At 48.3% G+C, this 115,343-nt stretch carries 70 protein-coding genes and 1 pseudogene (1 of these 71 running past the window's edge); 15 read left to right on the forward strand and 56 right to left on the reverse strand.

Annotated elements, in window-relative coordinates:
• Nucleotides 1-211: 211 nt before the first annotated feature.
• Both RN22_RS03550 and RN22_RS03555 read right to left on the reverse strand, forming a co-directional pair.
• Complete coding sequence (locus RN22_RS03550) at nt 212-1,222, reverse strand: D-cysteine desulfhydrase (protein WP_046303103.1); 1,011 nt, start codon at nt 1,220-1,222, stop codon at nt 212-214.
• A gap of 319 nt (nt 1,223-1,541) precedes the next feature.
• Complete coding sequence (locus RN22_RS03555; protein WP_046303104.1) at nt 1,542-1,985, reverse strand: Lrp/AsnC family transcriptional regulator; 444 nt, start codon at nt 1,983-1,985, stop codon at nt 1,542-1,544.
• A gap of 186 nt (nt 1,986-2,171) precedes the next feature.
• On the opposite strand from RN22_RS03555, the gene yjeH reads away from it, so the two are divergent.
• Together yjeH and RN22_RS03565 are read left to right on the forward strand one after the other, a co-directional pair.
• Nucleotides 2,172-3,422: an L-methionine/branched-chain amino acid transporter gene (yjeH, locus tag RN22_RS03560; protein WP_046303105.1), complete on the forward strand. Its 1,251-nt coding sequence runs from the start codon at nt 2,172-2,174 to the stop codon at nt 3,420-3,422.
• A gap of 95 nt (nt 3,423-3,517) precedes the next feature.
• Nucleotides 3,518-4,408 carry a homocysteine S-methyltransferase family protein gene (locus tag RN22_RS03565; RefSeq protein WP_046303106.1) on the forward strand — a complete coding sequence of 297 codons (891 nt, stop codon included), beginning with the start codon at nt 3,518-3,520 and terminating at the stop codon, nt 4,406-4,408.
• On the opposite strand, the gene RN22_RS03570 is transcribed toward RN22_RS03565, so the two are convergent.
• The 4 genes from RN22_RS03570 to dctP are packed head-to-tail and all read right to left on the reverse strand — an operon-like array spanning nt 4,405 to nt 8,065.
• Nucleotides 4,405-5,187 carry an alpha/beta fold hydrolase gene (locus RN22_RS03570; protein WP_046303107.1) on the reverse strand — a complete coding sequence of 261 codons (783 nt, stop codon included), beginning with the start codon at nt 5,185-5,187 and terminating at the stop codon, nt 4,405-4,407. The two genes, RN22_RS03565 and RN22_RS03570, sit on opposite strands and share 4 nt — an antisense overlap.
• A gap of 5 nt (nt 5,188-5,192) precedes the next feature.
• Entirely contained in the window at nt 5,193-6,494 is a 1,302-nt protein-coding gene (locus RN22_RS03575; protein WP_046303108.1) for a TRAP transporter large permease, read from the reverse strand.
• Nucleotides 6,495-6,506: 12 nt separating this feature from the next.
• Entirely contained in the window at nt 6,507-7,043 is a 537-nt protein-coding gene (locus tag RN22_RS03580; RefSeq protein ID WP_002538841.1) for a TRAP transporter small permease, read from the reverse strand.
• A 17-nt stretch (nt 7,044-7,060) separates the two neighbouring features.
• Complete coding sequence (dctP, locus tag RN22_RS03585; RefSeq protein ID WP_002538840.1) at nt 7,061-8,065, reverse strand: TRAP transporter substrate-binding protein DctP; 1,005 nt, start codon at nt 8,063-8,065, stop codon at nt 7,061-7,063.
• Nucleotides 8,066-8,470: 405 nt separating this feature from the next.
• Between dctP and RN22_RS03590 the strand changes: the two genes are divergently transcribed.
• Entirely contained in the window at nt 8,471-9,385 is a 915-nt protein-coding gene (locus RN22_RS03590; protein WP_046303109.1) for a LysR family transcriptional regulator, read from the forward strand.
• On the opposite strand, the gene RN22_RS24955 is transcribed toward RN22_RS03590, so the two are convergent.
• The 30 genes from RN22_RS24955 to RN22_RS03735 form a co-directional block, all read right to left on the reverse strand.
• A complete protein-coding gene (locus tag RN22_RS24955; RefSeq protein ID WP_156168161.1) occupies nt 9,374-9,829 on the reverse strand; it encodes a hypothetical protein in 456 nt (151 codons plus the stop codon). The two genes, RN22_RS03590 and RN22_RS24955, sit on opposite strands and share 12 nt — an antisense overlap.
• A gap of 2 nt (nt 9,830-9,831) precedes the next feature.
• Nucleotides 9,832-10,431, reverse strand: coding sequence for a hypothetical protein (locus tag RN22_RS03600; protein WP_156168162.1), 600 nt, complete (start codon nt 10,429-10,431; stop codon nt 9,832-9,834).
• Between the two features lie 139 nt (nt 10,432-10,570).
• A complete protein-coding gene (locus RN22_RS03605) occupies nt 10,571-10,885 on the reverse strand; it encodes a hypothetical protein (protein WP_046303112.1) in 315 nt (104 codons plus the stop codon).
• Nucleotides 10,886-10,915: 30 nt separating this feature from the next.
• Complete coding sequence (locus RN22_RS24460; protein WP_052737484.1) at nt 10,916-11,797, reverse strand: glycoside hydrolase domain-containing protein; 882 nt, start codon at nt 11,795-11,797, stop codon at nt 10,916-10,918.
• Nucleotides 11,798-11,876: 79 nt separating this feature from the next.
• Nucleotides 11,877-12,140: a hypothetical protein gene (locus RN22_RS03615; protein ID WP_046303113.1), complete on the reverse strand. Its 264-nt coding sequence runs from the start codon at nt 12,138-12,140 to the stop codon at nt 11,877-11,879.
• 10 nt (nt 12,141-12,150) lie between these two features.
• Nucleotides 12,151-12,762, reverse strand: a complete 612-nt coding sequence (locus RN22_RS03620; RefSeq protein WP_046303114.1) for a hypothetical protein — start codon at nt 12,760-12,762, stop codon at nt 12,151-12,153.
• A gap of 27 nt (nt 12,763-12,789) precedes the next feature.
• Nucleotides 12,790-13,749: an alpha/beta hydrolase gene (locus tag RN22_RS03625; protein ID WP_046303115.1), complete on the reverse strand. Its 960-nt coding sequence runs from the start codon at nt 13,747-13,749 to the stop codon at nt 12,790-12,792.
• A gap of 21 nt (nt 13,750-13,770) precedes the next feature.
• Complete coding sequence (locus tag RN22_RS03630; protein WP_046303116.1) at nt 13,771-14,181, reverse strand: hypothetical protein; 411 nt, start codon at nt 14,179-14,181, stop codon at nt 13,771-13,773.
• A 15-nt stretch (nt 14,182-14,196) separates the two neighbouring features.
• Nucleotides 14,197-17,532 carry a DUF6519 domain-containing protein gene (locus RN22_RS03635; RefSeq protein ID WP_046303117.1) on the reverse strand — a complete coding sequence of 1,112 codons (3,336 nt, stop codon included), beginning with the start codon at nt 17,530-17,532 and terminating at the stop codon, nt 14,197-14,199.
• Nucleotides 17,533-17,542: 10 nt separating this feature from the next.
• Complete coding sequence (locus RN22_RS03640) at nt 17,543-19,630, reverse strand: hypothetical protein (protein WP_046303118.1); 2,088 nt, start codon at nt 19,628-19,630, stop codon at nt 17,543-17,545.
• Nucleotides 19,627-22,311, reverse strand: coding sequence for a hypothetical protein (locus tag RN22_RS03645; protein ID WP_046303119.1), 2,685 nt, complete (start codon nt 22,309-22,311; stop codon nt 19,627-19,629). The genes RN22_RS03640 and RN22_RS03645 overlap by 4 nt, the downstream gene beginning before the upstream one ends.
• 1 nt (nt 22,312) lies before the next feature.
• Nucleotides 22,313-24,832 carry a baseplate J/gp47 family protein gene (locus tag RN22_RS03650; RefSeq protein WP_046303120.1) on the reverse strand — a complete coding sequence of 840 codons (2,520 nt, stop codon included), beginning with the start codon at nt 24,830-24,832 and terminating at the stop codon, nt 22,313-22,315.
• Nucleotides 24,829-25,194 carry a GPW/gp25 family protein gene (locus RN22_RS03655; RefSeq protein WP_046303121.1) on the reverse strand — a complete coding sequence of 122 codons (366 nt, stop codon included), beginning with the start codon at nt 25,192-25,194 and terminating at the stop codon, nt 24,829-24,831. The genes RN22_RS03650 and RN22_RS03655 overlap by 4 nt, the downstream gene beginning before the upstream one ends.
• A 14-nt stretch (nt 25,195-25,208) precedes the next feature.
• Nucleotides 25,209-25,532 carry a hypothetical protein gene (locus RN22_RS24625; RefSeq protein ID WP_082111348.1) on the reverse strand — a complete coding sequence of 108 codons (324 nt, stop codon included), beginning with the start codon at nt 25,530-25,532 and terminating at the stop codon, nt 25,209-25,211.
• Between the two features lie 13 nt (nt 25,533-25,545).
• Nucleotides 25,546-26,061, reverse strand: a complete 516-nt coding sequence (locus tag RN22_RS03660) for a phage baseplate assembly protein V (protein WP_046303122.1) — start codon at nt 26,059-26,061, stop codon at nt 25,546-25,548.
• Nucleotides 26,058-27,185: a hypothetical protein gene (locus tag RN22_RS03665; RefSeq protein WP_046303123.1), complete on the reverse strand. Its 1,128-nt coding sequence runs from the start codon at nt 27,183-27,185 to the stop codon at nt 26,058-26,060. The genes RN22_RS03660 and RN22_RS03665 overlap by 4 nt, the downstream gene beginning before the upstream one ends.
• Complete coding sequence (locus RN22_RS03670) at nt 27,185-27,529, reverse strand: hypothetical protein (RefSeq protein ID WP_046303124.1); 345 nt, start codon at nt 27,527-27,529, stop codon at nt 27,185-27,187. The genes RN22_RS03665 and RN22_RS03670 overlap by 1 nt, the downstream gene beginning before the upstream one ends.
• Nucleotides 27,530-27,544: 15 nt before the next feature.
• Complete coding sequence (locus RN22_RS03675) at nt 27,545-28,168, reverse strand: hypothetical protein (protein WP_046303125.1); 624 nt, start codon at nt 28,166-28,168, stop codon at nt 27,545-27,547.
• The gene (locus RN22_RS03680) at nt 28,169-28,378 is read right to left on the reverse strand and encodes a hypothetical protein (protein WP_046303126.1); all 210 of its coding nucleotides are present in this window, start codon (nt 28,376-28,378) and stop codon (nt 28,169-28,171) included.
• An 8-nt stretch (nt 28,379-28,386) separates the two neighbouring features.
• The gene (locus RN22_RS03685; RefSeq protein WP_046303127.1) at nt 28,387-30,030 is read right to left on the reverse strand and encodes a DUF4157 domain-containing protein; all 1,644 of its coding nucleotides are present in this window, start codon (nt 30,028-30,030) and stop codon (nt 28,387-28,389) included.
• Nucleotides 30,023-32,035, reverse strand: a complete 2,013-nt coding sequence (locus tag RN22_RS03690; protein ID WP_231590838.1) for an ATP-binding protein — start codon at nt 32,033-32,035, stop codon at nt 30,023-30,025. The genes RN22_RS03685 and RN22_RS03690 overlap by 8 nt, the downstream gene beginning before the upstream one ends.
• Nucleotides 32,032-33,339: a DUF4255 domain-containing protein gene (locus RN22_RS03695; protein ID WP_046303128.1), complete on the reverse strand. Its 1,308-nt coding sequence runs from the start codon at nt 33,337-33,339 to the stop codon at nt 32,032-32,034. The genes RN22_RS03690 and RN22_RS03695 overlap by 4 nt, the downstream gene beginning before the upstream one ends.
• A complete protein-coding gene (locus RN22_RS03700; RefSeq protein ID WP_046303129.1) occupies nt 33,336-34,190 on the reverse strand; it encodes a hypothetical protein in 855 nt (284 codons plus the stop codon). Before RN22_RS03700 ends, RN22_RS03695 begins: the two co-directional genes overlap by 4 nt.
• A 10-nt stretch (nt 34,191-34,200) precedes the next feature.
• A complete protein-coding gene (locus tag RN22_RS03705) occupies nt 34,201-35,007 on the reverse strand; it encodes a hypothetical protein (RefSeq protein ID WP_046303130.1) in 807 nt (268 codons plus the stop codon).
• A gap of 10 nt (nt 35,008-35,017) precedes the next feature.
• Entirely contained in the window at nt 35,018-35,545 is a 528-nt protein-coding gene (locus RN22_RS03710) for a phage tail protein (RefSeq protein WP_046303131.1), read from the reverse strand.
• A gap of 68 nt (nt 35,546-35,613) precedes the next feature.
• A complete protein-coding gene (locus RN22_RS03715) occupies nt 35,614-37,563 on the reverse strand; it encodes a phage tail sheath C-terminal domain-containing protein (protein ID WP_046303132.1) in 1,950 nt (649 codons plus the stop codon).
• Nucleotides 37,564-38,001: 438 nt separating this feature from the next.
• The gene (locus RN22_RS03720) at nt 38,002-38,493 is read right to left on the reverse strand and encodes a tyrosine-protein phosphatase (protein ID WP_046303133.1); all 492 of its coding nucleotides are present in this window, start codon (nt 38,491-38,493) and stop codon (nt 38,002-38,004) included.
• 72 nt (nt 38,494-38,565) lie between these two features.
• On the reverse strand, nt 38,566-39,156 hold the full coding sequence (locus RN22_RS03725) for a membrane integrity-associated transporter subunit PqiC (protein WP_046303134.1): 591 nt from the start codon (nt 39,154-39,156) through the stop codon (nt 38,566-38,568).
• Nucleotides 39,156-40,826 (reverse strand): intermembrane transport protein PqiB, encoded by a 1,671-nt coding sequence (pqiB, locus tag RN22_RS03730; RefSeq protein WP_046303135.1) that lies wholly within the window; start codon nt 40,824-40,826, stop codon nt 39,156-39,158. The genes RN22_RS03725 and pqiB overlap by 1 nt, the downstream gene beginning before the upstream one ends.
• Before the next feature lie 13 nt (nt 40,827-40,839).
• Nucleotides 40,840-42,156 (reverse strand): paraquat-inducible protein A, encoded by a 1,317-nt coding sequence (locus tag RN22_RS03735; RefSeq protein WP_046303136.1) that lies wholly within the window; start codon nt 42,154-42,156, stop codon nt 40,840-40,842.
• A gap of 256 nt (nt 42,157-42,412) precedes the next feature.
• Between RN22_RS03735 and RN22_RS03740 the strand changes: the two genes are divergently transcribed.
• The gene (locus tag RN22_RS03740; RefSeq protein ID WP_046303137.1) at nt 42,413-43,939 is read left to right on the forward strand and encodes a DEAD/DEAH box helicase; all 1,527 of its coding nucleotides are present in this window, start codon (nt 42,413-42,415) and stop codon (nt 43,937-43,939) included.
• Nucleotides 43,940-44,433: 494 nt separating this feature from the next.
• Nucleotides 44,434-45,105 (forward strand): oligogalacturonate-specific porin KdgM family protein, encoded by a 672-nt coding sequence (locus tag RN22_RS03745; RefSeq protein WP_046303138.1) that lies wholly within the window; start codon nt 44,434-44,436, stop codon nt 45,103-45,105.
• A 42-nt stretch (nt 45,106-45,147) separates the two neighbouring features.
• Here RN22_RS03745 and RN22_RS03750 read toward each other — a convergent pair whose 3' ends face one another.
• The 18 genes and pseudogenes from RN22_RS03750 to RN22_RS03835 form a co-directional block, all read right to left on the reverse strand.
• Entirely contained in the window at nt 45,148-46,422 is a 1,275-nt protein-coding gene (locus RN22_RS03750) for a type VI secretion system ImpA family N-terminal domain-containing protein (RefSeq protein ID WP_046303139.1), read from the reverse strand.
• A 72-nt stretch (nt 46,423-46,494) separates the two neighbouring features.
• Nucleotides 46,495-50,040, reverse strand: coding sequence for a type VI secretion system membrane subunit TssM (tssM, locus tag RN22_RS03755; protein ID WP_046303140.1), 3,546 nt, complete (start codon nt 50,038-50,040; stop codon nt 46,495-46,497).
• 21 nt (nt 50,041-50,061) lie between these two features.
• The gene (gene tssA / locus RN22_RS03760) at nt 50,062-51,462 is read right to left on the reverse strand and encodes a type VI secretion system protein TssA (RefSeq protein ID WP_046303141.1); all 1,401 of its coding nucleotides are present in this window, start codon (nt 51,460-51,462) and stop codon (nt 50,062-50,064) included.
• Nucleotides 51,463-51,473: 11 nt separating this feature from the next.
• Nucleotides 51,474-52,154, reverse strand: a complete 681-nt coding sequence (gene vasI / locus RN22_RS03765; RefSeq protein WP_046303142.1) for a type VI secretion system-associated protein VasI — start codon at nt 52,152-52,154, stop codon at nt 51,474-51,476.
• Nucleotide 52,155: 1 nt separating this feature from the next.
• Nucleotides 52,156-53,706, reverse strand: a complete 1,551-nt coding sequence (locus RN22_RS03770; RefSeq protein WP_002538794.1) for a sigma-54-dependent Fis family transcriptional regulator — start codon at nt 53,704-53,706, stop codon at nt 52,156-52,158.
• Nucleotides 53,707-53,709: 3 nt separating this feature from the next.
• Nucleotides 53,710-56,325, reverse strand: coding sequence for a type VI secretion system ATPase TssH (gene tssH / locus RN22_RS03775; protein WP_046303143.1), 2,616 nt, complete (start codon nt 56,323-56,325; stop codon nt 53,710-53,712).
• Between the two features lie 11 nt (nt 56,326-56,336).
• The gene (icmH, locus tag RN22_RS03780; RefSeq protein ID WP_002538789.1) at nt 56,337-57,128 is read right to left on the reverse strand and encodes a type IVB secretion system protein IcmH/DotU; all 792 of its coding nucleotides are present in this window, start codon (nt 57,126-57,128) and stop codon (nt 56,337-56,339) included.
• Nucleotides 57,129-57,131: 3 nt separating this feature from the next.
• Entirely contained in the window at nt 57,132-58,466 is a 1,335-nt protein-coding gene (gene tssK / locus RN22_RS03785; protein WP_046303144.1) for a type VI secretion system baseplate subunit TssK, read from the reverse strand.
• 2 nt (nt 58,467-58,468) lie between these two features.
• Entirely contained in the window at nt 58,469-58,942 is a 474-nt protein-coding gene (tssJ, locus tag RN22_RS03790) for a type VI secretion system lipoprotein TssJ (RefSeq protein WP_002538787.1), read from the reverse strand.
• A 4-nt stretch (nt 58,943-58,946) separates the two neighbouring features.
• The gene (gene tagH, locus RN22_RS03795) at nt 58,947-60,398 is read right to left on the reverse strand and encodes a type VI secretion system-associated FHA domain protein TagH (RefSeq protein WP_046303145.1); all 1,452 of its coding nucleotides are present in this window, start codon (nt 60,396-60,398) and stop codon (nt 58,947-58,949) included.
• 8 nt (nt 60,399-60,406) lie between these two features.
• Nucleotides 60,407-61,450, reverse strand: coding sequence for a type VI secretion system baseplate subunit TssG (tssG, locus tag RN22_RS03800; protein ID WP_046303146.1), 1,044 nt, complete (start codon nt 61,448-61,450; stop codon nt 60,407-60,409).
• Nucleotides 61,414-63,180, reverse strand: a complete 1,767-nt coding sequence (gene tssF / locus RN22_RS03805) for a type VI secretion system baseplate subunit TssF (RefSeq protein WP_046303147.1) — start codon at nt 63,178-63,180, stop codon at nt 61,414-61,416. Before tssF ends, tssG begins: the two co-directional genes overlap by 37 nt.
• A complete protein-coding gene (gene tssE, locus RN22_RS03810) occupies nt 63,181-63,618 on the reverse strand; it encodes a type VI secretion system baseplate subunit TssE (protein ID WP_046303148.1) in 438 nt (145 codons plus the stop codon). It lies immediately after the preceding gene.
• 3 nt (nt 63,619-63,621) lie between these two features.
• On the reverse strand, nt 63,622-65,094 hold the full coding sequence (gene tssC / locus RN22_RS03815; protein WP_002538781.1) for a type VI secretion system contractile sheath large subunit: 1,473 nt from the start codon (nt 65,092-65,094) through the stop codon (nt 63,622-63,624).
• A 29-nt stretch (nt 65,095-65,123) separates the two neighbouring features.
• Nucleotides 65,124-65,636: a type VI secretion system contractile sheath small subunit gene (gene tssB, locus RN22_RS03820; protein WP_002538780.1), complete on the reverse strand. Its 513-nt coding sequence runs from the start codon at nt 65,634-65,636 to the stop codon at nt 65,124-65,126.
• A gap of 795 nt (nt 65,637-66,431) precedes the next feature.
• Nucleotides 66,432-66,715: pseudogene (locus tag RN22_RS03825) on the reverse strand (type VI secretion system PAAR protein).
• Nucleotides 66,716-67,045: 330 nt separating this feature from the next.
• A complete protein-coding gene (locus tag RN22_RS03830; protein WP_046303149.1) occupies nt 67,046-67,822 on the reverse strand; it encodes a phospholipase A in 777 nt (258 codons plus the stop codon).
• Between the two features lie 216 nt (nt 67,823-68,038).
• On the reverse strand, nt 68,039-68,386 hold the full coding sequence (locus tag RN22_RS03835) for a hypothetical protein (RefSeq protein ID WP_046303150.1): 348 nt from the start codon (nt 68,384-68,386) through the stop codon (nt 68,039-68,041).
• Nucleotides 68,387-69,243: 857 nt separating this feature from the next.
• Between RN22_RS03835 and RN22_RS03840 the strand changes: the two genes are divergently transcribed.
• From RN22_RS03840 to RN22_RS03885, 10 genes are all read left to right on the forward strand, one after another.
• Nucleotides 69,244-75,597, forward strand: coding sequence for a non-ribosomal peptide synthetase (locus tag RN22_RS03840; RefSeq protein ID WP_046303151.1), 6,354 nt, complete (start codon nt 69,244-69,246; stop codon nt 75,595-75,597).
• Between the two features lie 61 nt (nt 75,598-75,658).
• Nucleotides 75,659-85,609 (forward strand): non-ribosomal peptide synthetase, encoded by a 9,951-nt coding sequence (locus tag RN22_RS03845; RefSeq protein ID WP_046303152.1) that lies wholly within the window; start codon nt 75,659-75,661, stop codon nt 85,607-85,609.
• Nucleotides 85,599-86,858: an MFS transporter gene (locus RN22_RS03850; RefSeq protein ID WP_046303153.1), complete on the forward strand. Its 1,260-nt coding sequence runs from the start codon at nt 85,599-85,601 to the stop codon at nt 86,856-86,858. Before RN22_RS03845 ends, RN22_RS03850 begins: the two co-directional genes overlap by 11 nt.
• A gap of 20 nt (nt 86,859-86,878) precedes the next feature.
• Nucleotides 86,879-87,757 carry a CPBP family intramembrane glutamic endopeptidase gene (locus RN22_RS03855; protein WP_046303154.1) on the forward strand — a complete coding sequence of 293 codons (879 nt, stop codon included), beginning with the start codon at nt 86,879-86,881 and terminating at the stop codon, nt 87,755-87,757.
• 12 nt (nt 87,758-87,769) lie between these two features.
• Nucleotides 87,770-88,618, forward strand: a complete 849-nt coding sequence (locus tag RN22_RS03860) for a CPBP family intramembrane glutamic endopeptidase (RefSeq protein ID WP_046303155.1) — start codon at nt 87,770-87,772, stop codon at nt 88,616-88,618.
• Nucleotides 88,619-88,678: 60 nt separating this feature from the next.
• Nucleotides 88,679-106,252: a non-ribosomal peptide synthetase gene (locus RN22_RS03865; protein WP_046303156.1), complete on the forward strand. Its 17,574-nt coding sequence runs from the start codon at nt 88,679-88,681 to the stop codon at nt 106,250-106,252.
• A gap of 21 nt (nt 106,253-106,273) precedes the next feature.
• Entirely contained in the window at nt 106,274-111,127 is a 4,854-nt protein-coding gene (locus tag RN22_RS03870; RefSeq protein ID WP_046303157.1) for an HAD-IIIC family phosphatase, read from the forward strand.
• Nucleotides 111,128-111,144: 17 nt separating this feature from the next.
• Nucleotides 111,145-111,936 carry a thioesterase II family protein gene (locus RN22_RS03875; RefSeq protein ID WP_231590839.1) on the forward strand — a complete coding sequence of 264 codons (792 nt, stop codon included), beginning with the start codon at nt 111,145-111,147 and terminating at the stop codon, nt 111,934-111,936.
• A 55-nt stretch (nt 111,937-111,991) separates the two neighbouring features.
• Complete coding sequence (locus RN22_RS03880; RefSeq protein ID WP_052737485.1) at nt 111,992-113,536, forward strand: pyridoxal-dependent decarboxylase; 1,545 nt, start codon at nt 111,992-111,994, stop codon at nt 113,534-113,536.
• A 27-nt stretch (nt 113,537-113,563) separates the two neighbouring features.
• Complete coding sequence (locus RN22_RS03885; RefSeq protein ID WP_156168163.1) at nt 113,564-114,301, forward strand: 4'-phosphopantetheinyl transferase; 738 nt, start codon at nt 113,564-113,566, stop codon at nt 114,299-114,301.
• Between the two features lie 322 nt (nt 114,302-114,623).
• On the opposite strand, the gene RN22_RS03890 is transcribed toward RN22_RS03885, so the two are convergent.
• Both RN22_RS03890 and RN22_RS03895 read right to left on the reverse strand, forming a co-directional pair.
• On the reverse strand, nt 114,624-115,319 hold the full coding sequence (locus RN22_RS03890; RefSeq protein ID WP_046303158.1) for an ATP-binding cassette domain-containing protein: 696 nt from the start codon (nt 115,317-115,319) through the stop codon (nt 114,624-114,626).
• Nucleotides 115,319-115,343, reverse strand: the end of a protein-coding gene (locus tag RN22_RS03895; protein ID WP_046303159.1) for an ATP-binding cassette domain-containing protein. The gene runs 1,697 nt beyond the window's last position; only the last 25 of its 1,722 coding nucleotides appear in the window; its start codon lies beyond the right edge, outside the window; the stop codon is at nt 115,319-115,321. Before RN22_RS03895 ends, RN22_RS03890 begins: the two co-directional genes overlap by 1 nt.

Genomic DNA, 115,343 nt, shown 5'->3' on the forward strand with positions numbered 1-115,343 from the left:
TTCGTTCCACGACCTCATTGATCTGAGACTGCGGTGCATTCTGGGATCTGAGGAAATAATAAAGGTTGATGGCACGTTGCTCATCCATAACTCACCTCCTCTTTCAGTGATGAGGTGAGTATAGATTTCAAGCTGACATTTGATAATCCACCAAATCAGGAACAGATTATTTCCACCTGGCAATAATAGGACTCTTCGCACTAGTAGTTACTTAGCTATAACTTTCGAAACCAAAGGCTTCGCGATAGCCCGGCAATGCCTGAGCGCCACCTGTATGCAAGAACACAATGTTGTCGCAGTCTTTGAATTCGCCTTTACGAATAAGGTCGATAAGTCCCGCCGCGCCTTTGCCGGAATAGACGGGGTCCAGCAAAATGCCTTCGTAGCGGGCAAACATTTCTATCGCTTCCATGGTGCTTTCCGCGGGAATACCATAGCCTTCACCAACATAATCGCAATTCGCTCTAACGTCTTCCCGTCTCACTGCACCCAAAATGCTTAGTAACTCGCACGTACTATCTGCGAGTTTAAATACGTTGCTTTCTTGTTGTTCTTGAGGAGCACGAACGCCGACACCAAGCAAAGGGATTTGGCTGTTGGTGGCGATAAGACCAGTCACCAAGCCAGCCTGTGTACCGGCAGAGCCCGTTGCGTGGACAAGGTGGTCGATCCTCAGCCCCATCTCATTGGCTTGGTTGACCAGCTCCAACGCACAGTTGACGTAACCCAATGCGCCAATCGCATTCGAGCCACCGCCAGGGATGATATAAGGTTTTTTGCCTTCGGCACGCAATGTCGCAGCAACATCTTCCATTGCAGCATTCATGTCTGTGCCGCCTGGATATTTACTGAGTGACGCACCGAACAGTTGGTCCAGCATCACGTTGCCGTTGAGTACATAATCCTGGTCTTCGGACGCAGTACGATCTTCCAGCAAGATGTGGCACTCCAAACCACATTTCGCTGCAATTGCCGCTGTCTGACGACCATGGTTAGTTTGGGTCGCGCCTTGGGTGATGATGGTGTCTGCGCCTTGTTCAAGAGCATCTGCCATCAAGAATTCGAGTTTGCGGGTTTTGTTACCACCGCCAGCCAGGCCAGTACAATCGTCGCGTTTAATCCAGATTGTTGGCCCGCCCAAAGCTTCAGAAAGGCGCTTCATTGGCTCAAGCGGTGTAGGCAGATGCGCAAAGCGCAAACGTGGAAAGCGTGAAAGGTGCATGTCGTTGTCCCTAACAGTTAAAAAGTAGAAAAAGTCATTGCTCTTTCAGACTGAGAAACTTTTTTGACTTACGCCAATACCTATATTGAAGGGGCCCCGGTTACTTTTCGGCATAACGAAAGCATAACTTTGCTAATGCTTTGATTATTTGGGATTAAGTTGACTACACAGTGCCCTGCCGTTTAGTAACATTTATCGTTTATCAAAAACGGCAGCAGCATGTTTTGTGACCAAAGTTACATTAAGAAGAGATACCCTAAAATGATGAAGGCTTTATCTAATGGCAGTGTAAAGACGTGAATGAGCAAACAAATTTCACTTACTTGGTCGTATTGAAAAACTCCGTCAGTACGATGTGGGTGACAACTTGTTTCATCTCAGGAATGGCCTGAATCTCTTCCCTAATTTTGTTGATGCGATTCATGCTAGGCACTTCGAGATACAGCATCATATCTGTTTCTCCACTGATCGCATGGCACCATTTCACCCCTTCAATACGGCGTATAGTGTCAGCGTATGCTTCGCAATAGTGTTGGCTGGTGGAGGTGTCATATTTCAACGCAAGATAAGCGCAGACCATTTCAAGGCTTTTGTTCTCCACCACATCGGCGTGGTAGCCAAGAATGACTTTGTCTTGCTCAAGCTTTTTGATTCGCGCTGTCACGGCGGAGCGCGACAAATTTACGTCCCGCGCGATTTCGCTGACGGAACGACGTGCATCCACGCGCAGTATATCCAATATTTGTTGGTCGAACTTATCCATGTTCTTCTTTCGATTCTCTTTTCACAAACTCGTTGAATTCTGCGCGAAAACCGTCACTTTGTCAGCCTCAGCAATAAAAACCGTCAATCTGACGCTGAACAAAGACACTTTGCGCGATGCTTTTTCAATCAATCAGCTTTAATCTGACATCAATAGTCAACTCACAGATACTGGCTGGGACGCCCCATGAATCAACTCAAAAAAGAAATCACATTACTGTCCGGTATCGGCCAACTTTCCACCACCCTTTTGGGTACCGGGCTGTTTATGATCCCTGCTATTGCAGCAGGCATTGCTGCTGAGTTTTCCCTCTGGGCGTGGCTTTTCCTGTTCGTCGCGATTTGCCCGATTGCCCTGACATTCGCCCAATTAGGTAAGCGCTACCCGAATGCAGGTGGTACCGCTTATTTCGTCCGCAAAGCTTTCGATAAAAGGTTAGAGCGCAGCGTAGCCTGGCTGTTTGTCAGCGTGATTCCCGTTGGTGTTCCAGCGGCTGTTGCTCTTGCCGCGGGCTTTCTGCAACAGCTTTTGCCTGAGCCGATTAATGGTTCTCTAACAGCTCAACTTCTTACAGTTGCGCTTTTGGTGGGTGTCAATTTGATGGGTGCTAAATCTTCAGGGCAGCTGCAAACGCTTATCGCCATCAGCATTTTTCTATTGGTTGGCGCTTTTCTGTGGAAAGGAGGCGTTGGTATAACCGATTTGACCATGCCCACCATCAGTGGGGAATCCTTATGGCCCATTGGTGCTGCGCTTGGTGTGATGTTCTGGTGTTTTGTTGGCGTTGAGGCTTTCGCCCACATGGGTGAAGAGTTTAAAAGCCCGGAACGGGATTTTCCTATCGCGATTATCGCAGGCTGCTTTATTGCTGGCGCAACCTACTGGGCCATGTCTGTGGTCATCCTGAAATTCGGCGCTTACGGCACCCCACAGTTTGATAGCGCTTCAATCCCCTGGCTGAGTGAAAACTTGTTTGGTCCGAACTTTAAAATGCTGATCAGTGTGATTGGCTTCTCCGCCTGTTTCGCCAGTGTCAATCTCTATACGCAAAGCTTTTCACGCATGGTTTGGGCGCAAGCTCGAGAGAACAAGCCAGAAGGAAAAATGGCGCAGGTTTCGAGCCGTGGCGTCCCCCAGAATGCGACCTTAAGTGTCGGCGGCGTGCTGGCGGCTTCCTGCATCATCGGATATTGGTCAGGCTTGGATTTGGAGTTTTTCCTCAAGCTCGCCAACAGTGTGTTCGTGTTGGTTTATCTGATGGCGATGCTGGCAGCATTGAAACTTCTGGAAGGTGCGGCGAGATGGCTGGCAGGTATTGCGCTGGCACTTTGTGTGATTGTTTTCGTCTGCCTTGGCTGGTCGATGCTATATGCGCTGGGCGTATTTGGTCTTTTGATGTTCCAGGGGAAAAAAGACACCACCAAAGCAGCCATCTAACTCGTCTAGACATCGCAAATATTTTGTGAGACCTTTCGCAAAAGTTTTGAAATACCCAAACCTATTTGGGGTACAACAAGAAAGAGCGATCACGGATGTTTGTTTTATTAGATGGCGGCATGGGGCGAGAGCTTCAACGTATCGGCGCCCCATTTTCCCAGCCTTTATGGAGCGCTCAAGCGCTGATTGAAGCACCAGATTGTGTTTATCAGGCGCACCAGAATTTTATTGATGCGGGATGCGATGTCATCACAGTCAACAGCTATGCCTGCGTCCCTTTCCACTTGGGCGAGCAGCGATATCAAGAACAAGGCTTTGAATTGGCCGAGTCTGCTGCGCAAATTGCCCGTCGTGCTGCTGATGATAGCGAGAAGAATGTCAAAGTTGCGGGCTGTATTCCTCCGGTTTTGGGTTCTTATCGCCCTGACCTTTTCTCGGCAGAAAAAGCACGCACCATCATTCAAACACTGGTTGATGCACAAGCGGGCTACTCAGATGTTTGGATAGCTGAAACCATTAGCTTGATTGAAGAATTCGAAACGATTTTCGACGTACTCAAAACCACCAATCAGCCTGCCTACTTTGCTTTCAGCTTAATGGATACTGAAATCGATCAACCTCGATTACGTTCTGGTGAATCTGTGGCGGATGCAATTCGCGTTGTGTGTGAAAGAGGCGTCGATGGCGTGCTGTTTAACTGTTCACAACCCGAAGTGATGCTCGATGCTATTGCTGTAGCAAAAAACATTATCGAAGAGTCCGGAAAAGACATTTCTCTCGGTGCTTACGCCAATGGTTTCACCGCTATTCACTCAGATCACGAAGCGAACGACTCTCTGACGAAAGTTCGTGACTTATCGGCTGATGAATACGCAGCGTTCGTTCGTGCCTGGTTGGATGCAGGTTCAAATATTGTGGGTGGATGCTGTGCAATTTTTCCGGAGCACATCGCCTATTTGGATGCACTCCGGAAGAGTCACGACTAGGTCGTCACTGCCAACTGACGTTGTTTCACTTTGTCGCTTTGCAGGAACTCAATCACCAGTAGATTGAAAATCCGCGCTTTTTCAAGGTGAGTGTTGTGCGCCGCCAGCGGCACCACGGCGAGGTTAGTATCTTTTATGCCTCGCCACAGTGTTTCGGTTTGCTCCCACATGTAGGAGCGATCGCTGTCTGGCCATAACACCAGCGTTTTCGCCTCAATCTGATCGAGGCGTCCCAGAGACTTCCACCCCGCCATTGCACGCAGTCCATTGATATAAGTTTGTGTGGACACACGTTCAGCAAGTGCCATTCCCCCAACAAAATCGGGATCCTCTTCCCCTTCGGAAAACCAGGTTCGTACGGTATCCCGAGCTACTTGCTCTGTGCCCTCTTTTTCGGCGCGTGCCATGCTGTCTTCAAGCGATTCAAAGCGCCCCGGCAAGCGGCCATTCGGACCGGTTGCGTAGAGAACTAAACCCATCACCCTGTCTTTCGCTTTTATTGCCACTTCCTGGGCAATCATTCCTCCCATTGAATGTCCCATCAGATGAAAACAGTCAATACCGAGTTCATCCAGTTTTCCCAACACGAAATCCGCAAAGCCTTCAACGCTATCCAGACCCGTTTCTTTCGCCTTTCCCCCATAGCCCGGCAAATCGAACGCGACAACGTCGAAGCGCGTTGAAAACAACTCAATCTGTTTTTCCCAATAGGTCAAACTGCTGAGAAACCCATGAACCAGTACCAACGTGGGTCCGGTTCCTACACGTATACAATTCATCGTTATTATTCCATTAACTCAGGGAGCCAAAGCGCTGTGTCAGGCAGTCCGACCAACAACAGCAGCAAAATCACTAGCGCGAAAATAAATGGAACACAGCCGACGATCACATCCCCAATGGTCACGTCATCTCTCGCAAGACTCTGTATAACAAAGAGGTTGAGCCCGACAGGCGGTGTCAGTACTGCTATCTCCATGGTGATGGTGTAAACCACCCCAAACCAAATCAGGTCAAAGCCTGCCGCATGCACCAATGGGAACAGGGTTGGCAGAGTGATAAAAGTCATGGAGACAGGTTCTAAGAACATGCCGAGAATGATGTAGAAGACCACAATCATTGCCAGCACGGCGTAAGGTGATAAATCCATTTCAACGAACAACTGGGTAAACTGTTGTGGGATTTGGTGGTAGGTCATCACAAAGCCAAATAACACCCCTGATGACAGCAGCAAGCCCAAGTAACCCATGGTCTGCATCGTCGATTTGAGGGATTCGAGCAAACCTTCCCAACGAAGGCCACCAAAGCAAAATGCCATGATGAGCGTGATGACCGAAGAAACTGCCGCCGCTTCTGTTGGTGTCGCGATACCAGCATAGATTGAGATGGTGATGACTAAACCGATGATCATCACAGGCGTCAGCGCAGACAAGGCCACCAGCCAAGGAATCGGCTGAATGCTTTCTTGTCCCGGAATATCCTGAGGTGCAACCTTCCCCCACACCGCGACTATGATGAAAAACATGGTCACCAATACCAATCCGGGTACCACACCCGCAATAAACAGCGAGCCAATGGACTGATCTGTCACAATGCCATAGAAGAGCAAGATCAAGCTCGGCGGCAACAGAACACTTAGCGTCCCCCCTGCTGCCAACACACCGCTCGACAGGCGTTTCCCATAACCCAGCTTCAGCATTTGCGGCAGGGCAACACCACCGATAGTGAGCGAGCCGACCATGCTCGAACCACATACAGCACCGAAGCCTGCACACGCACCAATACTGCCATACGCCGCTGCACCGCGTAGCGGCAGTTTACTGTGCATAAACCAGTAAAGATTGGGACCAATCGAGGACCGGCCTATCAATTCACCAAGGAAAACGAACAGCGGAACAGCCAGAAGAATGTAGTCAAACCACACGCCCCACAGTTTCAGTTCTACCGTCACCAAAGAGGATTTCAGGCTTAAGATATCGAGCAAAAACGGGATTGATGCAGCGGCAAGCGCAAAGGGGATCGGCAAGCCGATGATGATGAATCCCATCAACAATCCCAGCATACCTAGCCCGACTACGTACCATTCCATAACACTTCCTTGTTATTGTTTGTTTTGGCTGAGTTCAGCGTTATCCGTTGCCGCTCTTCCTTGCGGCTTACGAGGTGGCCTTCCAGCGAGCAGCAAATAGGTTGCTGTCAGGCAGAAAGCCATCAGGGATAACACGACGGGGATCCAGAAATAGAATCGCGGCCAGAGAAGAATTTCGGATGCCGCACCGGAATCAATCGACTTGAACATGGCTTTCGCTGATGCAGTAAAGAAGAATGCGCCAATCAGCAACATCACCAACATGTTCAGCTTGTCGACCCAAAATTGCAGGGTCGCGGGTAGCTTGTCGCGCACGATCCCCACCTTGGGATAGGCATCATTCAGCAGCGCATACGAAATACCGAGAAACGCGACAGGCACCAGTAACAATGCCGTCGCTTCTGTCACCATGCCGTCTGGCGAGTCGAGGATATAGCGAACTCCAACACCGTAGCTGATCCAGACAGCCTGGATCAGCACGATAACGGCACCGCAGTAGAGCAACGCTAGAGATAGCCGGTTCAAAGCCTTTAACAGGTTTGATTTCATACTGCGCACCTCTTCAATTATTCGCTGTGCGCTGCAAACAAGCTCCGGACTTTGTCAGCCAGTGGCACGCCACAGGCGCCATTTACTTCCGGCGTCCATTTCTCCTGAATACCCGCGAGAAGCTCACCGGTACGTTCTTCAGACATGGAAACCGCTGAACCGCCGTTCGCCATCACTGCATTGCCGACTCGCTCATCAACCCAAGTTTCATAGCGCGGTTTCAGCCAGGCCTCGGCTTCCTTCGCCGCTTCCTTCAACGCTTTCTGGTTATCTGCGCTAAGGCCATCAAACTTGTCTTTGTTCATCATGTAGATGATGTTGCCGTAGAACATGTTGGCGTTAACCATGTAAGGCATGACCGACCAAAGTTTCCATGAACTGTATGTCGCGACGCCCATGTTGATGCCATCAACCACGCCACGCTCTGCTGACTGGAACACCTCTTTCGGTGCAACGAACACTGGCTTGCCACCCCAGGTTTCGATCATCAGGCTCACCAGAGGACCGATTGAGCGAACCAACTTCCCGTTCAGCTTACCGATGTCGGATACAGGCTCTTCAAACCACCACTCTTGGTCGTAGGAATAGTTAGAGTTGATCAAAGGGATAAGATCAGCCTTTGCCGCTTCCGCTTCAATCAATGCCGCGTAATCAGCATCAAGCTCGATTTGTTTTTCAAGGTTAATAGCAACGGGATACAACGAAGTAACTCGATAGCATGGCAAACGCTTATCTGCAGGAATCCAGCTAATATCCGATACGCCACCTTGAACCGCATCTACACCTTCGCTCCAACCATGCAAAGTGCCGGATGGGAAAACCTGAACTTTTAAGTCACCATTGCTTTTCTCTGCCGCAAGTTCTGCAAATTTCTGGAAGCCTTGATAGCGAATGTCGGACTCGTTGACATAAGTGGACAGGCGAATGGTTTCTGCTGCTTGAGCGGTGAAAGGTAAGGCACCGACAATGGCGACACTTAATGCGCTTTTCAGAAAAGAACTGACGTTGTTGCGGTACTTCATGAGACTTCTCCCTAGTCTGATTTTCCATGCTTTGCAGCTTTGGACATTCGCTGCGGTTCATCCATATTGGTTTTCGGCCGCCGAGGTAGCGTGCGGCTAAAAACACTCAATTAAGCATGGTCAGGAGAGCTAATTTTGCATCATGCCAATTCGGTTGCCCTACATGCCGAAAAGTTATGCCTCCAAATAACTCCCATAAATTCATAGCATTAAACACCGAAACTTCACTCACCCTAGAAAAGAAAAACTTTTCACACTTATCCTTAAATTTGGTGGTGAATAGGCCATTTTCTTATCTTTAAGCCTACGGAAAGAACGCTTTCTGATAGCTTTAATAAATCGAAGGAATGAAGTCCACGAACGACATTGGCACCAAGCCACGCTGTAACTGGCTCGGAGGGAGTATTGGATTTTAAACTATTGGAAGATTTTGTTTGTCTGGCGCATTCAAGCAGTTTTACGTCTGCCGCCAGGGAACGCTTTGTCACCCAACCCGCGTTCAGTCGACGCATTAAAGCCTTGGAACAATGGGTAGGCACAGATCTCGTGAACCGCGACTCTCCGCAACTGGAACTCACGGAACAAGGCAAAGCCTTTTTGGTTGAAGCGGAAGAGATCCTCAATCGACTGCACCTTGCCAGAGAATCTGCCCGGGCATTGAAGAAAACCCGAACCAATGAGATTTCCGTTGCTGCACAGAACTCGATCGTTCAAACGGTCTTTATGTCATGGATGCATGAAATCGAAAAAGAAGTCGGCCCTGTTTATGTGAAACTTTCGTCTGATCGTCTCGCTGATTGCGTAGAAATGTTCAGAAATGGGTCTGTTGATTACCTGCTTTGCTATACCCACAACGAGCTTGGAAACGCTATTGATGATAACCGTTTTCAAAGCACAGTGATCGGCCAAGAAACCTTGGTTCCAGTCTCCCTAGCAACCAACAAGCAACCCATGTTTCATCTTCCCGGTGAAGCCAATAATCCGATTCCTTTGGTGGCTTACACTCACCAATCTTTGTTTGGTAAATCAATCGACCAATTGCTCGACAAAGAAGCGTGTTACCTAAACAGACGCTATGAAAACCCCTTCGCCCATACCCTAAAATCCATGGTACTCGGCGGCTATGGCTTAGCTTGGCTCCCCTATTCATTTGTGAAGGATGAATTGGTGCGCGGAGAGCTTGCACTGGCAGGCGACGAGAAATGGAATATTCCCTTTGAAGTCAGGCTGTTTTATAGAGAGCCGTCAAGCCCTCTCGAAAAAGTCGTTTCAGCAGTATCAATAAAACTACATGTTGATAATGCTTTATTATTCAAATAGAACAGGTTGTTGAGGGGCTTCGTTATAATCCAGCCATGGGTAGTGTTCTCTCAATGCGGGATATTTGCTATTTCTATGAAGGACTTCTTTGTATAATTCAGTTAATTTCAAAACTGAGCCAGTAGTTTGGGATTCAAAAAAAACATAGAGCTGGTTTTTATCAACAGGATTGACTGTCACCCAAGAATCAGCCATCTTCTCATTCAAAACACCCTCAATCGCCATCATATTTAACACATGTTTTGGCATATGATTACTTCCAGGTGATCCAGGTGTTGTTCCATTCACTATTGGCACAACATCAGGTAATCCTGATGTTGTGCCAGTCCCGCTTGGATAACATTTAGTATCGCCACTAATATCAAGACAATAACAATCCCCATGCGAATTGAAACTAAAAACTAAAAATAACAGAAGAATTTCATTTCTATATTTAATGTTCACAATCACTCCCTCAAGAAGTTATTTTTAAATTCATCATAAAAGCAAGTAGGAATTTCATTCGGTTCTCCTTTATGTATTTCCCCGCAGAGTGTAAATAACTTTTTAGTTGCTTCAAGTTCTCCGCCACCCTTCAAAACCGCGCCATAACCCGGAACGCCAGCTGTTTGATATTCGTTCTTCATAACTGCCCCCAGCGTAGCCATCGTTGCACCGATAACAAAGACGACGATGCCTGTCGACCCTGTCCTGAAGTCAAAAACAATGTCTCCAAAACCTCCCTTCCCTGAAGCCCCTCCATCATTTATCCCCAAAATTATCATCATCATTCCTATACTTATAACGGCAAAACCAATATTTATAATTGCAACCTTCATTACCTGCTTATTAATCATGGTCTTTTGATTAGAAGACTCAACAAAGACCAGCGAGATAAAAGCATAGTCATTGGCATTAGCAAGCAATGACCTCATCTCATCATAATTATCAATCATATTTTTAAACTCATTTTCCGAGTTTACTTCTTCTGTCAATCCATCCACGCCATTTGCCGCTTGATATAATGCAATCGACGGAAGAACCACTCCAAAAAGCAGCAATGCCATTGTCCTGGCCTTTGCTAGAAACTTTAATTCACTCGGCATAAAAAACACCTATCTTTATTTGAATGTTCACATCAACTCTGATATTCCAAACCCCAGCCATTCGTTTTTCGGGTCGCAACAATTCTGTATTCGCCCAAGCCTATCTCGCAGCCTGTGAGACCATAATGGCCATTATTACGCGTGCTGATTTACCGATTTGGCTGGTTGGGGTTTGAGGTGAGAGCTTTTCAAATCCTGGGTTTATTTCTCTCTCGTTCGGCGAATCGTGAACACCAACCGACAATACTCTTAACGAACTTACAGTACATTCAGAAACGATAAGCGCGTTCTCAGCTGTTGTCTTTTTACTTGAAGACAACAGCTCACTTCCAACACGTGAAAGAATGTTTCCGCTTTTCGCATCTTGTTTGAGCGTACTACTCAGCGTCACTTTTTTCTGTAGGGCGAAAGACATCAATTCAAATCCAGCAGTTTTTGGACCTGACTAGACGTGTTCCAAAAACACTGATGAAGCAAAGCCATCAACTTGACCGTCACCTTCAATATCTACCCTTGCCCAGCCATCAGTTACAGAAGCGACATTAACTGTCTGTCCAGAACGGAGTCCACCAATGACATCAAAATGAGTTCCCGGCCCTCCACGGAGTCTTAAACCTTGTCGGGCGATTACTCGGTACAAGCTTCCCTGCTGTCGATTGATTGAGCTTGGGATTACATAGTGATAATCGATTGAAAAGTCGCCAAAATCAGAAGCGTTAGGATTGACTTCATTAAAATCGACACCAAGTCCACAGAGTTGAGTAGCAGGTGGTATTTGACAAAGATCGTATTCACCATTTTTGTAGGCTTTCTTTGTCCCTCGGAACCCTCTAGACATAGATAACCAAACCAAGCTAACAAGATTTTTATTCGACAGTGTTTTTCCAACTAACCCTGAACCATATACACCAATTCGGTATTCAGGACTTTCCCCTCCCTCTCTGGAAAAGGCCTCATCAACCCCTTCAAAATATGGGATAATATTGGAATTAAGCTCTGCTTTGCTCGCATCGAAGTCAACAGCAAAGTAGATAGCTGAATTTTCAGGTTGAGAGATACTGTCACGGGCATAAGTGTATGCTCTTTTTCCTGCCGCCAGACCTTTTGCCTTAGTAAAGTCCGACAATTGATTTTGTCGCTGCTGGAAAACAGTCGCTATTGTCATCCCTTGACTGCAAATGTGTTCTGCCTCTGCCAACGTGAGACATTTTTCTGGTAAACCGCTAGAATTGCTGAAATTGTAATACCTTATAACTGTCTTAACGTCATGAGAGGAAAGACATGAAAGTTTTGAACTTGTGTTCCATGGTGTATCGATAATATTCATAGATACCTCTAATCAATGAATCAATTTCAAAACACTGGAAAAGCATAGAGTTATATTAAACCAGAGTTAATAGGGTAATTCAGACTGCTTTTTTTATGAGGTTAACTGCTATTTCCGCAAAACCTGATATTTTTCTTATGCTGTCTGCTTTCTCTTCGTTAGATAATTTCGAACTTTTTACGACACTTATCAACTCAGCCAATTTCTTATGATCAGTTCCTTGAGGGATAACACCTTTAATCTCCTTCTGAGTCAACTTTAAATGACTCGACGCTGATTCAGAAAACTCCTTCAAGGATTGTTCTCCAGCACTTGCAATAATCTTTTCCCAGTCACTAGACATAATCGTACTCCTAATTTAATTTTTCATATATTGATTCCAGAAGAGATTGACCATCTTCTGATACGGTTCCAGCTTTAATAAGATATTCGTCAATCTTTTCATCTAATTCAATCAGATTAACTTTGCCATTGGTTAGCTGTTGGGTTTTTAAAAGAGCATCGTTTTTCGCTTCATCAACATCAACGGCAGACTGAAGAAGTCCTGTGATTGTGCTATTAGCCTCTATCAATAGATTGTACTCTCTTGTTAACTCATCGATAACAGCTTGCCTAAGAAGATCCAATTCATTCTTCGACTTTTGAGATCTAATGTAAATTGCATCAGTTTGATCTTTTATTTGATATAATTCATTAACACCTAGTGGCTTTGAGTTAGGTTTGGCCACTTCATTAGCAATTATCCCAAACAACTTAGAAACAGCAGCATCCCTGTCGGCATCGACCTGAAGTTTCTTTTGATTGAAGTATTGGTTGACTAGCTTTAAATTTGACTCATGGATATTTGTAATTCCAAAAGACACTTCCTGATTTAATGTCACTGAGTCTTTAGGTATGTTTGCACAGCCAAGCACCAAAGTAACAGAAAAAACTGATATCAACTTTATTAACCCCATTACAGACATAATATACCTCCTCCTTTTAGAATCCACTTATAGAACATGACTTCTATTCGCTGGCGTCACTCTTCCGCTACGTATAGCATCGACCATATGTTTGATAATAGGGCTGGGATTACCATCATTGTCGTCAAGAAAGTATGTGTGTCCTTTCAAATCAAATCTTGTATTAAAGTTATCACAATCAACCTCGTAAACATTTTTAGGTAGCTTGGCTAAGTCCTCTGGACCTGTCATACCCATTCTCCGAGATACTGTTCTATTTTTAAGGTTTGCAAGTTTTGAGGCAGGCATGGCCAAGTCATCATTCGCGTAATAAACAACTACATTTCGACTCGAATCTACGATATATCTTCCGTCTTCATTTTTCTCTAAGGTTTCATTCTCCACATCCGCAGCTATCATAAATACATTCCTGAATAATTGAGGCATATTCCCTGAAGAAAACTTCTCAGACCAATTCAACAATGCATTTTGTAACGTCCTATTCCCCATAGAATGGGCAATAATGTTTATTCTTTTTAAACAAGGAATTTCTTGTTGCTTTTTGTCCCTTCGCCATTCATCGAACTTACCAAGAAATCTTGCAAAAACAGGCCCGCTTGCATCTGCCGCATCCTGGTCATCCCAATAGTCGTCTGCAAAGGCAATGGCTAAATCATCGTCACACGGCCAAATAATTGGGACAACGTAAACAAGGTCAGGCTCTTCTGAATTTATTAAATCTTGTAGCTTTTGAGCATTTGAGAATATGGTGGGTTCCATATTATTGTTGAACCCATGTATATAGAAAAGCAACTGTGTCTTTTGAGGTAGCCCTTTAAGCTCTCTGAAGAAACTGTCACTTAAAATCTCTGTGTAGCTATCTAGACCATTTCGTCGACAGAAGTAAATATATTGTGCAACAGCAGTATTGTTATAATCGAAGCTGATATTTCTATTTCTCTTTGACTTAGCAGATTGCCTTGGTGTTCTATTAGTAATAAAAAGCATAAAATTTATCCTATATTGTGATCACTTCTTCGTCGGCCTTCTTTTCGGCGTAGTCGGTGGAACCTTTCTCTTCGTTGTTGCTTTTAGCACCGCCTCGGTATTTACCTTCGGCGTTCTTGGTGTGCGAGGCTTGGGATTTGGTTTCGGCTTTTCTTCGGTTTTAGGTTGTTCTGGCTCCGCGACCATCTTTTCGAACCGCTCTATCTCAACGAGCTGTTTTTTCTCTTGTGTTATCGCTTCATCCATTTTCTTGTTGAATGCTGCACGTTGCTCTTCCAGTTCTTTGATACGACTTTCAACCTTTGCCTTTTTGGCCGCAGCGGCAGTGCGGGTTTTCACGACCGGATTCTTCACGTTGTTCGGTTGACCCGCCTTTTCCATTTCGCTGATGAGCGAAAAGTGTTTTTTCAATACTGTGCTTGCCTTTGCCATGATTTCGCTCCTTGGTTATGCCTGAGTATTGAAGCCAGACTCAGGCGCAGGGAATTCAGGGTGATTGATGATTGAGCCGCGGACGACGTTGCCGATAAATGGCCCTTCCATGCCATTGAAGTTGAACGAGGGAAGGAAGAAAGTGCCGGATTTGACGTGATTACCCATCACTGATGCTTGGCTCCCATTGAGGATGACCGTCGCGCCGTTCGCGATGTTGTCGTCGTTGTTTCCGACGTGCTCGATGAAGTTGTTGTTGAATAGGACACGTTCAAAACGAACACGAATAATGTCGTTCAGCCTGGTTGAAAGGATTTCCACTAAGGTGTCAGCACCACGACCAAGGAATTTATTGTTGGCTACCTGACAGGCATAGCCGAGAAACACCACGCGTCTGTCGCCAAAAGGGAATGAAATTTCCATCAGCCCCTGCATCAACAAGGCGCGGTCTTCCAAAACACGTTCCCGCGTCAGCAAATCAGAATAGGAAACCAGATTGCTTTCCACGCGGGCTTCAAGCACATACAGCGCGCCGATACCGACGGTTCTTCGCTGATTCACCACGTCGTCTCGACCCACACCCGTGTTCAACACTTCATTGGATTCAATGTGACATTCACCGAGGTGGAACAGGCTCATGATCGATGAAGCAAAAATACTGGCACCAGATACGCCGACATAATTCAGTCGATTTCCAATAATGCCCGCTCTCGCAATACACAGAAGAACGACTATCCCGCCGTGGGTACAGTTGGCAATTTGATTGTTAATGATATCGATGCGAACACAGCGCTCACAGAAAATCGCGGCACCATCATCACGGATTTGATTGCTGTTGATTTGAACGTCTTCACACTCACTCGCAAACACTGCCAATGTAACGGTCACCAGGGTGTTATTTTCGATACTGACCAAGGTACATTGCGTTGCCGATACCGCGAGTTCCGTACCTCTGTCGCCCGAAATATCGTTGTTGTCGATACGAAGCCCAACGACCTGCTCGGCGATGACGCCACCACTGCAACCGTGAAGCCAGTTTTGCGCAACCGTAATGCTGCCAGTAAAGAGTTCACCGTCGTCACTGCCGATCATTATTGCGACTTGGGTTTCAACCTGTTCTTCGGTTTGTATGCGGTTGCGCTCAATCAAGGTGCCAACACCACGAACCATGATGCCAGTGCTCTCTTCCGCCAACAGAAGGATCTGATTTTCAGACACCGTGCCGTAAGCACAGTTAGATTCCACAGCAATCGCATCAAGTTCACCAGCCATTCGACTGAGTGTGATTCGATTTCCTTTTACTTCACTGTATGAAGCCGTTGAGAACGAAGCGCCGGCGGGTTGATTGTTGATCACCACCCCTTGAGCGAAGCCGTCAATGTCGTTTTCAATAATCCTCGCCCTGCCGGAGATTCGGGTGACAGCAATACCAATCAAACCGGGCAATTGCTCCGAATTGAAACGGACAAGACTGTTGTTGATGGTCAGATCTTCTCCACCATCACCAATCCAGACACCGATCGGTGAGCCTTCAAACTGACAATGGCTGACCCTCACCCTCTGACAATCAAACAAACCAACAGCCGGGTTATCAATCGATTGAACACTCCCATCGAGCGTCAGCACCCGGCAATCTTCTACCAAGCTGTCCTGAACCGTTCTCAGTGAAATGATGCCTTCTGGCTTCTCAGTCGCCCCTCTGTTAAGAATGGCGATCGTTGAGAGATGAATACCGCTGAGAGCACTACCATCGTCGGATTGCACTGCAATAGCAGATTCACTGGAAAGGTTTCTGATTTGTGCGCCATGGCTTTCCCCATGCAGCGTCACGTTTGGATAGCGGATTCGGAGTGCTCGACGAATGGTATGAACACCCACTTTCAGGCACACGCAACCACCAAACTCTGGGGAGAGGCTATCTAACGCGGCTTGAATATCTTCGCCCGGACGAACCACGACGGTGCAGCAGCCGGCTGTGCCAATCTGGTCACGGCAGTCCTGAAAAATCGGCTCAACAAACTCTCCTCCCAGAACATCCAGAACCGCCAGTCGGCAGTAGTGGTGATGGAAGGCCTGTGGAGGCGCTTCTGTCAGCGTTTCTACCGAGCTGTCTGCATAGCGGGTGATAAAACTCCAATTGTCGCTGACATGGTATTCTCCAGCGCCATCTTCGAGAGATATAGCCACTTCCACGCCATCTTCTAGCGCGATGAATGTGCCTTCTGGTGCTGGGATTAAACCATCACTTCCTGGCGCATCAAGATTAACGATTTCATTACCGTCAGTGTCCAAAACCACGCCAGATTGATCCCAGCGGCGCAGTATTGGATGAATAGACTGATTAGCGGCATTCGATGCGGGCATCAGCATAATTTCGCCAACGCCCAAAGGGTTTGTCAGCACAACGGTGTTGGTCGCATCATTCACAGAAAGGATTTGCACCATGGTGCCAGGGTTACCTTCCAGCACTCGCACATCATCCGTTATTTCAGCCCAATCTCCCGGGTTGAATCTGAGGTAATCGTCTTTCGCTACCTGCTCTAAAGTCAGGGTATTGTTTGCAGGTTGCGCGAGAATTCGTCCGGCAAACGCACCATTAACACGGGACCATTTCAGCAGTGGCACTTCATCTTCATTAGTGTCATGCACGGCCACCATGTAGGTGCGGTTTTCCAAGCCTCGATAACCGCCTTCTGGTGGCAGTAAGCAAGGATCATCGACCGCTGATGCTGGGTTGGCACGGGTAGAAAGACGTGCAGAAGAAGGCTCAGTAAACGCTTCCCACCCTTCAATATCTTCGTCATCGGTATTGCAGGTGACACCGTCATCCACAGCGAAGAGTTTTACCTGCCAAACGGTTTGTACCCGGGCGCTGGTATCTAAGCCAATGGCAGGGTCGATGAGTTCTGGGTCTTCAAGAAACGTGACCGGACGTTTCCAAACATCCAGAAAAGCCAAATAGCGACCATCTTCCAGTTCAAGCGGTTCCATAATGGGAAGATACGGTTGCGCATCAAAAGGGACAGGTTCTGAGCTCCGCAACTCTTCCAATGGAAGATAGAAGTCGTGTTCCCCATGACCGAAGTTTTCTGCCATTAGGCCATCGACATAATAGCGGCCGGGGTGGATCAGCAATTCTCCACCAGAGATTTCAACCCGGAAACTGTCCGGCAGATGAGCCGGATATCCACTGAATCCGGCTAAATCGATGGTTTCTGCACGAAAGCGTCGATCAATAATCGCAGCGCCTTCATTGAGTGGCGTATCCGACACCACCCTTCCCTGCATTGACACCAGTTCGGAGTAGTTATGGCGTGGGTCAAACGTTTTTCCTGAGATATCTATAGCCATGAGTTCCTCCTCAGGTCACATAGATCAAGCCCGCATCAAGGCCGATGGGTAGAAATTCATTGAGACGAAACAGCAAAGCATCGTGCCGCTGCGGGTGATAGAGGTGGTGATAAACGCCCATTTCACTGCCACTGTCCGCACCGCGCCGAATTTCCTGAGGGGCGGAAAGCAACAATTGACCATAGGCAGGGTCGTTGTAACGGGTTGATGTAAACGCAGGCACAATGCGTGCGCGAACACCCCGAATAATATGAGTTCGCGCCGAGTAGGAAAGCTCCTGCCGTATCCTGACTTCTTCTGCTTCCACCGCTTTCAAAGTCGCAAGTTGTGGCTGACAGCGATGTTGACGTGGCACTCGAGAATCGGGTGGAATATAAGAAAACCTTGCACAACCCATCTGTCGTTGAAGCGCCCAGACTGGCGCTCTCCAATCGTCACCTTCCGCTAACGCCGCATCCAGAATACTGTTGGAAATCAAGGGGAATGAGCGGGCACCTATTTTACCAATCACGGTGGTTTCACAAAGTGTCAGCACACCGCCATGACTGGCACCATCAAGCGAAGCGAAAGCTGTTCGCGAATTGGATGTGGCGTCCAGAATGCTGTCTTTTATCGTGACAGCAGCGCCTTCGACACTGCGAATTCCGCCCAGAATGGAACGTTCAATTTCAATAGTCACATTGGGAATTTCAACCACCAGCGAAGGCTGCTCTGGCGAAGTTGGCTCTCCGTTAATGTCCAACGAAAGCCCTGGCACAAGCGTGACATTGCGCAGCACCAAACGGCGAAGTGCGTTGTCGCCAGTATCGGGGATCAACAAACGTCCACCTGTTACCACTAATCCATCAAGGACAATCTCTGCTTCTTCACCGCCAATGAGCGTCATGTCATCGCCATCAAGATCAACAAAGGCGCGATGCCCATCAGCCGCACGTAGAGACAATGTTTGGTCGGCATTGACAGAAACATTCAGGGCTTCGCTGAACACATGGGAAACTCCAATTTCCGCTACGCCACCGTTTTGAATCAAATCCAAAGCTGGCTGAATGGCATCGCCTTCGCCAATCTCTTGGGAAGGCGTATCGAAGACGATAAAGCCTTCGCTTCTAGGGTAAGACCCTCCACCGATATCGGCAGCAGCACCATAGTGATAGGTCACTTCGATGGTGTCCGGCACGGGTATTGAGGTCGGAAGTGATAGCCTGCCTAACTCAGGATCAACGGAAATACGGTCGACTGGCGAATGCGCCCAGTCAGCGCCGTCATCACTCAAATTGCAGATTTGGAGTTGATTAGCCGTCTGCAAAATCCCGTCAATCACCACCGCAAAAGCATGAGGATAAAAAGTCGCCAAACGCGAACCTGCAATGCTTCTTCGTTTCAGCGCCATAGGCAGGTTTTCTTCTTCTGCGAGATGATTGATATTTGGCTCTGGGATAGGCTGATTGAACAATTGGGTATTGCACCCCAGTGGATTGAACAGGTAGCGTCGTGCATCCACCTGATAGGCAGGCACAATGGATTGACGATGATAAGCGAGACGCCACATGAATACACCGACATTCCGGAAATGATGTTGCCCTTCACTCTGACTGATTCGCCCCACTGCGGTGCTATAGCTGGCAGAATCAAATGCTGTGCCAATGGATTCACACTTGGCACTGTTTCTCACATCCAAGGTGTAGTGATTGTTTGGACGAAGTGCTGCCAAATGCTCAGGTCTCGACAACAGGCGGAAGAATTCCACTACTCTGGCGGGATAGCGAGTGGTGTCTGTCGCCAGTTGCTCTAACGCTAAGGCAACACCACGACGACGGGTGATGCGGATCTGATTGGCAGCAGACGCGCGTTGGCTGACACCAGGGATCTCCGGACCATGCCGATAACCCACCAACTCGCCCAGATATGGTGCCGCCCATTCGTCACAGGTTTCAATAAACTGGTTGTCGTAAAGCCGGTCAATATCATGCTTCACGATAGCCGCCTGCTCAGCCAATATTTCCATCAGCGCTTTGAGCGGGAAGCCCTGCTCTTCATCACGCCGACGGTAAACCTCAGGCAAGAGGTTGTATAAGGATTCCGGTGACAAGCTACTCATAAGCTGGCCTCCATAAAATCAAGCGCTTCAGGGTGCAGGCTTAATATGGTGGCACCTACGACTTCCCCCGAAATTATTTCGGCAACGGGAGCGGCAATGCCGTCATGACGTGTCGGCGTGTTTTCGGTGTAGAGTCTGTCAACCACCACCGCATCTATGCCATCTACTTTGTGGAGCAAAGCAACCACTTCACTGGCAAAAACCGGTTGGCCGAAATCACGAGCTTCAAAGGAAAGCGCATCCCGAAGCTGGCTTTCCGCTCGGGAAATCACATCATCAGCAAGATAGTTTTCGTTGACTTTGATTTTGATGCCCAGGCGGAAGAACGTTTGCCTGAAACTGCGCAAGACAAAACGGGCAAATGGGTCACCAGCCGCCACCAAAGCTTCCGTTAAAGCATCGTGTAAATCGCCACCTTCAGGTACTTGAGCGCCCTCTTCTGCTGCCACGGTGACCACAACTTGAGGCCCACTGCTCAGATGCAGCCATTGCGATGTCGCCTTGACGATGCCGCCATAGGCGCGGGAAAAATCGGCATAGTCTGTCAGGGAGACCACACGTCCCAAGGTTCGGCAGGAAAGCGGTGCACTGACGCGGATTTCATCGAAGCTTTCAGGGTCAGCCCCACCTTCCGCATCAAGTAAATTGTTTACGCCCTGCAAACCCAAAGGTTGGGACATGAGTAGATTAAGTTGCCCTGCTTTCACCCGTCCTTCCAAACCCAAGGTTTTACGGTAGCTGGCTAGGATATTTTGTTGCCCTTTGCCCGGCATAGCCCCCATCACGCCATCACCAAACGCCACATGGCTGTAGCCGTTTTCATCGATGCGTAACGTGTAAACCCGATCTGTTGGCGAAGCATCGAGGAAGTGCGGCACTTGCTTCCACAGGATCTTGTTAACGCGGATTTCCATCGTTGGCTTCACGCCTGTCGCCGTTGCTGCTGGCACAAAGGTTTGAGGCGTTTGTTTGGCAGTGAAGGCAAGATGCGGCGTCGCACTGCCATCGCCCAGTACTTCTGCCACCGACTCACCTTGTGTTGCATCGGCGATGTTGGCGTGGATGCGCAAGCTTTGTGGCAAATAAGCAACACCAATCGGCGCAGAAAACGTTAGTGTAGATGTGCTGTTTTCATGCGTGATAGATTGGATTATCTGTGTTGTCACCACAGGCTCTTCTCCGAACCCATCCGCTTGACCCTTCAGAATCACTTTTCGCCCTTCTTCTGCAGTAAACATACTGTTCAGCTCCAACGAGATACTGTTTTCATCCATTGGTTCAGTGATAGGCGGATCAGCAATATCAATCCATTCGCTGGCACCAAAACACGTGGTGCCACGGATGGATAAATCGTTAAAGTGATCATCATCGTTCAGGGTTAAACGCGAGCTTTTACCTGTGACAGAAAAGAATGAAGCAGAGGTTTCGGCAGTGTCTGTCACGTTATAGCGCGACCATTTCCTACCGTCTTTCAGAACAACCGTGCTGCCTTTGCTGATTTCAGACACCGCACGTTCCAGATAGACATGGTTGCTGTCGTCTTCATCCATCACATTGAGCATGCCATCCGCCCACTGAGCATCTTCCAACCCGGCATAAGGGCCAGAAACAACGTCCTCTACAATCACATCACTGCCACTTTTCTTGAATACAGGCGATGTCCCCGTCAACGAATAATGGAGCGTATCGAGTGGCGGCGCAGCGTGGCCGAAAATCGCCGCTTTGGTTCGGAATACCTGAACCTGTCTGACGGTTTTAGATTGCGCAGCCAACGCAGAAAAGAAGGCTTTCTCACTGGTTTTTTCTTCCATCAGCACGGTGCGAAGCTCTTTTCCGTTGATGGCTTTATCAACATATCCTCCCACTTCGGCAGCAAATACTGTGGTGATGGTACCCGTCACACCGGAATGTGTGGTGACTAGTGGCCCTTCACCGACTGGCGATACGTCTAGCCAGGTAAGATCTTTCGCATCTGGGTCTTTGGCGATGTCAGCTAACACAGGTGTCACTGCGTTGATGGTGGCAAAGACCTGCTGCTCATCGTCGGAGACAAAAAACACGGCGTCGCCCGGTTTCAAATTGAGATTGGTACCCGGCAATGGAATACGAGTCGTGCTTGCCGTCAATGGATGTGGCGCAGTGAGCCTAGGACGCATCGCATTCCAAGCTGCCCGCGCTGTCAGGTCTTCCAGCGTTTCGTAGATAACAGGCTTCTCGTCCTGCCCTGGCGTACTCTGCACTTTGGTGCCTGCTGGCACTGTGATTTCTTCCGGTATTCCTTCACCCGCAGCGATGGTGAAAGCCAGATCTGCTGTCGCTGCTGCGCCAGGATGAGGCGCATAGTCAATCAGCATCGCCATTTCATGAAGTGAACCGGTTTCCATCGAGGTGTTAACGTAGGCTTCGTTCAACCACATTTCGTTGTAGAAGGTCAGCACATCACAACTGGCGGCCCAGGCATCAATGAGTGCCAACGAAAAATCGCCAGAATCGCGGGAAGTCAGTACACCCAAAGCGCCATATTTGGCAGAAGAGAGTCTCGCAGTCATGCTGGCGTAAAAGTCGTGGTATCCGCCGCTTCGATAACCGATTCGGGATAAACCTTGAGTATTTTGTGGCGCTTTTGGTGTCAGCACCTCAATGCCGCTGCAAGCGCCACAATGTGATTCATGGTTTGCCATATCAACGCCCTCCATCCATATCGAGAAGGAACACGCCATTGCCCGGATGACTGATGTCGTTGTCGATCCGTGCGATTTCCGTGCGGCCGAATTCGAGCTTTCTGTCTACCAACCCACTGGTTCTTGGGTCCCCAAAACGGCGGAACCTTGTCACTTTGGCTGCTATCACTCCTTCTACATTCTGAGCGGCAGCCAACCAAGGTGAGAGATGAAGGGTTTCTCCAGCACGGAACCGATTTGGGTGTAATAAACCTAAAGCGCCATCAGGCAAACGGTTTGACGAGAAGAGTTTCAACAGGCGCTGGCGAACATGGGATTTCGACGTATTCGGCGCAACACAAACATGAAGCGTCACTTCAAGGGGAACATAAACCGGTGACGACACTTCCACATCATGGGCGGCGAGGCGGAATTTTTCGTAATGGTCACGAAGCGTGGTTCGCAATGTGTCAGACACTTTTACCCTGTCGTCCGGATCGGGCAAGGCAAAGGTCGTCATCCAACTACCCGTATGGATGTAGGCACAACTGACGTCCTGAATACCGGCCACCCGTCGACCCAGCGTTTGATAGTCTTCCCGCGTGACTGCCCGCTCTTGTGTTTTGAACAGGAAAGGCGCACGTTTCCTGATTTGCGCATTGGTTTCTGGGTTTCGCCCTCCTTCACCGGGCGTGATATTGCGCACTTCCGTTACTTCTGGAATAGGCAAAGCGAGATGATAGAGCTTGTCCGCACCGATGTGACCTGCTGACCCCACTCCTACGCGATAGGTGGCTGTAAACTGGGTTTCAGGCAAAGGGCGACGACCGTAGACGTTGTCACCAAATCGCAATGAAACCACGCCATCCCGCTCGATTTCCGTGGTAAATACCAAGGACGAATCGTCTGCTGCAAGCATATCCCTGATCACGTGATAAGAACGCACTTCAACGCCATCATCTGCATCAAGAGAAACACTGGCGAATGTTTCGCTCGGTGAAGGTGTTTGCAAAAGCTCCGCCGCAGGCGCGCCCAACGTATAGTCAGGGGAAAACGTCAGTGGACGATTGGCGAGAGTCGGCTGGTATCTTGGGGTGATGGTTTCAGCCTGTTCCTGCTCGCAATTGGCTTCCGCGCAGCTTGCTCCTTTAGCACTATCAGCTTGCATACCCTGCCCCGGCGCCCAACTCAGCGTTGGCAGTGGCACTTCTGGTAAACGCTCGCCAGAGATCGTTTGACCATGATCCACCAGCACCATATTACCCCGGGCAACGGTGACGGGTTCAAGGTACCGGCGTCCTTCCTCAATGGAAGTTTCTGATGAAATGCACATAGGGAAACGCAAAGCATCCGCGCCATGCCAGACAACCTCTGTGATAGGCAATTCCGTTACCGGATCGAGGAGTGGTTCACCATCTGCATCAAATGCCTGCACTTGTGTCAGGAGAACCACTTGGCGTTGCGACAGTTGTCGGTCAGCTTGACTGCCACTTCGTGCCCCCATCACTTCTTCAAACGCCAGATACATACCTGCTTCCAAGTCAGGGAAGTGGCCATCTAAAGTGGCACTTATAGCGCCTTTTGGCAGGTAGCAACGTGCGTCACTCCAGCTATAAAAAGTGATTTCGTTATGAAGGGAAAAAAGCGCTGATACGTCATGGCAGGTTTCATACACAGCACCACTTTTCGCGAGCAAAGCGTCGTCTCTCGCGAAGGTTCTGGGTTGCTCACTCAGTTGGGTACACACCGCGCTGCCTTGAGGAATGACCAAGGTGGCGGGGGCAATAGGATGTATATCTGCCGACACGGCGAAGTGGCAAAAACAGCGGGCATTACAGCCTTCATCCACGCTGTAATCCACCAGCCTTGTCATGCGCTTGAGCGAAATCCGAGAGCGTGCTTTATTGAGATAGGCTTCCGTTGTGGCGGCATCTTGTTGGTAAGCCAGTTGGTCCGCGGTATAAGCCAGCACTTCCACCAGCACAGTAGAAAGGTCTGCGGGGTGTCCGGTCGCCGCGGCTGGCGCCGTCACGGAAAGCCTGTCGAGCATCATGCGGCGGAAGGAATAGAAATCTCTCGCCGTGTAATCTATCTCTGTATCAAGGGTTTCTGGTTCAGGGCAATCACAACTGCTTTGACAGTCGAATGGCGAAGGGCATTCTACTTTGAAAGAGAAGCCAACAGATGCCAGCGCAGGATCTATCTCTGATGGTGGCAACGGATTTAATGAGCTGGTGACGATGTTGATGCTGTAAGGCGAGAAATCACCGGGCTCGGCGACTTCAATCACCAATACATTGGTTTGTCCGTCCAGTCCCATCGTGACATTGACTATTTCAATGGCATTCGGCCCTTCAATGCGAATGTTATCGATGGTGTAAACAAACGCACCGGGATCATTGACTAGATGTAAGTGAAGAAACCGTTGGCGATCAGTTTCCACCGCAGCTTCACGATCGATGACTTCAACGAAATCGATGCCATTCAAATCTGACTGGCGCACTGCCTCACGTCGGCGTTTGTCGCAGCAAAAATAGATCATGCTGACACCTCACGCTCAAACGTGGCCTGTTGTGACTCTCCGGTAGGCAGAACAATGTAGGCGACATTGATGAAAAGCGCGCCATTGTCGACATAGACGTCTACCTCAGCAAGATCGATATCGTCCTGCATCCAGGTTTGCAGCGAGGTCGCTACCAGACTCCGTGTATTCTCAATAACCGCTTCGCTGACACCCGCGAAAAGAAGACGGTTCAGCCCGCACCCGAATGTTGGCATCATCACCCGCTCGCCCGGCTCAGTGAAAAGTACCTGCTCGATACGATCGCGAATGACATCCAGCCGCGTCGTGGTCGCTGTCCGGCCTTGGGTATCAATGCGATAAGGAAAATCGGGATATGCCATAAGGATTCACTCCCTTAGGTCGCTAGTACACGCGGTTGAACCACGGATGGGAGCAAAGGCGTGCCAGTGGGAGCGCAAACAGATTGTCCCGTCTGTAACGCGAAAGGCTGCCCCAATGACAAAACGCGTACTGAGCCTGAAAGCCACTGCCCCGTCACACAAGGACCATTGCCAGCGTTTGGCGGTGGCATGGCACAACCGGCGACGGCATAAGGCGAAGTTTGCAACACGGTAGGTTGTCCCGACACCATCACCCTTGGATTAGGCACCGTGGGTGTCGCCTGCCCACCATGGGCGCAGGTGACTGTGGCACCAACATGAAGAATCGCTCCTGGCATTGCTACATTCCTCTTAGGTGATGGTTAGCGCGCCGTTATTGATATCCACGGTTGGTCCCACCATAGATATCTGCGCCCCTTTCCCGTTGTTGATGAAAATGCCCGCGTCAGTCACTGACAGCGTTGCCCCTGTTGCTGTTTGCAGCGTGATACCGCCCATGCCCATTGGCCCGCCGATATCACAAATCACAATGCCGTTCTTTGCCATGGTTTGCAGCGTGATGGCTGAAATGGGCGGCACCGCGGTTCTCGCCAAAGTCGGCACATCCGAAGGCGAACCTGCAAAACATCCCGTCCAGATAGGGTAATCCACATCCCCTTGTTCAAACTCGATCCACACGCCTGCACCAATAGGTGGGACCGAGAAAATTCCTGAGTTCAAGCCCAACACAGGCAGACAAGGCATACACCAGCTTCCGGGAACCATGCCCGACACGCTGGGAACCGTGGCGAGGATCCGCCCTTGCTGCATTGGGTCGACATTGTTGACCACGGTGCCGCGGAATTTACCGTAAAGAGGTGTTGTCATGCGGACACCCTGTTAACGGTCGATAGCAAACCGTCCCTACTCAATTGAAAATCCTGCTTCAATTCGCCTTCCTTAAAGGTGGTGGTAACAGATTCCACATAGTGAATGCCATTGAACGCTGGACTCGAACCTCGCACATACACCAAGCGCCTTGCCATCAACAAAGAACCGTATGCGAGCACGTCCAACGAGCCAGTCATTTTCAACACGCGAACCGCAGATTGTGCCGCTTTCGCCATGCCAATCATGGCCGCCTGAACCGGCGAATATTTAGCGGTTTCATAGATGTTTTTGGTCTTTAAAGTGATGGGACGAATCAAACCCAGTGGCGGATTGAGTGGATTGAAATCTGGCACTGGAATCGTCAGTGGCATTTTGGTCTGTGGATTCTGGATGGTGATCAGCGGAATGTAAGCTTCCTGCGCATCATATGAGCCAGACAGCGAAGTCACATTGCGGTTGGCATCCAAGTCATCGTTGAGCGGTTTCTGCACGTTACCGATTCGAACGTCCGGCCCCCAATACGCGACAGACACACCAACGGTATCCGTGGTTTCTGTGTAGAACACATACCCCACGCGATCGGCCAGCGATTGGATATAGGCGAGATCGGTTCCCTGCTGAGTGGGTATGCGGTCTGTCGGCACTGGCACATCAATCAGCACAGACGGGATAACTTTTGGGATCAGCCCAAGGAACGCATACTTCGCCAGTACCAGATTAATTCGGGCAAAGTCGGGCATGGCAGGAAAGCGCATAAAGCTGAAATCGAGATAGCTGAGCACATGAGTCAGGTCTTTCCCTGTAATGGTCATCCGAGATACACCCGGAGCGCTGGCAGGGCTGACATTGTGTTGGGTGATCACACCGTCCATCAACACGCTTTGCTTGCCGTGCATTTCCACCGTAATCACGGTGCGCACCAACGGGATAGGATTGTTACTGGCAAGCATAAAAATGGTGTGCAGCGGCGAATTATTGTCGATTTCAAACACCAACTGAAAACCAGAAGGCCCCTCGGTTTTGGATTGCACTTCACAGGAAACAAAGGCGTTAATAACCGCTTTTGAAACCGGAACCGGCGCAACAGGGCCAATGTAGAGGCTCATGACAACATCAGACATCAGCCCTCCCCATCGCCCGAAGAAAGGGCAATTTTCCGACCCGGTGTAGCCAACAAATCACCGGGATAAGCTTCAAGGTTGGCATCCGCAATGTGCCACCAGCGCGATGTGTCGGCGTAATAAGCCGCCCCCAGCAAATCCAACCTGTCTCCTTCCCTGACCAAAAGCATGGGGGCGGTGCCTTCCCCCGCGGGCTCTGGAACGAAACGACGGCTTACAAAGACTCTCTCTGTGCCATCGCTGTCCGTCATCACTTTTAAAGGCGCACCCGCATAACGACTGCTTGGCGTAAAGTCCGCAGTTTCGTCGGTATTGCTGAGAAGGTACTGGGTAAGATCAGTCATGCTATTCGCCCCTAATCATCCATCAACCGCGGGTTTAATGACTTTCGCTGCCTGCTTCTCGATGCCATCAAGGTAGTGCAGGAACAGCGACGAAGCAGGATGGTCAAAGCCCAAATCATCGACCGACAACACTTGTAGTGACAGGCTGGCTTTGGCGCGGATAGGGTTTAACTGCGCGCTGAAAAACTCTTCTGCCACTGAAAGACTGCCGACTTTCACAGGCATTCTTCGACGCAATCCCCAACTGAAAACAGGCAAAGGCTGGGTCATAGGAATAATGGTGATCTTGCCTTGTCGCGCCAGAGTGTCATTGTCTAAAAGCTGGCGTTTGGTTGGCGAAATCAGGCTTCGAAGCGCTGCGATGTAATGCCCTATTCCGTATTTCACTGCGTCCTCGTCACCCCGTGACATGGCATCTGTAGCATCGAGAATCGCATCAAACGTAATGGTTTCTTTTGGCGGACCATTGAGGCGTAGTTGTTCACTGCGCGTTTCAGAGGTCGACGGTGATTTCACCTCAAACTGGGTATTGAGTGAGTCCGGATTAATCAGCAAGGGAATGGCGCTCATTGGCTCCGCACTTTGTGGATCCAGCAGCACAATTCCGGCCTTGAGGTAGTTAGGTTGGGAAGACAACATTTAGCGCGCCCTCCTAGCTGCAACCGTACGGGTCAAATGTCTGGCTGCTGAAGCTGCCGCTTGGTGCTGCGCCAATCTTTGATGCTCGGCTGAAACGGAGCCCATACCCGGCCAGTTTTCCCGAACGACATCAGACATGACGCGATAAATTTCGCGATAGGAGGCGTTCTCAGCGATGTCGATGTGATCGAACCTAATCGTGACTTTCATTCAACCTCCTACGGCACCGCGAGATTGCCAGGAATGGTCCACCATAGCGGTGGCGCTAATGATGGGATCATCCGAACACCGCGATAAATGAGATACCCGATACCAACGGCAGCAGCCCCTGCAACCACAGGTTTAACGGCTGGACGCAAATCCGGCATTTCGGGAAGCTCTGGCATACGCCAAGGCTCTGAAGGCGGCTCCACAGGTCTTGGTGTTGGGCGCGGAGCGGGCCTTGGTGAAGGCACTGGCTGTGGATTTGGCTGCGGGACAACCCTAGGCACAGTGCGCGGCAGCAACACTGGAACCGGTAAACGAACCCGGATTCGCACTCTGCGCGGTGCCCTTCTTCTGCGCGTGTTCCGGCAGCGATAGTAATAAACACCATTGGAAGCAGAACCACCCACAGCAGGCCAAACATCAATGTTCTGCAGAGGATTCGCCACAAATGGCATGGTCGGAAAGGCGTAAGACCACATGGTGGTTGCTGGACCAATGATGCGCTGATAATTGGCAATATCCCGGTTCAATTGGGCTTCAGCATCAACCTGACGGCCGTTTAACCAAGAAGCAGGTTTTATTTCGCCAACTTCATCGATAAAAGGCCCTTGAGACCAGTGCTTCACCATATCAGGTCGCGTTGAGCCGGGAATTTGAAAGCCGGGGTGACCATTTCCCAAACAAGGTGTTGTGGGAGAAATCGCTCGGTGAAGTACGCCACAAAATCCGCCAATCTGGCGGTGTGCAGCGACACCAATCTGCCCCATTGTCATGGTCGGCACGTCACAACCCGCTACGATTGCCCGCTGGATTACTGGAAGTCTTCCTTGTCGAGACACGCCATCCAGCAACTTAGCTTGGGGAATAGGTGCTGATGGCTGGGGTCGGTTATCGCCAAAGGATTCCACCGCAGACTCTGGGATCAAATAGAGCTTGCTCTCTGGTGTCTCTAGCGACTGCAAATCAGTAAACAGGCTTTCAACCTCAGACTGATCCATCATCTCGCCAAGAAATTCAAGATCGTGAGAAGGTGATTCAGAGCCCACGACTTCCGCAGACTCTGCCGCCCCCATCTTTTGTGGGAAACGCCCGATCGAGCCTTGTGGTGACGACACACTGAAGCGTTTCCCTGCTGCAAATGCATCACCGCCCCGATCAGCCTCCTGCTCATAAGTGTCACCCGCGCCCTGAAGCTTTGAAAACGCGAGCCCGCGGCGCTGCTGCACCACATGCGTCAGCTCATGCCCAATCAAACGCAAGCCTTCTGGCGTGTCTGGACGATAGAATCCGCTTCCGAAAAACACATCGTTACCGGCAGTAAAGGCTTTGGCCTGAAGCTGTCGGGCGTAGTTTTGCGCCATACCGCCGGTATAGAAATTCACATCCGGCAGCGTTGTACCGAAGGTTTGCTCCGCGCGCTCTCTTAACGATTGCGGAATCGCACCGTCTGGCTGGGTTGTGCTCGAGCTGGCTGCAGGCTTTTTCAAAACTGGGCTGTTCGCAGCTGCTTTGGCGGCGCAAGCAGAACAAGTACCTCCTGTCGGTGCTACATTCCCACAGCCGCATTTTTTCTGAATCACAAAGCCGTTTCGCGGAGTATTGACCGCTTTCTCGGCATGGGATTTTTGCGGTGTCAGGGGAGTGAATTCAGCCATAATCTAAGTCCCCCGCTTTAATAGGACGTTCCAACTTTTGAAGCTCTGCCGCGGCGGCTTCCATCAGCCACCGCATAGACACCGATTCATTGTGTTGCGCCGCGAGAAACGCACCATTCAACGCAACATTGTGGATACTGCCGCCAGTAAGATTCAGCTTCGCAAGCCGTGCTGGGTTCACGTCCTCGGCCAACGGAGTTTGAGGCGGGAATACAGAAAGCCAGATCCGTTCTCTTTCCGCTGGTGCAGGGAATGGGAAATCCACCACAAAACGCAGGCGGCGCATAAAGGCTTTGTCGATTTGGGATTTTAGATTAGTGGCGAGAATCGCCAATCCGTTGAACATTTCAATCCGTTGCAGCAAGTCATCAATGCCAATGTTGGCAAATCTGTCGTTGCTGTTTTTCACCTCGCTTCGCTTGCCAAACAGTGCATCAGCTTCATCGAAGAAGAGGATGGCTCCACAGCGCTCAGCCGCCTGAAATAAGGCTCGCATTTGCTTCTCGCTTTCGCCGATGTATTTGCTGATCACGCTGGCAAGGTCGATGCGGTATAGATCGAGGTTCAGGGTATTGGCAATCACCTCTGCTGCCATGGTTTTTCCTGTCCCACTTTCACCGCTGAACATGGCACTGATGCCCATGCCCCGGCTCATGCGTTCACGGAATCCCCAGGACTGATAAACACGACTGCGAAGAGCAACCTGAGAAGCAAGCTGCTCCAACATCTTGGTTTGAGATTCCGGTAACACCAAGTTGTCCCAGCTGGCTTTGCATTCGATACGTTGGGCGAGCTTTGAAAGCTCGGTTGACGCACCGCGCTGGCAGATTTGCCAGAGTGCTTTTTCAAAATCTGATTCATTATTTGAACCACTTTGTGCAGCAGCCACTGAGGCAGAGCGGAAAATGTCTGGCTCGCTCATTGAAAACTGTTCGGCCAATCTTGCAGGGAGCTGTTTGTCTTCAACCGGAAGCAATTCTGACCATATCGACTCCTGCTCTTGCACCGTTGGTCGTTTCACTTCAAGCGGAAAACTTCTGGTCGAAAAGGCCGCAGGAGCTCGTCCTGTGTCAATCAACACCAGTCCACGCATTCTGGCAATAAACTGTTCAGCCAGCTTTTGTTTTGGAGCATCGTCCGCTTCTTCGACCAATAACAGCATGGGTAAAAGGCTCGCCTCACGCAGCCAAAGTCTTGCAAGGGCATCCAAATCGTTCGCGCGGGAAGGTAGATTAGATGCATTGATGCGTTGCAAACCGACATTTAATTCAGTCGAAATAGAGACCGCCATTGTGCGCTTAGCGAAGGCATCATCTCCAAAAAGCTCAAACACGGTCGAGGTGTTATTCATTCCGAAGTGCTGGCTTTGAGAAAGGTAATTTAATGCGGCATCCAAATGTTGGCGCTGGGATGGCATGAGAGAAACGGATGATTCCACATTGGCAGGTTCAAGCAATACGGAAAGACGTTCATCGATGTAGCTCAAACCGCGGGCAAAATTCACCACCCGCTCATCGGCACTTAATACTCCATCGCCAGAACCTAATGGCTGCCATTCCACCAGCAACCAATAACGAAGCGGAGAATGCGGTGAAAAGCTGCTCCAGTCGCATTGCGGAATGCGTGACACACAAAGCATCGCAGTCGGAAATGTATTTGAGTGGTTGTTAGTAAGAGCGGCGCATCGCTCTCCTATCAAGGGTTTAAGTGATGCGGCAACTACCAAAGCCAATATGCTCTGGTCGCTTTCGTTAAGTCCAAATTGATCAATCAATACATTGATAAAACTTGGATTTTCGCCTAGGGCTTCAGCGCGGAAACGGTTGTTGATAGTCGAAATGGATTCCGGCGGCGTCGTGTTCGCTTCGTCTGAAAGCAAAGCACTAGCCCACTCCACGACTGCCGACAAATGTGCGTTATTCAACGCCTGCCAACGCTCAATTGATTGCTGCTCTTTGGCTTGTTGCTGCTCAGAAACAGAAAATTGGATGGACTCAGACATCATGGCACCACCACTACCTGAGTCGGGTCGAAAATCGGTGCTCTTGGGGTGAAGTCCGGAGCAACAGGTGGTCTGTCTCGAAGGATAAACCAGCTATCAACACCATCAACACGCAATCTGGCTGGGTAACTGCCTGCAACCAGCGGCCCGAAGATAAAAACGAGGGTGTTTGTCGCCACAGCGACAGATTCCGCAGTCGCCCCTTCTGAACCGAGCCACATCATGGCTTGTTGTCCGGGATGAACGTGCGGGGTAACGCTTAACGTGACGACCACAGTTTGACCATTTCGCACCACACTGGCAGGTGGCAAGGTCATCACTGGGGCGATTTGGGCGGAAAGTTGATTAGATTGTAATGGTTGACCACCAACGTCAGCAGTAAAGAATAGTGAATAGATACCTGCTGCCCAATTGGCTGCAGCATTCGGCAGTGTCACTGACTGCGCGCGTGCTGTTCCGCCCGCCTCTGCATTGATTGTATGTTCCACCTCCTGTGAGATATGAGAGAGCGTAAATCGAGGATTCGCGCCATCCAGCGCAAACCCTTCGGTGTCCAGGGTATCTCCCAACCTTGCACTGGACTGCAAGGCGGGAGGGATAATGCGCGCCAGTTGGGGGACTGACGGAACCAGACTTGGCTGGACATCGGGCCCTGTATTTCCAGGACCAATGGTCAATACCGGAAGCGCTTCCCGCGTGCCCTGTTCAACTTGCATCAACACGGTTGATACGCGGTAAGTCGCGGAGGGGCGGTACTGACTTTGCAATGCGCTCCATAACGCGGATTTTTCCGACACGGGCATTGGATGGGGCGCGATACGAATCGCCTCAGCCTGATCAGCCAAACCTGTGTCTGCCAGCGCTTGGAGAAGCGGAGGAAGGCCCGCTGCAATTGCGGGTGAAGGGTTTAGCGCAGTTTGAATTTCTGCGCGGGTAAACCCCGGATGTTCATGAAGAATTTGCATGGCATAGCCAAGCAATACATCGTTGTGCAAATCCGCGGTGCTATACGCACTCACGATGTAATACAAATCCAGCGGCAGCGGTGTGTTATTGATTCTATCGCCGTCGCTGTTTCGGGTTGGCAAACATTGGTTTGCCCAGGCAGCGTTGACTTCGGTGTGGTAGAGAAACACATTCAGCGCAGGTGCGTTATCTTCTTCCTGCGCCAGCATTTGGTCGGGTGGAAGCGCGTGAACAGGCACATTGGTATTCACCACGGTTGCCACATCGTGATCGACCAAACCATCATTCAACAAATCACGGAGAAGTTGAGTGATACCTGCGATCGCCAGCGCGCTGCTCATCGTTTGCCCTCCTGACGGTCACGAAGGTAATCAGTCAGGCTTACTGGTGGTTTCCAGCTTGGTGCTTTTTTCTCTGGGGCTTTGGGTGCCGGCACGATCGAAACATGACCAATGGTCACGGACACTTCGAGATGATCTTGTGGGCTCCCTTCTTTTTCTGGAGAGAGCGCTGATTCAACGGGGGTCACAGAGGCCAAGCGCTCCGTATTGGGCGACACTTTTTCGTCTCCCAATATTGATGCGGCAACCTGCTTAGTAAAGTCACGGCGTTTCGCAGGTTGCTGACGGTTTTCAGGTGCGACAGAGGAAGATTCCAGCTCTAAGTCTCTCAACTCGGCGAGGGTCATAGCACTTGCAGAATGCGGGCTTACATCGTTTGATGGGGCATCTGATCTAGCGGAAACCGTCGATTTGTTTTCCGCATCTCTCTGCCATACTTGTCTCTGCCATTCTGGGCTCGAAGACTCTGCATTATGACCAGGAAATTCGGCCTCTATATCTGACGAATAGTCCTTTTGGGTTGAGTGACTCCTAACGCTCTCTGGCGAAACTGGGAAGGATGAGGAATCAACTTCCCTGTTAAAACCATATTCAATATTTCGGTCAGAGTGGGCTGCTTTTTCTGGTTGCACTGCTGATGAAAATTCGCTCTGTTCACTTTGAGTCGGTTTGAGATTTGTTTTCGTTGGTTCTGGCACCAACCAATCGGTGACAGTGTCACTTGATGATTGAGGTGATGTGGGGGAAGAGTCATCACTCACGTGCGAATAATAAGAACGCACCACAGGTTTAAGCGATTGTTCACCTGAGACATTTCGGCGAAGAAATTGGCTGAGACCTTGACTCATCATCTTCCTCTCCTCACTCAATAATCATCGCAATATGACGGCGACGACGGGCAGGACTCATAGCGAGAATATCCTGACTCGACCAGCCATAGGCTGTTGCCAGTAAATGCACATCCCAGAGCTGCTTCTCGACACTGGCGGAGAGTTGCGCCCAAAACTGGTTAGCAATATCAAACTGATGAAGGGTTTCGGCGCCGCAATCTGGACAGGCTGAATTCAGCGACACGATGGAAAGAGGTTCAGAAGCCAACATCTGTTGTTCGATCTGTTCAAACAGCATTTCCCAGGCTTCTTGCGCATTCTCTTTTTCTGCCAGCGCTGAACGGATTCGCGGGAAATCCTCGGGTTCAATAACCCTTTGTGCAAACTGAAACAGCATGACTTCGCTGTTTTCCAGCATGTTCAGGTCCGCAATGCGGGGTAAACGAAACCGACATGGGATCCCTTCAAAAATCACATCGTGATAAACCGGGAGATACGCATCCGTATCCAGTGAAGCGTGCACCGCGTCCCAGGCTTTGGAGAGTTCAGGGGACGCGGTGCCTAACACTTGCGAAACGGTAAACGAAAGCTGCGTTTTCTCACCGCATTCACCGCATTTGGCTTCAACTTCTATGGCATCACCAAACTGGCGCTGGTAAGCAAGCATCAGCAAATGATCGCGACCTGCCACTGTCCAATCAGGCAATGTCGGTTTCAACGAATCCGGCACAAAAGCGCCCGCCAGTATTGCCGCTCGCTCCTGCGCGCGACGGGCTGAAGCGGCTTCCCACACTTCAACCTGACGGTTATCGTTTAATGCTTGCAACACCATTGCCATCAGCGTCTACTCACTGCTCAGGATGAACAAAACTGGGTTCTTTCGGCGTGGTCACCGCCATGCGCTCCCAGCCTTCGTTTTCGAGTTTGATAGACTGAATCATGAACGCAGAGCTGGATGCATCTAACCCCGGCAGCGCTTTGTATTCCGATACCCAGCAGCGGTAAATGCTGTAGCTCAGCACCTTCTGACCCGCCTCATTCAGCACTTCCAGAATCAGGTTTTTGTGGAGGTCTGCCAGCGACACTTCACCACCTGGCTCAGTCCCGATTCGCCAAACCTTATTTGCCCACTGTTCGAACTGGAGATTTTCCGTCACACCGCGTTCAAGGGTGATGGCTTCGAATTTCACCTGACCCGGAGATTTACGGGTGTGGGATGGGTCGCCACCTGCGCGGTATTCATTCACTTCCACCGTGCGGCTGAGACCTGATACTTTCTGCACCGCCGCCAGCACATCGCCGCCGGCTTCTTTGATGATGAATTTGTACCCAGGGTACGGGACCACCCGCTGACCATTCACATTGAGCTGAGACATAACGCCCCCTCGCTACCTATCGAGTCATACATTGAAGTTGCCGACAGCCACCGCCATCGGCGGAGAGATTAACTGCCGCTGTTGTTCATCAGTTGGAAACTGACAACAACAAATTCCGCAGGTTTAAGGGGCGCCATGCCCACCAGTATGTTGACGACGCCGGCATCGATATCTGCCTGAGTGGTCGTCTCGGCATCGCATTTTACAAAGAAGGCTTGATCCGGTGAGCTTCCCTGAAATGCACCTTGGCGGAAAAGCCCTTGCATGAAGCTGGTCACCGCGATGCGAATTTCTGACCACAGCGGCTCGTCATTGGGCATAAACAGGGTCCATTGCAAACCACGGAACAGGGATTCTTCGATGAAAAGCGCCGTGCGCCGAACGGGTACGTATGTCCATTCGGAGGCGAGCTCATTTGCGCCACGCAACGTTCTTGCACCCCAAACGATATTGCCGCTGATGCCGCCGTTTCTCAGGCAGTTCAAACCAATGGGGTTGAGCAGACCAATCTCGTTGTTGGTGAGGTTGTGGTTGAAGCTAATCACGTTGCGAAGGCTGGCAGTGATACCTGCCGCTGCTGTCCAAATCCCCGCTTCCGAATCGCGGCGGGCATAGACGCCAGCGACAGTTCCGCTTGGGGCGATAGTTCGTAAGCGGTTGTCGTTATTGGGATCCGGCACCTGAACGCGGGGATAGTAAGCGGCTGTGTTACGGTGACGAAGCCCTGCCCCAGCGACTTCATCCAACCATTCAATCGCTCCTTCCGCACTGTTCACGTTCTCTGGCGGGTCAATCAGCAAGAATGCCCGCTGTTCTTCACAGTAAGCAATCGCAGGACTAATCACGGTCGACATGTCCGCCACATTACCGTTGTTCAGATCTGACGCTTCCGGTATCAACAGCAGGTTGAAAATATCGACATCTTCCAGTGCGTATATACCAGTTCTGGCGTTGCGGTTTCCCCGCAATTGCGCAGCAGTCGGTGCACCACCATCAGCGCCCGCAGTTTGCGCGGTCTGAAATCCGGCTGCTGCAGCCGTATTCATGGCATATTGCTGAACGTTGGCCTCTGCGCTGCCTTCCAAAGCGGTCGTCACTGCAAAGTCCCCTGCCGTGTCGGTAATTGACACCATGTGACCAGCTCGATAAGCGGTGCTGTTGCGCCCGGCGTAAACGGCAATTCGGTCCCCCCGAGCAACGACCTGGCATTGCGCCCACAGCGGATCCGCTGGATGAGTATCTCTAATCGCGTTCTGCAGCATGAGCGCAGCACCAGCGATGGTTGTCGGTTTCGTCGTCGCGTCAACAACTACAGAGCGCACAGTGCCATCGCCTAGATCGATATCCATAGTGTTGTTGTCAGCCATTGCGGCGTAATTTGCGACTGTCTGTGTACCAGAGTAATAACCTGTTGGCGCAGGCATATCTGTGCCGGCGAAGTCCGCAATTTGAACCATCATCGAGTTGTCGTTGACAACACTTTGCACAAACCTAGGATGAGTCGCGACCATAGACACATTGCGGTAAGTCTCGTTTCGCACGGGCACTTCGAGACCATCTACATGCCTGATTTCGGTCACTGAAAGATTGAAAAGTGATGAGGGATCTGTGGTCAGGTAGTCGACATCAATGCGGATGTGATTATTCCATGCGCCGGGATCTTCAACCGGCTCATCTTGAAACTGACGCCCGGCGTTAAAAAGCAGTGTTGTGTTGCCATTCCAACTATCGACCGACACACTGCCATTGGTTCCTCCTCCAACACGGACAGCATAGGACTCACCGCCCCCATTTGTAAAAAATTGCGACACTGCATAGCTGGTTTCACTGGTGGTATGAACGCCGCCCATATGAGTGTCAAAATCTCCGACATGGAACATGCGCAAGGGCGTGTTTATCGGCCCTCGTGAAAAGCCACCAACAAACGCAGCGATAGATGTGGCAGCACCACTGATAGAGCGGCTGCCGCTGGGAATTTCCTGGATGTAAACGCCGGGATATGTCAGTGCAACGGGCATGAGTGACCTCCTCAACCATGGCAGAACTCGTATAAATTGGCGTTGGGAGCGGCACAACGGTCTGACAATACTCATTCACATTTTGACTAAATCGCCGTGCTCAGAATATGCCACCACAGACACAGTATCAGTGCTGCAATACACAAAGGATGATGGCTAACTATCGCGTGACAGTGTGTCGCAAAAACAAGAGAGGGTTGGTCATGTGGGCGAAAGCGTCAAAAAAGCACGATCGTTTTAAATACCAGTTTTCAGAGTATTAGCAAAAATGTAATCGTTCTTATATCTGATGCGCTTTTTTTAAACAAAAATAGTGTCGCTTGCCTTGCGTGGTATGCTTTTTCAGACAGCAAAGGAAAGTATTCGTACGATTGAGTTGTTTGGGTATATCTCCGAACAGCCCTTGTGTTCGGCTGTTCGGAGTCATTTCTTGCAGGATTATTGATTCACAAAGGTGTGGATATAATCAATCTGAGGCTGTTTGGTGAAGGCACCCGGGCGCAATGCCTGAATATCACGGATGATGTCTTGTAACTCCCAACCGCGCTCAAGCAGAAGGTGAGCAGACAATAAACCGGTGCGGCCTGAACCGCCCATGCAGTGCATGACAACCTTATCGCCATTTGCAATGGCTTGGTGCAATTCTGATTGGCTGGCTTGCCACTTTGCCATGAAAGTAGCGTCTGGGGCTTCATCGTCTTCGATAACAATGTGGAACCATTTCATGCCAAGTTCCTGAACCAGTTCGCCCAGTTGCTCGACGCCTTTTGACGCCATTTCTTCTTCATTGATAGCAGTCACAACAGCAACCGCACCTTGCGCTTTTAGCTGTTGAAGGCTTTCCAACAGTGACAGGTCTTTGGTTCCCGGGCAAGGGGTCAAAATCAAAGCGCCAGATTCCACTGGCAATTCCCAAGTTGGATGTGTCATCCGAATCTCCCTAATTCTATTTTTCGGTGCAGGATCTTGGGGATGAATTATGACATTTGGATGACAGTGCGCCTACTGCCCGATTTTTGCCTTAGATAAGTCAAAACCCAATGTACCTATGACCTTATCCAGCGTTTCGGAGAGTGCATTAACAAGCGCCTGGTACCCTTCTTGTTCCAATGGCGACTGCGCGTAGAAGGTTTGGGATTGACCGATATCACCGTTGCCATCCACCAACACCCAGTCTCCTGCCACGGTTGCGTTACCTTGGTAATCACCATCAAACCGGCTGATGTTGAGTTGGAGTCTAGGCATTTTTGCACTGTTCAAAGAAGCATTCGGATACATTGGCCAATAGTTTGCTTTTGGCGTACGCAGTTGATTAACCAAACGTTCTGTCACCTGTTGGGAAAGGCTTTCAGCCCAGAGGTTATTTTGCGCAATCACAATCTCGGAGGGTGACGTTTGGTAGGCAATTCCCTCTCCTGCTAAATACCCCGCAACTTTCACAGGCTGGATTAGCAAGATGGGCTGTTCTTTTCGCAACACTGTCTCTTTCAATTCAGCTTGAGGCAAGAGATACGTTTTGGTTGCGGTGTCAGGCGCGCTGCTACACCCCGCTATCACCACTACGAATAGCCAGCTAAGCAATGATTTTCTCATTAGCGCTCTCCCTTCACTGGAATTGGATCTGACAACTGGCTTTCACCGAAAATCAGAGAGTCTGGTTTCTGGTTAAGTTTCTTCATTAACGGACTGAATCCATCCATGGCATCGTTGAAACCTGTCAGCGCTTCTTGCAGTTTCTGGTAGGACTCCGAATCAGGATTGAAGCCACGTAAGGTTCGCTGAAGCTCTTCCAGTGTATCCCTCAGCTCTTGAGGAAGCTTTTGGGCACCATCCTGTGCAAGCAAGCCATCGAGACGCTGAATCAGACTATCCAGTTCTTTACCCGCAGAATTCAGTGTCGCCATGGTTTCTTGGGAAGCATCCAGTGTTTCCTCTAGGGAAGTCAGCACACCTTCGACAGGGAGCTTGTTAATCTTGTTAAGAATGCCGCCGATCTGCCGTTGGAACTGAACAAAATCTCCCGAAACAGACGGAAAGAAGTTATAGCCCCTATAAGTCGTCTGATACGTTTTGTTGGCTTCATCGGGATAGAAATCCGTATCGATATACAGCGCTCCAGTCAGCAGATTGCCGGTTTTTAGTGTGGCACGCAGGCCATGCTTGAACTCGGCTGCGAAAGCCTCTTTCAACTCTGACGGCGTGATTTCAACGTCCGGCTCGAGGATCCGCTCAACTTCAATATGAATAAGTACAGGAATTTGTTTGGACGCAAAGCCCCGCTTTTTATCTGTCAGATGCAGCGGCACTTTCTCCACCGTGCCAATGCGTATACCGCGGTATTCCACGGGTGCGCCGGGGTTTAACCCGCGGACGGATTCACTGAAAAGCAAGGCGTACTCTATGTAGTTATCAAACATTTGCTCCTGAACTTGCTTCAGGTCGTCATAGAGCTTGAACAAGGTCATCTGCTCTGTAATGGGATATCCCTTTGATTGCCCATCAGGCACACCAAAACTCACGCCGCCGCTGACCAGTGACTCCAGAGAGGCGATTTGCACCGCAAAGCCTTGGGCATTGAGTCGAATATCCAACCCTGACGTCAACCAAAAACGGGTTTCACTCTGGATAAGCGCATCGTATGGCTGGAAGATGAAAAGCTGATAGGTCGCCTTTTCTTTTTCCAGATCAAACCCAACCCTCTCTACACGACCAACGGTGTAACCTTCAAAAAGCACGGGGTCGCCCACTGACAACTTCCCTGCTCTTGGCGACGTTAATACAACCCGTAATCCTTTGGCATCTGGTGGGGCAATCGGCGGAATATCGAGCACGGTAAAGGTATCCTGAGATTCTTCCGACACGCCAGGACGCAGAGCGATGTATGCCCCAGAAAGTAAGGTACTAAGGCCTGATACACCTTCTTTGCCGATGCGAGGTTTCACCACCCAGAATGTGGCATCTTCCCGCAACATGCGATCGGCGTTTTTGTCCATCCTCGCTTTCACGACGATGGCTGAATAATCTTTGTTGAGCTGGACATCTGTCACCACACCCACTTTGACATCACGGGCGCGAATTTCGGTTTTCCCTGCTTCCAGTCCGTCAGCGGTTTGAACATGTAAGGTGATCAAGGTGCCTTGATTACTTTCGTATTGATAAAACATCCAAATACCGACCGCGAGAGACACCAATGGCAGAATCCACACTGCGGAAAATGAGCGTCCTTTTTTCACTGTAGCGGTGACTTGTTCTTCCTCACTCATACGTTTTTATCTCTTATTCTTGTGGTTGTGCAGCGCTTGGTAAGACTGGTGGGCTTGCCGCAGGGTCACGGTGTCTAAGTGGGCCCCAGAACACACGAGGGTCAAAAATCAAAGCGGCACACATGGTAAAGAAAACCACCAAGGCAAAATAAAATGCGGCGGGGCCAGGGCTGATACTCATCAAACCCTTTAAGTTGACCAACGCAGAAAGGATGGCGACAACGAACACATCAATCATCGACCAGCGGCCAATCAATTCGGTAAATCGGTAATACTTCAGTTTCTTCAACGCATTAGTGTCATCTTCCTTCCCTTGCTTTTCCGCCCTTAATAGCCAAATCATGATGAGCATTTTGGTCATCGGCACGAAAACACTGGCAATAAAGATAATGGCCGCTATGGGGTAAGAACCGAGGTTCCAAAGCAGAATGACTCCATCCATGATGGTTGAGCGTTCGGTGCTGCCGAGGCTCACGGTATACATCATGGGGTAAAGGTTGGCAGGCACGTAGAAGATGATCGCGCTGATAAGAAATGACCAGGCCCAACCGATATTCATATCGGGGTTGTATGGGTGTAATCGACTGTCGCAACGCTGGCAATGCTTGTGGTGTGGGTCGTTGATTTGCTGACACACCCGACAGGCAACATGGTTGCCAGAAAGATGTGTGTCTCCCGGTTTCACTTTTCCGGTGGGATAAAGAGGAAACAGGTTTTCCCAAAGCCATTCTTTATCAATCGCCCGGGAGAAAAACACCACCAGCGCACTGTAAGCACAGTAAGCCCAGAAAGCAGCGCCCAGCTCAACGTCTGCCAGTGCGGCAATCTTCACCAGACTGACAATTACCCCCACCAGAAAGATGTCTACCAGCAGCCAAATCTCTACGCGAAATACCAAGCGGCTAAGTTGTTTCAACAGTGAAGGCGGTGTGTTGACACCCCTTCCCTTTGAAGATTTGCTGGCAACGTGAAAAAGGAACATCACCAGACTGATGTATATGGCTGGCAAAACAATGATTGTGATGAGCAACATGGCAGCGAGAGCATTGTTGTCGAAGTTATGGAAAACCTTGAGTGCGTCCAACAACGAAATGTTGTTACTGATGCCACTGGCACTGAAAGACATAAAAGGAAATACGCAACTGAGCGTGAGCATAACCAGACAGGAAATACCGTAAGCCTGCACTTTCGCCGGGCTGTTTTCCACTTGACGAACCAGCGTATGCCCGCATCGAGGACAGCTCGCTTTACTGCTTCCTTCCATAGGCGGAATAGCAGAAACCAATCCACATTCATTGCATGCGATAAGTAATGGAGAAGGTTTCTGCATAGGATAGGTCCGGATGGATATTCAACTGAGTATACCTAGCGCACTGATCGTCAACGTCTTATCCTTGAAGCAGTACTACGAATTCCGACTGACAAAGCCCGTAAATCGTCACATACATATATCCAGTCTGGCCATTTTCAGATATTCATTGCCCTATCCAAGGTAAAAGCGCAGAATAGCGCCCCTTTGTCCCAGTCTTCGGCACACTTGCCGACCAAGCCTGCTTTTGGGCACTCACTTACCGAGAAGTTAATTTATGGGTTTTACCGATCTAGGTCTTTCTGCGCCAATCCTCCGTGCTATTCAGGAAAAAGGTTACGACACCCCCTCTCCAATTCAGGCTCAGGCTATCCCTGCAGTTCTGGAAGGAAAGGATGTCATGGCCGCTGCGCAGACAGGTACAGGTAAAACTGCGGGCTTCGTTCTGCCAATCCTTGAACGTTTGAGCGAAGGCTCACGTACTCGTCCAAACCATATTCGTGCACTGATCCTGACCCCAACCCGCGAACTGGCTGCACAAATCCACGAAAACGCCGTGGTTTACAGCCGTCACCTTCGTCTGCGCTCTAGCGTGGTTTTCGGTGGTGTGAAGATTAACCCGCAAATGATGAACCTGCGTAAAGGCACAGATATTCTGGTGGCAACACCAGGTCGTCTGCTGGATTTGTACCAGCAAAACGCAGTGAAATTTTCGCAACTCGAAGTACTGGTGCTGGACGAAGCAGACCGCATGTTGGACATGGGTTTCTTCCGCGACATTAAAAAGATCCTCGACCTGCTGCCGAAGAACCGTCAGAACTTGCTGTTCTCTGCGACTTTCTCAGATGAAATCCGCGATCTGGCCAAAGGTCTGGTGAACAACCCTGTCGAGATTTCAGTAACACCTGCGAACTCAACAGCGCGCACTGTAGAGCAGTGGATTTACCCTGCGGACAAGAAAAAGAAACCGGCAATGCTGGCAAAGCTGATTAAAGATGGCGACTGGAAACAGGTACTGGTATTCACCCGCACCAAGCACGGCGCCAACAAGCTTTCCCACTTCCTGAATGATGAAGGCATTACTGCTGCGCCTATTCATGGAAACAAGAGCCAAAGCGCCCGTACTAAAGCGCTGGCTGATTTTAAATCGGGTGATGTTCGCGTGCTGGTTGCAACCGACATTGCAGCCCGCGGTATCGATATTCCACAGCTGCCACAAGTCGTAAACTTTGAAATTCCACACGTAGCGGAAGATTACGTTCACCGCATTGGTCGTACTGGTCGTGCCGGTGAGCCGGGCAAAGCGGTTTCACTGGTGTGTGCGGATGAAGCGGACGATCTGTTTGGCATCGAGCGTCTGATTCAGCAGCTTCTACGTCGTGAGGAACTGGAAGGCTTCAAGCCAACCAATGCGCTGCCAGAGAAGGCGCTAGATACTCGACCTATCAAACCAAAGAAACCGAAAAAGCCTAAGAAGCCAAAAGCACAAAATGGTGAGGCGAAAGCGGCGCCAAAATCCGGCACAGCAAAAGTTAAAGACGGTCAGCCAAAAACTGACAGAGCGCCTCAGAAGAAAAAACCGTTCAAGGGTAAGCCGCGTAATGGTGGACAATCAGGCCAAAAGCCTGCTGCTAACCAAAACGACAACCGCACCAACAATGGTGAAGGTAAGCCACGCCGCGCTGGCAATGCGAACAGCAATGGCAGCAAAGGGAATGCAAACAAACCGAATAATCGCAAACCCAACCAATCGCGCCGAAAATCTTCTGGTGATAGCGTAAAAGTCAGTTGGGGCAATTACTGATTCTCGAATAACCCTATCCCCAAACATCCCTAAGATGCAGGATTCAGCAAATTTTGGGAAAAAGGCCAGACAGACGTCTGGCCTTTTTTATACTTCATATTTGAGGTATTCCCGCGTTCTCAAACCACATATCGCCTTCCAACACCAATGACACTCATCAATTTTCGCTTCGCTTTTAAGGTGAGGTAATTCACAGATTTATAGTATCTCCAATACCGAAAAGTTATTCAGGAAGCGTTAAGTTTCATCCATTACTTTGCATACGAAACAAGTTGTTAGACCCAACTTTCGTTTTTAACGCTTGGGTGCTCTGATTGTCTCGCTATTTACAAGGAAAAGAAAAACGCAGGGATTTACAGCTCTAAACAATTATTGACGGCTGATAAATATAAGCGTGGTGGTCACTCATTTTACGCACGGACCATCCCTCAGAAATAGCGCGAAGAGCCCCGTTTAACTTTTGGGATTGTTTAATCCCATTCAGGAGATATTTTATGAAACGTGTTGTTATTGCTTCTGCCGCACTTTTTATGGCTCAAGGCGCTATGGCTTCTTCTTACGTCACCGGTAACCTGCAGTTCCACAGTCATGGCGACAAAATGCATGGTTCAGATGCCACCTCAACATTAGAAGCAGGCCATACCTTTAATAACGATATGGGTGGTTTTACCCTCTATACAGAGTTTGACGGCATTCAGATTGGCGAAGTATACGACGCTGATTCTGCATACGTAACGCTTGGCGGTGAACAGTCCTTCAACATCAACGAAAACCTTTGGGTAGCTGCAGGTTACCAGCACCTTCTGCATGAAGGCGATACGATCCAGTACCGTCCATTGGTGAAAATCGGATACAACTTCGATAACGGCGTGCAGATCAGCAACCGTACCCGTGCTCACATCCATGAAGAAAGTGGTAATGACACCGACTGGCGCTTCGACACCCGTATCGCATACGCGGTAAACAGCGATGTCGCACTAAGCTACAACAATGTGTACATGTATGCTGGTGACTACGATGCTAAAGGCGATGCAAAAGATCACAGCATGGACCACGAGCTTCGCGCAACCTGGACCCGTAACGGTGTTCAGCCATACTTTGAGTATCGCAACCAAGGTGATAACACCAACAATGCATTTGTATTCGGTGCGTCGTTGAGTTTTTAAAATCAACTCACACATACACAACAAAGGGAGCCAAATGGCTCCCTACTCTTGCTTAGCTTCTAGTTGCTCAAGCTCAGGCAAAGTCTCTCTCACCAACATCTTCTTCATTACCAGTGCTTTCATTTGCTTATCAACAGTATCCAACTCCTCTTTTGCCTGCTCAATCTCACCATCACTGATCAATTTTTCAGCAAAAGAAATGCGGGCAACTAGCGGAGACAAACTAATCGCGTAGTTTTCCAATCCTCTGGCGAGGGCTTGAACCTGGTCTGCTCGACCACTTTTGGCATACAAGCTGATGTTCGCAGCTCGAGTTCGGGCAGTTTCGAACTTCTCATTCATTGCATCAAATTCTGCAACCAGTCCTGACTGCCAGTGTTGAAGTGACTTGGCGACCTGTTCCGCTTCCGGCGTATCAGGGAAAAGGAATTGAAGACTGTCGGCGTACTCCATACCCGCTGCATAGTTATCGCCAATATTCGATGCTGTCAGTATCGACACTTTGTCAGCATAACTTGGAAGCAGCTGTGACTGATATTCCTTCAAAGCCTGAGAGCCATATTCCGCACGGATTGACTGTGCTTCTTCCAAGGAAATTACCTTGGGTTCAGCGCCGGCAATGGTCAGGGTTGAAAGAGGCGTTTCTGCGCTGCCCTGCACTTCCAACAATCCATATAGCAGTGCCGCACCAACGGCCAGACCACACATAAAAATGAGTGCACTGGCGTTTTGCTTTTTCACTTCTACCTCAACGGGAGGAGGCGCGATTGCAGCACCTTTACTCTGACGCTCTAAGCGATCGATATGCTCGAAGACAGTAAAGCCAAGCACATCCAAATCATCGACTTTACCTCCGCCATTTTTGGAAAGGTTTCTGTCTATCGCTTCAAGTGCGCGTTCACAACGGTAGAGATCGCGAAGCTGACCGATACTTGGCTGAATCGCGCGAACCTCCTCGCCGATGCGTCCGAGCATCCAGCGATAGAGCTCAGCACGTTTAGCATGAGGCATGTTCTCATCGTCAGGTGCACGCAACACCGCCACCTGAAGTTCTAAACCATTGGCAAAGCCAGATAGACCCTGCGTTTTCATCGAGGCGACGGTGAAGTAGATAGCAACGAGAAGATCTGCGCCTTCTTCTGTCGCCACTTTTTCACAAAGCTCACGAACCTTGGTCCAGTCCGTCGAGCCAGCAAGCGGGTTAAAGCGTCGGTTTATCTCGCTGCGTATTTTCTGGTAGTCAGAAGAGTCCCGCAGTTTTGCGCTATTTTCTGCCAGTTTTACGCCATCGATGTCCGTCAACATCCACTGCGACACTGTGTTTGTCCTTGTTTTTATATTCAAGCCACCGAAAGTCAGTTGACCTTTGGTGGCTTGGTTTTATTGTCGTTAATATAAGGTTCGCGACAGGTTGAATCCTCTGAATATCGACGCAGTAAACGGATTGCTGTCTGCCTCAGAGTGCAGACGGTACATCACGTTTCCACCGTCAATGTTAAAGCGATAATCAACACTGGTAGAGCTTGAACCCACAACCTCGGCCTGTTCCAGCAAGCGGAAAAACGCCCAAGGTCCTCGAATACTGATCCCTCTTGGCGAAGCATTCGCTGCCACAGGAACCAGAGTGATTTTGCTGACCGCAGCTTCACGAAGTGTATTTGGCCATACCAACCCTACGTTTTTGCGTGGTCCGTGACTGTATTCAACATACTGGCCATCAATGTTGATAACAGAACGTCTTTTGTTCGCGCTCAGCTCAATCGGCTCAAGCGTGAACTCAACATCCAGCACACCCTTGCGATTGAAGAATGCACCTTGAATCGCTCTTGCACGATCAATCTGATTCAGCACATCCTGGCGGATAAGGGTTTTGTCCCCTTCTTCTGAAGTAAACTCGCCCGTGTCTTCAAGGAACATTCGTAGGTTGCTTTCGTAGAAGTTATTCAGGATGCCATTAGGTGCAAAGAAAGCTTCGAAGTCTTCCAGCGCCACATCTTTAGAAGAACGCACGTTAAACGGGTAACGCGAAGCGAGTTTGCTTTGGAACGGATTGAATACATCTGCCGCCCAACGAACTTCCAGATAACGAATCGCTTCCTGACGAATCACATACCAGCTCTCATCTGCCAGTTTTTTCAGCATGATGTCGTAAGGTTGTGGCATACCAGATGCAATGCGTTGAAGCACATAAATAGGGTCAGAGTTATTCAGCGATAGACGCGCTTTAGTCGCGTCCAAAGCGGCTTTACCGACATCCGGAGCATCGTTGATTGACTTCATGTACGCAGTCAGTTGGGTGACCGCATCCATCACTTCATCGAGGTAAATCGGTTTACCCGGTTCGGTTTCCGAAAGTCCATTCAATGAAGAGAATTGGTTATCAACCATCGCTGCGACACGATAGCGTGGAGACTTAATCAACTCTTCTTTTGCTGCGTCGCCTTCAGGCAAGGCCGGGAACAAGTCAGTGTTATCCGTGACTTCTTCAAGTAAGCGATGCAGAGGTTGGTTGTTGCCTGTAATGCTTTCAAGCACAAGCACAGCGTTGTAGATATCCGGGAAAGATTTCACGTCGATATCGTTGGTCGCACGACGCCAGGTATCAGAGTAATCCGCCACATACAGGCTGCGGATCTTATCTCTCAATACGCGCTTATCTTCATCAGAGAAATCTATCGATTCAACCTGCCCCAGTACCCAACTATCTACAAGCGCCAGTTCAGAGACAGAATCTGATTCAGGAATGAAGTAAGTTTCGAAACCTTTTTTGGTCAGGATCCGTGGGATATCAAGATTGTTCGCTTCCGAAACACGCTCAGTAAAGACCACATCAAACACAGGACCGATAGAGGTCGCCAAATTGATTGGAGAGCCTAAAATCGCCGTCGATGCCTGCTTGAGATTACGGTAAACACGTTGTTCGATTGGCATACGGCTCAGTTCGCGCTGGGCGTTGTAAATGAGTCCATCGTATGGCGCCAATACCCGCTCTGCGTCTTCCTGTCCATCAACACGATCACCCACGAGGTCAGTATGCTCCATCGCGTAGTCCAAGTGCTGCATGAGGCGTTCTTGGGTTTCACGGTCGCCTTCGTACTGTTCTTGCCACTTACTGGCAAAGTAATTCTGCACCATGTTCTGATAACGGCCATCGTTGTCCGTCATCATGCGGAAAACACGCAACGAACCCAGTTTGTTTTCGTCATCGTCTGCACCAACAACATCGGCAGCTGCCACTTTCATCAAAGCTGGCAAGTAACGATTTTCAAGCAGGCTGAGATACGTGCTTTCGACTTGTGGCCCAATGACATGGCCTTGGTACAAACCTAAATCTGAAATGAATTTCGGTTTTTCACGGAAAAAACCAAACTCCAGTGTTGCCTGACGAATCGTATCCAACGGCGCGAGGATATCGACGCCATTATCGATAATCGCCTCAGACGCATAGTTGTTCTCGTATTCATTAACCTTGGCTAATACTGCATCCGCCTGTTTAACGTTTTTTAGGTAGTACTTGTGCCAGGAACCGATCAGTAGAAGTGACGCGATACCACAGGCAACGGCCGACAACATAATCACGCGGCGCTTGGTTTTCGCGACACGGAAGTTATCCGACGCCAAGCCTGCTTCTGGATAAATCACATTATTAAACAGGTTCTGAGTAAAGTAAGTGGTCGAGTTTGCGGCGTTTTGCGCCGTATTTACCGCATGGGAAATACCGTAGCGACGTGAGGCAGAATCGATAAACGCATTGGTCGGCACCCCTTGCTGATACACGGAGGTGAAATACACCCCACGCACCAATGCCGAAGTTGAAAACTGGTCACTACCAAATGCATCTTGCAGGAACTGCTTTAACACATCATGTAGACCTGCCATTTGACGGCTAAAGCTGTACATAGCAGTGCGATCTTCACCATCGAAACACTGCATCAGGGCTGTCGGCAGCATCTTGTTGACGCGTTCGACAAACTGCCCGAAGTCTTTATCAAATTCATTCAGCCAGCTATCGAGATCGTCCACTGAATCCAACGTGAAAGTGAAGCCCATGACTTCTTCACGCTCCGCTTTGGAGTAGTTACGGAAGAAGGGTTCAAAGCCGTGAAGCAGGTCGAGCTTAGTCAGCGATACATAAACAGGCAGACGGGTAGAAAGGGTTTCCATTAGCTCACGCAGGCGAGCACGGATCAGATTTGCATGTGCGCGGCGCTCAGTCATCGTTGCAGTGGCAAGCTTAGCCACATCCAGCGCAATCACTACACCGTTTAACGGGCGGCGGCTTCGCGTTTTTTCAAGCCATCTGACGAAGTGGATCCAGAGACGGCGCTCCATCTCCCCTTCACCATCGCTGCTGGTTGCACGTTGGGTTAGTAGCTCACCATCAGGGTCGATAAGTACTGAGTCATCACCAATCCACCAGTCGAAGGAAAACGGATTTTCACTTTTCTTGCCCGATGCACGCATGACCGATGAGAAAACAAAGTTCTGGCCTGAACGGTTAATGAGGCTTGTTTTACCTGCATTCTCTGGCCCCAAAACCAAATACCAAGGTAAAGCATACAGGTAGTTTCGCTTGTTCAGACTCTTTTGCAGTGCAGTCATCACCTGATTGAGTTCAGCTTCCTGACGCTCTTCATAGCGTTGAATCGGATCTTCCTGAAGCTGACGTTCACGCGCCTGATCCGCATGGTAGCCTTTGAGTTTTCGCCATTGCAAAAAGCCCCAAGCCGCCAGCCAGAAAAGGGAGAAAATTACACTGGTAATAAGGCGCGCTGTAACAGGCTCCAGCGGGTGGCTCTCGTCAATTTTAAGCCACGGACCCGCCCACCATATCGCGACATTGATCAAGACGAAAATGGCCACCAGCAATATAGGTAACGCCGATTTCATGGCGGGTAGCATTTTCAGAAGAAGCGATTTTAACTTGCTGAACATTTCTTTCGATCCCTGCTTAAATTATGACTTCGCAATGTTTTCTAAACGTTGAATCAATGCGGGTTCCCAATCGGTGAGCGAGGTATGGTTGGCCTGCTCTAAAAGTTGGTGGTAGTGCTGATCTGCCATGGCAGAAAGGTTGTGACGCTTCATGACATCTGCTGAGAGCATGCGCCAATAAAACTGGTCTCTGGGTTCTTTGGATGTTGATAGGCCATCATTGAGCATGGCTAACGCCACCGACAGGCCGCCTTCATCTGCTAGGGTGAATGCTTCTTTGCGCTTTCCATCCCAATCAGAGGTGGTTGCTGAGCCCGTACTTGTGGTGTCACCTTCATCAAGCCAACGACGTGTTTCTTCGCCGACATAAGGCATGCCGCCTTTGAAGCTAAGTTCAGCCACTGCAGGCACACGCTTCACAAAACTACGGACTTCCGAAGCGATGGTATCTGCCCACTCTGTGTTGCCGAGTTTGAGCGCGATGCGATAACTGAGAAAATGACCGTCAATCCAGTAAGGAGCAACAGTGAGGCTTTGCTCTACCTTGCGCCAAAGCGCGTGATCTGCACCTCGGCTAAGTTGATCTTCATACTCCGAAATGCGGTCTGCCGAGACAGGCATAAGCTGTGTTTCACCGTTCGCTTCTGAATCCGGCGCAGAGGTAATAGAGAACCACACGGCAAAGCGACGAAGACGGAGTGCCAATGCAATGCCGCCATCCAACTCGGAGACAAATTCAGCCACTTTCAGCAGCGTTTGTTTGACTGCACGGTCAGAGCTACCATCTATCTCCAGTTTCGGAGAAGGTGCACTGGCTGACGAGGACGCCGTTTCAGAGGGTGCCGATGAAGGTGCCTGTTGAACTTGCGGCTCTGGGGTTGCCAGTTTTCTTTTCAGCAAGGAAGCGATATCTAACACACCTTCTGTCGGCAGATCTTTTTCTTCTGCTGCCGTTTCAAGTTCTTTCAGCGCTTTCTCCACGTCTTCTTTCTGATCGACATCGAACATGGAGAAGTCGAGCTTCTCAGCCGCTTTCTCAGTACGCTGAACAATCTGGGAGAAGAACTTACGACGCGGCAATACACCGCGAGGGCCGGGAGCGGGATAACACGTCTCCCAGTAAGCAGTGATGAAATCCGCCAGGATAAACACCGATAGAGTGAAACGCTCCGGTGAAGACTGATACTGCAAACACTGCAGAAGATGAGTCAGCAGTTTGAGGTCTTTGGTTTGCGTCTCAATCAGCTTCATCGCGCTTTGTTCAGCTTCCCCCCACTGCACTTCTGCGTGAGAAAGTGAGCCGACTTTCATCATTTGGGTTTCGACAAAGTCCAACAGTGCATCATCAAGCAGACGTTCACCGACCGGATTTTCTCCGGCAATCGGCTTAGCGACTCTTTCTCGGTAGGTTTGCATATCCATGATTTGCTCCCCTACCAACGACATGTCTGGCGCATAGGTTTAATGCTCTCGCGCAAGTCGGCAGTATCAAACGTCAGGTTACCGATCGCTTCCAAATCAGAGCGAAGTACCGCGCGTTGGCCGGACATCAATGCCTTCATCACATCAATAGCTGGAATACCCCGACCCGCACGCATGATGTTGCCAGTGTCATCGCTCAACCAACGCTGAGTGACACTGTAACCTGAAGAGGCCATTACTTCCGCTTTACCCTCAGATGTTGCGGTTGGCAGTATCAACTCAACCCTGCTGATATTGTCGATACAGCTGAACATCAGAATAGGCATCTCATTCTTTTTCTGGTTTCTGTCAGGCAGTGCAGTCGCTGTCATCCAAATACCAGATTTAGGTTCAGCCCGGTTGGCATAGCGAAGCGCAAAACCCGTTTCATCTTCATTTCGCTCAGATTCGCTCTGTTTTGCGCGTTCCCATGCTTCCGGTTTTTGCACAATGACAGTAGCTTCTGGCTGACCAGAAACAGGCGTTTTGAACACCTCATCAAAACACGCCAATCGGTCGAGCCTAGCGGAAACGTTCACACACTCTGAGGCGCTTTGAATCAATGCCTTGTTGTCAGTCTCGTTTGCCAGCGTGTTTGCGCTTGAAAGCGCCAGTCCCGCCATTAAACACAAAGAGATTGGTCGGTACGTCATATCAGTCAATCTCCATTTTCAGGCATTTATGCGCGAGAGTACGTTTGGGTAAGCCAAGGCTTTCCGCTGCTTTTGAGCGATCGCCACCGTAACTGGACAGACGATAGCGAATCACGCTGCTTTCGAAGTTCTGAACAGCAGCCTTGAGGTTATTGATGTCGTCAATATCCACACCGATATAACTCTCAGAATTCACATCATCAGAATTCGCAGCGACTGGGCTGGTTTGCTGCAACACACGACCGCTAAAGCTCGAAGGTGTAATTTCTTCACCATTCGCCGTCAGCGCACAGGCGTATTCAATAAGGTTTCTCAATTCACGTACGTTCCCAGGGAAGCTATGTCGGTTCAGTAAATCCAACGCGGCATAGCGAATACCTGCAATGTGCACGCCCGCCTGCTTGTTGTATTCAGCAATGAAGTGTTTACAAAGCTCTGGAACGTCTTCTTTGCGGATATTCAACTCCGGCATGAAGACCGGGAATTGATTCAGACGGTAGTAAAGGTCTCGACGGAAACTGCCCTCTTCGGCCTTTTCTTCCATCGCCACATGTGTCGCCGCTACCAAGCGGAAATCTGCATTCACTTCACTGGAAGCACCCACTGGACGATAGGTGCGGGTTTCGAGAACACGCAGCAGTTTGGCTTGCAGTGCCAATGGCATGTCACCGATTTCATCAAGGAACAATGTGCCGCCCTGCGCATCGGCAATCAGCCCTTGTTTAGCGCGATCAGCGCCAGAGAATGCACCTTTCGCATGACCAAACAACTCACTTTCCAAAAGGTTTTCAGGAATCGCAGCGCAATTGATGGCGATAAACGGCTTTCCTTTGCGGTCTGAAAGTTCATGCACCGCGCGGGCTACCAGTTCTTTACCTGTTCCTGTGTCGCCACAAATCAGCACGTTTAACGAAGATTGCGCCACAGTAACGACTTTCTCGCGCATTTCCTGCATCAGTCGGCTTTCGCCAATCAATACGTTTTTCAGCTCATAGGCTTGTTCGCGCTTCTGCTCATCGTTGCGAATACGCTTGATGGATGAACTCAGCGCTGAAATTTGGCGATGCTCTTCACCCAAATCCTGAATAATCTGGCTTTGGTTAATAAAGATCTCGCAAATGCTTTGCCACTGAGGATCAGCCAGCAAACTGCTCAGTTGATGAGAAGAACCTGTGATAGTCAGAATCGCTTTGGTTTTTCTTGCGCCCGGCGGAAGCGGCATCACCAAGACACTTTCACCGCGCTTGCGATGATTCATGAGCTCAACGAAAACCGCATTTTCTTGCCAGTAATTTAACTTGGTTGGGTCCAACAGCATGGCTGATGAGGATTGGAAAACATGCGCAAACGGATGGCTGAAATCGTCCACTTCCCAGTCAAAATGTTGGCCATTACCCTTGGCGCACAGCTTTCTGCCCTGCTGGCAAGGGAGCATGACCCACACGTTGCTGATCTGCAGGTTTGATTTCAACGCATCAACAAAGGTGTCCGCGAGCGTTTGCTGATCACGGATACCAGAAAGTGTTGCTGCCAGTGAAAGCCAATCTGCCATTGCTTATTCCACCTCGCTGACAAACTCGCCGTCTTCTGCGGTGAGATAAACGCGCTGCACAGGCTCTCTAGCGGCAAGCTTATTGAGCAAAGCCAAAGATACTGGCGGCAGCAATTGACCTTCGATGATCGCTTCAAGCATGCGGGCGCCATTTTCTGAGCGCGTCGCTCGGCGTTGAATTTCTCCCACCAGTGCATCATCAATTTCGGTTTCCGCGTCATAACGCTGGGCAAACACTTTCACTAAGCGGCTTAGCTTGCCTTTGATAATGGCATTGAGTGTATCGCCGCTAAGTGGCAAATAAGGCACAATTTCCATCCGCGCCAGCAGCGCTGGTTTGAAGAAAGCGGCCAGCTCTGGGTACAGCATCTCTTCCAGCAGTTGCGGTTGTTCTGCGTAATCAACGATGGTCTGATAACCCAGATTCGAAGTGAGGAAAAACACCACATTCTGGCAATCAATCACACGGCCTTCGCCGTCCGCCAGTTCACCTTTATCAAACGCTTGATAAAAGAGGTTCAACACTTCCGGGTGCGCCTTTTCTACTTCATCAAGCAGCACGATGGAGTAAGGCATTTTTCGGATAGCTTCCGTCAGGATGCCGCCTTCTCCATAGCCTACATACCCCGGAGGCGAGCCAATCAGACGTGAAACGGTATGCTTCTCCTGATATTCAGACATATTAATGGTGGTCAGGAATTGCTTGCCGCCATAGAGTAGCTCGGCAAGTTGCACCACAGTTTCGGTTTTACCAACACCACTTGGCCCAGCCAGCAAGAAGGCCCCTTTCGGACGTCCGGGACGACGCAGGTCAGCACGTGCAGTCAATAAGTGACGGTGAATCACTTCCAGTGCGACATCTTGTCCTTTGATTTCATTACCCAGCAGTTCTGGAAGGTGAGTAATACGGCTTAATTCATCAGTGTTCATCTGATCACCAGGAACGCCCGTCCAATCACCAATCACTTCGGCAATCTGCTGCGCATCCACATGTGGGTGAACCAAACGCTCAGTGTGTGGAATGGCGTCAAGCTCAGCATAAAAACCGCGTAATTCATTGCGAATAGCTTCGCGATCCTCGTCGCTCAGTGGCTCTTCATCTTCTGATGGCACCGCAAGAATCTGCTGACGCTTTTCAATCACATCAGCAACCAGATCTTTCTGAACACGCCATGCTTCACGCAAAGCTCCCTGCTCTTCGAGATCTTTTGCTTCGTCAGCTTCGAGTGATGCAAGCAGCGCTTCGTCAACGTCATAGCCGAGCTCAGCCTGACGGTTCAACATATCAATTTGGCGTTGACGCTGAATGGTGCGAGTTTCCAGCTCTGCCAGACGACGCGGTGGTGAACTTAGGTTAATCGCGATTCGTGCACATGCAGTGTCGAGCACGTCGATGGCTTTGTCCGGCAATTGACGGCCAGAGACGTAACGCTCAGAAAGCTCCGCTGCTGCCACCAGCGCGTCATCACTGATCAGCACTTGGTGAGATTTTTCGTAAACGCCATGCAGACCGCGCATGATATCGACGGCTTGCTCGACATTCGGCTCGTCCAGCTTCACCAGTTGGAAGCGACGGCTCAATGCTGGGTCTTTTTCAAAGTACTTTTTGTATTCTTTCCATGTAGTTGCCGCGACGGTGCGTAGCTCACCACGGGCCAGAGCTGGCTTCAACAGGTTCGCCGCGTCACCGCCACCTTCCTGTGCACCTGCACCAATCATGGTGTGGGCTTCGTCGATGAAAAGAATGATAGGAACCGGAGAGGTTTTTACCTCATCAATGATGGCTTTCAGGCGTTTTTCGAACTCACCTTTTACAGAAGCACCCGCCTGCAGCAAACCTAAGTCCAGAGACATCAGATCAATGCCTTTCAGCGAGTCCGGCACATTGCCATCAACGATGCGCTGAGCGAGGCCTTCTACAACGGCACTTTTACCGACACCGGCATCACCAACGACAATCGGGTTGTTTTTACGGCGACGACATAGAATGTCGATCATCAGATTAATTTCGTCATCACGGCAAAGCACAGGGTCAAGTTCACCTTGCTTAGCCATTGCCGAGAAGTTGGTACAGAATCTCGCCAGTGCGGTTTCAGCTTCAGCAGGTACCGCTTGTTTTCCTTTGGAAGAATCAGATTTGACTGCTGTTTCAGCGGAATCTTCTGTCAGTCGCGCGAAGTGCTTCTTCATCGTTTCACGATTGACGCTTTCAAGCTGACGGATAAGGTTCAACGGCAAGTAACGGTCCGGGCGGATAAGTGCCGCGAGGAAAATAACACCCGAGCGGATTTCCGAATGACCCAGATCAGTTGATCCCAGAAGCCATGCATCCTGAAGAAGTTCAACCAACAGCGGAGAAAACGACGGCGTATTTTCCGGCACGTTTTCGCGGCTCAGTGCATCGCCAGTCAGTTGACGAATGTGCGTGTGGTCCACTTCCGCGCTTTTCAGCAATACGCGTACGTCGCATAACGGGTTATCCAACAAAGTGAAAAGCAGATGCTCTACTGTCACTTCCGGATTTTGTCGCTCAATACTCAGCGCGCCCGCTTGCTCCAGCGCCAGTTTGGTCTGCTGGTTAAGTTTGCCAATTAACGTATGTAGTTCTATTCGGATCACGGGTTCACCTGTTACTGAAGAAGTTGATTAAGCTGTTCAAGCACGCTGGATGTTTTATTGCTGAGTGCGATGGAGTACCCCGTAAACACCACTGCAAGCAAAGTGATAAAGCCTGCGAAGATCGTCCACACCGGTACCTGCTTACTCAGGCGGTATTTGGTAGAAACCACGTTGTTCGCGGCACTTGTCAGCGAGACTTGTTCGTTGTCATCCAGTTGACGCAACAGTTGGTGAAGCTTGGTGATCACCTTTTCATATTCTTCGCGTCCTTTTTCCATCACCTTGTAACGTCCTTCAAACCCAAGCGTCAGGCAAAGAAAGATGAATTCCAGCAGCGACTTGTAGCGCTCTGGCTCACTCTCCAGGCGGGACAGAATCGTAAAGACTTTTTCGCCGCCCCAGGTTTCGTTATGAAAGCGGGTCAACAGCGAATGTTCGGCCCATACACTGTCTGCGCCCCAAGGCGTGCTCATGATGGCTTCATCGACAAAGGAGCAAAGCACATAGCGGTAAGCCAAGATCACTGCGTGGTCATAACCTTTTTCGGTGAGTTCCACTTCAATGGCTTTCACTTCTTCCACAGCCTGTTTGTAGATGGTTTCCACGTTGTGGCATTCGGAGAGTTTTCTCACTCGAAGGGCCATCCCCAGCAGTGGTGTCGCTGCATCAATCAGTGGATTGATGTTGTCGCCTCGAAGCTTGAACCAATAATCCTGATCCGCGTCGATATTGGTCGCTTCATCAAACAGGAGGTGGTCGTAATGGCGCTCTTTATCCGGCGCATCGATATACATTTCTGCCATGGCTTAGCTCCTTATTGCCCAGAATTGCAGGTCGAGATCCGGGAAGTTACCGGCGACGTGGAAGGCGAAACCGCTGGCATTGGCCAACATCGCCCAGGCAGCGCTGGTTTTATCCAGCTGGTAATAGGTGTACCCCGCGTGGTAAGGCAACTGACGTGGCGCAACCGGCAACGGAGAAACCGGAATACCTGGCAATTGCAGTGAGATGAGTTCGCGGATTTTTTCCACGGAAGCCACTTTGGTTTGCTGTACAAACAGCTTGCGAAGTTCTTCCATTGGCATGCGAGCGCGTACTGCCAGAATGAAGTCGGCATCGCGGACCAGTGAAGGATCCTGAAGCGGTGCCACCATAAGGCCGTACTTGCGTTGATGAAGTTGAATAGAGACTGCACGCGGCTCCAGCACAATGCTGAGAGACTGACGAAGTCTGGTCATCACCGGCTTGAATGAAGAAACCGGCATGTCGTGCTGATAACTACCAAATTCCGGTGCCATGCGGCTTTCATCGGTGAAGGTTGCCAGCTCACCACACATGGAAGACAAAGCTTCATACAACCTTTCTGGGTGGAGGCTACGCAGTCGTGAAAGATGCTGAAGTTGTGGCTGCATGCGGTTCAACGATTGAAGCAACATAAAGTCGGAAACATCTGCCACACCACCTTGGCTTGGCGCGCCAATGCGTTGGGAAATGTTCTTTGCACGTTCACGCATCAGTCCCGCCATTTCGCCAATAAAACGATGAAGCACGGACACTGCACCAACGTTCAAGTGGCAAGGTACGAAGCTGTCATCAAGCAACACGCTGCCGTCAGGACGCTTTTCCAGAATGCGGGCAATCGCGATGGAGGCGTATGCACTGCGGTCTTCTTTTTCCAACATCAAACGCAGGCAAACCGGACTCACATCAATCGGTGCCATGTCGCCTTGGAAGGTGTGAATATCACGCACTTCCTGACAGACAGAAGCGTATCGACCTGAACCTGCGCCTTCCGGCCAGGTCACTTCGGTGATCGAATCACTGCGAAGCGGAATAGCAAGATAGACAATCTGATTCGCCAGTGAACTATCGACCACTTCCAGCGCTTCTGGTTGCATGTCTTCCTGAGGAATGCGGAAGACAGTCCCGTCAGGCATCACGCCTGATGCACTATCAAGCGCAATGCGGCCAAAGCTCAGATACTCTGCATTCAGCGTCATTTCAGTCAGACCATAGAGATAGCGGCTGACAGAGCCTACACGCTCATCCAGCTGATATTCCAAATTACGCTGCTGCTGTTGAAAATGCTGCGGCTTAACAAAAAGCCCTTCGTTCCAGACAACCCGGTTTCTCGCTGACATCTTTACTCCACTTTATCCAGAACGACTTCGGTGCCATCGAAGTACATAAGCAGGTGGTAAACCCGACCAACCGGCAGGACCTTAACGACTTTCTTCCAATCACTGACATCTGGGTCAGAGAAGCGCGCCATCACGGATATGTAGCGCGTGCTTTCATCAATCTGAAAATGGTCGATAAATTTGAATTGCCCCGGAATTAAAGAGAAATCCCGGTGGTCGACGTAATTACTTTTCAGCGCGCCTTCAGCATCGCCTGCCAGTTGGTCAAAGCCGGACGCCAGAAACATGGAGTCGTCTTCCAGCTCAAAGACTTGCACTTCAATCGGTGTCGCATCACCACTGATATTGGGATTGACCTTTTGTGTCGCCACCAAACTGAACGTCACCGTTGTCGGTTGATCTTTTGGCAGCGCGTCATCGCTGCTCGAACAACCGAAAAGCGTGAATAGCAGAAAGCAACCTAGCAGACGTTTCATCGCCTTATACCTCCAGTTGTTTCTCACGAATCTTTCGGTCGTAAGCCTGATCAAAAATTTCCCAGAACAGCTTTTCGAAACCGCGTTGGCGATCGGAAGTCAGCTCTTTGTAATAGTTTTTGTACATGTTCCATGCCCAGGCATCTGCGGATTCTGGTGACACTTCACCAGGACGGCGATAAGCGCTGAATCGACGCATCAGCACTTCCGGCGAAAATGCGCGGAGAATCTGGCCAAGTGCTTCTACGGTTGCGCTTTGTACCGCTTCGTTGTGGTGCTGGATGTTAGTCAGGCTTTCGCTGATCGCAGAAGGGGCAGACAGGTGAACCATACTGCGGTCGCGATCGAACATGGTTTCAACTGTTTCTTCATAAGGCAGACCAAGACGAAGCGGGTTATCTTCAATCGGTTGAAGGTTCTTGTTCATCATGCCAAAGCGGCTTTCTTCGACCTGCTGATGCAGCGCCAAAAGACCACGGATCGCAGATTGCAGTGAAGCGCCCATCTCCTCCGACAGTGCCTGCATTTCAGCCATGTTGCTGCTGTTACCCGCTTGAACGCCAAGACCACGGAAGATAGGACCCGTTACCAAGTGATTGCCGTCTTCCGCAGAGGCCTCACTCCCATATTCGCCCGATGCATAACCACTGAATCCGTTTTCGCCGTATGCATTTTCTGGCTTGTCAGCATTTGCGTAGTCTCGCCCTACTTCTTGTTCCAGGCGTTCAAGGGTTTTGTCATCCATCAGGGCATCCTCATAGGGTAAAGTCCGTTTCAGCGTAATCGCTGAACTCATTTCGTATTCGCTGTCCGCATGCACGGTTTTCTCTGCGCCGTGCCATTCGGTGTCTTTTGCCAGCAGATAGCTTTCTTTCAACTGCTCGGCAGACATTTCCTGGTGTTCACTCAGTGGATCATCACCGGAAGAAATTTGGGGAGTGGCAGCCTCAAGGGCGGCCAAAGGGTCATCAATCACTGCATCATCAGGGTTTTCAACATCGCTATCGTCACGCTCGGCGCCAATCTGCGTCGCGTCTTTTTCTGTCAGAAAGACATTCTCTAATCCATGCTGATTCGCCGAACCGTCTGAGCCCGCGGCACTTAAATGAATGCGGATTTGGTAAGGACCAATCAGCACCATGTCGTTGTCTTTCAAGCGCGCTGATTTGCCTGCGCCGACGGGAATCGTGGCGCCATTCATGTAGCTCGCGCCGCGAACATCAAGCAGACAAAGCTCGCCATCGATTTCAACGATCTCAGCGTGATGCGGGAACACTCGGCCTTCTCTGTCGATCAGGTTCCATTCGTCGGCACCGCTGGAACCAATTGAGCCACCTTCATGGGTAAACACATGCGTGGCTGACAAACCTGCCTCTAGGTGCTGGGTGTTGGTTACCGTGAGTGTTGCCTGCTGCAACTGCGATTCCTGTTCTATCTTGGGATAGTGTTGAGACATATTTCCCTCTACTGCCTGGCCTGAATGCGCACCATGCGCGGTCGGTCCACCTCACCCGTGAAGGATGACCAACCAAGCGATGCCGGGTTTTGCGCAGAAAGACGCATCGGCGGTGCCTGGTCAGGCTTCAAACCAAGTTCCAAATCAAAAGCCATTTGCTCACGCAGCACGAACTCCACCAACGTCAGCAGAGGCATGTATTCCTTGCCAGAGGGGAGAAAGTCGCGAAAGCGCGCTTGCGTGAGTCCATTAATACAGATGACGAATTTTCCGCTTCGGTCAGCGACTTTGTCGCCGATCACGGTATCCATGCCCAACGCCACATTGGCCATTCCCAGACTCATTTTTTGTTCTTGAGGAATATCAACATGACGCAATTCCCATTGGCGGATAGTCACATCTTCCAAATCAAAGCAATGCGCGATGATGCCGCAGACCACCTGCGGAGAACGGCTACGTCCAGCCAACGTGCCGGCGTAAGACAGCATCTTGCACCAGTTAATCGGGGTCTCGCCGCGAAGGTCACTGTCTGCCAAACCGACCAGTGCGAAAAGCTGTGCAGAAAAGGCATCTGAAGCATCTTCACGGAAGCGGATGTAGTAGCGATACTTGCGCCAGATTTGGTAAACCAGCGTGATAATTCGGTGGTTGAAGAAATCCAGAAACGGTTTTCTAAGGCCCGTTTCCTCGCTCTCTGTCAGTATTTCTTCGAGGAAAAAGCCCGGCAGTGGCGATTGCGCTCCACTCATTCCAAGGAATGTGGTTTCAAGGCGATAGCGGTCACCGTTCACTTCTTCAAGCGCAGTGACATCGCTGGCGGCAAAACCTAGACCAGGATGGTTACCAAACAGCAGCTTGCTGGAGGTCGACTTTTCACTTTCCGGATCCAAATCGTTGAGGTGGTGCATAAGCTCCACCAACTGATAGAAGTTATAGGCTCTGACGTTTTTAGGCAGGCCCGATCCCTTGTTATCGCCCCCGCCCTTTTCATGAAAGTCAGGGGCAACAGTTTCCTCTATATCAGAGGTTGCTGTCCGTTCTGAATGCCCCATGTATACCTTTCCTGATTATCAGCATTGATGATCACCAACTCGTGGAAGGAGTTGATGCTGGCGTAAAGTGAGAAGAATCGGCTGAGTACGGTGCCGAAAATGTAAAGCTCGCCCTCAGAGCCAAACGCACTCTGGGTTAAGGTGATTTCTGAACGCAATCCGCGAACCGGAAGTCCACGAATGAGTTTTTCAATGGGTTTGGATTGGATATCGACAATGCCATCCAAACGCTGACGCGATACACGTTCTGCCTGACGGTCAACCAAGGCGCGGAAGTCATAAGCTCGCAAAACGGAAGAGAGCGCATCCTTGGAAAGTAACGACAGATAGTTAAGCGACAAATTGGAAATCAGTGTCCAAAGTAATGTGCCATCAAGCATTGGGCGCATTGGCGCAGTCGGTTCAGTCAGGTTGGTGAACTTTGCATACGCGGGCGAAGAATCCGTCGGAATACTGATATCGCCTTTTCCTAGCTCCAAAGGCAATTGACGGTTTGTGCAGGTCAAGCTCAGTGAGATCGCCTCGCTGAAATCCACACACTCAGTCTCATCGCTTCGGACGAAAGAAATATGGTGATCAAAGCCATCGGTATGAACACTGTCTTTCACACGAACTCGGTAGTAGAGCGCTTTTCTATCGCGCGCACGTTCGATTTCATGCTGAAAGCTTTCAAATGGCGTATAGGTGCGAACCTGACCGCGAATGCGTCCGACATTGTTTTCCTGCCAGCCCTGAACCAAATCCACACTGAATATTTCGTAGTGAGATGCATAACGGCTGGAAGGCGTAATCTTGTATTCAGTGCTTTTCCCGTTGAGATCAATCGGATCTGCATCGTGAGAAAAGAGGTTGATAATTGGCGTGCAGTAGAGCTCGAAGCTTTCATCTTTCACGCGAACATCTGGCGGAAGCGTTTTTGAGAAGCTGAATCTCAGTGTGATTTTACCTTGCGCTTCCTCGGGGACAAACTTGCCAAGATTTGGCACATCGAAAAACAGATAGGCTTCAGGAAACGAGAGATATTCCTGCAAAATGCGGTAACCTTCATAGACATTTTTCGGATACGGCAAGATGGCATCATCACTGTCAAAGCCTACGGCTCTGAAGCAGTTTTTGGGTAAAGTGACAACTTTATCGCCAGTCACCACTTCCACTTTATCGAGGTAATGACTCAACCAGAGATAAAGCATTTCAGCACTGTAGGTTTCACCTCCAAGGAAGAAACGCAGTGAGTTCAACCCCAACTGCCCCGCCATTTGATCGCCGAGAATCGTCAGCTCAACATCAACCAGCGATGCATCTCGGGTATGAACGGTAGAGACTTTGTCGCGACGCAATGGATAAATATCGACATTACGACAGGTTCTGAAATGACAAACAGTGCCAAACACAGGATTGGCATCAAGTTGTGTGCCTTTCTCGATTTGTTGGGCGTACGTCAGCGCTTTTTCGTCTGGTGAGAATTGTGCAATGCTGATGCTGGGGACCGGACGAAGATAGTTCGGCCACAGCATATTGATAATCGAGTGAGTCAGTTCAGGAAATTCGTCTTCGACTTTTTCACGCAACCTTCCCGTCAGAAACGCAAAACCCTCAAGCAAACGCTCGACATCCGGGTCGGTATTTCTGCTGTTCAGAAAGCGGGCAAGCTGAGGGTAGACTTCTGTAAATTCAACGCCCTGCTCACGCAAGAACGCCAGCTCATCCCTGAAAAATCGATTCCGTGACACTTAAACTACTCTGTACTTTCGATTGCTATCCAACAGAAGTTCCATCTGCACATTCCTGTGCAAGGCTCCTGCATTGATTGATGCGGTAACTTGAAACCTGAGATTCAGCGGAGATCCGTTATCTGGCAGTACATGAATTTCCATACTCTTTATCCGCGGTTCATAGGTTTCAATGCATCGTCGAATGGCTCGGCGTATCTGCAAAGCGAGGTCATGTGAACTCAGGGACGCATCGTTGAAATCAACTAACCCAAGCTCCGGTGCACTCAGGGACTCACCCATTCGCGCATTCAGAAGGTTGGTGACATTTCTCTTCAACGACTGCAGAACCTCATCGGTATCTGGTCCCTGAGTGACAGACCGCTTTGGTGCGTCAGCTTCTAACCGTTGGAAGAAGCTGACGCCGTACGCGGAGTCCTCTGCGTCAGGTACAGCCATGGATTACTGATCCAGACGGCCTACCAAAGACAGTTCGAAGTTCGCGCCCATGTATTTGAAGTGAGGACGAACAGCCAGAGAGACCTGGTACCAACCCGGATCGCCTTCCACGTCCATCACTTCCACTTTCGCTGCGCGAAGCGGACGACGGCTGCGGACTTCTGCCGGTGGGTTTTCCTGATCTGCCACATATTGACGAACCCAAGTGTTCAGCTCGCGCTCAAGATCCTGGCGCTCTTTCCAAGAACCGATCTGTTCGCGTTGCAGCACTTTGATGTAATGCGCCAAACGGTTGATGATCATCATGTATGGCAGTTGGGTACCCAGCTTGTAGTTGGTCTCTGCTTCTTTGCCTTCTTTGGTGTTCGGGAACACTTTTGGCTTCTGGATAGAGTTTGCAGAGAAGAAAGCGGCGTTATCGCTGCCTTTGCGCATCGTCAGAGAGATAAAGCCTTCTTCGGCCAGCTCAAATTCTTTGCGGTCAGTGATAAGCACTTCGGTAGGGATTTTTGCTTGAAGCGCACCCAGTGATTCAAACAGGTGAACAGGCAGATCTTCCACTGCACCGCCACTTTGTGGACCAATGATGTTCGGACACCAGCGGTATTTCGCGAAGCTATCGGTCAAACGTGAAGCCAGTGCGAACGCAGTGTTACCCCACAGGTAGCTTTCGTGCGAATCCGATACGTTTTCACGGTAGTTGAAAGACGTGATTGGGTTTTCAACTGGATCGTAAGGAACACGCAACAGGAAGCGTGGCGCAGTCAGACCCAGGTAGCGTGCATCTTCAGACTCGCGCAGTGAACGCCATTTGGTGTAGCGAGGGCTTTCGAAGGTAGCAGACAGATCTTTCAGGTTTGGCAACTCTTCGAATGAGTCGATACCGAAGAACTCCGGCGCCACGGAAGACAGGAATGGCGCATGAGCCATTGCACCTACTGAACCAACATATTGCAGCAGCTTCATGTCTGGTGTGCTTGGAGTGAACGCATAGTTACCAACAATAGCACCTACTGGTTCACCACCAAACTGGCCATAGCCTGCTGAGTAAACGTGCTTGTACAGACCAGATTGCGTAGTCTCAGGAGCAAATTCAAAGTCATCCAGCAGTTCTTGTTTCGTTGCATGGAGCACTTCAATTTTGATGTTTTCGCGAAAATCAGTGCGATCAACCAGCAGCTTCAGGCCACGCCATGAAGATTCCATTTGCTGGACAGGCTCGCTATGGAGGATTTCATCCATCTGAGCACTGATTTTCTTGTCTAGCTCAACCAGCATCTGGTCTACCAGAGCTTTGTTGACTGGTTCTTCCTGCTGGTCTGAACCAATCAGGTTTTCAATGAATGCAGCTACACCTTTTTTGGCAACATCATAGCCTTCTTCGCTAGGTGCCATGCGGGTTTGAGCCATGATGTCGTCGAGCAGACTGCCAGATTCATAGGCAGAACTCTCAAGCGTTTTCTCTTGTACGGACATTAACAAAATCCTTTTCTCTTCTGCGTTGATTACTGTTCGTCAGCCGGTTGCTCTTCAGCACCCACCAGCTCCAGTTCAGCGAGTAACTTCTCGCGGGAATCTTCAGATGCCAGCAGCTCTTGGAGACGGGCGCGGAAAGCAGGGATATTGCCTAGCGGGCCTTTGAGAGCAACCAGTGCTTCGCGAAGCTCAACAAGCTTCTTCAGCTCAGGGACCTGGTTTGCTACTGAATCTGGAGAGAAATCCGCCAAAGACTTGAACGACAGTTCGACAGGAAGATCTTGACCTTCCTCTTCTGTCATTACGTTTGGCACTGAAGTAGTCACCGAAAGGTTGCTCTCTCGCATGACTGAGGTGAAGTTGTTTTTATCGACAGAAACGGCTTCGCGTTCTTCGATTGAGGTGTCTTCTGGGTGACCTTTGAAGTCGCCCAAAACGACCATTTTCAGCGGGAGTTCAATCTCCGCCTGAGCATCGCCGGTTGCTGGAACGTATTTAATGTTAATACGCTCTTTAGGAGCAACACTTCCCTCTTTCGCCATTTTACGCTCTCCTTTCGCTATAGAGACTTTATGGATTAAACATGTTTACGTTTCGACTTTTCACCGCAGAAAAAGCAACACCCAGATAGATGTAAATGCTATTAAGCAGCCAATAACCCCTGAAAAACTTAGAAGCAGGAGAAATTAAAGAAAACGGATCCCAACCGAATTTCTTGCATTAAGAAACGGTTAAGTTAGACATTGCTAATTAATCTATATGTACAGCAAAAAGAACTTTGGAGGGAAAAAGAAGAGAACAAGGAAAGTCTGGTGAAATGCAGAAATAACTATGTCGTCAATGCTTGCGACAATATGCATAACACTCAAACATGATCACTTGTTAAGCTTGTACCACCTTAGAACCTTGCCAACCAACGTTATGTATTTATTAGTATCTTTTTTGAAAGCATCAACTATTCACAACAATGATATATCGATGATCTCTATTGTATTCTTTAACAGCGTCTATATGCATAACCTTCGATCCGGAGACTATACAAGCGCCAAAAATTTATAATTATGATGATTCAATAGTACGACCGTAGACAAGATATAATTTACTAAATTACAGAGATGAAATAATAAAACTAGACTTCAGTCGCGCTTTATTATTTATTGGACACATGACCTATCGAGGGGCATTAAGAAAGTATTAATAATTCAATCTAGTACAAAACCCCTACTTATAAATGTAAGGAAAAATAAATGGAGCTTTAATTACAAAACCAACTATATATAGATTTAACTATAATCTAATTTAGCACTAACCCGCTTGAGAGATATAACTCAAACACTCTAACCAATATTGCCTGCCCCTCCGCCAACAACCACACCAATACAACTCACCGGATCCCCAGTTCTGGCAACGGGTTTACCGTTTGCAAAAACCGTCTGAAAGCCCGCGGCGATACTTCTATCATGAGGGGGCGAATTGGGTTTGTCGTGCGGAGTTAATGCGTCTTCTTGACGCGCAAGCGGAATGCCATCCACTTTTCTATCGGAAGAGCGGCGATAACGTGAGAAGGATGAAAACCATCATGATCTGTCCCAATATTGCCAAGTACTACCGCATTTCCCATTTCACGCTCCTACCCTGATAAATTTGATTCCTCCGTGATACAAAGCAATTAGTAGACCATAAATTACTCGCCAAACATTCAAAGAGTTAGACACCTGCTCTTACCAGTTTGAGCAATAAATTGCTCATTTTTCAGGTAACTAGTTGCCCAACTGGTCATTTATTGCCCTGATTTCATTGTCTAAATCTGACAACGTTTGATGAGTTGCACTAACCCTAAAACATGAGAAAAGCATTAACTTGTCATATGTACATTTTTAATGACGAAAAATTAGCTCACATCCAAAATCTCATACCATTCTGAGCTTTAGGGTCTGATGATCTTTTACACCTAAAAACTGAATGCAACCCCAGCCCCATAAGCACTTTCATCAAAGTTGTAGTTTGAAATAGTCAGACCATACCCAGTTTCTGCCTTCACATAGCCTCTCAAGCCCTGATAGATAGGAAAGTTCCAACTCACACCGTAATACAGATGGTCAAACTCATCTGCAAACAGGTTACTGACCTGCAGTTTAATTTCTTGTAACTCTGTGGGTTGCCAACCCAGCTCCAGTCTCGAATATCCCAGAAAATCTGCGATACCAGGGTTGTACGTTACATTACCTACTCTGATCCAGGGCTTGAAGCTGATGTAGCCCCACTCCCAATCATGTCGCGCATCCACATAGATCCGATTCCAACTAACTTCGTTATCACCGCCAGCCCCGTTGGACTCATGTTCAGCACCCAGGTCGATTTGCCAGTTTTCAATATGGAGTCGATAGAAGAGTTCAGGGTTGTAGTTGCTGTCTCTAAAGTAGGCAGAGCTGTCATATGCTTCCCAGTTTGAGCGTTGGGTATAAGCCAGATAGAGTCCGTCGTCACCAATTTCTATCAATTGATATTTGGCGCTGAACTGAAACTGGATAAAGGTATCTTTTGCATCTGTTCCGTTTGGGTTCAATGGCTCAAATCGCTGCTGGTTAACACGGCGCTCTTTGTAGAAAGGAAGGAAGTAATTGTCTTTATGGGCAGATAGTCCTTCGACAGCTGCTACAGCACTTGAGGGGGAAAACAACAGGCTGCTGATCGAAACACAGCCCAGTGCCAAAGATATAGATCTCATCAATGCTCCCTAGTGTATATCGCACTTCATGCGCTCAATTGACTAATTCGGGAGTATAGACAGAGCTAAACCTTATCAGGTCACCCTTTTAGGGTGTGAATCAGCAATGATTCATTCGCCGCAATCTAGAAAAGGCTTACCTTAATGGTGAATCTGAAGAGCCCAGAATAAAGGTTCGAAGACCTATTAACCTCTATTGATGCTTTCTTGAAGCGCTCAGAGCTGAAAGCCTTGTTTCTCAAAACGCACATTCCATTTACCGTTGTTTTCTTTCTCGCAGTTTTCTTCCGTATCAAATTGCACGTGCTTGTTCATATCTTTCACTTTGATATCGATAGAATCCAATGCATCTTTGATAAGCCGATGAAAGCATTCTTGGTTGGCTAACGCCAAATTTTCCTGGGTGTCAAAGACACAAACGATGTTTAGCGAGTTCGGGAACTTGTCGTAATTTACAAAGTGGGTCAGCCACTCGAAGCCATCATTTTCTGACTGGGCAATGTCACACACTTGGGTTAGAGCCTTTCTGAGTGAATTATCGATTTTCTTGTCTGTCTTTCTCACATTCCTCACCTTTCGAGCTTCATAGCGCATTTGCTGTTTTACAGCATGTTAGGTGGGACTGAGGGCAAACACCAGTTCGGTGTCGACCGTTTAGATTGAACCCGCTTTGGTGCACAACCACCCCAGAAGCAAACCCACCAATACAAAAAAGCCGCTGACTCTCATCAGCGGCTCTTCGTATTCATTTCTGCGTTCGCTTATTACTCTGCAAACCCAGCAGCTTGTGAGACAATCACGAACTATTCCCTAATAGTGTTCCGCAATGCTCTCGATCAGTGAAGGATTCTTCTTAGCCATGATCGAGCTAAAGAAGTGTCTGACAATCAGAGGATCGCATGTGGAATAAACTCTTTAAGCTAAATTTGTACACGTTCCTTACGCTCACATAGCAATGCTACCAACCCGCCTCGCGCTATCAATCGACAATAAAACACCAACGTCAAATTTGCTGATTCGAGCATGTCAATAAAAATGTCCATTCAATGAAAAAATTGTAGTCATTCATAGATATACATTAAGAACAACATGCTAAATTTATGACATTCTATTCATTTAACGATATGTTCCTCAATTCGCCTCAAAAGCTTCTAGAGTCATTAAGCTCAGGTCACGAGAAGCATGTATGACTCACACCATCATGCAGCACAGTGTATCGTAAAATACGACAAATGAAGAACATTCGCCCCGATGTCAACACAAATCCCCATCCTGCAACACTTGTAACAAAATATTAAATATCGAGAACCGAATCCAGCCCAAGAAAGGAATGCTTGGAAAATTAGGCAGCATGACGTTTGAATCCCTTTCCACTATTAAGGTGGTAATCAGTAGTTTTTGTGGTTCAGGGAAAAGAAGTGATGTACTCAAATATAGATACGCTTGGAGATGTACTTGCAACGGCTAGCAAGATTGAAGGAAAGGGTATCTACTTTTCGCATCACAGAGATGGCGCAATTTTTCTGAGTTACAAGCAGTTGTGGCACGATGCTAATCAACTCGCCTGCAAGTGGCGTAATCTGGGCGTAAAGCCAAAACAGAAAATTGTTTTTCAGCTAGAAGACAACAAAAATTTCGTCACTGCTTTTTGGGCTTCAATCATTGGAGGCTTCATCCCTGTCCCTGTTGCGTATGGCAACACTGATGCCCATTTCAAAAAACTTGATGCCATACTTTCCGTTTTAGAAGAAAGTTGGACAGTCACTGACTCCAGTTCAGAAACGACATTATTTGGCAAAAATCAGCACTCAAAACTCCTTTCTGTCGATATTGACAGTGACAAGAATCTGCCAAAAATCCATACACCAAACACAACCTCAGACGATTTGGCGTTTATTCAGTTCTCTTCAGGCTCTACAGGTCTGCCAAAAGGCGTCATGTTGAGCCACAAAAACATCATTACAAACAACATCGCCACGATTGAAGCGACAGAGACAACGCAAGCTGATACGACGTTCAGCTGGATGCCATTAACACACGACATGGGTCTAATTGGTTTTCACATCAATCCTATGATGGTGGGTTGTGATCAATACATCATGCCAACAGCCAGCTTTATTCGTGATCCTTTGAGTTGGATTCGGAATGTCAGCGACGCTAAAGCGACCGTTCTCTCTTCCCCTAACTTCGGTTACCACTACCTACTAAAGCGGCTTGAAAACAGTAAGAAAACCCCTAACTGGGAACTGAATAATGTCAGGCTCATTTTTAATGGTGCTGAACCCATCAATGTCGATTTGTGCAAGGCATTCTTAGACAAATTGAGTGCTTTTAACCTTAAAAATAACGTGATGTTTCCCGTATACGGACTGGCCGAAGCCACACTGGGGGTAACATTTCCCAAAGCGGGAAAAACCTTGCAAAGCATCACACTCGACAGAGCAACACTCCATATAGGCACAAAAGCCCAAGAAGACAATAACGGGGCTTCCTTTGTTGCTCTGGGCTCGCCAATCCCTGGAATGGAAATCAGAATCGTAAAAGGGAGCGAGCAATGCGGAGAGCTCACTGTTGGTGACATTCACATTAAAGGTGACAGTGTCACTCATGGGTATTTTAACGCGCCAGAAAAAACGGCCGAGACCATTTCTGAAGATGGCTGGCTAGCAACCGGAGATCTCGGATTTATAAAAGATGGCGAGCTTTATGTAACGGGTCGAAGCAAAGATCTTATTATCATAAACGGTCAGAATATCTACCCTCATGACCTCGAGCAGTCGCTAGCCATTAGCGAGTTGACACCTTTGGGCTCGGTCGCGGTGGTATCAATCACCCCTTCAGAAGAAACAGCTATGCCAAAGTTGGCTGTCTTCGTTCAGTATCGCGGATCTTTGGAAGCGTTTCTAACGGTAAAAACGCACATTGAGTCAACGCTTTCAGCTGAACATGGCATTTTCCCCGATGTGGTCATTCCGATTAAGTTAATTCCGAAAACCACCAGCGGCAAGCTGCAACGTTTTCAACTAAAACAACGCGCCGAAAAAGGCGAATTCGAACAGATAAACTCAGACATTCAGAATTTAGTCAGTGAGAAACACAATGATTCTCCGCTAACAGAAACGGAAAATCGACTTTCAGGGTTATGGCAAGAAGTACTTCGTTGCTCCTCGGTATGCAAATCCGACAATTTCTTCGCCAAGGGTGGCAACTCTTTGGATGCAGTTTTTCTGCTTCAGCGAATTTCTCATACATTTGGAATAGAAGTGCCTCAATCAGACCTTCATTCCTATTTAACGCTTGAAACCATGGCGAAAGCCATTGATGACACCGCTTTACAAAAAGACACTGCGGATCCTCTCTTCGGTCAAGAAACACAAGACGCGTACGCCTTAACAAAAGCCCAGTTGGCGATGTTTGCCCTATGCCAACGAGACACACATACCGCGTACAACGTCACTGCGGCAGTGTCCATTGAGTCTATTGTCAACAGCTCTGTCATAACAGCGAGTGCCGAATCCGTTTTCAGCAATCATCACCAAGTGTTGGGAGCCAAGATTGCAGTGTCAGATGGCCAACCTCAATGGGTTTGTGGCGTTGAAAACACCCTACTCGCTATTGGTCAAGAGGTTGAATTTAGAGAAGATGCTCCTCTTGAGGCACAATTAGAAAACGTTGCAAAACCGTTTTCGTTGATTGGTGAGGGTCTTTTACGCCTCTATTTTGGCTACCATCTCGGAAAGACAGTTTTAATCATTGATTGCCATCACCTGCTTTGCGATGGGCTCTCACTTCCCAACCTGTTTGATGAATGGGTATCGACGATATGTGGCCAAACCAAACCCAATTCTCAAACCACGAATGCGTTTGTTCACTATGCTCGCTATCAATCAGAAACCAATCCAAACAAACTGAACTATTGGAAAGCCTCCACAAAAGTACGACCAGAAGACCTTGTTTGGCCGCTTCAATCCAAAAGACCTGCCAAACAAGACTTTCAAGGGTACGCAGCACTCGCGTCGTTCAATAAAGCCGACACCAAAAAATTTGAAAAGCTGGGAGCAAAAAGTGGCACCAGCCTGCAAAACCTGCTGCAGAATATGTTTCAAATCTGGGTGTCAAAACACTGCGGACAAACACAGTTTTCTCTCGGCATCCCCGTTACTCAACGCACGCCTTCATCCATTTTATTGCCGGGCATGTTTGTTGACTCTCTGCTCGTTGACGCTCACGTGGATTACTCGCTGTCTGCTGAAGAAAACTTGAGAGCTCTTGAGCTTCATATTAAGGCGCGACATGACAACCTCATCCCGTTCTCCGACGTAGTCAGTCTGTCTGAAAGCCCAACATCACAGAGCAGGAACTCGTTGTTTGACGTGATGTTCGTATATCAGCCCATTCCAAAACAGTTCATCGACAAAGGGTATGAACATATTCCGCTTCATAATGGAGGGGCAAAAGTCGACGTAACACTTTTTGTTCAGCATCAGGCTGGCAAAGGGCTCCAACTCATGCTGGAAGGCTCTCGCTCACTCTTCTCTCACGACGCATTGTCGGTGATGCTTAATGACTTTGTCACCACGCTACATCTCCTGGCCAATCAGCCTGGACGCGAATTAAATGCGGTGCTCTTTGACAGCCTTAATATCGCCCCCGTAAGCGAAAACACACGAGATTATGACAAATCTCAAACCATCAGTTCATTACTCGATGATTGTGCCAATGCCTATCCTGGCACCATCGCCTTGGTCAATGGCGGGAGTTTCTGGACATATGAGGATGTGTCTGAGACAAGCCACCAAATCTCAAATTCACTCTCCGCAAAGGGCGTAAAAAAGGGGCAAATCGTTGCTGTCATTGGTTCGCGCTCTGCCCAACTGTTACCGCTACTAACAGGAATAAACAGATTGGGGGCCTGTTATGTGCCCATTGACGACAGTTTACCTTTACGAAGAAAAGAAAAGATCCTCAAGGCAGCCAGTCCTTCGCTCGTTGTTACTGATACGCCCCCAAACGAGAATCTCTATGACAACTTGCTTGAGCAGTTCCAACACTGCACGACTTCCGAGCTTGTTGCCGACGTTAGCGCATCAACATCAGCACACGTTGAGTCTCAGGCGATGCCTGATGATTTGGCCTATATCATTTTTACATCTGGCTCGACGGGAGAACCTAAAGGCGTCACGGTGACGAACCAAGGGCTGGCAAACTACCTTCAGTTTGCAAAGAGATATAACAGCGCAATGCCGATGAATATGGCACTGTTCACCAGCATTTCTTTCGACCTTACGGTAACGACTCTTTTTGCGCCACTTTGTACCGCCGGACAATTAGTGCTATCCGCTTCAGATTCGTTATACGACCAACTCGCTGCCGTTCTTTCAGATAGCACGATCAATACGTTAAAGCTTACTCCCGCCCACCTTGATGTGCTCACCACACTCGCGGAGCAAGCAGCGACGCCGACCGAACATCTGACGTGTTTCATTGTTGGGGGTGAGCAACTCAGTACGCCACTTGCACAGCGTGCTCAAGCCGTATTTAAAAACGCAAAAATCATAAATGAATATGGACCAACCGAAACAGTCGTTGGCTGTATAACGCACACTTACCACGCAAGAGACAACTGCTATCATGCTGTGCCAATTGGTGAAGCGGCCGACAACGTTTCTATTTACCTGTTAGACAAGGCTGGAAATCAAGTCGAAAACGGGAAGTCGGGTGAGATCTGGATTGGCGGAGATGGTGTTTCGCCAGGTTACTTTAATGACACACAGAAAACTGCTTCAGCATTTATACAGCCCCAATTTACATGCCAAGGAAAGCTCTACAGAACTGGCGATATCGCTTATCAAAATTCGCGGAATGAGCTCGTGTATGTCGGTAGAGAAGGAAACCAAGTCCAACTGCGCGGGTATCGAATTGAAACGGAAGAAGTAGAATCGTTACTTTTGCAAACTAAAGACGTTATCACCGCCTGTGTGCGCGTTTGCAACTTGGCTGAAACACCGCAATTGGTCGCTTTCTACACCGCCGACCATGATTTAAATAGTCTTCTCGCGCCCTTGTATGACGAATTACCTGATTACATGGTGCCTCAGTGTGCTATCCGTGTTGAGCACATGCCGCTGACTACCAATGGCAAAATCGACAACAACGCACTAGAGCTTATCGCACAGCAATACAATGAGAGTCACCTGACTTCCATCGACGAAACAGCCTTTGACGAAAAGGAAACTGCGCTAAAACACGCTTGGGAGCAGGTACTTAGCCACAATGCTATTTCATTAAACAGTGACTTTTTCCGTGCGGGTGGTGACTCCATCAAAGCACTGCAAATTGTAGCGCACCTGCGCAGTGCCGGGTGGGAGCTGGATACCAGAGAAATACTCGTTAACCCCACTTTTCAGTCCATGGCGGCAAAACTGAAAGTACTGGCGTCAGAGCGACACTACTCGCAAGAAACTCTCAACGGTGATGTCGCACTTACACCAGCGATGCAGTGGTTCTTTAACCAACAATTTGTGAAACCAGAACACTATCACCAATCCGTGTTGTTAGATGTGCCTATCTCTCTTACTCCCGATCTTTTAGAAAAAGCACTCAAGCATATTCTCCTCCACCACGATGCGCTCAGATTGCGATTTGATAGGGGTTCAGCGCAGTATCAGCACCCAGAGACGATTGATAAGTTTCACCTCTCTGTTGTTAGTGAATCAGCCCAAAATACACTGGTTACAATTGGCCAAACCGCGAAACGTGACTTTTCGTTTGATGATAATTGGCTATTCAAAGCGGTTTACGTTAAAAGTTCACAACCCAAGCTTTTGCTGATCGCACATCACCTCATTATTGACGGTGTTTCTTGGCGAATCGTGCTTGAAGACTTGTCGCTTGCGGTAAATAGTTTGCTGAACCAAGCAGACATATCCTTGCCGTTGAAGTCCGCGAACCTGCATGACTACCAAGCACTGCTAGCGGCTTCGCTAAAAGCCACTTCTGAAACTGACAAGCAATATTGGGAAGCCGCGACGGCTTACCCATTAAACATAGAAAATCCGCCCATTAGCGATAAACCCGCTACACAGACCCAAAAACTGACTATTCCGTCCGACACATTAAAAGAGTTGGATGGAGATATTCACGGCGTTTTCAACACACAAAAGCAGGACCTTCTCCTTGCTTCTCTTGCGATGGCGTTGAAGCCACTCACCTCACAGAGACGTTTTAGCCTCGAGGTTGAATCACACGGTAGAGAGTTGGAAGGGATTGATTTGTCTCGCTCTGTCGGTTGGTTCACTGCAATCTACCCCGTTATGTTCAGTACCATTGATGATGCAAATGCCGTTATCCGTGATGCTAAAGAAGGCACAAGAAACGCGCCTCATTCCGGCCTAACTTACTTAGCCCGCAAGGTCCAACAACAATCCTCAGGAATTCCTGCTTGCAGGTTTAACTACCTGGGCACGTTAAACATCAGTGCAGAATCTGAAAACGTTTCGTTGAACTTCGCCCCTACGGGTGTAGATAGCGATGAACAAAACGGAACAACGGCACTCTTCGAATGTGATTGCTGGATTGAGGACGGCGGCTTGGTATTACAGGTCAAAACTGCCTTTTCTAATCCTTCGCCTCACGGCGAAGCACTTCTAAAACGATGGGCAAACGAACTTGATCTGCTAATCACGCACTTAAAACAAGCAAGTGACATCCATTTCACGCCTTCTGATTTTGGCGATGCCGAGTTAAGTCAGGAAGACTTGGACGCATTGTTTTAACGACAAAAGCCAGATCAGTTATACGCGATATCGAACTTCGAGAAAGACAAGGAACAGCAACATGTCAGGAATTGACAAAAGTAACGTCTCAGCCATCCTCCCTCTTTTGCCCTTGCAGGAAGGCTTACTTTTTCATCATATTTCCGAGCCTGACAGCCCTGTTTACTTTGAGCAGCTTAGATTAAATGTGAGTGGCGACATTGACATAGACCGCCTTCAATTTGCGTGGAACCGCGTTGTAGAAAACAACGATGCACTCCGCACCGTTTTTCGTTGGCAAGGGATAGATAAGCCCGTTCAAATTGTGCTAAAAGAACGCTCGCTCGATATCGAGCAGATATCGCGCCAACAAGCGAATGACAACACCCTTTCAACACTGAGAAGTCCTTCACGTTTGGATTTGCAATCTCATCCTATTCGTTTGAGTGTTATCGAAAAAGACGCCAATGTTTTTACCCTTGTCCTGAGCTTTCACCACATTCTTCTTGATGGCTGGAGCAGTGCGCTGATTCTGAAATCCTTGCTGGGCCTATACAAGAACAATGCATTAACGCTGGATAAGACCGCACCGACCAAAGATATACACGAGGCATGGAAGAAAACCGACACCAATAAAGCCCTTGATTGGTGGAAAACGTCAACATCAAACGCCGAAGTGAATCGAGCGTTACCAAAACGTACGTTAGAGATGCTGGATGTCAAAAGCCATTCAGTTTCAGACAATAAAATTGTGCTCCCCATTTCGAGCCAAATACAGGCGCGAATCGAGGCCCTCACTGAAAAAGAAGGCGTTACTCCGGCAGCAATATTTCACGCAGTGTTCTCGTTATGCCTGCGCTTCTATCAGAACCAAAAAAACCTAACATTTGCAACGACAGTGTCGGGGAGAAATCTCCCCGTGCTCAATATTGCTGATACAGCAGGGTTATTTATCAATACCCTGCCCTTTTGTGCCGAATTGGAAATGACCATGCCATTTTCTGATTGGGTTAAAAAAGTTCAGCTGCAATTGGCGGGCATTAATGAACACAGTACTGTCGCGTTAAAGGACGTTCATACCCTTACCGCAATCCCTCAAAATGCCAGACTGTTTGACAGTTTGTTGGTCGTTGAAAATTACCCTCTCGACACCACAATAGCGGACGGAACAGGGTTCAGTATTCAGTCGGTGGAAACAACAGAAGAAACTGATTTCGACCTTACGCTCGCCATCACCCAGATGAACGGATACGAATGTAATCTGATTACTCAATCTGGCAAATTCGACCCAAGTTTTGGCCACGTCTTTTTAGCACACTTTTCTACCCTGCTTGAAAATGCAGTGTCCGAGCCTACGCGCCAGCTCAAAAGCTTATCTCCCGTTGAAAGACGCACGACTGATTCGACAATAGCGCGCTCTGAATACAACAGCGACTTGGTCACGCAACTCAAACTCGCCGTTGATAATTTTGGAGAGCGCACAGCCCTGTCAAACCCTGAACAGTCCATCACTTATCAGGAACTCGATAAATTAAGCAATAAGGTAGCCGCCGGTCTCGCTAGTTTGGGGATTCGAAAAGGCGATGTTGTCGGAATCAGCTTACCCAGAGGCACCGACATGGTTTTGGCGATTTGGGGTGTACTAAAAGCCGGTGCCGCTTACCTGCCTATTCTTCCTGACCTGCCTAAGAAACGTTCTGCTTTCATGATGGAAGACACGGGAGCCAAGCTTTGTATCGTCTCGGGGCAATCACCACTTGCGAGCACTCATTCGGTAGCAGACGTCAACGACCTTCTGGGCACAGAAGGTGACGCACCATCTGTGTGCATTAACAGCAGTGACACCGCTTACATTATCTACAGCTCAGGCTCAACAGGACAGCCCAAAGGCATTCTCACACCGCACGGTGCCGTTGCAGGTTTCGCCGCGTCTCCCACCTACGTAGAGATATCGGAAAATGATCGCGTATTGCAGCTCTCTTCCTACGGTTTTGACGGTTCGGTGTTCGATATTTTCACAACCTTATGCAACGGTGCAGAGCTCGTTCTTTTAGATGAAGCGTTACTGTCAGATCTCAATGCACTGACCGATTACATTTCGGACCAGAATATTTCCATCTTCTTTGTCACTACGGCGTTGTTTAACGCACTGGTTGACACCAATCTCTCTGCCTTGGAACAAGTAAATCGGATTCTGTTCGGTGGGGAAAAAGTCTCCGTTCCGCATGTGAAAAAGGCGTTTAGAAAGCTGGGGCCAAATAAACTTGTTCATGTGTATGGCCCGACAGAGACCACGGTTTTTGCTGCCGCGTATCCTATCCAGTCAACGCAATTGGTCCATGGAACGATCCCAATTGGCTCGGCCATCAATGATTCTACTTTCCATGTCCTTGACGTTGACCTGCTACCCTGTCTTCCGGGTGTACCGGGAGAGCTTTATATCGGTGGCCCAGCACTGGCAAAGGGGTATTTAAATCGTCCCGACTTGACGCAAGAACGTTTCACAAACGTACCCCATACCCAAGACTGGTCATATCGTACAGGCGATGAAGTTGTAGAAACAGAAAATGGCGTGCTCATTTTCAACTCGCGCTTAGACTCCCAAGTGAAGATTCGGGGGCTTCGCATTGAACTCGGCGAAATAGCATCACAACTTATTGATGTCACAGGCGCATCTGATGTCTATGTGGCGGTTCAAGGCAACGATTCAGGCAACGGCTATATCATCGCCTACCTGTGCCAAAACGAGATGCCAAACAAGGAAAAGATCACTGCTGAGCTGGCTGGATTTTTACCCCGATACATGCTGCCTCAACACTATATTCGTCTCGATAGGCTTCCTCTAACTGCGAACAACAAAGTCGATCTTAACGCGCTCCCGACGCCGGAAACAGAAAGGTCTGGTGAACCAGTGCAGCCAAAAACGGAGACCGAAGTTAACCTGCTTGCGATTTGGCAGAAAGTGTTGGTTCAACCCACGCTTTCGGTGACCGATGACGTATTTAATTTTGGAGCAAATTCTATCGCTTTCAGCCGTGTATCGGCTCAAATGCAGAAGCACTTCGGTAAACAACTCGACATAAAAACCTTGTTTTCGAGCACTACCGTTAGAGAGCAGAGCCATTTGCTTGATACGCAACGCGAGGAAAACACGCTGGGGAATATAGAACGCAATGCGTCGCTCAACGCTATCCCCGCCACCTCTATCCAAGCGGGTCTGTATACCCAAGCTCAAATGCAACCCGGCAGCACAGCATATAACATGCCAATCGCTTTTTCATTGCAGGGTGAAACAACAACAGAGCAAATCTCTGTTGCTTTCGAACGCGTTTGTCAGCGTCATCCTGTACTCTTCTCTCGCTTCCATTACGACGCTGACCAATTATGCCAAACCGCCAAGGTTACCCCTATTTCTGCTCGCCAATATGACGCCGAAATGCCTTTTGAAGATTGTTGGAAAGACTTTGTTCAGCCGTTTGATCTCGCTGATGGCAAGCTGGTGAGATTAGGCTTACAAGCATTGGAGAATAAGCATCTCATATATATCGACATCCACCATATCGTCGCAGATGGTGTATCCATCCTTGTACTTATCGACCAATTCCTTGATCAACTAGAAGGCAATACTAATGCAGTTGTAGAACCAGAAGTACGCTTTAGCGATTATGCTGTTTGGCAAGCAAGCGACACAAATCAAAGCCGCATCAAACACCAAAAAGACTTCTGGCAAAACACGCTTGTTGATATCCCACCCCGTCTTGACTTGATTACTGACTTCCCACGTCCTGACAAACGAACATTTAAGGGAGAACAATTCACGTTCGATCTGGATGCTGAAATGTCTGGGAAAATTCGCACCACCTCTAACGCAAAGGTAAGCGTCAACACCCTGTTTTTCACTGCATTTCACCTTGTCTTGGCCAAATACAGTCAACAAGCAGATTTCTGCTCATCCATTCTGAGCACAGGACGAACGCATCACCAAACGCAGGAAATGGTTGGAATGTTCAACAACTTCCTCCCTATTTCTTTTAGCTGTGAAGCCAATCAAAGCGTACAAGAACTCCTCGAGGGTCAACAAGAACGACTTCTTGAAGCGTTACAAAACCAAGATTTCCCTTATCACGATATGGTGTCCCATTGGTCTCAACCCGAGCCTGGCAGAAATCCCTATTTCGATACCATGTTCGTTTTTCACAACCAACTTTCAGCGGCTGAGGCACTGAAGACAAACGCCTTCTTACTTGAGAAGATCGACACACCATCACACTTTGCCAAACTTGATCTAAAACTCGACATCTATCCTTCTAGTGCACATGGCTATACCGCCACCATTGAGTTCAGTACAGAGCTATTTAAGCGTGAAACGATCACATCTCTCGCTCAGCAATTTCAGTTTGTTATCCGACAGATTATCTCTGATGCTAACACCCTTGTAAGAGACATCACGCTTGTCGAAGAAAACGAGAAGCAGCAACTCTTAGAAACCTTTAATGACACCTATGTAGATCGACATGTCGCTTTACCACTGATCGAAAGGTTTGAGCAACGGGTTCTGGAGCAGCCTGGGGCAATTGCAATATCCTCGAAAGAGGGCGTCCTTACTTGGTCGGCGTTCAACAGAAAGGTAAATAGACTCGCGCACTATTTGCGAGAGGAAGGCGTTGGGCCAGAGTCAATTGTTGCCGTTCAAGTACCCCGCAGTTTGGACATGATGGTCGCACTTTTTGCGATCACAAAAGCAGGTGGTGCTTGGCTACCCATTCACCTTGATAACCCAGAACAACGCACGCAATACATTCTTGATAACAGTGACGCCATTTTGCATTTGCATTGGGCATCCCCTCTGTCGGCATCCCCTCTGTCGGCATCCCCTTGTCGTTCCATCGACTTGCACACCCTAGATACGTCAGGTTTTAGCGAAACCAACCCAAAAAGGCTTCATTCGCCTGCGAACCTTGCTTACGTTATCTATACATCTGGCTCAACCGGTGAACCCAAGGGTGTGCTCATTGAACATGATGCATTGGTAAATCGCCTCGATTGGATGCAAGCTCGCTACCCAATTTCAAAGTCCGACACCGTTTTGCAAAAAACACCTTACACGTTTGACGTTTCAGTCTGGGAGCTTGTGTGGTGGTCGTTTACCGGTGCTCGTCTATTCCTCCTCGGACAAGATGAAGAAAAAGATCCCCAGTTGATAAGCAAAGCGATCGACGAACAAGGCATTACATGTATGCACTTCGTGCCGTCGATGTTAAGTGAGTTTCTCTCTACGCTATCAGAGCCTAACGCAAAGACGCTTCATTCACTCAAGCAGGTATTTACCAGTGGCGAAGCACTCACTTATACCCAGGCGTCCGATTTCCAAAAACGCGTACATGAACCAACTGGTGCGACGTTGCACAATCTTTATGGTCCAACAGAAGCCACGATTGATGTTTCCTATTTCGATTGCGTCTCCACCGAACTCCCGAATGCTATTCCAATCGGGAAGCCTATCGACAACACCACGCTACTCGTTCTCGATCAGCATCTGCAACTTTGCCCAATAGGTGTCGCTGGTGAGCTATATATTGGCGGTGACAACCTTGCACGCGGTTACCTCAACAAACCACGCCTTACTGCAGAGCGGTTTATTAGTAACCCGTTCGGAGACGGACGTTTATACAAAACCGGAGACAAGGCGCGCTGGAAAGCATGTGGCAACATCGAATATTTGGGTCGACTAGACCATCAGGTAAAAATTCGTGGCCAGCGCATTGAAACGGGCGAAATTGAGTCCGTTCTCTCACAGATAACGAACGCGTGTCATGTAGGCACCTATTCAGACGCGAACAACGAACTTCAGCTAGCCGCTTGGTATGTACCGGCGCCCTCTCACAGCCTTTCAAACCAAGAGTTAAGACACTATCTGTTGACTCAATTGCCTTCATACATGGTGCCATCGGCTTTTGTACCGTTAGACAACATGCCTTTGACCGGAAACGGAAAGCTCGACCGAAAAGCTCTCCCCGTTCCTCAGCTCAGCAGTACCTTCGTGGCCCCCGTCAATCGCACGGAGGCGAGGCTGGCAAACATCATTGAGCACATTCTAAAACGGGAGAAAGTGGGTCGGGAGGATGATTTCTTTTTAATTGGCGGGCACTCGCTATCAGCCACCCGACTCATGGCAAAAATTCGAGAAGAGTGGAATATCGCCATACCATTGAGCGACATCTTTGCGTACCCAGTTGTCAAGGCACTGGCAACACAGATAGAGCAAGCCTCCCCGACTAATGTCGCGGTAATAGCAAAACAGCCAATTGAAGAACAAAAGGTGCTTTCTTTTGGCCAACAACGTATGTGGTTAGTCGACAAGATCGACCACACAAAAGGACGCTACAACATCCATACAAGACTCCAGCTCAATGGCGTTCTTGATGTTATGGCGTTAGAAAAAGCGATTCAACGCACCTTAGCGCGCCATGATGTACTGCGAACTGTTTATACCGCAAATGATGGCACTGTCGCGCCAGTTATTCACAATAACCTTGGTTTTGAACTCACCATCACGCACCACAGCACGTTAAATAACGAAGCACATCAGGCTGCGCTAAATGCACTATCGGAAGTTGAGAGCACTTACGCTTTTGACTTGGCGACAGAAACACCTCTGAGAGCCCAGCTTGTCAACGTCGCTGATGACAATCACACACTGCTACTCACCATGCATCACATCGCGTCTGATGGATGGTCTCTGGGTGTGTTGACTCAAGAAATTGGTGCGCACTATCGAGACATCACGAGTGGCCACTCTACCCCCCTAGAACCGCTTGAGGTCCAATATTCAGACTATGCAAACTGGCAGCGTGAATTTGAAAACAGTGATGCATTTGCCCGTCAAAAAGACCATTGGTTGACGTCTCTCGACGGCTTACCCGAATGTCACGCACTAACACTGGATTCGGCAAGACCTGCAGTGCAGACATATCGTGGAGATCGATACACAACGTCACTACCTTCGTCCTTAACTGATGCGGTGTATTCCTACGCAAAGGAATCAGGTTCCACCGCCTTCATGGTGCTTCAAACCGCATTCAGTTTACTTATTAGCAAGTACTCAAATGAATCAGACATTGTGATGGGTACCCCCATCGCAAACCGCGAACAAACCGGTGTCGAAGAGCTTATCGGTTTTTTCGTCAACACCCTTGTTCTTCGTTCTGATATCGACGCTTCCCGCACTTTTTCTGAGCAGTTGAAAAAGAACAAACAGGTACTTTTAAACGCATACGCCAATCAGCAATACCCATTTGAACAGCTTGTTGATGAACTGTCGCCTTCACGAAGTCTCAGCCATCATCCTTTGTTCCAAATTATGATGGTGATGCAGAATCAAGATATTTCGTTTCCGACTATCGATAATCTTACGATCACCGCTGATGATGTTCCGTCATCCGTGGCGAAGTTCGATCTGCTATTAGACGTAGCAGAAACGGATAACTCATTAAGATTCCATTGGGATTACGCTGCCGATTTATTTACCCAAGATACAATCAAACAAATGGCAACGCACTTTGAACAATTGTTGTTCAGTGTTTTGGAGCAGCCAAACGCTCGTCAATCAACATTCAGCCTTTTAACTCAAGAAGAGCAAACACGCTCATCTGATGCTCTGCGAAAAGCCTGTTCGTTAGAGGTAGGAAGCCAAGACGCCATCGTTCAGCGCTTTGAAGACACGGTTCGACGCTTCCCTAAACATATTGCTGTTTCATTCGACAATCAGACAATCAGCTACGAAGCATTGGATGCATCTGCCAGTCAGCTTGCACACCTTCTGGTCGAACTCGGTGTCTCGATAGACAAGAAAGTTGCGTTGATTGCTGAGCCGGGCTTCGACATGATCATTTCCATTCTGGCCGTATTGAAATCTGGTGCTGCATACGTCCCGGTAGACCCTCATTCCCCAGAGCAGCGCATTCAGCATATTTTGTCAGACTGCGATGCCTCACTCGTACTAAAAGCAACAGAACTCGAAACACCGAAACTATCTGTTCCGACAGTGGAGCTCAACGCGGAAGACACTCACGCGAGATTGCAAAATTTCCCTAAGCACTTCCAGTCTTGCGTCGCGAAGGACCAGCTTGCCTACGTCATTTATACCTCTGGCTCAACCGGCTTACCAAAAGGTGTTCAGGTAACGCACGAGAACGTGATTCGTCTATTTGACAGTACATCAACGGAATTTGACTTCAACGAGCATGACGTTTGGACCCTATTCCACAGCTTTGCGTTTGACTTCTCCGTTTGGGAGATATGGGGCGCACTCTTAAAAGGTGGGAAGCTAGTTATCGTCCCTTCAATGGTGGCGCGCTCTCCAAGCGATTTCCGCCAACTACTCAGCTCAGAAAATGTCACGGTCCTCAATCAAACGCCAAGTGCTTTTAATCAGCTCATCGAGGCAGACAAAAAGGTCGAACAACCTCTTTCACTTCGTTTTGTCATTTTTGGTGGTGAAGCCCTGACCTTAAGCGCGCTAAAACCTTGGATTGAAAAACACCCTCTCAAAGATACTGCGCTGATTAACATGTACGGAATTACAGAAACAACCGTGCATGTTACCTATAAATCGCTGACTGAAAACGATATTAACCATGCCAAGCAGAGCTTGATTGGCAGTCCAATCAGTGATTTGTATATTTATATTCTTGATGAAAGTCAGGCGTTGCAACCCACTGGCGTACCCGGAGAAATGTACGTAGGCGGTGCTGGAATTTCCAGGGGTTACTTAAACAGACCTGAGTTAAATCAGTCTCGATTCATACAAGACCCTTACAGCCCTGATAAAACCTTGTACCGAACAGGAGATCGCGCACGCCAACTTGCAAGTGGTGAATTGGAATATCTAGGTCGATGCGACCTGCAAGTGAAAATTCGTGGATTTCGCATTGAGCTTGGTGAGATTGAACATCAACTGCTTGCCATTGACGGGGTTTCTGAAGCAGTGGTTGTCGCAGAAGAGAACTCCATCAGTGCCTTCGTTGTTTCGTCAGAACCACGAACGCGTTCTGAGTATAAAAACGCGCTTGAACAGCATTTACCTACCTATATGCTGCCAGCGTCTTTTACCGAGCTAGAGAGCATTCCACTCACCATTAATGGGAAGGCAGACAAAAACAAGCTACTTGCGATGAAATCCTCGGTCACCTCAGGCATAAACGTTACCCATGCCGAAACTGAGACCGAGCGAAAACTTGTCGATATATGGCAGAACTTGTTAGACGCTAAAGACGTCAGTGTGACTGAGAACTTCTTCGACCTTGGAGCAAACTCTTTACTTATCGTTCAGGCGCATAGTCGCATTGATTCTGACTTCCCAGATATTGTTCGCGTCACCGATCTATTTAGCCATACGTCAATTCGCGCGTTGGGCGACTTCATTGATGGCCAAAACAACAAGGTCACTTTACCCGCGACTACCTTGCCCCACTCAATGTTCCACCGCAGCGCAGGCAGATCGATCACCACACTCAAAGCCAATTATCCAAAAGACGCAGTGGCGGTATTTTCCAATGCCATATCCAATAGCCCGGCGTCTTTATTGGCGGGTCAAGCGAGCATTTTTGCTTACCTTCTGGCGCAATTAAATAAGCAACATAACGTCAATTTCACTTACGCACTCAACAGTACGCAGTTAGTGCCTTTTGCCGTCGATTTAGCAAATTCAAATTCCATTGGTGACATGGTTGAGGAAACAAACAAGAAACTGGTTGAATTGGCTGCGACCCAAGTGGGTTTTGACACGGCACTGCCCGCACCCTCTCAAGCGCACATCTTGCTTAAAGGTGAACACGCTCACGTGTCTTCCGATGTCTTACAAGAGTTTGATTTAGTACTGACACTTCCAGAGGATTCAGATAACACCTCTTTGTCATTGAGCTTCGATGCAGGACGACTACAAAAAGAGCAGTTGAATAACGTCTTAAGTACGTACTTAAAGCTGTTTGTGTACAGCACAAAGCAGTTAGCAGGAGCAGGCAATGTTAAGTAATCGATTTATCGTTGCCGGTGGCCTTTTTAGCTCCCAGTTTGCCACAGGCAGCCTGTCCTTCGCGATAAGCCTGTACCTGCTGGATGCAACACAATCAGCTTTATTGTTCTCTATGGCTGTCGGGGCGTCCTTTGTCCCCTCGGTCGTCATTAGTTTGCTAAGTGGTGTTTGGGTAGACAAGTGGAACAAAAAGCGGGTCGTTTGCCTTTGCGATTTTTGTACTGGCCTTATCGCTCTCGCTTTCGTGTTAACCGTCAACTACGCCGATAACTTAAATACATTGCTGTTCTACATCGTATGCGTTGCGAGTGTACAGGCGTTACTCACGCTCGCATTCAACAGTGCATTGCCCGAGTTGTTCCCTGCCGACGCGTTACCATCAGCTAACGGCCTTGTACAATCCGTCTCAGCTGTCACGCGGATCGTAGCACCCATATCAGGTGCGCTTTTGTATGCAAACATTTCGCTGAATCTCATATTCATAATTTCCGGCGCGATATATTTTGTTTCCGCTGTCGCTCAATTAAACCTCCGCTTTACCGAGAAAGAGAGCGAAGAATCGACGATTAACAAAGATTACATCAGTGCCCAACGCGAAGCGTTCGACTACGTTAAGCAGCACCCCTCTATTCGTTTTTTCCTCGTCTTCGAAATTTTACTCAATGGTCTCTACCTGCCATTGGTGCTGGTCGCCATGCCTTTCATCATTTATCAGGTCTTGGGGGTCAGTCCTCTCCAGCTATCACTTGTTGAAGCATCCATGGCTGTTGGAACCATTATTGGGGCATTGATCGCGAGTAAAAAAGCCGTTCAAAAAACAGCCATACGGTATTTCTGTTTACTGCTCATTCCTCAAGCCCTTCTCATACTTGTATGGCTATTTCCATTTCCCCAGCAAGCGAATGCCATGCTGATTACGAGCTTTTTTGCCGCAACGTTTGTCGTGTTGGCTTGCTTAAACACCGTACAGAACATTCCCGTGCTTTCACAATTTCAACGCACTGTCCCTCAGCACATGCTTGGCCGATTGTTTGGTCTTTTCTTCGCGCTACTTAACCTCGCGGTACCCGCTGGTATTTGGTTGGTGGGCACCTTGTTAACCGCAGAGAACTGGCATCAGGTCATCGTTTTTAGTGCGGCTCTTATGGTGCTATTGGGCATTTTCGGGAATAGAAACAAAGGCTTTCATGCGTTTGTTAACGACGCAAGCCCCGCGACAAAAGAGTATGCGACAACACCGGAACACTAAAATAAAACTAAGGGAATACTATGAGTAGCCACATTGAAGATGCACCCAAACGTGCACCCTCTGCAATAAAGAATATAGGCCGTTCTATTAGCTGGACGGTTGCCCATTCTGCAATCTATTTCGGAATTCTGGTACCGCTAATTATTCTATGGTACCAAGTGATGGGTAAGCACGAAGTATATGGTGAGTGGTTCAACCATAACGGCGTAGTTATGATTGTCGTCAATGACATTATTCAGATCTCTGTCTTTTACTTGTTTATCAAATTCATTAAGAAAGAGAACTTATTTAAACGATGCAACTTCGTTTCATTTAGCAAGACAACGGCTCTTTATATCATCGCATTAAGCATTTCTGCGGCGATATTTACACATACGCTGTTCGCGCTACCTTATTTAAAAAACAACTTCAGTGGTTATGAATCTGTCATGGCCTTCTTGGTGGATACACCAAGCACATGGTCATTTGTACTATTCCTTATTATTGGATCGTTTTACAAAGAAATATTCTTCCGTGGTTTGCTATTTAATGAAATGCGAAGAGGCTTACACATTGGCATTTGCTACGCGCTGCTGTGTGTAATTTATACCTACTACTTTGAATTGATGCGTGACATCCCACTCATGATCTATGCAGCAATAGGTACCTGCCTGTTCACCACCCTTTATCTTTGGACACGTTCAATGTATGCAGCCGTGATTATGCAGTTCCTCTCGACTGGTGGAATTTATGTGCTTCGACACAATGCCATGATCGAGCAGTACAACCACACATACCACAATGCACTGTTACTTATCACATTTGGTGTCATTGCCTTCTCTCTTTACAAGGTTTACTCCCTATCCAAAAGATCTACCGTGCATCAGCACAGTGATTTCAAGAAATACGCAGGAAATTAAAGGAATTTTATTATGAGTATGGATACAACGCTAAATTCACGGCAGTTAGAAAAAGGCGGTAAGACCTCCTGGGGAAAAGTTATTGCTTTAACCTTGGGTTACCTTTCTGTATATGTTGGGCTTGGTTATGCACTTATCTATTTGCTATTCACCGTGTTGCTAGATGTAAAGCCCTTACAGGATGCTTTCTACAACCTTCCGTTATTAACGGCACTGCTCTATTTCACTATATGCGTCATTCTTTCTGATATTTTCTTCAGAGTACGTGGAAAAAGTTTATATAAGGCCTGTCAATTTAGAAAGTTGGATATGACGACAACGTTTCTAACAATATTCGTGGCCGTTTGTATGTCAATTTTCACCGTCACAGTTGTTAACCTGAGTAGTGTAAAAGCATCACTACCAGAGCTTGATAACTACATGGCGTGGATAATGGATAAAGAAGCCGCGCCTTTATTTTTGCTGTTCGCACTCGCAATAATTGTTCCTTTCGTTGAAGAAATTGTATTCCGTGGTGCTGTTTACAACGATGTGAAGGATTACAGCAACATTACTGTAGCCATTTTTATCCAAGCCTTGGTTTATGCAGTCATGCAATTCGAATTGGTGGTTGGTATCTACTCGTTCGTTTCCTCGGTGTTTTACATCATGGTCTATATCTGGTTCCGCTCCCTATGGGCTTCCATTCTTATACAAGCTGCCAGCCTTGTATGTGTGATCAGTTGGCGTCGATTTGGGCTGAAAGACCAACTGATCGCCTGGGGTGATCAGACGATGTATCTGGTCGCTGCAGTCGCATTTACCTTGATGCTTGGTAGCTACTTTCTGCTCTGGAGGCACTACAAGCGCCATTACGCCTAATTATAAGCATTGAAGATTGAAATATTCCCCAAGGACAAGTTGTAACTGAAGGTTAAAGAAATGGATTTAAATATCATCGACCAATTAGGCTTTTCGGATCAAGCTACCAATCATATCGAAGAAGTAAACAATAAGGACATAGCAGTTATCGGCCTTGAGGTCGTTCTTCCACATTGTGAAAATAAGTATGATTACTGGTCTTTGCTGGCATCGGGGCAACATGGAGTATCAGATTTCCCGTCATCTCGGCGTGTCGATACTGACGCCTATTTTAAATTCAAATTTCCTCAACTGACTCCAACTTATCGGACTGGAGGATATCTAAAGAACGTTGACAGGTTCGACCCCGCGTTCTTCGGTATGTCACCCAAAGAAGCTGCGCTGATGGATCCACATCAGCGACTCTTTCTCCAAACGGCCTATCACGCCATTGAAGATGCTGGCTATGCAGGGAAGATCCGTAACTCAGAGACCGGCATCTATCTTGGCTACGCGCATGATGCGATGTACAGGCAATACATTGATGACGTTGCGCCACAAGAAAAAGCATCATCTACTTTGGGTAACCTCGCCTCATTAACGGCAAGCCGATTAGCTTACACCTTGAACCTTCAAGGGCCGTCAATGGTCGTGGATACTGCCTGTTCCTCTTCCCTTACTGCGTTGCACCTTGCTTGTCAGGGGTTAAGGAATGGCGATTGTGATACCGCCGTTGTTGGCGCGGTAAATCTTATGCTTATGCCCATTGAGACAGGCGATAAAATTGGTATTGAGTCTGACGACGGATTTACCCGCGCATTCTCTGAAGGCAGCACCGGCACTGGTCTTGGGGAAGGTGTTGTCGCAATAATGCTGAAACCCCTCGCCAAGGCAGTTGAAGACCAAGACCCTATTTGGGGTGTAATTAAAGGCAGTGCGATCAATCAAGATGGTCGCTCAGCAGGTATCTCAGCGCCTAACGGCGATGCTCAGCAAAAAGTTCTCGTCAAAGCCTGGCGAGACGCCGGAATCGATCCTCGTGAACTCAGCTACATCGAAGCTCACGGCACAGGCACTAAACTGGGTGATCCCATTGAAGTGGCAGCAATCAACGGTGCTTTCAAGCAATTCACCGCGGAAACAGATTTTTGCCAAATAGGTTCGGTGAAAACCAACCTTGGTCATCTGGACTCTGCTGCGGGTCTGGCAGGCTTAGTCAAAGTTTTGCTGTGCCTCAAACACGAACAAATCGTCCCCTCTCTCTTTTACAGCGCACCCAATCCTTCAATCCAGTTTGATGGCGCAGTTTCAGTTGCAACGAAAAACCAACACTGGGCAGGCGAACAACGTTTTGCAGGCGTGAGTGCATTTGGCTTAAGTGGTACGAACTGCCATATCGTGCTTCAAGCACCACCCGCTCAGGACATTTCTGAGCACCTTGATTTAACGACATACCCGTTTTTCTTATCTGCAAAAACTGAAGCGTCTCTATCACTGCTTATTGGCAAAACGGCGGCTTGGCTAAAAACACATCCAAAAACTCGACCTCAAGACTTAAGCTACACAAGCATGTTTGCGCGGGCGCATCATGAACACCGATTTGCTGTCACTTTTTCGACAGTGCAATCGCTTGTTCAGGCTCTGGAGGAACAGCAGAATACACAAGAATATGACCGACCAATCAACGCCGATAATGACGACACAATAACGAGAGCGTTAGCGCACTTCTATGCTGGAAACACGCCATTCAGCACCGCAGATTACTCTCTATCAGGCCGCTGCATTTCCATGCCGGGGTATGCATTTGAGCCACAACGTTGCTGGACCACAGTACCTGAAACCGCGGTAAGCGCAGAGCCAACAGTGACAATGACTGAGAGCGAAAAGCCAGCTGTTGTCCTGCCAGACGTTAACGTTGAAGGCGGCGATGTTTCCAGCACATCTCAAGTGGTGGCTAATATTTGGGGGCACACGTTAGACATCGATTCAATCTCACTTGACGACGACTATTATGCACTAGGCGGAGACTCAATCTTCGCACTAGACGTTCAGCAGTTGGTAAAGAGCGAACTGGGTGTCAGTATTGAGCTCCACGAGTTACTGGACCATGCCGTGTTTGAAGCATTTTCTGCACTCGTTGAGTCCAGAATTGACGAAGATGCCGACACGTTAGAACACAGTGTCGACCCAACGGACTCACACCAGAATGTTCCGCTGTCATTTGCACAAAAACGTTTATGGTTTTTGGAGCAATTAGAAGACTTAGGCCCTTCTTTAAACCTTCCAACTGCCCTTGAACTAAAAGGGTTGTTGGACGTCGATGCGCTGAAAAAATCCATTGAAATCATTGTTGATAGCCACCCTGTTTTGCGTGCTCGCTTCGTATCGGAAGACAACTCGGTTTATCAAGCGTTTGATGCGCCTGGCACCCCATTCGAGCGTCTAGATGTCAATCCCAATGAGCTCGACATTACGTTGGAGCGTTTGGCAAACAAGCGTTTCGAACTGGAGGAAGGCAGTCTCTTTTCAACGTCGCTATTGCGTGTTGAAGAAACACACCATGTCTTGTTTATCAACTGTCACCATATCATTGTCGACGGGTGGTCTATCGGGCTGATCATTCAAGAGCTTGGTAAGCACTATGCCAGCCTTACGCAAGGACTCTCTCCGCAGAAAACCTACAGTTCTGCTTTTTCCGATTATGCTCTCCAGCAACAAACGCTGACATCCACAAAAAATGAAGACGATTTTTGGTCTCAAAACCTAAAAGACTTACCACGTAAACCTTGGCTTCCAACGGATTATCCACGACCGAAAAAACAAAGCCATGCTGGCGCCTCACTTGAAATGATGTTGGATGAAGCACTTTCAGAAAAGGTGAAAAACTGGAGTAAGAGCCAGGGATTGACCCTATATATGGCATTGAAAGCGGCATTTGATATTACGCTGTCCGCATACAGTGGCCATACGGATATCATCGTCGGAACCCCTGTTTCAGGTCGAGAAAGCAAAAACGGTCAAGATTGGCGTCATACGGTGGGGCTTTTCATCAACAATATTGTCCTTCGAAGCCAAGTATCACCTGAAAAAAACCTTACGACTTTCCTCTCGGAAGTTAAGCGGCAATGCGTGAGCAGTTTTGCGAATCAGACAATGCCATTTGAGCGCCTCGTGGAGTTGTTGCAACCCGAGCGAGATCTTTCTTCAAGTCCGTTATTTCAAGTCATGTTCGCGCTTCAAAACTCACCAGTAGATGCCGTTCACATTGACAACTTGACGATGCGGGCTTTACCGCCTTTAAAGCAAACGAGTCAGTATGATCTTACGCTGAATTTGTTTGAATCAGGCGATACCATTTCTGGTGCATTTGAATACTGCAGTGATCTGTTCGATGAAGCCTCTATCGCTGCATTCTCAACCTTATATGTCGACATTGTCAGCCAAATGGTTGAACAGACTGACTCGACCATAGAAAGCCTGCTCGGGTGGAAAGACGTTGAACGGAAGTCTGAAAGCGCGAAACTAACAGGTGCTAAACCAGAAAGCTGGGGCACAGCCGTACTGAAAGCCTTTGCCGACAATCCTGATGCAATTGCCTTTAAATACGCTGACCGCACAGTGACGTATCAAGCGTTTGTTGAGCAAGCTTCTCGTGTCGCACATGACCTGCAAAGAGAAAACACCGATGTATCTCTGACGGCCGTCATCGGCAATACGCCTGAGGATTTGGCGACTGGCGCGCTGGCAATTAGCATCGCCGGCGGGAGCATGCTGGCTTTAGATGGCAAAGAGTCAACAACCTATTTGCGCAATCTTCTCAATGAGTCTGGCGCAACGGCTGTCCTGTCAAATACCTCGTTAAGCCTGTTCGAGCAATTACCATCACACGCGCTGTATTCAGGGGAAGGTGCCGATGTTGAGATTCTGACCAATAGCAAAGCACTCACCCTTGAAATCAGCCTTTGGGACAGTAGTGCTGGTGAGATCCAAGCGGTCAACCAGCAAGCATTCAGTCACTGGCTTGGACAACTAAAATCCTCGGCCACAGTTTTGACAGGACAGCCATGGATCGCAGCAAAACACGACAACCTTGATCAGCTTATTCTGGATGGGCTTTATCCCGTTTCGCAGGGGGCAACTGTCGTTATTTCAGACACTCCAACCTCTTTGCCTCCTTTGGCATTAACGGATGCAATTAAAGGAGCGTTGGCCTCAAAGCTTCCTGCGTACATGGTACCGACGGATCTTGTCGTACTTGATTCGCTGCCTACCACGCCAAACGGAAAAATTGATAGAAAAGCACTACCCGACATGCGCGAGGCGATGGAAAAAACCAACATGCCTTTGTCGCTTTCGCCCTCTGTAGCGCGTTGGCATGAATTGCTGCAACACGCACCTATGCTGCACAGCTTGCCGCTAAGTGCTACACGAAGCAGTAACAGTTACGTCCCATCGCGACTGACCTCAAAGCTGTCAAAAGACAGCATCGAACAACTGCACAAACTGGCCAATAGCCATGACGTAGGTATGAACTGGCTTTTGCTGGCAATACAGGCAGCAACCATTGCATATCGCGGCTATGAAACCTCCTTGGTGATTGAAGCGACCAAGGATGGCGAAAGCAAGCCGCTGGCTTTCAGCGTTGAGCCTAAGTGCTCGCTTATTGAGTTGGCCACTGAACTGGCAACGACATGGCATGCACTTCCAGAATGGGACAGCGAACAATACTGTGAAGAATTATCTCTTGGTAATAAAGCACACCATCCTGTCTATCAAATCGGATTTGGCGATCAGAAAAGCCGTCAAACACTCGATCTGACGCTAGTAGCATCAAACGATGAGGTCACTTGGCTCTTTAACCACGCGATTTTAGACGTGCCGTCTGTTAACGATTTGGATTCAACGTTTGTCCAACTTGCATCGCAATTGCTGTTAAAGCCCGCGCAGCCAACCACCGCATACACGCTTATTGACCCTCTCGGCTTGGAAGCGGTTCAGGCGTGGAATGCACAAACACCTGCAGCATTTATCGGCGGAGATTTACTTTCTCTGTTTAACCGTTCTTTGCATCAATTTGGTGGAAATACGGCTTCTCGCTTTATCTCTGAACACGGTCAGGCGAGTGAGCTTAGCTATTCAGACCTCGACTTGCGTTCGACGACTGTCGCCAAATGTTTGATTGAATCGGGCGTTAAAAAAGGGGACCTCGTTGGTCTGTATTTGTCCCATTCAGAACAGTTGATCATTGCCCTTCTCGGCGTTTTGAAAGCGGGTGCTGCGTATGTTCCTCTAGACCCGTCGCATCCCGTTAGTCGAAATGCCTTAATTCTGGACGATGCCTCATGCAAATGGACGCTCACAAATACCGCATTGCAAGAAGCGTTATCCGCTTCTGAAACGCTCACTGTTTGTATTGATTCTCTTCCAGCCGTTGATGAATCAACGACCTTGCCAACCGTATCTCACGAAGACCTCGCCTATGTTATTTACACATCAGGCTCTACGGGTAAACCTAAAGGGGTAATGATCAGCCATGGTGCAGCCTTCAACTTCATTAAGGGGATGCATCAACAGTTGCCTGTTTCACAGCGCAACAACTGGCTATGGGTGACCACCGTCAGCTTTGATATCGCCTTGTATGAATGGCTGGGATGCTTAAGTCTTGGTCATTGCTGTGTGATTCCGAGCAGCGAGGTGATCGCAGATACCCAGCGCTTAAACGCGTTGATCAAGGACGAAGACATTGGCCTTATTCAAACAACACCTTCGAGGTGGAAGCTTCTTCTTGATAATGGCTTTGAAGGACAAACTAGCCTGCTCGCGCTCTGTGGTGGCGAAGCACTACCTAATGACACCAAGTCTCGCCTCATCCCGCAAGTGCAGGCACTATGGAATTGTTATGGCCCTACCGAAGCCACGGTGTGGTCACTCCTTTCAAAATGCGAACTTGAAGAAGATGTCACCCTAGGAAGAAACTTACCGGGTTATCAGCATTTCGTGCTTTCCTCAGCAGGACAAATGCTGCCTAAGGGCGCAGTGGGTGAGCTGTGTATTGGCGGTGCGAGTCTGGCTGAAGGTTACTTTCATCGAGAGGAGCTCACCGCCAAGCAGTTCGTCAATACGGAAGCTGGCTTTGTCTACCGAACAGGCGATCTCGCCCTATTGAATCAAGATGACACCATCTCATACAAAGGCCGCATTGATGACCAAGTAAAATTGCGAGGGCATCGCATAGAGTTAGGCGAAATCGCTAGTCAAATTAAAGGACACGATAACGTCGAAGATGCGGTTGTTATCGCACGTAACAACGTTTTGGTTGCTTACATCGTATCAGAAGGTGAACGCGATGATGCCCTTCCTCTTCAAAAGGCGGTTTCTGGTTCAGAAAACGGTTGGATTCATCTTAGTGATAACCAAGCTCAAAACATTGACGTAAACCAAAACCATGATGCGTCTTTCTTGGTCACAGGTGGACTCATACAGTCCGACTCCGTCTGCAATCTTCCCTTGCGTGACACTGCCGTCCTGCTTAATAGTACTTTAGCGGGGACGTTTAGTGGTGGCATCTACAGATTGAATGAAGCTGATCTGGCATGGCCTCACATGCCTCTTGGGCAATCTCTGATTACCCATCAGGTCAACAGGTCATCCCAAGGTGTGAATCGCATTCGTGTGGGATCGCAATCTGAAAACGTTGTCTTAGTGAAAGGATGCGATAATCGCCCAGTATACTCTCAGCCTTACGCGCCCTCATTCCAAAAGCAACTCGACCAAACCAAAGCGTTCCTCGAGCAAAGAGAAGACATCACGTCAGCACTGGTTTGCGTCAATGGACAGAATCAAATCATCGCTTTTGTTGCAGGCTCCGACGGACACCTGTCTATCGATGAGCTCAAAACATATCTCTTTAACTCGGTCAGTCGACAAGCCACCCCTCACCATATTTATTGTGTCGAAGCGACGGAGCTAGAACTTCATCGAAATCACCCTCTCGACTTAATCGAAAAGGTGATGACCAACCGACCACTAAGTGATGTTGAAACCAAACTAAAAGCAATTTGGTTAAGTGTTCTGGATGTTCAAGACATAGGCCTTTCAGACAACTTCTTTGCGATAGGTGGTCATTCTCTTCTCGCCGCCAAAGTCATATCGCGTATTACCGACGAATTAGGCGTTTCTACCCCTCTGAAAACGCTTTTTACTCACCCTACGCTCGCGCAACTTGCTGACGCTATCGAGACCTCCTCTAGGCTGCAAGGTGATACAGAAACACGCATTACAGCAGTAGCACGAGACAAAAAATTACCACTCTCTCTCACCCAGCAAAGACTGTGGCTCATCGAGCAAATTGGCGACCGCTCGGCAGGTTACAACGTATATGATGGGTACCGATTGGCGGGCTCACTAAATGAAACCTTACTGAAAAAGGTCATCTCTGGCGTCATTGCCAAACATGAAGTGTTCAGAAGCCGATTCCCAACCCAAGATGGTCAGCCATATCTTGTCATTGATGAGGTCCGTGGCTTTGACCTCCCTTCAGAAGAATGTAGCGACGAGACGCTCAACGCGCTGCTCGAAAAGGATGCTCTAGCACCGTTTGATCTGGAGAATGGACCACTCTTCCGGATACGTTTATTTAAACTTGCCGATGACCACCATGTTCTTTGGATCAACATGCACCACATCATTACTGATTTGTGGTCTGTTGGCTTATTGATGGAAGAAATCATCAATGCATATAGAACCGAACTTGCGGGAGAAACTGCAGACCTCTCCCCTCCGGCTCTCCAATACGCTGACTATGCCGTATGGCAGCATGAACATGTTTCTTCTGATACGTTTAGCCGTGAAGTTCGCTACTGGCAGCATCAGTTGGATGCACTGCCACCGTTGCTCGAGTTGCCTACGGATCACCCAAGACCTGTGGTGCAACAATTTGACGGTGAAAAGATAACCGTCCGTCTCTCGCCGACGTTAACTGAAAAAGTAAAAGCACTCTGTGAAAGCCAAGAAACCACGCTGTTTAATCTGCTGCTTGCCACCTATCAGATCCTGCTTTCACGATATGCTGGTAGTGATGACATTGCCGTCGCTTCACCGAGTGCCGGACGCACACATCACGATGTCGAGTCAATGCTTGGCTTTTTCATCAATACTCTCATCCTTCGCTCTAACGTGGATGCATCGCTGACATTCAATGACTTTCTAAAACACGTCAGTCACACAACGGCTGATGCCCAAACCCATCAAAGCGTTCCCTTTGAGCATTTGGTCGAAGTTCTGCAACCAGAAAGAAATACCAGCCACCAGCCTTTGGCGCAGGTGTCGATGGCACTGCAAAACGCGGTTTCCAACAGTCTTTCGCTCAATCACCTTGCGCTTCCGAATCTTTCGCTTTCCCCGATTGAAATTGACGCCAGCGTGACCAAATTTGACCTGACCTTATGGTTATCGGACCAAGATCAAGCCTTAACGGCGGTTTGGGAATACAACACCAGCTTGTTCACTCGTGAAAGTATCGAAGAAATGGCAAGCCACTTCGAAATGTTGCTTGAGTCGGTAGTATCAAATCCAGCTAGCGTGATCAGTGAGTTGTCGTGGCTGACAAAACAAGAATGGCGGCACTTGGTGCATGACTGGAACCAAACCTCTGAAGACTACGATCGCAACATGACGTTGCATGGCTACTTCGAGACCCAAGTTGCGCTTCGTCCTGAAGCAACCGCGTTGGTTGAACAAGGAGGACGTGAAGTCAGTTACAAGGCACTCAATGAGGCTGCGAACCAGTTAGCACATCAATTGCGCGAAAACGGTATCACCCGAGGCTCACTGGTGCCAGTTTGCTTAGAACGAAGTGCAGACATGGTTGCGGCTGTCATGGGGATAGTTAAAGCAGGTGCAACCTATGTGCCGATTGAGATTGGTTCCCCAGCGTCACGAGTCAGAAACATTCTTGCGCAGGTCGACAAAGCCAATCGCCAAACGTCGATGGTTACTTGTCAATCTCAGCTTAATAGCTTTAGGCATGCGAAGTGGTTAGACGGAAACATAGACCGTTTTATCGTAATGGATGCCCTCAGTCGCCGTTTACCTGTAGAGTCAGATAACTTTACTGAAACGCAAGCAATGTTCGATCATATTGCGGAAAGTGCGACTGATGAGATCACTGCAGGCGGCTTCAGAAGTATCTACACAGGCCGTTGTTTCAAGCAACACCAAGTCGACCGATATCGTGATCATGTAGTTGGCCTGTGCGCCCCCTCTTTGAATAAAGAAGCACATGTGCTCGAATTGGGTTGCGGCTCTGGTTTAATCGCGTTTGAAATTGCCCCTCTTGTTGAACGTTACTACGCTATCGACCCGTCGGAAGTGACGCTTGAAGCGAATCGGGCTAAACAATCAGATACGCTGCCTGGTCTTTCGTTCCAGCAAGGGTTTGCTCATGAAGAGCTCGATATCCCACCGGAAAGTCTCGATCTCATTTTGTTGGCGAGTACCGCGCAATTCTTCCCAGGGTATTGCTACACCGAGTCTGTGATAGCCAGTCTCGTCACGCTCCTCAAACCTTCAGGAAAGATTGTTTTCTGTGATCTGCCTGATTTGGGACAAAAAGACACACTGGAAGCATCGCTTGTCACTCACCATGCCACAGATCCGGAAAATACGAACGCCGCCTGGCAACAAGATTTAGAAAAACCGCTCTACTTCCACCAAGCATTTTTTGAAGAACTTAGCGCGACAATTGGGTCCCTCTCTCAGCCTGTTTTCACCTCCAGAGAAAATGACTTCGATGACGAACTGCAATACCGCTTCGACGTCGTGATACAAAAAGGCGTAGAAACAGCGACAGACACCCCGTTGGTAACAACGAAGTGGCATCAACAACAACAACCTTCAGACAATCTTGATGTGACAGTGCTGCCAAGCGACTCGTCTTATATCATTTTCACATCAGGGACGACGGGCACGCCAAAAGGCGTAGAGATGCAGCACCAAGCTGTTTTTAACACCCTGAACTGGGTTAACAAAACACAGAACGTAGGCCCAAGTGACCGACTTCTGTTTGTGACATCACTGTCTTTTGATCTCTCCGTTTACGATATTTTCGGTGTGTTGGGAGCTGGGGGAAGCGTCCGGATCGCCTCCAATGATGAGTGCAAAGATCCGGAGCAACTGGCGAACATTCTGCTGCACGAACCCATCACATTTTGGGATTCCTCACCAGCATATATGAAACAACTCATGCCGTTGATGGAAGGGCTGCTTAGCCAGCCAAACACTGATAATACAAAGCTTCGCAAAGTTTTCTTCAGTGGAGACTGGATTGGCTTGGCCCTGCCTCAACACGTGAAGCAGTATTTCCCGAATGCCAAAGTACTCGGCCTGGGTGGAGCGACCGAAGCAGCCATATGGTCGAACTTCTATCCAATCGATCAAATACAGGCTTCTTGGACAAGTATTCCCTACGGAAGACCTATTTCAAACGCACAGTATTACGTCCTTGATAGCACACTGTCACCGTGCCCAGTCGGGGTGCCTGGTGACCTATATATCGCGGGTGATTGTCTGGCGAAGGGCTACTACGGTGATCAAGAAATGACCGGGAAGAAGTTCATTCGAAATCCTCTTCCAGGAACGCCTAGCCCCCGACTATATCATACGGGGGATCGCGCACGCTGGATGCGTTCAGAATCCGGCGTCCTTGAATTTCTTGGCCGTCAGGATTTTCAGGTCAAACTGAGAGGTTTCCGTATCGAATTGGGTGAAGTTGAAGCAAAACTTCTCGCCAACGATGCCATTGAAGAAGTGTTTGTCCACCTTCATCGAGACCCTGAAGGCAATGAAGCGTCTGATTGCCTTGTTGCTTACTATATTTGCGCAGATCATGCGTCCGCCTCCTCGGACACACTACGCTACTTCTTAGCTGAGCACTTACCCGAATACATGATTCCTACCCACTATGTGGAAATGGAAGCATTCCCTGTCACATCTAACGGCAAACTCGACAGATCAGCGTTACCAGAACCACAGTCTAGTCGTGACGAAATCGCAGATATCGTGTTGCCTGAAACAGCACACGAATCAGCGTTGTTGGCACTATGGCAGGCAGAGTTTAGTCGTTCTAACATCAGTACCACCGACGACTTCTTCCACATTGGTGGCAACAGTATCAGTGCGGTGAGACTCATTGGAGCCATTCAAAAGAATTTAGGCGTGACAGTGCCACTACGCGCTATCTTCGAACATCGCTCAATCAAAGCAATGGGTTCCATGCTGAGCGAGCTGTCAGAAGCACCAGAACAAGCTGATACGCTCGCGTTAATTGGCGATCCTGCACGTACTCACGCTCCTCTGACACCCGCACAAGCTGGTCTGTTTTTCATTGACCAATTTGAGAAAGGTTCATCGGCTTACCATATTCCTACGCTGGTAAAACTTACACCTTCTGCCAATATCAACATGCTTCAACGCGCGTTGGAACGCGTAGTCGAGAGACATGCAATCCTTCGAACACGTTTCACGTTGAACGAAAACCAAGAGCCCGTGCAGAGAATTACTGATTCGGTCCCTACACTTACTGTTCACCATACTGATGAGGCTCACACCTTGTCTCAGGTGATTCATCAACTGACAGAAGCTGACTTTGACCTCACAGAAGAAAACCCTGTGAGATTAGCCCTAGTCAAAGACAACGATGACACTTACCTGCTGATGGTATTTCACCACATTGCCTTTGACGGTTGGTCAGCAGATATCTTCCTTAAAGATTTGGCGACAGCTTACACCAAGCTAAAAGATGGTCATGACTCGGCACTACCGCAACTGCGAGCAAGCTTTGCGGACTATGCCGCGTGGAATAAAGCGGTACTCGAAAATGGCAGAATGCAGGCATTGGAAGATTATTGGATTCCACAGCTTACGGGATACCAGAATCTCGAACTCAGCACTGACTATGCTCGCCCTACCGTCTTTGAGTATCACGGCAACGAGTCAGCTTTCACACTGAGCGAAAAAGACTCAGGTGCGCTTCGCCAACTAGCAGAAGCGCACAGCGTAACCCTCAACACAATCATGATCTCGGCCTTTTATGTCGCACTTGCGAAGCTATCCGGACAACATGACATAGTGATTGGTACGCCATCTGACAATAGGAATCATAGCGACACTCAAGAGATTATTGGTCAGTTTATCAATGCATTACCTATAAGGTTCAATGCAAACGAAGCCATGACTTTGGCCTCACTATTCAATCAAACAAACGCCACAATGCTTGATGCGAAAACCCATCAAGACATGCCATTTGAAGCACTTACCCAATGTTTGGATGTCACCAGAGACACATCAAGACACCCGATATTCCAGGTAATGTTCAGCGTCCAGTCATTTGCCGGGAATGTGCAGGCACGAGAAGATCTTCCGTTTGAAGCCCCAGCAAATGAGATAGGCTCTCTTTTCCCGCAACGCGCGAAGTTTGATTTGAACGTGTTCATCGATGATAGTGCTCGTGCGCTGAGTGGCGAGTTGGTGGGCGCATCCGCACTCTTTTCGAAAGCAACCTTGGCGCGAATCGTGCACATGTATCGCCATGTACTGACTCATTGCATAGCCGCACCACAACAAACGATCGCAGAAATTGGCTCTCTGACGAAAGAAGATCATCAATGGCTATCATCAAAAGCAGCGGGGGCGGCCACTTCTCGAGACAACACGGAGTCAGTGATTAGCTTGTTTGAGAAACAATGCCTTCTCACACCAGATGCCGTGGCCTTGTATGAAGATAACCAGCAGGTGACATATCGTGATCTCAATGTTCGTGTGAATCAGCTGAGTCACTTATTGGTTCAGAATGGCATCGCACCGGGCGACCGGGTCGGCATCTACCTCTCTCGGAGTGTGGTGAGCACCGCCGCAATACTTGCAACACTAAAATCCGGCGCAACCTATGTTCCACTGGATCCTAGTTACCCTGAAAGCCGACTCGCTTTTATGGTCGACGATGCGCAAGTTTCAGCGATGTTCGTAGAGTCTTCTCTGCCTCGTTTAACCGCAAACGAAAACGTCACACACATCAGTATTGATCGCATTGATTTTCGTACTCTGCCAACCCACTCGGTCGACTTAAGCGACTATTCGACTCCCCTCTATGTGCTTTACACATCTGGCTCAACAGGCAAGCCCAAAGGGGTAATCGGAACACAACAGGGATTGATAAATCGACTTTACTGGATGTGGGAGCAGTACCCATTTGCAGAGAATGAAGTCAATTGCCATAAAACATCACTCAACTTTGTTGACCACGCGTGGGAGCTTTTTGGTGCCCTGTTGAAAGGTGTACCAACACTCACCATACACGGCCGGGACAGCAAGGATTTATTGACGACGGCAACAAAAATTGCCCAACACAAGGTGACAAGACTTGTCGTGGTGCCCTCGTTACTCGATGCAATACTCAGCTTACCGGAACACAGAAGTGCTGACTTTAACAGCATTCAGTGCTGGACAAGCAGCGGCGAAGTATTGCAGGCAAAGACAGTGAGTGCCTTCTATCAGCGCTACCCCGTGTCTACGCTTCTCAATATCTATGGCTCTTCTGAAGTGGCTGCGGATGTAACCTGTTTCGATACCCGCGAATTAAAAGGGTTTGATGGACAAGTCACCGCGGTGCCAATTGGTAAGCCGATTGCCAATGTTTCATTCATTGTCGCAGATTCCCAAGGAACCCCTTCTCCTGTCGGTACCGTTGGAGAACTCTACATCGCTGGCACTTGCCTTGCGCAAGGCTATACCCAGTCAGCGGCTACGGATGAGCGCTTCGTGACTCTGGATTGTCACCAAGATCGTTTGTTTAAAACAGGCGATCTCGTTAAGTGGAATATCCATGGTTCTTTGGAGTTTGTAGGCCGGACCGACTTCCAGATAAAAATTCGCGGTCACCGAATTGATATCGCCGATGTTGAATCCAACCTCCTTGCTATTGACGGGGTTGCACGAAGCATTGTAACCAGCGTAGACATTGGAGGAGACACGTCCTTAGTCGCTTACATCGTGCCAACGTCAGGCGGCGATGTCACACCCACAGACATCGACACACTGTTACGTGCACGACTGCCTGACTACATGGTTCCGAACTTCATCGAAATCTTGGATGCAATGCCACTGACGCCAAACGGAAAAATTGATCGAGCCGCTCTCCCTCTCCCGAGCACTCGCTCTTCTGTGATAAGTCAACAAGCAGAGGCACCGCGCACGGATGTTGAACATAAAATAGCGTCCATCTGGAAAGACATGTTTGCCACTGAAGAAGTCTGTATTAATCAGAGCTTTTTTGCAGCCGGCGGGAACTCGATTTCAGCAGTCAAGCTCGTCGCTATGATTGAGCAAAACCTTGGGATGACGGTGAGCTTGCAAACGCTGTTTACTAACCCGACGATCAAAGGCATCGCAGCGTCAGTTTCAGATAACAGAACACAAGCGATTCCGGTTATTGATACCGAGCACGCGCCACTTTCATTTGCTCAAGAAAGACTGCTATTTATTGAGCGCCTTGAACAAGGCACGGATGCATATCACCTGCCCACCTTACTGGCCTTGGCGCCATCCGTTGATGTTTCTGTTCTCAGTGATGCCATCACTCATGTGGTTGAAAGGCATCAGATCCTTCGAACTGTCATTTCCACGGATGCCGCAGGAAAGGACTATCAGCGCAGTATCTCTAAACCTTCTTTAATGACAAAGATAAATGCGAGAGATGACGAAGATATTCAAGAGTTGGTGGCAACGTTTATTGAAAAGCCGTTTGATTTCGAGCACGAGTGTCCACTTCGAATCGCATTTGTCCGTCAGGCAAACCAAAATTATGTGCTATTTGTTTTCCACCACATCGCTGTAGATGGTTGGTCTACCGATATCTTTATGTCGGAGATTTCGTCAGCCTATGACGCGTTGTTAATTGGTGAGTTTCCGACGTTACCTTCACTTGATATTCAGTATGCTGACTATGCTGCATGGCAAAGGCACACGATGGATGCGTCTGCCATTGACGAACAAGTCTCGTACTGGAAAGGTCAGGTGGAAGGTATTGATACGTTAGCATTGCTGACTGATCACCATCGTCCTAGCCATGTCGATTACCGTGGCGATAACATTCTTTTTGATTTGGACGAAGCCCTCTCTGCGTCATTGAGAAAACTGGCGGTAGAAAATGAAACAACGCTTTACACCGTATTGCTTGCGGGCTTTGCTAACATGCTCAAAACATTGTCTGGCCAGTCCGACTTTGTTGTAGGCACGCCTTCAGACAATCGCGATCACCCGCAGTTGCACAACCTGATCGGTTTCTTCGTAAATACATTGCCACTTCGCATCTCTGTTGCGGAAGAAACTTCAGCACGTGCACTCATCGGTGCACTCCACCATACGTTGGGTGAAGCCAAATCACATCAAGCTCTGCCGTTTGAAAAATTGGTAAGCGCGTTAAATGTGCCTAGGGACACATCCAGACATCCGTTGTTCCAAACAATGTTCAGTTTGCAGTCGTTTGGCCGTCATTCAGGAAATCACGGCGACAGTCAGTTTGGACAAATCATTCCAACAGGTTCATCGACTGAATCGGTCGCCAGATACGATCTAAGCCTGTTCATGGATGACAGCGAATCAGCCATTCAAGGACGGTTTAACTTTGCCGTATCGCTTTTCCGCCGCTCGACGGTTGAACACTTCAAACAACTGTTCGTTGAATCGCTAAAAACCCTCGTTAACAGCCCTGACTCAGGTTTGTCTCAGCAAGCTGTTTTAACGGACACTGACAAAGAGATCGTTTTCCAATATCAGAACGCTGCCGCTAAAACTGAGCACGCTTCTTCGTTGAAAACCAGATTCGAAGAATTGGTCGCGGAAAATCCTGAAGCCCCTGCAGTGGTTACCCCCGAAGGAACCTTGTCATACGGACAATTGAACGAGAAAGCCAATCAGTTGGCACATACGTTGATTGAGGTAATGGCATCAGAGAAGCAAGCGTCGAGATTGGTTCCTCTTATGCTTTCACCAGGCGCAGATGTCCTCATCAGCATCATTGGCGTATTGAAAGCAGGTTGTGCCTATGTGCCTGTCTCTCCCGACTATCCGAAAGAGCGAATCGCATTCATTTTGTCGGATACGGGCGCAAGAACTATCGTCACTGAGTCATCATTTGAAACGCTGTTGGCGTCAGTGTCAGATTCCACGACGCTCACAACAATCTTGATGGACGACCATCGTCAAGACACGGCCTCTAAGGTAAACCCTGATTGCAGCCTGCAAAGCGATGATCTCGCTTATGTCATTTACACCTCAGGTACCACTGGGAAACCTAAAGGCGTTATGGTCGAGCACCGCAATGTTGAGAACTACCGTCAGGCTGTCTCTCCATGGATGAGCACTGTGAACAATGTAGATTTCTCTACCAACTACTGCTTCGACTTAACGGTGACGACAACACTCATCCCTCTTCTGAGCGGCAAATCAGTTTGTGTCTACACAGGCGACATATTGGACACCAAGGCTTACCAACACCATTTGATGGCCAACCGGATTGAGATGGTAAAGACCACGCCAAGTCTGGCAAAAGCCTTGCTAAATGAGTATGACGGACAGCCTCTTTCCGTTCTCATGCTCGGTGGTGAAGCACTTGAAACCTCGACGCTGGAGAGCTTATCAGCGACAGCTAAGCTAATTCTCGATGAGTATGGACCAACAGAGACAACCGTTGGCGCGATGATTTCTCAGGTCCATCCGAAAAAAGATAAAGGCATCGGGTTTGCGTATCCGAATGTCAGTTTGCATAACCTCTCTCCATCAGGCATGCCTTTGCCTGTCGGTGCAAGGGGTGAACTCTATATCGGCGGAGCATCTGTCACCCGAGGCTACTTGAACCAGAAGACACTGACAGAGAAAAGCTTCTCAATGCACCCTGTTGGTAAGGATGACAGCATGGTCAGGCTCTACAAAACGGGTGATGAGGTTTCTTGGAACAAGGATGGATCGCTGCGGTATCTTGGTCGTGTTGATGAGCAGGTAAAGCTGCGTGGTTATCGGGTAGAACCTGCTGAGATTTCTGCTCACATACTTACTCTGAAAGAGGTCGAAGATGCCGTTGTAATGCCTATTGGCAACCCAGCCAGCCATCTCGCAGCATATATCGTCAAATCGCCAGAAATCGATTTATCGGAAGATCGCCTAAAACAGGTGCTTCGCGACGTGCTCCCAGAATATATGGTTCCAACATCCTTCGTGTTTATGGATAACCTGCCAAAAACGGCTAACGGGAAGTTAAACAAGGCGGCTTTACCTCAGCCTTCAAGAATCCAATCCCGAGGCCCGGTGCACCCCGTTACAGAAACCGAGAAAAACATCGCGCCTATTTGGCAGACGTTATTGAAATTGGAGGAAGTCTGCATTGAAAGCAACTTCTTTGAACTTGGCGGACATTCACTCCTTGCTGTTCAATTGGTCAATGAAATCAACAATGAACTGTCGCTTAGCCTATCGGTTCGAGAGTTCATTGAACGTCAAACCTTGCAGGACGTTGCTAAACGGGTCGATGAGCTACAACTGGCAAATGCGTTAGAGCGCGATCTAGACGATCAAGACGTCTTCACGGAAGAAGATTTCTTCTAACCGCAGGTTTAAAGGATAGTTATGAATATTGCGCAACACATTGAACAATGGCGAAAAGCAGGGATAGTGCTTTTCGTCAAGGATGGGAAATTGGGTGCTCGGTCTAAACCGGGTGCCATGACGCCAGACATTTCGCAACACATAAAGGCGAATAAAGACGCCATCATTCTGTTCTTAGAGCAACTTGATACAGAGAAGTTACTGTCTTTTGACGCTTCCGATGAGCTGCATGCCGTCGCATCTTTTGCACAGCAACGTTTCTGGTTGCTTCATCAAATTACAGGGGGTAGCCCTCACCACAATATGGCGTTCACACTCCCACTGGCCAACGATACACAACTGCCCTTGGTTAAAGAGGCGATAAGCATTCTGGTCTCGCGGCACGCCAGCCTTCGGACATATTTCTACACCGAGGAGGATACGCTGTTTCAAAAGATTGATGATCATTGTGTTCCAGGACTAACCATCAGAACCGTGAGTAATGACACTGCGCTATTTTCAGCCGTGAATGCTCATCATCAAACCACGTTTGACTTATGTCAGGCTCCGCTCATCAACTTGGCATTGTTTAAATCTGACGAAGGTCGAATCCTACTCTCGGTAGTCATGCACCATGCTATCGGGGATGACTGGTCAACGGCAATCCTCGGCAAAGAGTTTTTGGCAGCCTACCAAGCATTGGAGAACAATCGTCCTCCTGCCCTGCCTGAGATTAAGCATACATATGCCGACTACGCGCGCTGGCAACACAAAACGTTTTTTGACAAAGGAAAGCCCTCAAAAAGGCTTCAAGAGCATCTTAATTTTTGGCGACATGAGCTGGCAGATGCGCCGCGCGCGATACGGTTCCCCGTGGATGAACAAGCAGACAATTATCAATCCTATCAGGGTGAAAGAGCGACCCTCACCGTTCCCGATGCGTTAAGTCTCAAAGTGCGTAATTACGCAAAGCTAAACGGTGTCAGCATGTTTGAGTTAATGCTCGCGTCACTCAGTGCACTGATGTTTAAGTGGGCAAACACGCACGATGTTGTCATTGGCTCTGTCGAAGCAGGAAGAGAGCAGCAAGAAGTGATCAATATGATTGGCTGCTTTATCAACTTTCTGGCCATACGCACGCAATACCAAAACGATGACACTCTCGCTTCACTGCTTAAAAGTGTACAAACTACGTTTAGTAAAATACGAAAGCATCAAACGTGTCCCTTTGATTTTATTGTTAATGAAATCAACCCAGCACGAGGCGGAAAAAGTCCGCTCTATAACGTTTCTCTTCGTTATCAAAACATCCAGTTGCTGGACACTTCATCCCTCAATGGCGATACCACGCTGGACGATCTTTTACCGGATGCCGTTAACGCTCAACTCGACCTAATGTTTTCGTTTATTGATATTGGCGAGAGTACCGCGTTGTGTGTGGACTACAATACAGCGATGTTTGAGCCAACGTTGGCGAAGGCTCTCCTTGAGGACTACTGGAAGATCATTCTCACTTTCGTCGATAGCGACAACACGACAATCAGTAACCTCGCGCTAAGCAATAAATTACTGGCCTACTCAGAACCATCCACCTATCTTCTGGGTAATTTTTCCGTTGAACCGATGCAACCATCACTCGCGTTTTGGCACGATAAACTCGATTTTTTGCACCAATGGAAATTTGGACCTTTCAATCAGATACAACAAGAGTTGCTCAACCTAAATAGCGCGTTGTACTCAGACTTGACGGCAAACAGTGCCATTTTACTTATTTGGGAGAGCTGGCTCGTGGGCGGCCAACCGCTAGAGTTTGCTCAAACACAGAGCAGGCAACTTCTCCAAATCATCACCCAGCAGGCAAAGCACTTAAAGCGTTGTCATATTGTATTTGGCCCACTGTCATCAAAGGCGGCAGAGGCATACAGTCAGCAGATTGCTGAGCTCGAAAACGAGTTCGTCAGCCAATTGGCAAACATTAGTCACATTTCGGTCACCCCAAATTCAACGTTATCAGCGTTATATCCTGTCAGTAATGCGTTTGATGAAGACAGCTTCAAGTCCGCCAACATCGCCTACACACCCGAAGGCTATGCTGCGCTTTCTACGTCTATCATTCGAACCTTGTACCGTCCGAAAAAGGAACAAACCAAAGTTCTGGTTTTAGATTGTGACAATACACTCTGGCAAGGTGTTGTGGGAGAGATTGGCGCAGAAAAACTTGCGGTCACCGAACCGTTTAAAGCGATTCAAACATTGGCATTATCGCTGAAAAAGAAAGGTGTTCTTCTCGCTTTATGCAGCAAGAACGAAGAAATGGACGTGTGGAATGCCTTTGACCACACACCCGACATGCTTCTGGTCAAAGAGGACATTACCACTACCCGAATTAACTGGGCATCTAAGTCCGAAAACATCCGCGCTATCGCGGCTGAACTCAACCTTGGTTTAGACAGTTTTGTATTTATTGATGACGACCCAGTGCAGTGTGCTGAAGTCACCGCAAACTGCCCAGAAGTCCTCGTTTTGCAAAGACCCAAGCTGGACACCATTTCAACGTGGCTCGCCCATTTATGGGTATTTGATACCGCATTGGCTGATGAACTCGCGTCTGATCGCACTACACAATACAAACAAAACCAGAAACGAAACAAATATAAAGCGGCGGCAAAAACCTTCGCGGAATATCTCGCGTCACTGAACACTGTTATCACTTTCTCGCCAATCGAAGAAGGTAATTTGCCACGCGTGTCGGAGTTGAGTCTGAGAACGAACCAGTTTAACACCAGCTTACGACGATATGACGAAGCAACATTGGCAAAACGCTTCAACAGCAATCAGCTAAAAGGGTTTGTTGTCAGAGTCTCCGACATATTTGGCGATCTTGGCATTGTTGGTGCAGTTCTATGGGAGAAACAAGACACCCAGTTTTGCCTCGACAGCTTCCTGCTCAGTTGTCGTGCTATGGGCCGTGGCGTTGAGCATAAAATGATGGCGTACTTTGGTGCCATCGCCGGCCACCACACATGCACTATTCCCGTCGCCGTTGGAGAGCGAAATACGCCAGCGCGAAACTTCCTTTCACACATCGGCGTTTATCCCGAATCAACAGGAATCAGCGGAGACACCCTCGCACAAATTGAGTTCGATGCAACCAAAGCATCGAGCAACGCTTCAACGACGGCTAAAGGCACTAACGAAAACCAAAACGTAAAAGAACTAAAACTCCCCCTCTCTTCTTGGTCTGCAAGTGCCCTTCATTTCGACATGGCTAAAATTGTTGAAGCAAGCGGAAGTCACGCATCAGCGTTGGGGACGTCTAAAACGTATGTTGCGCCAACGACAGAAATCCAAAAATTATTGTGCGACGAAATCGCGGCGTTGCTGCAAATACCAAAAGTAGGGCTAAAGGATAACTTCTTCTCTTTGGGGGGGAATTCAATTCAAGCCGTGCAACTTCAATCCATCCTTACCAAAAAAGGCATAAGCTTCGCGTTACCTCTCTTGTTCGGCGAACACGATTTAGAATCTCTGGCGGTAAGTATTAAAGACGAGTCAAATCAGAACGCTCTACCGTCGGCCACGAACAATGTTGCCTACGATATCGGCTTTAATGATCACTGGCTATTTAGGCGGCCACAAAGGAACCATTGGAACGTGTCTGAGCTTTTTGTCGTGCGCGAAGACTTTGACCCAACCAATGCCAAAAAGGCCATCGTTGCCATCCTTCAACATCATGAGGGTCTGCGACGCGTATGGCGATACGAAGACGGAACTTGGCATCAACGCTATCAATCTTTGGAGGACATGAAAGACTGGTGGCTAGAATACGACTTTTCACATCTGGACTGCACTTCCCAAACGGTTGAATTGGAACAAGTCTGCACAGGGTTGCAAAAGCAATTAGACATTGAAAAACAGCTGTTCTACGTCGTTAGATTTAAACTAGGCGATGAAACCCCTGGCAGGATATTTCTCGTTTTTCATCACCTAGTTGTTGATGGCTATTCACTGGGTGTTCTCAAAGAAGATCTTATGCTGGCCTATGGTCAACTGACGGCGAGGCAACCCGTTTTACTCTCGAACACACAAACGCAATTAAATCAGTTTATAGAACACCAGTTAGCGCGAGCGAAAGCATCAGCTCCTGAGTATATCGAGAACTGGTTGAGTAAAGATTGGACGACGTGCGCGAACATCGATGATGTATCGCTTCGCAATGCGAACGAACATAGCCTTGTAGAACCCGAGTTGATTACTACGCAATTTGATGACGAACTCTCGGACCTGCTTGAGAGCGTCATCCAAAAAAACCGTTTCGATATAGAATCTCTGGTAATAAGTGCCCTCTCTATTGCCTATCAGACTTGGACAAAGGGAAACAAAGCCTTCCTCTGTATTACACGTAACAACAGAGCGCACGAAGGTTTCAATTTAAGTCGCACCGTAGGTTGGATCTCCCGATATGATTTCGTCTACCTTGACCAACCGCAGTCTCATTGCATAGAAAGCTACCTGAGCGTCGTATCAAAGCAGATTTCGGAGGCTGAAAAACCAAGTCAGGCTCTGCAATACGCAAGATTTAAAGACCCGCACTTAGCAAAGATGATTACACCCATTCCCGAACACAATATTGAATTTAACTATGTTCCGAAAGCGAATTCGGTAGAAGACGCCCAAGAGACGCTGGCACCTGAAAATAAAGGTAAGGAAGAAGGTCTGCATCCACCGACATTCGCGCCGTTTGGAAAACTGAGCTCGGAAAATGGCAAGTTAACCTTAGTGTGGGGATACAGCCCTGCCATGTATTCCAGAGAGGACATTCGCTTGTTCTCTTCACTACATATTCAACAAATTAGAAAACTCGCAAGAACGCTGCTTGATGGCAGCCATAAGTGATAAAGAAGGAGAATCGCTTGAAATCAGTCAACGCTGGGACGCTAACGAACAGTGATTGGTTTGTTATTCCATCACCAAATGCCAACGCGACAATGAGATTGGTTTGCTTCCCTTATGCGGGGGGAAGCGCGGCTAACTATCAAAGCTGGGTTAAACGACTCCCCGGATTCGTAGAGCTCGTTATTGTGCAACCTCCAGGGAGAGCATCAAGATTGTTGGAGCCAGCCATTTCAACAATGCCTGAAATGATGAAAGCACTACTGCCATTTGAGCGCGAACTTACCGAGAAGCCTTACGTCTTGCTTGGGCACAGTTTAGGGAGTCGAATAGCGTTCCAGTTTGCAATCGAAGTCATTCAAAGAGGGGGAACGCCTCCTCTCCATTTTATTGCCTCCGGAAGCCGCGCACCCCATACCCCAAAACTCAGCGAGCGGATTTGCGACCTGCCTGATGACGTATTTCTTGAGAAAATAGAGGCAATGAACGGCACACCAGTAGAAGTCATGCAAAACAAAGAGTTGATGTCATTACTGCTGCCAATGTTAAAAGCCGATTTTACCATTGCGGATAACTACATCGCTGCCAAAGAAGCTTTACCCTGCTCTATCACTGCATTTTCAGGCGACTCTGATACGCAAGTTACCAAGGAACAGTTGATTTCTTGGTCAGACCTAACGACACGCGATTTTAATTACGCATATTTTGATGGCGGGCATTTCTTCATTAATACGGATTATAAAAACGTTACAAATCTCGTTAGTGAAATTTTAGAAAAAGTCCATTTCCGATCAAAACTGACAAACACATAAAAATCCACAAGTCAAATAAAAAGCCATTACATTAAATTAGCCATTTAGGATCGACATGAACAATAAGTACACCCAATTATTTGAGCCTACAACGCACATAGAAAGAATAAAAAACAAAGACGACTCATCAATCGAAGATTTCGCTCATCTTGAAAATAGTTTACTTGACCAAGCTCAAATTGGTGTAGAGGACTACCTCCAATTTCTAGATAATAACGTCATACCTTTTACTATCGATGTGTCGTCACCACGATATATTGGCCACATGACATCCAGACTTCCCAACTTCATTCCTGAGATAGCCAAAATTATCACTAGAATGAACCAAAATGTGGTGAAAGTCGAAACATCAAATATTCTAACAAAGTTAGAACGACAGGTGCTGTACACATTTCATAAACTGTTTTTTGATTTACATTCATCTTGTTACCCTAGCAATATTCATGATGAAGCTTCAGTGTATGGAACGATCACCAGCAGTGGTAGCATTGCTAATATGACCGCAATGCTTTATGCAAGAAACAGAAAGCTCATTGAGTTAGGCATAACAAAATCCGAACTAAAGAAAAAGGGATTTCATAAGTGTCTTCAATTACTAGGGTTTAAGGAAGCCGTTATTGTTGGAACCCGGCTAATGCACTACTCATTCAAGAAATCCGCCAATATACTAGGCATTGGCGAGGATGGAATACTGTATGTAGACACAGACGACAATAATCGTATGTGTGTTGAGGATTTAAAGTCAAAACTCGAGACATGTGAAAAAGAGAATATCTTCGTGATATCGTTGGTCGGTATAGCAGGTGCGACAGAGACTGGCGCAATTGACCCTCTTCATTCTCTTCGTGAAATTTCAAACTCATATGGTATTCACTTCCATGTTGATGCAGCTTGGGGTGGTGGGTTTATATTCTCCGACAAGTACAAACATAAGCTCTCAGGCATTCACTCATCAGACTCCATCACTTTTTGCGCACATAAACTGTTATATTCAGCTCAAGGAGCAAGTATGTGCTTATTCAGAAACATGAATGATGCAGACTGTTATTCAACGACTGCAAGCTATCAGTCACAACCTGGAAGCTTAGATCTAGGTCAATTTTCTTTAGAAGGATCGCGAGCAGCCAATTCACTTCTTATTCACGCTCTACTTAGAATTGTCGGCAAAGAAGGCTACTCTTATCTCATAGAAAAGTCGATTCAAAATACCGAACACTTAAAAAACACGATAAGATCAGAAGTATCTTTCCAATTATTAAAATCATGTGATTTAAATATCGTAAACTTTAGGTATATACCTTCCAGATTACAAAACACTTTCCTTTCAGAAACTGACAATGCTGAAATTAACAAAATTAATGAAAAGATACAGGAGAGGCTATTTAATTTAAATGGCTGTTTTGTATCAAAAACTTCTCTCACTGAGCATAATATTTCGAAAGAGCCAATTACTGTTTTCAGGGTCGTCATATCTAATCCACTAACCACTACCGAGGACATCGACAGTGTCATTACGGCCATATTAAATGCTGCTAACGTTTTTGATCAGGAAAGCAAAGCCAACAATGTCGACCATTTTGTCGAGGAAAGTGCTGTGTGAGTTCATCATTCATTTTTAGAGCGCACATTGAAGATATTCTTCAAGAAGGAAACAGGAAGAGAACAATCAAAAATGAGTGAGCGTCTAATTGAAGAAATAGGTCTTTTTCAGGAGCATCGAGCTATTGGGGTTGAAGTATGGTGGTGTCGATTTAACAGCCTTCATCTAAACCAAAATCTGGGTTGCTCACTGAATATAGATATACCTGATGACATACGCCGATCAGTGCCAAAACGGCAAGCAGAATATATGGCCGGGCGAATTCTTGCGCGACAGGCCTTAGCCTCTATAGGTTCAAATTCTACTGAGGTCACACGAAACGTGGACAGGTCACCAGGATTTCCTAAAGGCATTTCTGGTTCGATTTCACACACTCGTGATCAAGCATTGTGTGCAGTAACAAGTAATAATGCTATCAACTTTCTGGGCGTAGATATCGAATATCTCTTATGCCACAAAACGGCAAACGACCTCTCCAACCACATCATGAATACAAGAGAATTGAAGTTTTTTGACGAGTGTAAACTGTCTTTTAGGCAGTTTGCGACTCTCGTATTTTCAGCAAAAGAAAGCGTCTATAAAGCCATTTACCCCTATATCAAAGACGTTATTGGTTTTGAAACGTCGGAGGTAATTGGGATTAGCGAGAAACATATTGAACTAGTGCTTGATGAGAGAATTGGAAAGCTGCTACCCCAGTATTCGACATTAAATTGCCAATTCAATATGACAGAGGATCACATCATCACTCTTGTTGCCCAGTAATCCTTTAGTATCGGTATTATCCAAAAACAATGTTACCTCTGGACCTCCCTTTTTGGTGATGGCAGTCCAAGGAAAGCCAAATGCTGTCTAACTCGAGTGTGTCTTTCACGTTGGTGATAATGCAGTGATATTTTTCCGAATTTACCTTTTCACAGGATGGTTAACCTCCGAACAGCGCAAAAAGCCGCTGACTCTAATCAGCGGCTTTTGGTGCGATAACGAACTCTCCGTTGGCTAGGTGTCTACTCGTAAGTTTCTATTATTTTGTAATGTTTCACTTATTGAAGAACAAAAAAGGCCAGCTTTAGTATTGATGGCACCATTAAATAAGAAGCTCACTGACAATACGCTCCCTTAAATTTGGAGAAGCAGGGAAAAGAGACTTCAACTCACCGTGATCCATCACCCAACAGGCATCGGCGATTTGCTCTATCAGTGAAAGATTCTGCTCTGCCACAACGAAGCTTCGTCCTTGTTTAGCTTGTTCGAGGATCACCTCCCCCATTCGCTCGATGTTTTCAGGTTGAACTCCCTCTGTTGGCTCATCAAGTAAAGTCAGCAATCCGTCTTCGACGACAGCTCGGCAAAATGAGACCAACTTCCTCTCGCCACCCGACAATTTCCCAGCCTGCACGTCATAACGTTTTTCTATGATCGGAAAAGCCTCAAGAAGGCGGTGAACAAGAGGGTTTTCACCCCACTTACCTGTCAGTGATAGATTATCCCGCACAGTCAATCCCCCAAAAACTGACTGTTCTTGTAATCCATGGCTAATTTGCTTTTGCTGTCGCTCAAAAGCATTCAAGCCCGACAGATCTTTTCCATTAAGGCATATATGACCTTTGCCGGGCACCAGCGCTCCCGACAAGAGCTTCATTAAAGTGGTTTTTCCCACACCATTGCGACCAGCAAGGCACACAACCTCTCCTTTCCCGATTGAAAAGTTCACATCCCTAACGATCGTAATATCGCCATACCCACCTGAAAGACCTTTCACATCCAGAATTTTGTCTGACATTACTTGGTTCCTCCTGCGTAAATG

This window comes from Grimontia sp. AD028 (genome assembly GCF_000973155.1).
In the GTDB taxonomy this organism is placed as follows: domain Bacteria; phylum Pseudomonadota; class Gammaproteobacteria; order Enterobacterales; family Vibrionaceae; genus Enterovibrio; species Enterovibrio indicus.

What these genes read in the sequence shown, in the direction of transcription:
- RN22_RS03550 (WP_046303103.1), bottom strand. Translation starts at nt 1,222, where the DNA reads ATGCACCTTTCACGCTTTCCACGTTTGCGCTTTGCGCATCTGCCTACA.
- RN22_RS03555 (WP_046303104.1), bottom strand. Translation starts at nt 1,985, where the DNA reads ATGGATAAGTTCGACCAACAAATATTGGATATACTGCGCGTGGATGCA.
- yjeH (WP_046303105.1), top strand. Translation starts at nt 2,172, where the DNA reads ATGAATCAACTCAAAAAAGAAATCACATTACTGTCCGGTATCGGCCAA.
- RN22_RS03565 (WP_046303106.1), top strand. Translation starts at nt 3,518, where the DNA reads ATGTTTGTTTTATTAGATGGCGGCATGGGGCGAGAGCTTCAACGTATC.
- RN22_RS03570 (WP_046303107.1), bottom strand. Translation starts at nt 5,187, where the DNA reads ATGAATTGTATACGTGTAGGAACCGGACCCACGTTGGTACTGGTTCAT.
- RN22_RS03575 (WP_046303108.1), bottom strand. Translation starts at nt 6,494, where the DNA reads ATGGAATGGTACGTAGTCGGGCTAGGTATGCTGGGATTGTTGATGGGA.
- RN22_RS03580 (WP_002538841.1), bottom strand. Translation starts at nt 7,043, where the DNA reads ATGAAATCAAACCTGTTAAAGGCTTTGAACCGGCTATCTCTAGCGTTG.
- dctP (WP_002538840.1), bottom strand. Translation starts at nt 8,065, where the DNA reads ATGAAGTACCGCAACAACGTCAGTTCTTTTCTGAAAAGCGCATTAAGT.
- RN22_RS03600 (WP_156168162.1), bottom strand. Translation starts at nt 10,431, where the DNA reads ATGGCATTGCTGCTTTTTGGAGTGGTTCTTCCGTCGATTGCATTATAT.
- RN22_RS03605 (WP_046303112.1), bottom strand. Translation starts at nt 10,885, where the DNA reads ATGTCTTTCGCCCTACAGAAAAAAGTGACGCTGAGTAGTACGCTCAAA.
- RN22_RS24460 (WP_052737484.1), bottom strand. Translation starts at nt 11,797, where the DNA reads ATGAATATTATCGATACACCATGGAACACAAGTTCAAAACTTTCATGT.
- RN22_RS03615 (WP_046303113.1), bottom strand. Translation starts at nt 12,140, where the DNA reads ATGTCTAGTGACTGGGAAAAGATTATTGCAAGTGCTGGAGAACAATCC.
- RN22_RS03620 (WP_046303114.1), bottom strand. Translation starts at nt 12,762, where the DNA reads ATGTCTGTAATGGGGTTAATAAAGTTGATATCAGTTTTTTCTGTTACT.
- RN22_RS03625 (WP_046303115.1), bottom strand. Translation starts at nt 13,749, where the DNA reads ATGCTTTTTATTACTAATAGAACACCAAGGCAATCTGCTAAGTCAAAG.
- RN22_RS03630 (WP_046303116.1), bottom strand. Translation starts at nt 14,181, where the DNA reads ATGGCAAAGGCAAGCACAGTATTGAAAAAACACTTTTCGCTCATCAGC.
- RN22_RS03635 (WP_046303117.1), bottom strand. Translation starts at nt 17,532, where the DNA reads ATGGCTATAGATATCTCAGGAAAAACGTTTGACCCACGCCATAACTAC.
- RN22_RS03640 (WP_046303118.1), bottom strand. Translation starts at nt 19,630, where the DNA reads ATGAGTAGCTTGTCACCGGAATCCTTATACAACCTCTTGCCTGAGGTT.
- RN22_RS03645 (WP_046303119.1), bottom strand. Translation starts at nt 22,311, where the DNA reads ATGGCAAACCATGAATCACATTGTGGCGCTTGCAGCGGCATTGAGGTG.
- RN22_RS03650 (WP_046303120.1), bottom strand. Translation starts at nt 24,832, where the DNA reads ATGATCTATTTTTGCTGCGACAAACGCCGACGTGAGGCAGTGCGCCAG.
- RN22_RS03655 (WP_046303121.1), bottom strand. Translation starts at nt 25,194, where the DNA reads ATGGCATATCCCGATTTTCCTTATCGCATTGATACCCAAGGCCGGACA.
- RN22_RS24625 (WP_082111348.1), bottom strand. Translation starts at nt 25,532, where the DNA reads ATGCCAGGAGCGATTCTTCATGTTGGTGCCACAGTCACCTGCGCCCAT.
- RN22_RS03660 (WP_046303122.1), bottom strand. Translation starts at nt 26,061, where the DNA reads ATGACAACACCTCTTTACGGTAAATTCCGCGGCACCGTGGTCAACAAT.
- RN22_RS03665 (WP_046303123.1), bottom strand. Translation starts at nt 27,185, where the DNA reads ATGTCTGATGTTGTCATGAGCCTCTACATTGGCCCTGTTGCGCCGGTT.
- RN22_RS03670 (WP_046303124.1), bottom strand. Translation starts at nt 27,529, where the DNA reads ATGACTGATCTTACCCAGTACCTTCTCAGCAATACCGACGAAACTGCG.
- RN22_RS03675 (WP_046303125.1), bottom strand. Translation starts at nt 28,168, where the DNA reads ATGTTGTCTTCCCAACCTAACTACCTCAAGGCCGGAATTGTGCTGCTG.
- RN22_RS03680 (WP_046303126.1), bottom strand. Translation starts at nt 28,378, where the DNA reads ATGAAAGTCACGATTAGGTTCGATCACATCGACATCGCTGAGAACGCC.
- RN22_RS03685 (WP_046303127.1), bottom strand. Translation starts at nt 30,030, where the DNA reads ATGGCTGAATTCACTCCCCTGACACCGCAAAAATCCCATGCCGAGAAA.
- RN22_RS03690 (WP_231590838.1), bottom strand. Translation starts at nt 32,035, where the DNA reads ATGATGTCTGAGTCCATCCAATTTTCTGTTTCTGAGCAGCAACAAGCC.
- RN22_RS03695 (WP_046303128.1), bottom strand. Translation starts at nt 33,339, where the DNA reads ATGAGCAGCGCGCTGGCGATCGCAGGTATCACTCAACTTCTCCGTGAT.
- RN22_RS03700 (WP_046303129.1), bottom strand. Translation starts at nt 34,190, where the DNA reads ATGATGAGTCAAGGTCTCAGCCAATTTCTTCGCCGAAATGTCTCAGGT.
- RN22_RS03705 (WP_046303130.1), bottom strand. Translation starts at nt 35,007, where the DNA reads ATGGCAATGGTGTTGCAAGCATTAAACGATAACCGTCAGGTTGAAGTG.
- RN22_RS03710 (WP_046303131.1), bottom strand. Translation starts at nt 35,545, where the DNA reads ATGTCTCAGCTCAATGTGAATGGTCAGCGGGTGGTCCCGTACCCTGGG.
- RN22_RS03715 (WP_046303132.1), bottom strand. Translation starts at nt 37,563, where the DNA reads ATGCCCGTTGCACTGACATATCCCGGCGTTTACATCCAGGAAATTCCC.
- RN22_RS03720 (WP_046303133.1), bottom strand. Translation starts at nt 38,493, where the DNA reads ATGACACATCCAACTTGGGAATTGCCAGTGGAATCTGGCGCTTTGATT.
- RN22_RS03725 (WP_046303134.1), bottom strand. Translation starts at nt 39,156, where the DNA reads ATGAGAAAATCATTGCTTAGCTGGCTATTCGTAGTGGTGATAGCGGGG.
- pqiB (WP_046303135.1), bottom strand. Translation starts at nt 40,826, where the DNA reads ATGAGTGAGGAAGAACAAGTCACCGCTACAGTGAAAAAAGGACGCTCA.
- RN22_RS03735 (WP_046303136.1), bottom strand. Translation starts at nt 42,156, where the DNA reads ATGCAGAAACCTTCTCCATTACTTATCGCATGCAATGAATGTGGATTG.
- RN22_RS03740 (WP_046303137.1), top strand. Translation starts at nt 42,413, where the DNA reads ATGGGTTTTACCGATCTAGGTCTTTCTGCGCCAATCCTCCGTGCTATT.
- RN22_RS03745 (WP_046303138.1), top strand. Translation starts at nt 44,434, where the DNA reads ATGAAACGTGTTGTTATTGCTTCTGCCGCACTTTTTATGGCTCAAGGC.
- tssM (WP_046303140.1), bottom strand. Translation starts at nt 50,040, where the DNA reads ATGTTCAGCAAGTTAAAATCGCTTCTTCTGAAAATGCTACCCGCCATG.
- tssA (WP_046303141.1), bottom strand. Translation starts at nt 51,462, where the DNA reads ATGGATATGCAAACCTACCGAGAAAGAGTCGCTAAGCCGATTGCCGGA.
- vasI (WP_046303142.1), bottom strand. Translation starts at nt 52,154, where the DNA reads ATGACGTACCGACCAATCTCTTTGTGTTTAATGGCGGGACTGGCGCTT.
- RN22_RS03770 (WP_002538794.1), bottom strand. Translation starts at nt 53,706, where the DNA reads ATGGCAGATTGGCTTTCACTGGCAGCAACACTTTCTGGTATCCGTGAT.
- icmH (WP_002538789.1), bottom strand. Translation starts at nt 57,128, where the DNA reads ATGGCAGAAATGTATATCGATGCGCCGGATAAAGAGCGCCATTACGAC.
- tssK (WP_046303144.1), bottom strand. Translation starts at nt 58,466, where the DNA reads ATGTCAGCGAGAAACCGGGTTGTCTGGAACGAAGGGCTTTTTGTTAAG.
- tssJ (WP_002538787.1), bottom strand. Translation starts at nt 58,942, where the DNA reads ATGAAACGTCTGCTAGGTTGCTTTCTGCTATTCACGCTTTTCGGTTGT.
- tagH (WP_046303145.1), bottom strand. Translation starts at nt 60,398, where the DNA reads ATGTCTCAACACTATCCCAAGATAGAACAGGAATCGCAGTTGCAGCAG.
- tssG (WP_046303146.1), bottom strand. Translation starts at nt 61,450, where the DNA reads ATGGGGCATTCAGAACGGACAGCAACCTCTGATATAGAGGAAACTGTT.
- tssE (WP_046303148.1), bottom strand. Translation starts at nt 63,618, where the DNA reads ATGGCTGTACCTGACGCAGAGGACTCCGCGTACGGCGTCAGCTTCTTC.
- tssC (WP_002538781.1), bottom strand. Translation starts at nt 65,094, where the DNA reads ATGTCCGTACAAGAGAAAACGCTTGAGAGTTCTGCCTATGAATCTGGC.
- tssB (WP_002538780.1), bottom strand. Translation starts at nt 65,636, where the DNA reads ATGGCGAAAGAGGGAAGTGTTGCTCCTAAAGAGCGTATTAACATTAAA.
- RN22_RS03830 (WP_046303149.1), bottom strand. Translation starts at nt 67,822, where the DNA reads ATGAGATCTATATCTTTGGCACTGGGCTGTGTTTCGATCAGCAGCCTG.
- RN22_RS03840 (WP_046303151.1), top strand. Translation starts at nt 69,244, where the DNA reads ATGTACTCAAATATAGATACGCTTGGAGATGTACTTGCAACGGCTAGC.
- RN22_RS03845 (WP_046303152.1), top strand. Translation starts at nt 75,659, where the DNA reads ATGTCAGGAATTGACAAAAGTAACGTCTCAGCCATCCTCCCTCTTTTG.
- RN22_RS03850 (WP_046303153.1), top strand. Translation starts at nt 85,599, where the DNA reads ATGTTAAGTAATCGATTTATCGTTGCCGGTGGCCTTTTTAGCTCCCAG.
- RN22_RS03855 (WP_046303154.1), top strand. Translation starts at nt 86,879, where the DNA reads ATGAGTAGCCACATTGAAGATGCACCCAAACGTGCACCCTCTGCAATA.
- RN22_RS03860 (WP_046303155.1), top strand. Translation starts at nt 87,770, where the DNA reads ATGAGTATGGATACAACGCTAAATTCACGGCAGTTAGAAAAAGGCGGT.
- RN22_RS03865 (WP_046303156.1), top strand. Translation starts at nt 88,679, where the DNA reads ATGGATTTAAATATCATCGACCAATTAGGCTTTTCGGATCAAGCTACC.
- RN22_RS03870 (WP_046303157.1), top strand. Translation starts at nt 106,274, where the DNA reads ATGAATATTGCGCAACACATTGAACAATGGCGAAAAGCAGGGATAGTG.
- RN22_RS03880 (WP_052737485.1), top strand. Translation starts at nt 111,992, where the DNA reads ATGAACAATAAGTACACCCAATTATTTGAGCCTACAACGCACATAGAA.
- RN22_RS03890 (WP_046303158.1), bottom strand. Translation starts at nt 115,319, where the DNA reads ATGTCAGACAAAATTCTGGATGTGAAAGGTCTTTCAGGTGGGTATGGC.